This window comes from Thalassospira tepidiphila MCCC 1A03514 (genome assembly GCF_001662875.1).
Taxonomy (GTDB): Bacteria; Pseudomonadota; Alphaproteobacteria; order Rhodospirillales; family Thalassospiraceae; genus Thalassospira; species Thalassospira tepidiphila.
Window position 1 is genome coordinate 288,357 of the sequence record NZ_JPVZ01000001.1, and the last position, 115,343, is coordinate 403,699.

Consider the following 115,343-nt stretch of genomic DNA (forward strand, 5'->3'; position numbering starts at 1 on the left):
TGGCGGTTACCGGGCAGTTCTGAATGATATCAACACCGCGTGCTGCCGCCCCACGGGCATAACCCCATGCCACCGCATCGTGGCGCGCGGTTCCTGCGCGACGCTGAAGCGCCGCGCCAACGACAGGGTAACGCGCAGTCGGCGAAATATCGAGGGGTGGGCAAAATTCCTTGGCTTCCTCGGCTGACAGCCAGACGTTATCGACACCGTTAAGGCGGTTGGCATGTACGTGGCGCTGGAAGCTTTGAACGTCATGAACGTTGTGCGCGAGCATCAGAACGCCGCGCTGCGAATACATGACGTTGTAGTTCAGTTCCTGGCTCAGGCCATCCCACAGATCAAGTGCATGGTCATAAAGCTTGGCACTTTCATCATAAAGGTAGTTCGACCGAATGATCGTCGTGTTACGGCCGGTGTTCCCACCGCCAAGCCAGCCCTTATCGATCACGGCGACATTGGTGATGCCGTGTTCCTTGGCCAGATAATAAGCCGCACCAAGACCATGACCACCCGCGCCGACGATGATGACATCGTATTCGGCCTTCGGCTCACTGTCGGGCCATTGCGGCTCCCAGTTCTTTTGGCCGCTAAGGGCGTTTTTGATAAGCGATAGCGCAGAAAAATGGGTCATGATTATACGATCCCCCGATTTACCATTGCCGGAACTCTATCAATGTCCATGCTCTGCGGACTGGATAATTGCGACAATTTCATTGTATATTTTTGCCATGAACTCTTTTTCGAGCCCGGGATCAAACCCCGGCAAACCCAATGCAAAAAAGCGCCTTCGCGTCGCCTTTCTGCTGGCAGACAATTTCACGCTGACAGCGTTTGCCAGTTTTGTCGATGTCTTGCGTCTTTCGGCCGATGAAGCCGACCGTTCGCGGCCCATTCACTGCGACTGGACGGTGCTGTCTGATACCATGAACCCGGTACGATCAAGTTGCGGGGTCAAGGTGCAGCCTGACACGCGTCTGCGCAATGCCGGTGACTACGACTATATCGTGGTTGTCGGCGGCCTAATTCAAGAACAGGGCGGGTTTTCATCTGATTGCATTGCCTATCTCAAGGCGGCTGCGGCCAAGGGCAAAAATCTGATTGGCTTGTGTACCGGTGTTTTCGCGCTGTATGAGGCGGGACTGCTTGAAGGATACCGATGCTGTGTTAGCTGGTTTCACCATGACGAATTCGTCGCACGGTTCGAAGCCGCCCAACCGGTTTCCGATCAGATCTTTGTCGTCGATCGGGATCGCCTGACCTGTTCGGGCGGGCATGGGGCCGCGCATCTGGCGGCCTGGGTGGTGGAAAAACACATCGGCCGCACGGCGGCGACCAAAAGCCTGAGTATCATGATCATTAACGAGGCCATGACCGGCGAAAATCCGCAGCCGGGCTTTCAGACCGATCTGGTTGCCCGCGAACCACTGGTGAAAAAGGCGCTTTTGCGAATGCGCCAGAATATTGAGTCGCCCGAAACCGTCGCCAAAATGGCCGAAAAACTTGGCGTCACACGCCGTAAGCTCGAACGCGCGTTTAATGCCGATATCGGCATTTCACCGTCACGAGCGGCGCTGCGCATCCGGCTTGATGCCGCCAAGAAGCTGCTTGGCGAAACGGGAAAAACCACCACCCAGATCGCACTTAGCACCGGTTTTTGCGACGCATCGCATTTCATTCATGCCTTCAAGGCCGAAATCGGCATGAACCCGTCGGAATACCGAAACACGGTTCCGACGGCCCAGCCCTGATCAGGCATCAATGGTGACTTGCCCGATCGGGTTCGAGCAGCAAGCAAGGATATAGCCTTCCTCGATATCGTCGTCCGTGATCCCGCCATTGTGGACCATATGAACCTGCCCTTCGGTCTTGCGCACCTTGCACGTCCCGCAAATCCCCATCGAACAGCCTGACGGGATCACAAGGCCTGCCGTGCGCGCCGCGGCAAGGACGGTATCGGTTTGGGTGCAATTTGCCGTGATGCCAGATGCGGTGAATGCGATGACCGCCTTGCTGTCTTCATCAGGCACGACATCATCTGGCACTTCTTCTGCTTCCAACGTCGGCGCGTGGAAGCTTTCCTGATGGTAGCGATCCATATCATAGCCAAGCCCGACAAGAACCTCGCGCACGGCCTGCATGAACGGTTCCGGTCCGCAACAGAACACTCCACGTTCAAGATAATCCTGCGCCATCAGACCCAGCATCAGCTGATTGAACGTCCCCAAATACCCGGTCCACGGCTTGTAGGGATCGGCTTCTTCAACCACCCATTTCAGGGCAATACCATTGATCCGCGACGCGCTGTGTTCCAGGCGTTCGCGAAAGATGATCTCGGAGGGGCGTTTTGCACAATTGACGAATACAATGTCGGGATCACGCCCGGCGTCATAAAGATAGGTCGTCATCGACATCATCGGCGTGATACCCGACCCCGCCGAAATGAACAGATATTTATCCGCCGGATGATTAACCAGTGAAAAGCTGCCCGCCGGCCCCTTGGCCCGAATGCGCACGCCCGGACGCAAATGATCCAGCATCCAGCGCGTGCCGACCGAACCCGCCTGCGCCTTGACCGTTACTGTCAAGGATGTCGGCCTCGATGGCGAAGATGAAATCGTATAGGTCCGATAAAGCGGCCCGCCCGGCACCGGCAGCTCGAGGGTCAAAAACTGCCCGGGGTCATAACTAAACAACGCGCCCGATACCGACTGGAAGCAAAATGTCATGACATTGGGGGCTTCTGGCAGGAACGAAACACATTCCAGTTCCTCGGAGTCCGACCAGAAGGCAAGCTTTGGTTTCTCGATCACAGACATCGCCCTACTCCGCCGCGATCAATCTGGTTTGGGTCAGCCTGTCCAGCAGGGTTTTCGCATACCAGTTGCCAAACTGGGCAACACCGGCTTCGTGGATTTCGGAATACGGACCAACCTTGTAGGCTGGTGTCGCAATGCCACGCTGATTGTTTTCGACCACTTCCTTGTCTTCGGCATTGGTCGCAAGCCAGACTTCGGTCAGTCGTTTCAGATCATAGTCACGGCCTTCAACCGCGTCCTTGTGCACAAGCCATTTGGTGACGACTTCGGTTTCCATCGGGCTGATCGGCGTCACACGGAAAACAAGCGCATGATCAGACAGGAAATGGTTCCAGGTCGATGGATAATGGAACTTCAAAAGCGATCCGGCATTTTTGAACGGGATGTTGGAGTTCGGCAGGCTGACAGCCGCCTTGGTGTCGAGAGTATAACTTTCGGCTTCCCCCAAAAGCGGCACACGCACCAGACGCCATTCACCACTATCGGCCATCTGATAGGCAGATGGCGCGCCAACCGCCTCGCAGCGGGCCACATGATCATCAAGCACACTGGCCACAACACCATCGGACGTACTGCCAATCGCACGCGCATCTTCCGGGAAGGTCCGGCACAAAGACGGGTGGTTGCCCCCGCAGTGATAGCATTCCCGATTATTCTCCCAGACCAGCTTCCAGTTGGCCTTTTCGATAATCGTGCTTTCAAACGCGACCTTGGAATTTTCAAGATCGTGTGGCGCAAGATAGCGTTCGGCAGCCTTGGCGAACGGTTCGATATCCGGCGCATTTTCAGCCAGACAAATGTAAACCAACCCGTGGATCACCCGGCAATGAACCGGGCTTAGCCCGAATTTTGAATTGTCAAAATCCGGCCCCATGTCACGCGCCCAAAGCAACTTGCCATCAAGGTCGTAGGTCCACTGGTGATACGGGCAAACCAACCTTGGATTCCGGCCCTTTTTCGTTTTACACAGAACCGACCCGCGATGGCGGCATGAATTGTGAAAGGCACGCACCACCTGATCATTGCCGCGTACGATCACGACGGAATAAGCACCGACTTCATAAATGACGTAATCGCCCGCCTTGGCAATTTCACACGCTGGGATCGCAAACAGCCATTCCTTGTAATGAATGTTTTCAAGGTCGAGCTCAAAGATCGACTGATCCGTATAGAACGGCTGTTCCAGGGAATATCCGGGAACGCGACGCGCCAAAAGCTCTTGGACTGAATGCGGCATAACGGGCATGGCGGAAATCCGTTTCTTGATGGTTGGAAGCAACCAAAAGTGTGAACTTCATGCCACGATTTACAACGGCATTAATTTTCATCTTGGTTTAGCTCAGCTAATCTGAAAAACTCACCTAAGTTACCCTGCTCTGTTTTCAGGAGAGGCTCTTGGCCCGCCCATATGATCTGTCTTCGATAAATGCCCTGATCTGCTTTGAGGCAGCTGGTCGCAACATGAGCTTCAAGGATGCGGCGGCGGAACTTAATGTGACGCCAGCGGCTGTAAGCCACCAGATCAAGGCGCTTGAGGCCGATATTGGCAGTGCGCTTTTCATTCGCCGCAACCGAGGGGTGGAGCTGACCGAGAAAGGCGCCTTCCTTCTCGTTGCCCTGCAACGGGGCTTTGAAACCATTTCCGATACGGTCATTCAGTTGCGCGATCAACCCGAAACGGTTGATGTCACAATCCGCACGACAACGGCGGTCAGTTCACTTTGGCTTACGCCAAAAATTGCCGCCTTCTGGAAAATTCATCCCAATATTACGGTCTCGCAAATTGTCTCGGATGTGCCCGGCATGACCGGGTATTGCGATCTCAGCATCCATTACAGCAACCCTGATGATGGGGCGGACGGATACTACAAACTGTTTCAGGATCGCGTGGCCGCCATCGGCACACCGGCGTTTAAGGCCGAACAAAACGTCGAAACGATTGATGATCTGCTGCGTGCGCCCCTGATCCACCTGCATAACGAGGAAACCGACTGGACAACATGGACCGACTGGTTCCGCGCATTGGGACGCCCGGCCCCAAAAGGCCGCAGCTTTAAGCTCAACAATTACACGATTGCATTACAGGCCGCGCAGGATGACGTCGGTGCGGTGCTTGGCTGGGACGAACTGGTTGGGCCTCTGCTGGAAGACGGGCGCCTGATCAAACTTGTGCCTGACGAAATCCCATCCCCCATGGGGTTTTATCTGCGCGTCCATCCGCGCGCATCCGAAAAGGCCCGCATATTTGTCGACTGGCTGATTGATGCCGCCTGAAATTAGGGGAAACGGCAAGCGTGACACATAGCCACGCTTGCCGCACACATCAGACGTCTTTTAACAAACGCAATGCATCATAGATCGCCGCATGGGTATTGCGTGCGGACACCGCATCGCCAATCCGGAAAAGCTGATAGGTCCCGTCGGGATTGCGGACAACCGATTGTGGTTTTCCGGCCAGAAGGTCGTCATGCGACATTTCACCATGGTTCGATGAGCCGGGCTTGAGATCAAAATAGATATCATCAAGCGGAATGGTGCCGTGGTTGACCACGATCTGATCGACGATGCGTTGCTTGACAACCCCGCCATAGTCACTGCCGACATGTGCAATGAGTTGATTTCCCTGCTTTTCCACCGCTTCAAGGCGATAGGTCACCGTAAAGGTGGTATCAAGCTTCTGCATGCTGCGCATATAGGGCACAAGGTTCATCGCCATGACTTCGGGCGCGAATGACCGATCCGGGGTCATGATTTCGACCTTGGCCCCTGATTTGGCAATCAGTTCGGCTGCCTGTAAACCGGCATGATCCCCGGCATCATCATAAACCAGAACATTGGCACCCGGCTTGACGTCACCCGAAATGATATCCCAGGTCGACACAACCAGATCATTGCCCTTTGACAGGACTTCGGTATCGGGCATGCCCCCGGTGGCGATGATCACCACATCGGGGTTTTCGGCCACAATCGTGTCGGCCTCGGCCCAGGTATTGAAATGGAAACTCACGCCAAGTCGGGTGCATTCAGCCATGCGCCATTCAATGATGCTGATCATTTCGCGGCGGCGTTCATTCTGTGCGGTCAGGCGGATCTGCCCGCCCGGATTGGGGGCGGCTTCATAGACAACAACTTCATGACCACGTTCGCCAGCAACACGGGCGGCCTCCATGCCCGCCGGGCCAGATCCGACGATCACGACCTTCTTGCGGGTTTCTGCCGCCTCGATGATTTGAGGCATCGAAAGCTCACGCCCGGTTGCGGCGTTGTGGATGCAATAGGCCGACCCGCCCTGATAGATGCGATCAAGGCAATAGTTGGCCCCGACGCATGGGCGGATTTCATCTTCGCGCTTTTCAATAATCTTGCGGACAATATGCGGATCGGTGATGTGTGCGCGCGTCATGCCGACCATATCGACCTTGCCCGATGCAATCGCATGGCGCGCAGTCGCAACATCGGGGATCTTGGCAGCATGGAATGTCGGAAAATCTGTGGCCGCGCGAATTTCACCGGCAAAATCCAGATACGGCGAGTTCGCCATGCCCTGAATCGGGATCACATCGGTCAGTCCGGCATCCGTATCGATATGCCCGCGAATGACATTGAGGAAATCGACCATGCCACTGTCTTTAAGACGTTTGGAAATCGACAGGCCATCTTCCTTGGTCAATCCACCCTCAAGGTCTTCATCGCCGGTATAGCGCACACCGACAATGAAATCTGGCCCGACGCGTTTGCGAATTTCGGTCAGAACATCAAATGTAAAGCGCAGGCGGTTATCAATGCTGCCACCATAAGGACCATCAAGTTTGTTGGTCAGCGGTGACCAGAACTGATCCATCAGATGGCCATAGGCCTGAAGCTCGATCCCGTCCATACCGCCTGCCTTCATGCGTTCGGCCGCATCGGCATAATCCTTGATGATGCGTTCGATATCCCAGTCTTCCATCTTTTTCGGAAAGGCCCGGTGGGCGGCTTCGCGCTTGTGCGATGGGGATACCACTGGCAACCAGTTTGCCTTGTCCCAACGCGTGCGACGGCCAAGATGGGTCAGCTGGATCATAACCGCAGCACCCTGTTCATGCACCGCGTCGGTCAGATCCTTCATCCACGGAACGACTTCATCCTTCCAGACCAGCAGGTTGTTGAAAACCGGCGGACTGTCCTTTGACACCGCAGCCGACCCCGCCGTCATCGTCATGGCAACACCGCCTTTGGCGCGTTCGACATGATAGGCGCGATAACGGTCCTTTGGCATGCCATCCTCGGGATAGGCCGGTTCGTGCGACGTCATCATGATGCGGTTACGCAGCGTCAGATGTTTAAGCTGATAAGGCTGAAGAAGCGGATCGTTGGACATGTGCGGGGCTCCGGTTTGGACTCTCTGCCCATGACGATATTCAGAAATGTACAGTTATGTCAATTTTAAGTTCACTCATGTATATTTTGAATACATTCATGTACACTCTGCTTGTCGCGATCCGGGCAGTTTGCTAAGGAAACGTCCATGGAAGAACTGATTGAAGATATCGCCGAGCAAAACAGCGCCGGGCAAAATAGCGGCTGGCGCGGATCGGCCGAGGTCTGGCTGAATGCGGCTTATGACGCCCTGCTTGAAACCGGTGTCGATGGCGTGAAGATTCAGCCATTGGCAAAGCGCCTGAACCTGTCACGCACCAGCTTCTATTGGTTTTTCAAAGACCGGAAGGAATTGCTGGGTGCGCTGCTTGATCTGTGGCGCGAAAAGAACACCGGCAATCTGATCAAACAGACAGAGGCCTATGCCGAAACCGTCTCGGAGGCGATGCTGAACATCATCGATTGCTGGCTGATGCCCGACCTGTTTGACTCGCGTCTTGAATTTGCCGTGCGCAGCTGGTCGATGCAGTCCGACGATGTCAGGGCTGAAATTGAAAAGGCCGATCAGCATCGCCTTGATGCGCTCGCCAAATTGTTCATCCATTTTGGACAGGAAGAACGCATGGCCGACGTCCGCGCCCGTGCGATCTATCTGGTACAGATTGGCTATATCTCGATGAAAGCAAACGAAGACCTGGCCGTGCGCATGGCACGCATTCCGGGCTATGTCGAAACATTCTGCGGCCAGGCCCCGACGCAAAGTGAACTCAACCGGTTTTACGCGCGGCACAATTTTGCGCCCTGAACCGGTCAGCTCATCAGATTTGCAGGGCGGCCAAAGCCACCTTTCGGCTCAGAACTCTGCCTTGAAAATCGTATCATCAAGGAATTGATCCATACCAACAAGTGATCGATCCGGTGCGTCTGCGGCACCTTCAACGCGCCAGTCATCCTGCGGAACCAGAACATCCAGCCCGGCAACTGCCGTTCGATAAAGGTCCGGCCGGAAGACATCGGGAATGACGGCTTTAAGATCCGTGTCTTGGGGAATTTGTCGCCAACGCTTCATTTGTTCGCCAATCCAGCGCCCCTGCGACAACCATGGGAAAGTTGCGGTGTAGCGGTAAAAAACGTGGCGGTCAGGCAGATCAATGGGCGGCTCCCCCGGACGCAACACCGGCTTACCGCTCAGCGATGCCTTAAGCACTTCAAACGGCGCGCCGACATTCGCCTCCTCAGACAGTATGTGGGCCAGCTCCACACGGCTCCCCGGCTGGTCTGCCCATTCAGCAGCCCGGACAAGCGCACGCACAAGTGCAGAAACAAGTTCCGGATTGCTTTGCGCCCAGTCTTCCCGCAGACCAAGAACCTTCTCCGGGCTTCGTGACCAGATATCGTCCTTAAGCGCAACAATCACACCATCACCGTGAAACACCGCCCGCTGGTTCCATGGTTCACCAACGCAATAACCATCCACCCAGCCATTGCGCAGACTGTCAAACATGCGCGGCGGCGCGATCACGCCGATATTCACATCCATGTCCGGATCAATCCCGGCTGCCGCCATCCAATAGCGAAGCTCATAGTTATGGCTTGAGAACGGAAACACGGTGGCCAAGGACAGGATCGGGCGCCCTTCGGCCTTGTCTTCATCAATGACCTTTTTAAGCGCCCTTGCGGACCGCCCGCGCGGCCCAAGCATCGCATTCGGGTCGGCCTCCAACATACGTTGATAAAGCTGGGTCGAGACCGTAATCGCATTACCACCACGGCCCAACGCCATCGGCACGACGATGTTCTGAACCGGCAGTCCGCCAAGCCCAAGCCGTGCAGCAATCGGAATTCCCGCCAAAAGATGGGCTGCCTCGAACATGCCAAAGGAAAGCTTGTCACGAATGGCCGCCCATGACATTTCACGGACCAGTTCCAGATCGATATTTTCCTGCTGGGCAAACCCCATGGCGCGCGCCACCACCGGAATGGCACAATCGACCAGTGGAACAAAACCAAGACGAACCTTGTTAGCCATCCATCAAAACTCCAACTGAAACGCCGTGATGACGCTTTGCGCGATTTCGTAAATCTTGCGATTTTGCTTCATGGCGTTTTTGCGCAACAGCGCATAAGAATCTTCTTCGGACAGACCTTTTTCTTTCATCAGGATGCCCTTGGCCCGTTCAATCAGTTTGCGTTCATTGAGCTTTGCCTGCGCTTCATCACGTTCGCGGCGCAGCTGATCAAAGACGTTGAACCGTGAAATCGCCATTTCGACAATCGGGCGAATGCGGTCCTGACGCAGGCCATCAACCACATAGGCACTGACACCTGCCGACACCGCCTCGTGGATCATGGATGCGTCACTTTGATCAACGAACATCGCAATCGGGCGCGCAATGGCGCGTGACACCTGAAACATCTGTTCAAGCGTATCGCGGTCGGGGTTTTCAAGATCGATGATGATGATGTCTGGTGCCAACGCCTGAATGCGTTCAACCAGATTGTGGGACGTGCCGATACGGGCCACGCGGGTATAGCCGCTTTCAACCAGACCACGTTCGACAATCGCCGCACGGTCCGGATTTTCGTCAATCACCAGAATGTTGAATTCTTCCAGCTTCACCAACTAACCCTAACTCCCTTACAGCCTGCAATGGCTGCGCCTCTCTGACGTATCTTTTTATATGCTCCGTCCCGTTTGCGGGTCCGGATTACTGGTTTCGGGATGCGGTCGGAACCGCATCCCGAAAAGATCATATCAAACAGCGTATCTTACTCAGCCGGAACCGGCTGCGCTGTACCCGAAGTTCCGAAACGTTCTGACTGCGCCGCATCGAAGCGTGCCTTTTCTTCGGCCTGGGTTTCCGCCGAGAAACGTACCGCCAAAGCTGCGAACGAGCAGATGATCACGGCCAGACCGAGATACAGAAGACCTTCCTGATAGGTAAGTGCTTCGGACTTGAACAGGAAGCCTGCTGCGACCGCGCCGGCATTACCGCCCGCACCGACAATACCTGCAACAGAACCAAGCGCCTTGCGGTTAACGAACGGAACAATCCCGAAGGTCGCACCTTCTGACATCTGAACAAACAGCGAGAAGACGATCATCACCGAAACGGCCACAACCAGTGCTTCCATCTGCGAGAAGGCAACAAGTGCGACGCCTTCGATGAACAGTGCCATGAACAGGAATTTCACACGACCCGAAAGGCCACCCTTGGCAGCAAATTTGTCAGAGAACACACCGCCCAGCGTACGGGCAAAGATGTTCATCAAACCAAACAGACCGGCAATCATGCCAGCGGTTGCCAATGATAGCTCAAACTTGTCGAAGAAATAGATCGCTGCAATGTTGTTGATCGTCAGTTCGACACCAAAGCAGGCGGCATACACCAGGAACAATGCCCAGACACGGTAATCGGAAACGGCTGCCATCATGCCCTTGGCGGCACCGGCAGTATCGTCTTCCGGCTTAAGCGCGCCACTTTTGCGCATGTCGGCATAGTTGCCTTCCGGGCAATCGGTGGTGAAGACCCAGTACAGCACGGCAACAACCAGCATGATCGCACCCGGGAACACCATCGCCAAGCGCCAGCCCATGGTTTCAGCCACGCCAAAACCAAGAACCATCGCAAGGATTGCTGGCATGACCATCTGGGTCACGCCACCGCCAAGGTTACCCCAGCCCGCCGTCGTGGCATTGGCCGTCCCGACAACGTTTGGCGCAAACATCATGGAGGTATGATACTGCGTTATGACAAAGGATGCGCCGATGGACCCAATAGCCAGACGGGCAAGCAGGAAGGTTTCATAACTGTCGGCAAGACCGATCAGCATGACCGGAAGCGACCCCAGCACCAGAAGACCGGTATAGGTCTTGCGCGGACCGATCTTGTCGCAAAGCGGTCCGATCAGAAGTCGGACCAGAACCGTAATCGCGACCGAGGCAATGATGGTACTGCCGATTTCGCTTTTGCTAAGACCCAGATCATCGCGCACCAGCGGCATCAGCGGTGCGATCCCGAACCAGCCAAAGAAGCACAGGAAAAATGAAAGCCAGGTGAGGTGAAAAGTACGCATCTGGACAGTCTTGAGACTGAATAGATTTATGCGTGTAGCCTTGTTCTTGATTTCCATAACATTGAAGCCCTTCGTTTAGGTCGCGCAGAGCTTGATGTTTGCTTTGTACGACCGACGGTTTTTCCCCATGGGCCTCATGCTTCATCTGGAAGATGTCCGCAGGCGGCCCGTCATTCGTATCGGAAAGGCTGCGCGCTCATCGCGCTGCTGTTCCAAACGTCTGATCGTCCGCCGTTGGACGAAGAACTGTGAGCCACCCGTCATTGGGCATGCTTTCGTCAAAGCTGCTCACACGAAACCGGTATTGCAAACACCGCGCCAGTTCTTCCGCGATGCGGGACAATTCCATCAAATGGTTGAAAATAATCATAATTTGACGACCGCATCTGCACAGGATGTTTTTCAATGCGACAAAATGACTATTTTTTGCACAAATTTAAATCACTCGCTTTTATTGATGATTATTTTTTAATCACTGCGGTAAACCCAGCCAAATTCGTCAATCTGCCGAGCAAACCTTTTCATCAATATTTTCAGTTTGTTAAAAGATAATTTTCTCAATCTTCAATTCTGGCACGGCACTTGAATACATTGATGCAAGAGCGCGGGCAGTGTCGCCTGCGGCTCCGGCGAAAAAGCCGATTGTATATATAAAGAATCCAAAGACGGGTTCACCGGATAACGACGTCCGTTGCGAAATGCCTCTTTTGAGGGCAGGCCGCATCGGGCGTTTTTTTGTGCCAATTCGCATCCCGCGACGAGGAGCCAGAGACAAATGAACCACGTCACTGCTGCATTACGAACCGCCAAAGCCCGCCTGGTTGTCATCGGCAACGGCATGGCCGGCATGCGGACCGTTGAAGAAATCCTGAACCGCGCACCGGACAAATATGACATCACCGTTTTCGGTGCCGAGCCGCGCGTGAACTATAACCGCATCATGCTGTCGCCACTGTTGTCTGGCGAAAAGGATTTCGACGAAATCGTGATCAACACCCCGGAATGGTACACCGAAAACAACATCCATCTTTATTCCGGTGACCCGGTGATCAAGATCGACCGCGACCGCAAAGTGGTGATTTCCAAAAGCGGAACCGAAACTGAATATGACCAGCTTTTGCTGGCAACCGGTTCTGATCCGATCATCATCCCGGTTCCCGGTCACAAGCTTGACGGCGTAGTCACCTTCCGCGATGTCGATGATGTCGACACCATGCTGGGTGCTGCTGCTAAGGGCGGCCCGGCTGTCGTCATCGGCGGCGGCCTTCTGGGCCTTGAAGCGGCCGTTGGCCTGCAATCGCGCGGCATGGATGTCACGGTTTTGCATCTGGCAGGCCATGTAATGGAACGCCAGCTTGACCCGTCGGCAGGTTATCTTTTGGCGCAGGAACTGGAACGTCGCGGCATTACGGTGATTACCGAGGCCGATACCGCCGAAATCGTTGGCAATGAACATGTTACCGGCGTTCGCCTTAAAGACGGACGCATGATCCCGGCTGATCTGGTGGTTATGGCTGTTGGCATTCGCCCAAATGGGCGCCTTGCCGCAGACGCGGGTGTTGCAGTCGAACGCGGCATCGTGGTTGACGATGTCATGACCACCAGTGATCCGGCGATCTTTGCCGTTGGCGAATGTGTTCAGCATCGCGGCCAATGCTATGGCCTGGTTGCCCCGTTGTTTGAAATGGCCAAATCACTGGCCGACCACATGGCTGAAATAGACACTGATGGCTATACCGGTTCCATCACCTCGACCAAGCTTAAGGTGACAGGTGTCGATGTCTTTTCCGCAGGTGATTTTTCCGGCGGCGGCGAGACAGAGGAAATCGTTTTTCGCGATGCCGGTCGCGGCGTTTACAAGCGCATCGTCCTTGAAGACGGCAAGATCAAGGGTGCGGTCCTGTATGGCGACACGTCCGATGGCGGCTGGTATTTCCAGTTGATGAAAGATGGCGAAGACGTCACCGAACTGCGTGACACACTTGCCTTTGGTCAGGCATTTGCGGGGGGATCTTCTGGAAACCCTCTTGATGCCGTTGCAGCCCTGCCAGACGATGCAGAGATTTGTGGCTGTAACGGCGTTTGCAAAGGATCGATCGTTGCTGCCATCAATGAAAAGAGCCTGACCACCCTTGATGAGGTCAAAGGCCATACCAAGGCATCGGCATCCTGCGGATCCTGTTCAGGCCTTGTCGAAAACCTGTTGGCCGCAACCCTTGGCGGCGATTATCAGGCCGCGACGGTCAAGCCGATCTGCACCTGCACCGATCATGATCATGACAGTGTCCGTCGTCTGATCATTGCCAAAAACCTGAAATCAATGCCGGCTGTCATGCAGGAACTGGAATGGAAGTCATCTGATGGCTGCCATGTTTGCCGCCCGGCATTAAACTATTATCTGCTGGCGGCGTGGCCGGGTGAGTATGTCGATCACGGTGCGTCACGCTTTATCAACGAACGTGTTCACGCCAACATCCAGAAAGACGGCACCTATTCGGTTATTCCGCGCATGTGGGGCGGCTTGACCAACCCGCGCGAACTGCGTGCGATTGCCGATGTTGCCGACAAGTTCGAAATCCCCACCGTCAAGGTTACCGGTGGTCAGCGCATTGACCTTTTGGGAGTCAAAAAAGAAGACCTGCCGGCCGTCTGGGCCGATCTGAATGCGGCGGGCATGGTATCGGGTCATGCCTATGGCAAATCGCTTCGAACGGTCAAAAGCTGCGTCGGGCAGGAATGGTGTCGCTTTGGCACACAGATGTCGATGGGCATGGCCGTCGAACTCGAAAAAATGACCTGGGGATCCTGGATGCCCCACAAGTTCAAAATGGCCGTATCGGGCTGCCCACGCAACTGCGCCGAAGCAACCATCAAGGATTTCGGCGTTGTGGCCACCGATGGTGGTTGGGACCTGCATGTTGGTGGCAATGGCGGCATTCATGTCCGTGCGACCGATCTTCTGTGCAAGGTCACAACCGATGACGAAGTTAAGGAATATTGCGGCGCGTTTATTCAGCTTTACCGCGAAGAGGCGCGTTACCTTGAACGCACGGCCCCCTGGATCGAACGGGTTGGCCTGAAACATGTTCAGGAACGGGTCGTCGATGACGAAGCCAACCGCAAGGCGCTGTTTGAACGCTTTATGATCAGTCAGAAAACAGCGCAGATTGATCCATGGGCAGAACGCGCATCCGAAGGCGTTGACGCGCATGAATTCACCCCCCTTTCGATGGTCGCAGCGGAGTAAGACAGATGAGCAACACTCTGACATGGGTAGAAGTCGGGCCCGCTGCCAACATCCCGCAGCAAGGGGCACGCACCCTGCAAACCGAAACGGATCGCATTGCGATTTTCAGAACACTTGATGATCAGATCTTTGCATTGCTGGACCGCTGCCCGCACAAACAAGGGCCACTGGCACAAGGGATCGTCCATGGCCATTTCGTGACCTGTCCGTTGCATAACATGGTGTTCTCGCTTGAAACCGGCGAGGCACAGGGGCCGGATGACGGCTGTGCTGCCAAGGTGGAATGCCAAGTCATCGACGGGATCGTGCGTGTTGGCCTGACCGAACTGCAAGCTGGATTGCGCCATGCAGGATGAGGTCAAAACAACCTGCCCCTATTGCGGTGTTGGCTGTGGCCTGATCATTTCGCCAACCCGTGATGGATGGGCGGTCGGCGGTGATCCGGATCATCCGGCCAATTTCGGGCGGATATGCTCCAAGGGTGCCGCGCTGATCGATACCATCATGGCCGAGGAACAGCGTGATATTCGCCTGCTGGAACCCGAAGTCGATGGCAAGCAGGTCGCATGGAATGATGCCATTGGCGAAACGGCAAAGCGCCTGCGCGATACCATCGAACAGCACGGCCCGAAATCGGTGGCGTTTTATGTCTCGGGTCAACTTCTGACCGAAGACTACTATGTCGCAAACAAGCTGATCAAAGGCTTCATCGGATCACCGCATATCGATACCAATTCCCGGCTGTGCATGGCCTCAACCGTTGTCGGGCACAAACGGGCGTTTGGTGCGGACGTTGTGCCGGGCTGTTACGAGGATCTTGAAATCGCCGATCTGGTCATTCTGACCGGATCAAATCTGGCATGGTGTCACCCGGTGCTGAACCAGCGCCTGCGTACGGCCAAGGAAAAGCACGGCACAAAGATCGTCGTGATTGATCCTAGGCGGACGGCAAGTTGCGATATTGCCGATCTGCACCTGCCGATCAAACCAGGCAGCGACGTTGCCCTGTTTAACGGGTTGCTGGCCTGGCTTGATCAAACCCGCAATACCGACCTTCGTTACGTGGCCCGTCATGTGACCGGCTACGAACACGCCGTGGCAGAAGCACGTGCTGACTGCCCCGATATCGAGACAACCGCAGAAAAATGCGGGCTCGACACCCATGAAAGCGCTGATGAACTCGGCTCGGGTCTGGGAAGATTGGAAACGTTCTTTAACTGGTTTGCCGCCTTTGAACGCACTGTGACGGTGTTCTCGCAAGGGGTAAACCAGTCCTCAAGCGGATCGGACAAGGTCAACTCGATCCTGAATTGCCATCTGGCAACCGGTCGCGTCGGAAAACCGGGTTCAAGCCCGTTTTCCGTCACCGGCCAGCCCAATGCCATGGGCGGACGCGAAGTTGGCGGGCTTGCCAATCAGTTGGCGGCCCACATGAACCCCAATGACCCGGTTGATGTTGATCGCGTGCGTCGGTTCTGGAAATCCGATGTTCTTAAACAGGGCGAAGGATACAAGGCGGTTGATATGTTCCGCGCCATTGAACGTGGGGAAATCAAGGCTGTGTGGATCATGGCGACCAATCCGGCAGTCAGCCTTCCGGATGCCGATCGCGTCCGGCTTGCGCTGTCGCGCTGTCCGCTCGTGATTGTTTCGGACGTTGTGAACGATACTGATACATTGCGCCATGCCGACATCAAACTCCCCGCTGCCGGTTGGGCCGAAAAATCGGGCACGGTCACCAATTCCGAACGCCGTATTTCGCGCCAACGCCCGTTCCGTCAGGCCCTAGGCAATGCCAGGCCAGACTGGTGGATCATGTCCGAAGTCGCCAAGGCCATGGGCTATGTCAAGGCGTTCAAATACAAGGACCCAAGCGACATCTTTGCCGAGCACGCCGCCCTGTCGGAATTCGAAAATGATGGCACACGTGCCTTTGATATCGGTGCATGGCACAAGGCCAGAAAATCGGTCTATGACAGTATGGAACCGTTTCAATGGCCGGCCTCGCGCAAATCTCAGCCTGCGAATGGCGCAACCCGTCTTTATGGCGATGGCATCTTCAGCACATCAAGTGGTCGTGCCAAGATGCTTGGCCTTACCCACAGCTGCCCGCAATCTCAAACCAGCCGGGAATATCCCCTGATTGCCAATAGCGGTCGTTACCGCGATCAATGGCACACCATGACGCGCACGGGCACTGCCGCCCGGCTCAGCGCGCATCGCCCTGAACCGTTGCTTGAAATTCACCCAAAGGATGCTGCGCTTTACGGCCTTTCTGATGGCGGGATCGCGCGGATCAAAAGCCCGCATGGCACTGCATTGATGCGGGTGGCAATTACGGATGCACAGACACCAGGACAGGTTTTCGTTCCGATGCACTGGAACGATGTCTTCTCGGCCGCGGGTGGGATTGGTCGACTACAGCCCCCCAATGTTGACCCCCACTCCGGCCAACCCGAAAGCAAACATATTCCGGTCACCCTCGAACCGTTTAGCGCCAAATGGCAGGGATTGCTGTTTTCAAGTACGCCGGTCGATCTTTCCAAACTGCCCTACTGGGTCGGTGCGACCGGACCGGGCAGCATGGTCTACGAAATCGCCGGCGATGCCCCGATCCTGTTTAAATCCCTTTTGCCGATTGCCGCAAACAGGGACGTTGAGCAGATCATTGAATATTCCGACGCCAACAAGGGTGTCCATCGGTTTGCCCGCCTCGAGGGTGATCGCATTACCGGGGCGCTGTTTGTCGGCCCTGATCGCCCGGCACTTGGTCGTGACTGGGTTTCAAACCTGTTTGGTGCGGATGCCATCGCACCGGTTGAACGCAACGCGCTTCTGGCCGGGCGGATGCCCGATGCCGGGGCGATCAATGATCGCCTGATTTGTTCGTGCTTCTCGGTTGGCTTGGCCGCAATCAGCAAAGCCATCTCTGAACAGAATGCCGTAACGGCGACCGATATCGGCCGCCTGCTTCAGGCCGGAACAGGATGCGGATCCTGCGTGCCGGAGATAAAGGAGATTCTCGATGACGTATTACCGCGCGCCGCAGAATAGCACTCTGAACGCCACGGCACCTCGGGCAACCACCGATCAGCCGGACGAAAAATTCGCCTACTTCCCGGCATTTGTGAAAGTGCAGGGCAAGAAGGTCGTTGTGCTTGGGGGCGGCGAAGTTGCCGCAGGCAAGCTCCGCCTTCTGCTGCGCAGTCACGCCGATATCACAGTGATTGCGCCTGAAGTGTGCGATGACGTTGCAAACATGCACAATGCCGGTCAGATCACATGGGAACGTGCCCCGTTTGTCGATACCATGATTAATGGCGCGATCATGGTGTTTGACGCGACGGACAATCCCCACCTGACCAAGCGGGTCGAGGCCGCAACCAAACGACGCAACATCTTGCTGAATGTCGTCGACAAGACCGCGCACTGCGATTTCATTGTGCCCGCCATTCTTGATCGCGCACCGATCATGATCACGATTTCGACGGGTGCCTGCGCCCCGGCACTGGCACGCATGTTAAGGCAACGACTTGAAACCGTGTTCCCGGCAACCTTGTCAAACATTGCCAAAATCGCCCGTGATGCCCGCGAAACCGTGGCCGCACATTTAAGCGACAGCCTGTCACGACAGCGCTTCTGGACCCGGTTTTTCCAAAACACCCTGCGCGCGGACAACACCGGCAAAGTCACACCCGATGACCTCGCACATGAACTCCGCACCTTTGTCCCGCAAGGCAGCAGCGCAACCGTGCCATCCGGCCAATCCTTGCAGGTCACGATCAGCGCCGATAACGCCTATGACATCCCGCACGGTGTTGCCGGCAACATCGAGACAGCCGATATCATTTTCCACGACGACGACGTGGCACCCGACATCCTTGCGCTGGCCCGCCGGGATGCGACCCTCATCAGCATGAGTCCGTCTAGCGACAAACACGGCGAAATACCCGACACCGGATTGGCGATCAGCAAACAGATCCAGTTCTTCACCCAACAGGGCATGAACGTCCTGCGGCTTTGTCGAAACTGACCGCCAAAGCACGCAGTTGAGGGTTATTCGCCCCCGCGACGACCAAGACCACTTGTAGCTTTTGCAATGTAAAGCGAGGTGACATCAAACCTCACCCGAAATCAAAATCCGGTTTTAATACGACCATCCGCATGGCGTTGAAGAGCGCGCGTTTGCAGGGCTTCCGCGTTCAGGTTGTTTGTGTTCAGGCAGAACCCTAAAGAGCCAGGTTCGACAGCCCATGCCCGTAATCGGGGAAACTTCGGTCGCCTCGTTCAGAATGTTGGTGCTGAGCAACTGCGACGAAGAGAGAGCCGCACTGACCCAGAACACCACAAGCACGCTAAGCACAGCCATGACAACATGCGCCGCAAAGCGTGTCACAACGTTGCAATTGTGCGCCTTGTTGGGTCCTGGATTAAACAAGGGCATCACTTGCTATCGCGCTGGAATATCCAGTCATGGTCCGGGTGGTTCTGGAACCGCCATTTGCGCATCGGTCCTGCCATGACATTGAGGTAATACATCTCATAGCCATAAGGGCTGCCACATGGATGATGCCCTTTGGGCACCAGTACAACATCACCGTCTGACACCGCCATGGTTTCATCTAGTTCGCCATCTTCGGTAAAGACCCGCTGGAAACCAAATCCCTGTTTGGGATTGAGGCGATGGTAATAGGTTTCCTCGAGATAGGTCATGTCGGGATAGTTATCCTCGTCATGACGGTGCGGCGGATAGCTTGACCAGTTACCTTGCGGGGTAAAGACCTCGGTCACCAGAAGACTATCGGCGATGTCTTTTTCCTCCATCGCAATCGGGTGGATATATCGGGTATTCGCCCCTTTGCCACGCTCTACGAGCTCGATGTCTTCGATTAAGCGTGCAGGGTAATTTCCCTTGCCGGGTGCGGTACAAACCGCAAGCGTGCATTCTGTTGTCGCAACAGCTTTCCAGTTGGCCTCATTGGGCGCATAGACACAGGCTGGCGGGATACGCTCAAACACGCTCATGCGTTTGCCGAGCTCACAGAAATCCTGATCATCGACAGAAATCTTTGCCTTGCCTTCAACCAAGACCAGAATGACCTCGCGATCGCCGGTTGCTTCCCGGGCAGTTTCACCGGGTTTCAGGTGATACAGCCCAAACCCGACATAACCCCAATTGGCACTATCCGTCGTGATATCGTGGACCTTCCCGGTCGTTCCATTCGGCTTTCTGAGCAGATCAGCCATCAGGCGTCTCCTTTATCCAGTCCGGTTTTCCGTGCCATGTCGCGCAGCGATTTCAGCCCCAAGGACTGATATTCAAACGGGTTGCGAACGTTCGGGTCCTGTTCGGCCTCGATCACCAGCCAGCCAGAATATCCATGGTCGGCTGCGATTTTCAGGACCGGCTCAAATGCAACGCCCCCCTCGATATCGCCCGGGACGGTAAAGACCCCGCGCCGCACACCTTCAAGGAAGCTAAGCCCTTCTTCACGGACCTTTTTGCTAATAGTCGGGCGCACGTTTTTGCAATGGATATGGCCAACACGATCCATGTAACGCGCCGCCAGTTCTTCGGGGTCGGCATCTCCGAACCAGGCATGACCGGTATCAAGCAGAAGCTTGGTTTTCGGCCCGGTATTTTTCATGAAGGCATGAATTTCATCGGCCGTTTCGACAATCGTACCCATGTGATGGTGGTAGACCAGATCAATGCCCTGATCGGCACAATAGGCGGCGATTTTTTCGACATCCGCACCGAACTTGGCCCAATGGTCTGCATGCAGAACCGGGCTGTTAGTAAGGGCTGCGTTATCATTTCCGTGAATGGCGTTTGACGTTTCACACACAATGCAAACCTTGCATCCCATCGCCTTCAGAAGATCCAGATGCGGTTGAATGGCCTTTTTCTCGTCCTCGACCGAATGGGTCAGAAGATTAAGCGAATGCCAACCTGAAATGAATTTAAGGCCATGTGGCGCAAGGGCAGCTTTCAGTGCCGACGGCTCGGTCGGCATCTTGTGACCTTTTTCAATGCCGTCAAAGCCAATCTTTCCCGCCTCGGACAAACAGGTTTCAAGGCTGATGTCTGCGCCAAGGGTCTGGTCATCATCATTGGACCAGGCGATCGGATTGGTACCGTAAAGGATCATTGTTTTAATCTCCCGGGCGCTGCTTTTTCAGCGCGGCTTCGTAATTTTTTCTGGCTTCGTTGACGCTTGGGCGAACCGATACTTCCGGCACGGCGACATCCCACCAATGACCACCGGCTTCCGTGCTTGGCAACGGATCGGTATCAATCACAACGACGTAGGATCGATCAGCCTCTGTGGCGCGCACCATGGCGTCTTCAAGCTCGTTGATCGAGGATACCTTTTCGGCAATCGCCCCCATCGCACCGGCATGCGCGGCAAAATCAATTGCCGAGGGCACGACATGACGCGCGGTATCAAGAAGGTTGTTAAAGCTTTCGCCACCAGTTGCCATCTGCAAACGGTTGATACAGCCAAAGCCCCGGTTATCAAGGATCACGGTGATGATCTTGTGCCCCAGCATCACACTGGTTGCGAGCTCGGAATTCATCATCATGTAGGATCCATCCCCCACCATAACGACAACATCGCGATCCGGGCAGGCCATCTTGACACCAAGCCCCCCGGCGATCTCGTATCCCATGCACGAGAAACCATACTCAACGTGATAGCCATTGGGTCGGGCTGCTTTCCAAAGCTTGTGAAGTTCGCCAGGAAGCCCACCGGCTGCACAAACAACAATCGCATTTTCATCTGTGCTGCGCTGAACCGCACCAATGACCTGTGCGTCCGTTGGCAACGCGTTTCCTGTTGGCGCCGCGGTGACACCCTCAACCGCATCCATCCAGCTTTGCTTGAGTGCCGGGTCCACCGCACCTGCACGATAGTCAGCCAACGCATTTGTGAGCTCCGCCAACGTGACCTTGGCATCACCAACGACCGAAATCGCGTCATGTTTACGCGCATCATAGGCCGCCACATTGATCGAAAGAATACGACGATCAGGGTTCTTGAACAGCGACCAGCTGCCCGTTGTGAAATCCTGAAGACGTGTGCCAACCGCAATGATCAGATCGGCGTCCTCGGCAATGGCGTTGGCACTGCTTGCCCCGGTAACACCGATCGAGCCCATATTGAGATCATCATCCCACGGCAAGGCAGATTTCCCTGCCTGCGTTTCGGCCACCGGGATGTTGTGACGATGGGCAAAATCACGCAGATCATCACAGGCTTGAGCATAATGCACGCCACCACCGGCAATGATCAGCGGTTTTTTCACTGATGTGATCGCGCCAATCGCGTCTTCAATCTGTTGAAGGTCCGCACGGGGACGCAGGTGTTTCCATTTCTTTGGCGCAAAGAAGCTTTCTGGCCAGTCATAGGCTTCTGCCTGCACATCCTGACAAAATCCCAAGGTCACCGGCCCACAATCAGCCGGATTTGTCAAAACCGCCATTGCGCGCGGCAATGCTGTCAGAAGCTGTTCCGGGCGGGTAATACGATCAAAGTACCGACTGACCGGTTTGAAGCAGTCATTGGCCGAAATCGTACCATCCCCGAAATCTTCGATCTGTTGCAAAACCGGGTCCGGTGCACGATTGGCGAATACATCGCCGGGTATAAAAAGAACCGGCAACCGGTTCACATGCGCCAGTGCCGCGGCCGTCACCATATTGGTCGCACCTGGCCCGATCGACGTTGTCACGGCCATGGCCCGTTTGCGATTGGATGCCTTGGCATAGGCAATCGCCGCGTGGGCCATGCTTTGTTCATTATGGCCGCGCCATGTCGGAAAACTGTCGCCAGCACCATGAAGTGCCTCGCCCATTCCGGCGACATTGCCATGACCGAAAATGGCCCAGCAGCCCCCGAAAAAGTCTTCGCCGTCGTGATTGCGCTGTACACTCAGATACCGCACCATTGCTTGGGCGGCGGTTAATCGAACGGTTTTCATGCCGCTCCTCCCGATTTTTTGCGTGCCGCGTCCCAGGTATCACACAGGGCGCGATATTTTTGGGCCATTGCTGTAACGGCTTGATCATCGGCAATCGTACCTTGCATCCAGTCACGCGCAACATCGATAAAGATCGTGCGCCCGACAGCAAAGCCTTTGACCATGTTAAAGCGCGCCGCAACCTCGAAGCTTTCCACAAGCTCTGCTTCTGGCGCATCAAGACCAAGCACGACGATACCCCGGCAATAGGGATCATGTTTGGCAATCGCATCGCAGGCATTGCGCCATGCCGCATCCGATTTCATCGGTTCAAGCTTCCACCAATCGGGATAGACACCGATTTCATAGAAACGCTTGATCACCTTGGCCGTTGTTTCATCATCACAATCGCGAACCTTTGACGGAATAACTTCCAGAAGGAATTCCAAGCCATTGCCGCGCGCTGCATTGGCAAGCCGAATGATGGTGGCTTCCTGATCGGCCTTGGTCACATCATCATCATCGGGATGATAGAAGCACAAAACCTTGACCACATGCTCCACCGGCCATTCGGCCAGTTGCGTGCCAAGATCGGGGCCTATTTCCAGTTCAAGTGGACGCGACCCCGGAAGTTCAACCGGTCGCCCGATCCAAAGCCCAGTGCCCGCCGCCGCATAAAGGGCATCACGCCCCAGTCGGCGGTCGCACAGGATGCCGTATCCATCCCTGCCGCCCGAAACATTCTGGACCGCGCGCAGGCACAGCTCCTTGAACGGACCAATGCGGTCATGCGAAACGCTGAGATCATCGGCAAGGTCTTCAAGCTGCATCCGGTGATCAAATGCAAAAACCCGCATTTCAGGCCAACTGCCGGTACGGTTGGTTGACCAGTGGATTTGCTCCAACTCTGCATCGTTGCGCAGTTCCGGCGTTTTGATGCCACGATCAAAGAAGAATTGCAGTTCATCCCAACTCGGATAAGCCGGTGTACAGCCATGGCGTGATACCGCGAATGCACCACAGGCATTGGCGTATTTCAGGGACGTTTCCCAGTCCGCGTCGCTCAGCCAGCCTTTCAACAGGCCCGACATAAACCCGTCGCCAGCGCCAAGAACATTAAACACATCAACCGCAAATCCCGGCCCGGAAATGCCGTCATCAAGGCTTTTGCCAATTTTGTCAGCAAACGCCACAGCCCCCATCGGACCACGTTTGCAAACCAGTGTCGCATTCGAAATCACCCGAACATTTTCAAGCGCTTCGAGCGTATCGGTTACACCACCGGCAATGTGGAATTCTTCCTCCGTGCCGACGATCAGGTCAAACAGATGCAGGGTCGCCTGCAATTCCTTGGTAACAGCATCGGATGCAATGAAACGGTTTTCACCATCCCCATGCCCCGACAGCCCCCAAAGATTGGGACGGTAATCAATATCGAGTGCTGTTTTGGCACCGGCATCGCGGGCCAGTCGAACGGCCTTAAGAACGGCCGCACGGGTTTTGGGATGCGAAAGGTGCGTCCCGGTAACCGTCACACAACGCGCACTTGCGATGAAGTCGGGATCGATATCATCCTCACACAGCGCCATATCGGCACAGTTTTCGCGATAGAAAATCAACGGAAACTGCTCCTGATCGCGCACGCCCAAAAGCACAAGCGCAGTCAGGCGGTCGGGATCGGTTATGACGCCCTGAACATCAACGCCTTCGGCAACCAGCTTTTCGCGGATGAAACGCCCCATATGCTCGTCGCCAACCCGCGTAATAAGCGCAGATTTCAATCCAAGTCGCGCAGTCCCGCACGCCATATTGGTCGGGGAACCCCCGATATACTTCTTGAACGACGCCATGTCCTCAAGGCGCCCGCCAATCTGGGTGCCATAAAGGTCAACGGATGATCGTCCAATCGTAATGACATCAAGCTGCTTCATTAAATCGTCCCTCCAAGGGACCCTTCGAGTTCAGCCAGTTCCTGACCGCCCGCCATAAGGTCTTGAAGCTCTTCGGGTTTGATTTCACCCCGCTTCGCCGTGCCGTGGGTTTGGCCGCGGTTCAAAACCGTAAACCTGTCGCCTACGGCCATGGCGTGGCGCACGTTGTGGGTAATGAAGATGACGCCAATTCCGGCTTTGCGCACCCGATCAATGGTCGCAAGTACGTTTGACGTCTGGCGCACACCAAGTGCCGATGTCGGTTCATCAAGGATAAGAACCTTGGCACCAAAATACACGGCACGCGCAATCGCAACTGTTTGCCGCTCCCCACCCGAAAGCGTGCCAACCGCCTGTTCGGGTTCGCGCAGATTGATGCCCATGGATGCCATTTCATCCAAGGTGACCTTGTTGGCATGCTTGAAGTCGATCCATTTGAACGGACCAAAGCTTTTGCGTGGCTCGCGCCCCATCCAGAAATTGCGCGTCACAGACATCAGCGGGATCATCGCCAGATCCTGATAAACGGTGGCGATCCCGGCTTCCATCGCGTCACGCGGACTGTCGAAAACGGTCTCCTGACCACTGACCCGCATGACACCCTTGGTCGGCTTGTGTACGCCTGACATGGTCTTGATGAAGGTCGACTTGCCCGCACCGTTATCACCCAGAAGACAGTGGCACTCGCCTTCCATGACGTTGAAGGAAACACCGCCCAACGCGATTACCGGTCCGAAATGCTTTTCGATATTGTCCATTTCAATCAATGGCGTACTCATTACCGTTCTCCCGTAATCATGCGGCGGATATAGGTATTCATGATCACAGCAAAGATCAGGATACCGCCCAGGAACACCCGGAAAAGCGAACTTTCTGCACCAGCAAAGAACAAGCCTTGCTGAACCACACCAAAGATCAAAGCCCCCAGCGCAGCACCAATGACCGACCCGTAACCACCCGTCAGAAGTGCGCCGCCAATCACCACACAGATGATGGCTTCAAATTCCTTGAGCAAACCTCGATCTGCCGCAGCCGACCCGAATTCCATGACCTGACAGGTTGCAAAGACGGTGGCGCAGAATGCGGTAAACATGAACATCAGGATTTTAACGCGATTGACCGGAACGCCAACATAACGTGCGGCCTGCGCATCCCCGCCGGATGCGAAGATCCAGTTGCCGAAACGTGTTTTGGTCAAAAGCCAATGACCAAAAATGATCAATGCCAGCGCCCAGATGACCAGCATCGGCAGACCTTCAACGACCGGCTGCCCGATACGGGAACCACGGGTAAAGGTATCAATGACACCGATATCGCCAAGCCACTGGAAAAAGCCCTTGAAGATCACGCCGCCAAACAGCCAGGCAAGCGGGTCTCCCTCGGCAACTTCCTTAACCCCGCCAATAATGGTCTGTCGGGTTGTCAGGATGGAAAGCCAGATGGTCAGACCACGCAGAATATATAAAAATGCCAGGGTAACAATGAAGCTTGGCAGGCCGGTTTTGATCACCAGAAAACCGTTCAGCGCGCCCAGTGCAGTACATACGATGAAGGCCGCAATAATAGACAGCCAAACCGGCAGTCCCCATTGAACAGACAGAATGGCAATCACCACACCTGCAAAGCCGATCATTGAGCCGACCGAAAGATCGAATTCACCGGCAATCATCAACAGGCAGGCACCGACTGCGATGATGGCAAACTGGGCCGAAACGACACCCCAATTCTGAATGCCTTCCGGGGAAAACATGCCGCTATCACCGGCAATCATAAAGAAGAAAACAAAGACCAGGATCGTACCGCAGATCGCACCGAGTTCGGGCCTGATCATGGCACGGCGAATGGCTGAGACTTGCTTGAGCCGCTCGTCCGACATGGCATCACTCTTTTAACTATCAGGTGGGTACCAAGGGCGGCCTTGGGCGCGCCCTTGGCGGGAGGAAATCTTAACGATATTCGCCGGCGTATTTTTCGACCTGCGCGATGTTGTCCTTGGTAATGAAACCGGGGCCCGAGTTGATATGCCCGGACGGCAGAACGCTATAGCGCGCATAGTTGGTCAGAATGACGACCGGAAGATAACCCTGAAGGTAAGGCTGCTGATCGATGGCAAAGTTGATTTCACCAGCCTTGATGGCCTCGGCAATCTCGGATGACAGATCAAACGTGCCAAACATCATTTCACCCGCAAGACCCGCGTCACGCAGGGCTGCAAGGGTCGGATGGGCAGAGTTCGGCCCCAGCGTCAGCACCGCATCAACATCCGGATTGGAATTCAGATACGCGCTAACCTTGTTCTTTACTTCCGACGGGTCCTGGCCGCTATCGATCATCTGGCTGCCAAGCTCGACACCAAGCGCATCGGCAAAGCCACGGCAACGCTCAACAGACGCCGGGTTGGTGATGTAGTGGTTCACACAGACAAAGCTTTTCGCACCCGCGGCGGCGGCACGTTTACCGGCACCAAATCCGGCATCATATTCCGGCTGGCCGACATGCATCAGCGCACCAAGTTCTTCGGATTGTTCCTGCGTGCCGGAGTTGATCGTGATGACCGGGATACCCTTATCCACGGCATCAGTGATCGGCCCCTTAAGGACGTTGAAGTCTGCAATGGTAACGATGATGCCATCCGGATTGGTCGCAGCAGCCTGTTCGACAATACGCGCCATATCGGCAAGGTCGCCGGTCGGCGGGTTACGATATTCGACTTCTGCACCCATCTGATCACCCGCGACCTTGATCGCGTTTTTGATCACGTTCCACCAGCTATCAGAATCCGGTGCGTGGCTGATGAGAACGAATTTTTCATTTTCTGCGGATGCGGTTGCGGACAAACCGGCAAATGCAAATGCTGCTGCCGCGATGGCAGTAAGCGCCTTTTTCATCTGTTGCCTCCCTAGTCGGCTGAAATATTGGGATTTTCCCATTGAATTTATGTGTTCTTCTGGCAGTCAGTCGTCTTTGTGCAACCTTTCTGCTTCTGGCGGCGTGGGTTGATATGACCCGTTGAAACCGTTGAATAGAATTTTTATTCTATTTTATGACGAAATCAACATTTTTTTTCTATTGCACTGCAAGATAACCCTCTGCCCCTGCCACAAGGCCTTGCCAAACCGCCTGAAACCGCCGCTCATCCCACCCCGAACCAAATGCGATGGGCGATAACATCCTTGCAATTAAAGGCAGTCACCATCGGTCGTTTTAAGTTTTCGGGGCGACTCGCATGGCACAGATCCCTGATCGCCAAAAGAAAACCGGCGCAGCTGATAGGCCACGCCGGTTAATGTCCAAGCCCTGATCTGGACGCGTTTAATCAGCGCAGAATTTCTTTCGCGATATCAACGCTCCGTCCCTCGCGCGCGGAAAGCGCGGCTGCCTCGGCGACGACCAGAGCATTGATCCCGTCCTTCAGGGTCACCGGAAGGGGCGATGCCCCCTGCACACCCTCAATGAAACTGTTCCATTCAATTTGATAGGCCTTGGCATAGCGTTCGAGGAAGAAATGCTCCGGCTTGGCCTTGGTTGCACCGTGCGCGGTGATTTTCTCAATCGTGTTTTCCAGAACGTTATGTGCGGCAAGCAACCCGTCCGAGCCCAGAAACTCGATGCGCTGGTCATAGCCATATGCCGCACGACGGCTGTTTTTAATCACGGCGATACGTCCACCCGAAAACTCAAGCGTGGTAACGGCAGTATCAAAGTCACCTGCCTTTCCAATTTCCGGATCGACGATGCTTGATCCGATGGCGGTGACTTTGTCGGGCAGCGCGCCATACATCCAGCAGGCCATATCAAAATCATGGATCGCCATATCGCGGAAAATCCCGCCAGAGACCTTTACATAGCTTACCGGCGGTGGTGCCGGATCAAAGGAAGTGATCGAAAGCAACTCCCCCTTGCCGATTTCGCCTTGATCAAAGGCCGCTTTCAGATGGGCAAAGTTCGGATCAAAGCGGCGGTTAAATCCAACCATGATGGGTTTGCCGTGCGGCTCACATCGCGCAAGACAATCCAGGGCACGCTTAAGATCAAGATCAACCGGCTTCTCACACAGAACCGCCTTCCCTGCTGCTGTCGCTGCCTCCAGCAGATCGGCGTGGGTATCGGTCGGTGTTGCGATCAACACGGCATCAATCGCCGGATCGGCAATGATGTCCTCGCTGCTGCGCACAGTAGCGCCATGCATCTGCGCGAGCTTCTCGGCAGGTTCGTCAAACTTGTCCGACACCGCGACCAGTTCACTTTGCGGGTGCGCGACAATATTCACCGCATGGACCTGCCCGATGCGTCCAGCGCCCAGCAAACCTATTTTAAGCATTCCGATGTTCCTTCCCTTCGGCGTTCCCGCCTTGACTTACGTTGACCGTCCCGAACTACCTGCGACACGCCAGCAAGAACCTGGCAAACCAATTGGCAGATCGATGATTTCGGGATGATCACGCGGATGTCTCTCGCACCCGTTTATGCTGATACGCATATTCTGCTTGGAATACGCTATGGAATTTTTATTCCATTATTTTTGTTTTTCAATAATTATTTTCCATCGATCAGTTTCTCGCGCTTTGCCCCGACAGAGACAGCCAGGGCAATCGCCAACGAGATTGTCGCCGAAAGTGCCCTAAACGCCCCGACATCGACTTCGGAAACCGATAACATCAAGGCTTCTGTTTTGCGCATCGGCCCGCTCAGCGAATCACTGATCGCCACAACCTTGTTTCCAAGGTCATGCGCATAGGCGGCAAGATCAATTGTTTCCTGTGAATAGGGCGCAAAGGTGATCGCAATCACCACATCACCCTCGCGGATCGCGTGGCGTGGATTGAGGTTACCCACACCGTCATGCAGAACGGCGGCAATGTTCATCTTTTCAAAGGCATAGGAAAGATAACTCGCGACCGGAAAGGCACGTCTGAAACCAACCACATGGATCATCGGGGCTTCAGCCAAGACATCGACCGCCTTTTCCAGCGTTTCCAGATCAACCGTTGACGCCAGATTTTCCAGGGACAATCGCCCGGCTTCGACAAACTCGGCCAGCAGGGCACTGGGGCTGTCATCCCCTGTTGCGCGCAGATTCTCAAGCCGGGTGGCGTAGTCCGGCCATTTTTGTGCATAGGTTTCCCGAAACATTTTCTGCATTTCGGAAAATCCGGAAAATCCCATCAACTGGCAGAACCGCATGAAGGCCGAGGGCTGCACACCAGCACCGACCGACAGTTCGGCAACTGTGGAAACAGCAATGCGATCCGTATTTTGCGCAACAAACTCCGCACATTGGCGCAGCCTTTTGGGCATGGTTTCCGATATTTCGGCCAGACGGTGATTGAATTCCTCAAGCGAAACAGGTGCGGTCTGATCACTCATGGCGTTTATTCTTCCTTGTTTTGTTTCTGCTTGACGCACGGCGCGTTCCATGACCATCCATTAAATAGAACAAAAATTCTATTTTGACTAGGCGAGGAGTTCTGGCAAATGAAATCTCTTGGTATTGGCCTGATTGGGACTGGTTTCATGGGAAAGGCGCATGCGCTGGCATTTGGCGCAGCACGGGCTGTTATGGGCGATGTGCCGGAGTCTCATCTTGCAGTTTTATGTGATACGCCTGCCGAAAAAGCCAAACAGATGGCCGACCAGTTCGGCTTTGCCAAAAGTACTGCCGACTGGACATCGCTGATTTCAGATCCGGATGTCGATATCGTCTCGATCACCACGCCGAATGCGCTTCACTTCGAAATGGCAATTGCCGCCATCAAGGCAGGCAAACATGTTTATTGCGAGAAACCCCTGGCTCTCACGCTGGATCAGGCGCGTGAAATGCGCGATGCCGCCCGCACAGCAGGCATCAAAACCATGGTCGGGTACAATTACATCAAGAACCCGGCATTCACACATGCCTGTCGGCTGATCCAGGGCGGTGAAATTGGTGAGATCGTCCATTTCCGCGGCTGGGTTGACGAGGATTATCAGGCTGACCCGGCACTCCCATGGACATGGCGGGCCAAGATTGCCGATGCCGGTCTTGGGGCGTTGGGGGATATGGGATGCCATCTGGTATCGATGGCATATGGCCTTGCCGGACCAATCGAAAGCTTGATGGCCGATATGCAAACTGTTCACACCACGCGCCCTCTCCCCGATGGAACCGGACGGGCCAAGGTCGAAAACGAGGATACGGCATCCGCCTTGGTTCGGTTCGCCAACGGCGCTCAGGGCAGCCTTTCGACATCGCGCTCTGCCTGGGGGCGAAAAAACCGGCTGGCTTGGGAGGTTCATGGCACCAAGGGCATGATCTGCTTTGATCAGGAGCGCATGAACGAGTTGCAGCTTTATCGCAATTCAGGCGACAAGGCGCAGCAGGGTTTCACCACGGTCCTGACCGGCCCGGCACATCCGCCCTACGGCGAATTCTGCCCGGCACCGGGACATCAGCTTGGCTTTAACGACCTCAAGGTGATCGAAGCCGCTGCACTGCTTCGCGCGATCCGCGATGACAACCCGGCCTACCCCGATTTCGAACACGCTTACGAATTCGAAAAGGTCATTCATGCAATCGCGAAATCTGCGACTGACGGGACAAGGGTCTCGCTGTCTGAGGTATAGCTGTCACGTGCCGCAAAAGGTGACATTCGAGATACAGCAGAATCAATTACTTGGCATTTCCGATTGCCTCAAAAGCCGCCATTTCTCTCAAAGTACTTTTGCAGGCCTATGACTTTCTCTGCCTGAAACGGTCAAACGCCACGGCAATCACAATGAACGATCCAACAAACGTTCCCTGCCAAAATGTGCTTATACCAAGCAAAATAAGGCTGTTGCGGATCACTTCAATCAACAATGCACCGACCACGGCACCAAACGCAGTGCCTCCGCCACCTGCAAGATTGGCACCGCCAATGACCGCGGCTGCAATAACGGTCAGCTCCATGGCCTGACCAAGATTGGTCGTAACCCCACCGAGCCAGCCAACTTCCAGGACCCCGGTAATACCCGCCATCAGGGCTGAAAACATGTAAACGCTGACTTTGATGCGCGCGACGGGAATACCGGTCAGCACGGCTGCGTTTTCGTTACCGCCAATCGCGAACAAATGCTGGCCCCAACGTAAATGCCTGAACGCGAACGCCGTCAGGCAGGCCAGAATCACCATGATGATCAACGGATGCGGAAGACCAAGCGTCGAACCGCCCCCAAGCCAAAGCAAGAAGTCGTGATCCGGCCCGAACTCATAGATCATTTTGTTATCAGAAAGCACCATTGCCAGACTGCGCGCGACCGACAACATGCCAAGCGTCACCACGAATGGCGGCATTTTCGCATAGGCAATCAGCACGCCATTGACCGCCCCGACAAGCAACGAGATGCCAAGTGCGGCAATACAACCGAGCCAAAACGGCATTCCTGCGGACATGATGACGCTGACCGTCATCGCGGAGATCACCAGCGTAGAGCCAACAGAAAGGTCAATCCCGCCGGATGCAATAACCGCCGTCATGCCAAGAGCAATGATCCCGACAAACGCAAAATTGCGGGTGACATTAAACAGGTTGCGCTCTGTTGCGAAACTGTCGGTCAGGATCGTCAATGCGAGGCAGGCAAAGACAGCCGCCATAAACACCCAAAAAATCTGTTGGCTTGTGATCCGCGCGATCAGCCCATGATGCTGAGAACGATTGATGACTTCAGCAAGAGTCGGCGTTGCCATATTCATTGTTCCTTTTTTAGGTCCACTCATGCGTGCTCAATCGCGCCGGTAATCAGGCCCGTAATTTCTTCTGGCGAAGACTGCGATGCTTTTTTGTCTGCAACAAGCTCGCCCCGCCTTAGGACAACAACCTTGTCTGCGACCTCAAAGACATCGGGCATTCGGTGGCTGATCAGAACGACGGCGATACCCTGATCACTTAGCTGCCGGATAAGGTTCAGGACTTCCGCCACCTGTCGAACAGAGATCGCAGCCGTTGGCTCGTCCATCAAAACGATCTTGGCATCACTCAAAAGGGTCCGTGCGATTGCAACAGCCTGACGCTGCCCGCCGGACATTTTGTGCACCAGATCACGGGGACGGGTTTCCGATTTCAATCGCGCAAATAGTTCGGCGGATTTGCTGCGCATAAAGGCATAATCCACAACCTTGATCGGGCCTATCCTGCGGGTTGGTTCACGCCCCAGAAACACGTTCGAAGCTGCACTCAGATTGTTGCAAATCGCCAAGTCCTGATAAACGACCTCTATACCGGCTTTCTGTGCATCCAATGGTTTGTTAAACGCCACTTTCTTATCGGAAATAAGGATATCGCCCGACGTCGGGGCAAAGTTCCCCGCAATCACCTTGACCAAGGTGGATTTTCCCGCCCCGTTATCGCCCATTAGCCCGACAACTTCGCCCGGCGCAATGGCAAGTGACACGCTATCAAGCGCCTGTATGGCGCCATAACGTTTGGATATGTTTTTAAGTTCAAGCACATTCATGAACACCCCCCATATCTGCTGATCCATTTAACGTGGTAACAAGCAGACGGTTTCCTTTTGTGAATTATGGTTTTTGCAGCAAGCCCAGCGCCCTTTCGGTATTTTTTCTGGTGCGATAGGCTGCAAATTGTTGATCTGCCAGAACACCCAGCAAAATCACAGCGCCCATCACTGCGAAATTCAGCGAAGATGGAATGCCCAGCAAATTCACCAGGTTCTGCAGTTCCTGTAGCAACACGGCCCCAAGAACGATCCCAATGACTGAACCTTCGCCCCCGCGCAAAGAACATCCGCCTAAAACAGCCGCCGCAATTGCATACAGCTCGTAAAAGTTACCATGCGAAGACGGCTGGACGGACTTGGTGAACATTGCGAAATATATCGCCGCAATCGATGCGAGCACGGCACAGATCACATATGCCATCACCGTGACGAAACGGGTGTTTATCCCCGAAAAGCGTGCGGCTTCCTCGTTCTTGCCGACCGCGCAAAGGTGACGACCAAAAACTGTGTGATGCAATACAACCCACATCACCGCCGCCACAATCAGCATCGCGACGAAAGAGTGCGGGACGCCGAAACTCCGCCCGATTGTAAGCCATTCAAGCTGAGGATAACTGGAACCAAAAGGAAATCCTGCCGTTGATTCCGCTGTGTATCCACGTGCGATGCCGCGATAAATCAAAAGCCCGCACAAGGTAACGACAAATGGCTGCAGCCTAAATCGTGTAATCAGGATACCGTGCGCCAGCCCGATCAGAACACCAAGGCCAATGATGATCGCCACGGCCAATGGCCAGGGAACACCGAACTTACCGACCATGTCGACAAACAACACACCAAGCAGCGCGATCACTGATCCAACCGAAAGATCAATACCGCCGGTCATGATGACAAACCCTTGCCCAATGGCAAACAGGCCAAACAGGCCGATCAGATTTGCGGTATTGCCAAGGTTGATGGGCGACAGAAAAAGCGGGTTGCGCATATAAACAATTGCGCCAACCACGATAATCAGAATGCCAAGACCGATATCTTTTTTTTGCATTTTTCAGGCCTCTTCCAGCACTTTACCGACGGCAAGATTGAGCACATTGCTCTCTGAAAAGCGAAAGCGCGGTAATTCCCCGGTAATCAGCCCGTCTTTCATCACGACAATCCTGTCCGAAACCCCGATTACTTCTTCCATATCGCTCGATATCATCATCACCCCCACTCCGCGATCAGCCAGCGATCGCATCAATCCATAAATCTCGGCTTTTGCACCGACATCGATCCCCCGGGTCGGCTCATCGAAAATGATGACTTTGGGATCCATGGACAGCCACTTTGCCAGAACGACTTTTTGCTGGTTGCCACCAGACATTTCATTTGCAGCCCGGCGAACATCATGTGTCTTGATCGACAACGCACTGCGCTGGGATTCCGCCACAGCGATCTGACGTTTCTGCGAAACAAGTCCGCGCGATGTGTATGCTGGCAAGTTGGCCATCGTGACATTTTCCAATGTCGGAAATTCAAGTATCAACCCGGCCAGCTTGCGGTCTTCGGGCACAAGATAAAGCCCTGCTGCGATGGCATCGGCCGGGCTATTGATCTCGGTCTGCTTGCCATCAATCAGAATGTCCCCGCCAAGCTTGTCACCGACGCCAAAGATCGCCTCGGCCAAGTCTGTACGCCCTGCCCCGATCAAGCCCGCAACGCCAAGGATCTCGCCCGCCATCACATCAAAACTGGCCGTGCGATCAGGTTTGCCTTTGATCGTAAAGCTTTTGACGGAAAGAACGGGTTTGGTCGCAGGCACCGAAGGTGGTGTGTAAAGAGCCTTGAGCTCTCGTCCGATCATCATGCGGATCATCGCGTCATGCGTAACTGCCTGACGCTCAAGCACCCCGACATTGTGACCATCGCGCAGGACAACCGCACGATCGACGCATTCCTCCACCTCGCTCAGGCGATGTGAAATATAGATGACGGCAATCCCTTGCGCCTTAAGGTCGGCAATGACCTTAAGCAGCATGTTGGTCTCAGAAAGTGTGAGACTTGATGTCGGCTCATCCATGATGACCAACCGCGCATTCATCGACAACGCCTTGGCGATTTCCAGCAACTGGCACTCCGCCAAGGATAATGTGGAAACCGGTGTATCTGGCTTGAACGGCGCGCCAACACGCTCGATCAGCGGCTCCGCCATCTTATTCATGGCTTTGCGATCCGTCAGCCGCAAAGGCCCACGCACCAGTTCCCGGCCAAGGAAGATGTTTGCGGAAACATCCATGTTATCGAAAACATTCAGTTCCTGATGGACGAACGCGATCCCTGCTTGTTGGGACTGTTTGACGTCAAAGGCGTCATACCGCTGTCCATCAAGAATAATTTTCCCGGATGTCGGGGCGATCAACCCGCCGAGAATCTTCATCAGGGTCGATTTTCCGGCCCCGTTTTCACCAAGAAGTCCAACAACTTCGCCCGCTTTGATCTGCAATGAAACATAATTAAGGGCCACCACACCGGGATAAACCTTGGTGACGCCTTCAAGTCGCAGATCAAGCCCATGCACTGCACTCATATTCTCGGCTCCCCAATGTCCATTCGACATCGTTGGAAAGGTGCGAGCAGGCGCACTCGCAGATTTCACACGCCCGCTCGCTAGGCAGGGGGAAGAAAATTACCCGCCTATTCTTTCCTTAACGACAGCCTCGAACTCATCGACATTGGATTTGTCGATCACCTGGGTCGGCACGATGATCAAGCCATCTGCGGGCACCTTCGACATATCGCCCTCAAGATAATCCGCCATCAGGTGCATGCCCTGATAACCCCACTGGTACGGGTCCTGAACAACCGTGCCAGCAAAGCTGCCCTCGCGAACCGCGCCAAGCGTTACAGGGTCTTCATCAAAGGCAACAACGGTCACCTGTCCCAATTTGCCAGCAGCCTGCAATGCTTCGTAAATTTTGGGCGGGTTGTAGGAATAGAACCCGACCATGCAATCAATGTCGGGATTTGCCGCAAGCACGTCATCGACGTTTGACCGCGCACGCGCAAAATCGACATCATCACCACGCACATCGACAAGCTCGATACCGCTGCCTTCAACCGCCTGACGGAAACCGGCGATACGCTCAATCGCGTTGTCGGCACCAAGGAACCCGACAAAGCCCATGCATTTTCCGCCGTTTGGCAGTGCCTTCACGGCAATCTCACCAGCCTGAACGCCAGCAGCAACGTTGGATGATCCAAGATAGGCGATGCGATCACTTTGCGGGGCATCACTGTCGGTGGTAAAGAGCGGCACCTGGGCCGCAATGCGATTGAAAGCATCAATAGAGTTCTTTGGATCAGCCGACGAAATCATGATCGCATCCGTTCCCCCGGCGACCAAATCATCCATCAGCGCATTCTGAAGTGCTGCCGTTCCCTGTGCAGGATACCGGAACTGCAGCTCATATTCGGGGAGTTCTGCCTGTGCGGCCTCGACCCCTGCTTCTGCCAGTTTCCAAAAGTCCGAAGCAGCATTCACCACGAATGCAAGCTGCTGCTTTTCTTGTGCAAACGCCCCGCCAGCCAGAACCATTGACAGACCGAGGGTTGCGAATGTTGTTGCAAATTTCATGCGTTTAATCCTCCCGATTAACAATCCGCACGACTGTATTTATAAATTATCTGTGCGGCTCATAATTAATAATATCATTAATAATTTTGGATCAAGCGTTTTTCACCACAGGTTGTGTAAGTTGATGGTTTTAATCACAGATTGGCCCACGTTTTTTGCTCTTCGCTCACAAAAACCGCGTCAAGAACACGCATGGAGGCAATCGAATCCTCGATGCCGTATGGCAAACCTCTTCCTGTCAGAATGGCCTGCGCAAACATTTCCGCCTGCTCTGTATACTGATCACACGCAGGCACGATCTCGCAGCCAGCCAGACTGCCATCCAGGCTCTCGCCTGCATCAACAATCAGGGCGGTTTCTTTATCTGCTGGCGCATTGTAGGGGATCATGATTTCGGCCCGCGCCTTCGTGCCAAACACATTCAAAGTCTGATACGGGCACAGCTGGGTTGAAACCATGAATGACAATTGCCGGCCGCCGCCAAAGTCCGCAACCACACTCGCCATTCGATCGGTTTTGAATACGGGATCTCGATCGACCAGGGCCATGACGCGCACCGGCTCGTCTTCAAACAAAAACCGGCCCGCCGTGATCGGGTAGCAACCGATATCCATGATGGCACCGCCGCCGGCCTCTGGCCTGTTGCGGATATCCTGAGCATCATCGTTAAAGTAACTGAATGCCGCCTGGATCGCCCTGACCTCACCAAGCTCACCGCTTCTGACCATCTCGCGCACACGTATCCATTGCGGGTGGTAGCGCACCATAAAGGCCTCTGCGACCAACACATTTTTCGGACACGCGCGCAGCCGCTCTGCATCGCGTGCATTTAATCCGATGGGCTTTTCACACAGCACATGCTTACCCGCCTGTGCCGCAGCCAGCGTCCAGTCGACATGCATATGATTTGGCAACGGGTTGTAAATCGCATCAATTTCCGGATCAGCAATCAACGCCTCGTAAGACGCGTAAGACTTTTGAATCCCAAGGTCATTGGCCACCCTCGCCGATCGCCCTGCATTGCGCGATGCAATCCCCAGCACATTCGACGAGGCTGATTTTTTGATTGCCGGAATAACTTTCTCCACGCCGATATTGGCCGTCGAAAGAATGCCCCAGTTGATTTTTGTTTTTGTCACGTTGTATTCCGCCCTGTGTAAGTCCGGATAAAAATCGAGCCGGATCTGATCAACAAATCCGGCCCAGTTCATCAAGGATTGGTATTAGTTATCCGCGCAAAAACCCGGATCCGACTGATTGCAAACATCCAGTCCCGTATAGAGTGGATCATCTACCTTTTTGCCATTGATCAGTTCGATCATCACGTCAGGGGCCCGATACCCCATTTCAAACGGACGCTGACCGACCTGCGCATGACTACGTCCGTCGCGGAATGCCTGTGTTTGCGGAGGAAGTGTATCGCCCGCAATCAGGATCAACTCCTTGGATTTCAGTCGGTCCATGACCTGATCTGTAACCTGGGCATAGGCTTGCGGCGCAAACTGCGCCCAGCCGCCAATCAGAATAAAGGCATCAAGATCGGGATTTGCCGTGAAGGTATCGGCCATCTGCTGGTTGGCAAGATCGACCTGGTCATTGGTAAAGACCGGACACCCTTCAATTTCCGTCCAGCCATTGCTGTTCGCAAGGCGCTCTGTCCCCTTCGCCCCTGAAATCGTGTCGCGGAAGCCAGAAGCACGCGCGTTGATATTGTCCGCCGCAACGTTCCCCAACTGCAAACATACCGATCCCCCATCCGGCTTAAGCATCATGGCTTCTTCGGCCATTTTGACACCCATCAGATAGTTGTCTGTCCCCAGATAAGTCGCACGCAAGTCGCGATCTTTTTCAAGGAAATCGGCATCAATCGTCATCACCGGAACATTCGGGTTGATCTGACGAATTCGGTTTGCCATCGCCGGCGCATTTGACGGCGAAATTGCGATTGCGGCGACACCGCGGGTCAACAGATCATCGACGATCTGAACCTCGCCAGCCTCATCAGCACTGGATACGGGCCCGGTATACAAACACTCGTATTCAGAGTCCATGTTCTCCGACATCCACTTCTGACAACCCAGATTGATTTGCTCGAAGAACGGGTTATCCAAGCCTTTCACCACAATGGCCAATGTCTTTTTCCCATCGGCATTTGCAGTGCCAACACCTGTCGCAAGAATGAGCGCAGATGTGAGAGTTAGTAACATTTTATGTTTCACGTTTAGCTCTCCCTAGTTGGTCTGGCCCGGAATTGATTACCCCGGATACCAGATTTTCCGAGGATCGCTCGGGCTTCTTTCATAGGCCCAGGCCCGCTCGATCATCTCCTCGAAATCTACTTGCGGCCGCCAACCTAAGGCGTGCCGCGCCTTAGTGTTATCAAGCCAGTTGCTGTGAAATGGCGTGGGGATTTCCACGGGCTCCATATCGCGGGTTCGCACCAGGTAATCTGCGACCTGCGCGTAATCGACCGGCTCATCCATAGAGATATTGAAAAGCTCCTGCATCGCGGCAGGGTGATCGAGGGCCGCCATCAACGCAGCGACCAGATCATCGACATGCACAAAGTTGCGCTTTAGAGCCGCACCCTTTTTATCACGCATCAACGGCACAAAACTGCCCTCAGCAAGGCGCGCAGCCTTTTCCGCGCTTATCAAGTCGCCCCAGACCGGACCACCAAACTGGTCCGGACCAAACGAAAGCGCATATTTGAAATCGTCTTTTTCCATGATCCAGGGCGCACGCAAAACGGTGCCATTAAGGCCATACTGGATCTGATATTGCTCGATCATCACCTCTTCGAGCACCTTGGTCAGCGCATAACAGCCGCTATAAGCCTGCCGCGGGGAGGTTTCTGTGATTGGCGCCGGATAATCCTTGAAAATGTGCCCAACAGAGCAATCACCACCTATCAGAATGAACTGCTTAAGCGTCGATGACTGGCGCGCGGCTTCCAGAAGCAGGAACATCCCCTTGATTGCAACATCAATGACCAGATCGGGGCTTTCTTTCACCGCCGCCATATGAAGAACGTGGGTGACACCATTCATCGCGTGCGAAACCGCATCCGGATCCGACAGAGACCCCGTAACGACCTCCACTCGTTCACCAGCTTCGATCTTACGGTTATGGCACAGCGCCACAACCTTGGCCGATGCATACCTGGGGTTATCAAGAAATGCCGCCAAAAATGCCTTACCGACCTTGCCGGTTGCACCCGTAATCAAAATTTTCATTAATTATCCTCCCTATTGAATTAATAATATTAATTAATAATATGGAGTCAAGTGACCTCAGGATAGAATGCCGATATAAATTCAACTGGAAGAATGATTACTAATTATGCCGCAGGCGCGGCAGACGGCTTGTCTTGATCGTCTTGAATAAGGTATTACCAATATCGGCTTGGTGGTTCAGACGTGCGCCAACCTGTTCAATTCTAAGGGCGAAAACGCCGCCTATCGGTCGTTTTTGCACCATCTGACGCAATCACTGCGAAATATCGGTTGGCTAAAAGACCAGAGGCAAAACGAGTTCAATGTCGCAAAAGAAACATTACGGTGGCAAAAATCGCCCGACGATGATGGATGTTGCCTCGATGGCGGGCGTATCGCAGGCAACAGTCTCACTGGTCCTGAACGGGAGCCCGGCCAAACTGACTGAGTCAACGCGTCAGCGCGTGATCGATTCCGCGAACAAACTTGGCTATCAGCTTGTTCGGCGTGAAAACCAGGTTGCGCCAAGCAACAAGTCACGATCCGTCATTATCTTTATCGCAGACGAAATCAGCACCGATCCCTGGATGGCACTGGCCTTCGAAGGGGCGCACAACAAGGCCCTGGAATACGGGATCAATGTTTGCCTCGCAGTCAGCCACGGCAATGCGAACATCGAAGCCAGCATCGTCAATCAGCTGGCAGACTCGAACGTCATCGGGATCATTTACGGTACAATTCTTACCCGACTGGTGGAATTGCCTCCGATCCTTTCAAAAAAGCCCACTGTGCTTGTCAATTGCTACGACAGCACCCGCACCCTCCCGTCTGTTTTGCCAGGCGACCTTTTGGGGGGACGGGCGGCAACTGAACGCCTGATACAAGCCGGTCGCAAGCGCATTGCGATCATTAACGGGCAAAAAGGTGTCGACGCCTCGCGCGACCGTCTCAAGGGATACCGTCAGGCACTTTCAAGCAACGATATACCGTTTGATCCGGCGCTTGTCAGGCCAGGCAACTGGGAGCCCTCAACCGGTTATTCGATGACCCATGAGCTCATGGCACTCGATAATCCACCGGACGCGATTTTCTGTGCCAATGACCTGATGGCGCTTGGTTGTTTTGACGCGCTGCGCGAACTGGGGAAAAGTATACCGGACGATGTGGCTGTGATCGGCTTTGACGACCGCGAAATCGCCCAACACACACACCCTGCCCTCACGACGCTTATTCTACCTCACTACGAAATGGGCGAAATCAGTGCCGAACTGCTAATCGACAGCGTTGGCGGCCTTTTGGCAACGCCAAACCAGATCAAGGTCGAATGCGTTATGGTAGAACGCGATTCTGTCGAGAAATCCGAAGAAAATGCTTGAATACCCCGAATTATGACAATTCAGGCGAGTAAGTACTTCTGACTGATTTTGGAGGGGAAGATGAAGAACGATGGAGCAGTGATGACATTCTGTAAACACTGCTGTCACGTACCATAAAGTCTGGCACCTTTCCTCCAGCCTGGAGCCGTTTCGCGCTTCGGGAAGAGATATTAGGCTTACGCCAATGACTAAGTGCCCCGCAGCCAACCGAAATCAATTTTTGTCTGTGCCGGAAACGTCATCGCCAACCATGCTTTGTCAATTGCCATAACTTGGGTCTGGTATTGCGTGAAGGTCTTGTAGCTCAATTTGAACCCTGCCTCCACTTCCGATACTGACGTCGGCTCATACAGTTTTAGCGGCACAGTCATACCCGTTGTTAGTACCTTTCCCAAGCTTTCCCGTCCGACCCAAAGTATGGATGCAGCCTCATACTCATTCAGAGACAGTTTGAAGAACTGCTGCCTTAAGCGCGCGTTAACATCACTCAACACGGACACAACATCGGCCTCAGCCAGGTTTTCAACATCAACGCCGATCGGGTGGCCTTTATGGTGAATAACGGCAACACAAATCTGGTCCGAATGAGAAATCGAAACACCAAGTTCACAACATCTGACAGATGCGCCCATAATAATAGGCTGGTGAAAGACACCACTGCCTATGGCGACATCATTTGGTAACACATCATCCAGATGACATTCCAAAGCAAGCTTCGCAGCCAACCGTCCTATCGTGAAACTGTCGCGTCGTTGAGGAAACTCGAAGCCCAGCCGTACTTTCTGTTCCTGTGTGTGCAGATATCTGTTCGCCAGACTTTCGGTTTCCTCCTGACCAAGGCGTTGCCTGTATATTATCGCAATGGTTGCTTTCAAAATGTCCGTGGCTGCAAAGCTTCCGAAAGATCCATCCCGGGTTAATACCAGTTTTCGCACGACGCAACTTTCCGGAAACATGGTGTTTAACCTCATACTTTTCAGACTGCTTCTGTATGGCCCGACGCAAACGGTTGCTTTCCCAAGCTTCATTCAGGGAACCACACACATTCTCTGTACACAGGTGCAGGATGCAAACTTCATATACCCAGCACAACTAATTAATTGCGAATGAGTATTATTTTTGATAACCCCTTAAAAACCCATCACCTTAGTCAGGTATGTGACTTGGCAATAACTGACCTCAAAAAACTCTTCCAGTCTCACCAAAGGGAATTGCAGATTTATCTGACGCGTCTTTTGCGTGATGCGGATACAGCAATGGATCTGACACAGGAGACATTTTTGCGTGTGTCGGAACATGCCAGCCCCGATAAGGCAAACAAAGTCACCTATGCCCGTTCCTACCTGTACCGCGTTGCCCATAATCTTGCGATTGATCATGTCCGGGCGCAAAAGCGAAACCCGATCGCAGGCGCCAAAGACATTCCCCTTGATGTCATTCCCAATAATTCACCCTCACCAGAACAGATCGTTGGGGGGCAATCGGAACTTGAATATGTACGTCGCGCGCTTGATGAGCTACCTGACAAAACGCGCGAAATTTTTACTCTTGTACGCATTGAAGGGCTGACCTATCGCGAAGCGGCCGAACAACTAGGTATTTCTGACAGTTCTGTTCAGAAACATGTCGCGCGCGCAATTGCCCATGTGATGAAGCGCATGCGGGAAAGCCGGTCATGAAACTGCACAAAGTTTTTACGCATTTCTTGCAGTTTTATCGTCCAACAGATAAGGACGCTTTGTCCGAATTGTCGGCAAGTGCAGGTTGGTAACGTGAGCCAAATGCGAAAAACACAGAAAAACATTGATCTGACCGCGGCCAATTGGGTTGCGAAAATGGTCAATGGTGACCTCAGCGCATTTGAGCATGAAGAGCTCAATGTTTGGTTGGATGCAGCGCCGGAAAACCAGCAAGCTTTCATAGAGGCCAATAACGCGCTTGCTGTAATGGATGATGCGATCAAATCGACAGATCGCACAACCGAGAGTCCTTCATCAGAGGTTGTTGAGCTTAAGCATCTGGCAAAACCGCCATCCAAAGCCTCGCTGGCAAAGAAACGTCGCTGGGGCTATGTCGCACTTGCCGCAAGCTTTCTGCTGGCGATTGCTTCAACCCGCGTTATGGTTGGTGATCCGATCGTTTTCCTAAGTGCTGATTACCACACTGCTGTTGGGGAAGTTCGGGCCATTACACTTGAGGATGGTAGCATCGTCACCCTGGGACCCGATAGTGCAATAGCGGTTCAGTTTACCGATCAAACCCGAAATATCGCATTGATTAGCGGACTTGCAGACTTTCAAGCGGTCCCGATGGAACATGCGGACAAGCGTGTTTTCACCGTCACCTCGCCGCATGGCCAGGTGCAGGCTTTGGGCACGCGGTTTATCGTTAACAGTTTTGATGGCCACACCAATGTGGCCGTGCTGGAACATCAGGTTGAAGTCAAACCAAACTCGGCAACATCAAAACAAATAGCGATTTTGGCGGAAAATCAGGCCGCTCGTTATAACCGCCATTCAATCAGCCCAGTTTCGACAATCAATCCTGAAAGGGCGCTTAGTTGGCAAAAAGGCAAGCTGATATTTGATCGCGTTACTCTGCGCGAAGTTGTCTCGGAATTCTCACGGTATCAGCGCGGCAAAATCATGATTGCGAACGAGACTGCGGCACGCAAGCTTGTCAGTGGTGTCTTTGATATGACCGATCCTCAGGCTGGACTTGAACTGATTTCACGGGAACTTGGTGTCCAAAATATCTCGATTACCCCCCTAATGACCGTTATTTACTGAGCATAGCAGCGATCTGAAAAGCCCGGATTTCTCCGGTTTCCGGTCCTTACCGACACAAAAATCAAAAAAACTGAAATTAATCTTACTGAGTCTGACCGCAAATCCCGTCTCACCCAACACAAGCAAATGACAATCATTTGCGTTTTGGAAAAAACTTTCGAGAATGGGGGTCTGCGTAATGCAGGTAATAAAAACCGGCAAAGCTGGATTGGTAAACGTGTTTGGCCATCGTCTGGCACATAGTGTCAGCTTGGTCGCATTGGCTGCGGGTATTGTTGTTGCTGGAGTATCCACGCCTGCAGCCGCACAGCAAAATACAGAAACACAAAGTGACGCAGCATCCGCAATCAATTTTTCCATCCCGGCACAGGACCTTAACCAGGCACTTTTGAACTTTGCCAATCAAACAAATCTGCAACTCTTTTATGATGTTGATCGGGTTGCCGGATTGCAAAGCACTGCCCTTGACGGCACATATTCCCCTGCTGAGGCATTGAAGGTCCTGCTTTCCGGCAGTGGCGTTGGCTATCGCTTTACCGGCAAGAACACGGTTTCCCTAACCAAACTGGAAACATCCGACAGCAGCGGAGAAACCGTCATTGACCCGCTCTATGTCGAGGCAAACGCCCAGGACTCAGAGGACCTCGCCCATGGCTATGTCGCTACGCGAAGCAGTGCTGGTACAAAAACCAGTAAAGCTCTGATTGAAACGGCCAAAAGTATTTCCGTCGTATCTGGCCAGGAAATCGAGGACCGCGCCGTTGCAAGCATCGAAGATGCAGTTGCTTATACCGCAGGGGTAGCAACCAACAATTACGGATATGATCCACGCTTTGATCAGGTTTATGTTCGTGGCTATCCGGTACACATCTACGGCGACTACCGAGATGGCTTACGCCAGATGACCGGCGTCTATGCAACGTTTCGCACCGAACCCTACGGCCTTGAACAGCTTGAAATCGTAAAGGGCCCCACGGCGGCACTTTACGGGCAATCAACACCGGGCGGCTTACTCAACAGCGTTACCAAACGCCCTCACCTTGGTGCAAAGAACAATGTCTATGGCCGTTTCACCAACACGGACTCATACGAAGGCGGGTTTGATTACAATCTCGGCCTGACAGAAAACGGGACCTGGGCATCACGCATTGTTGGCATGGCCCGCTTTGGCGAAACCAGCAACAAAATTCAGGATGATCGGCAAATGTTCGCGCCAACAATTCGTTGGCAACCCAATGCAGATACAGATCTGACTATCTATACCTTGTTCCAGCATGACGAAACGGATGCCTCGGCAACCCTTCTGAACCTGAATGGCGAAATCCTTGATTACCGCACCAGCGACGCGGATTACGACTACCAGAAGCAGGATCAGTTTCAGGCCGGCTATGATCTGACACATGATCTAAGCAGTGTACCTGTTACCTTGGCCCAGAAGGCGCGGTTTGGATATTTCGATCTTGAAGCACGGTACCTGACTGGCGGCGTGACTGGCGGCGGCTGGAAGAACTCAAACACGGAATATCACCGCGCAGCACAAGCTGTCGAGGAAACCCTCTGGAGCGCGCAGGTCGACAACCAAGTCATCACGACTTTCGAGACTACTGACGCCAAACACGAAGTAATGACCGGTCTTGATCTGATGTATTCAAAATCGGATTACAGTTTTGGCTCAAGCGGTGTACTCAGTGATTACATCTTCTATCTCAATGACCCAAATCGGTCGATTTCGGGCACGACACCAGCTTACACAACATTTGATGACGTAACCTACAATCAGTCCGGTATCTATGTTCAGGACCAGATTGAACTTGGCAACTGGCATCTTAATGGCGGTGTGCGCTTTGACTATGCAGAACGCAAACGTATCAGCCGACTGACCAATACGGGGTCAACCGACTACAATACCGCAACGACCTTTAACGTTAGCGCCCTTTATGCCTTTGACAATGGCATCTCGCCTTATGTCAGTTGGGGCACATCCTTCTTGCCAAGCACCAGTCAGGACTCTGAAGGTAAAATGCTCAACCCGACCGAGGGTGAGCAGTATGAAGCCGGCATCAAGTTCGAACCGGTCGGGTTTGATGGCTTCTTCACGGTTTCCGCCTATCGCCTGACCGAGGACAACGTTGCCCGCTATGCTGGCTACAGTGGCTCTATCGGTTCGTATTATGACTCAATTGGCAAAGTTGAATCGCGCGGACTTGAGATTGAAGGCAGTGCCAATGTAACTGAAAATCTTAGCCTGGTTGGCAACCTTGCCTACAACAATGCCAAAATCGTCAAAGGTTCCTATCGCGGTAATACCCCACTTGTGACACCGGAAAAGGCTGCATCCTCTTGGGCAAACTACAACTTCAATCAAGGCCCTCTTGATGGATGGGGATTTGGCGTTGGTGTTCGCTACACCGACTCAAGCTATGCCAATTACACCAATACGAGCAAGAACAAGCCCTATACGGTGCTTGATGCTGCGATCCGCTATGACTTCGCAGCACTTAGTAACAAGCTGGATGGTCTGACCCTTGCGATTAATGGCACTAACCTTGCCGATAACGATGCCGCTATCTGTAACAACGGTTACTGCTACCAGATCGAAGGACAGACCATAGCCGCAACTCTGAAATACGAGTGGTAATCGATTACTCCGGGGCGCACGATTCCGCCCCGGACCCATTCTCGCAATCCGCGTTCACCGCGGATTTTCTGCGTTTATCGAGAGCGAATTATGGCCATGGATTTATCTGATCGTCCTGCTGTCCTTGGAATGCAAAAAGCCCGCTTTGAAACGGCTAGAGGCGTGACACTCCTTGACAACATATCCGTTACTTTCCGCGCTGGCTGCCTGACAGCAATTGTCGGCCATAATGGGTCTGGGAAATCCACTGCGCTTAAAATGCTGGCCGGACTGAACAAGCCAACCAGTGGAGCTGTCACACTTGACGGGAATGACGTTGGGCGGTTTAGCGCACGTGAGTTTGCCAAAAGTGTTGCCTATCTTGCACAGGACCCGGGGCACGGGGCGGACTATACCGTCGAAGAACTGATTGCGCTTGGTCGTTATCCATGGCACGGGCCATTTGGTCGCCTGCGCGAGCGCGACAAACAATCGATTGAACGTGCGATCCTTTTGACGGGCCTTGAAGCCCTTCGCAAACGCGCAGTCAGTACGCTTTCAGGTGGTGAACGCCAAAGAGCCTGGATCGCAGTTACACTTGCGCAACAAGCCTCCTGCCTATTGCTTGATGAGCCGATTTCTGCGCTGGATCTATCACATCAATACGAAATCCTGCTTTTACTCGAACAGCTCTGCAAACAGGACGGTCTATGCATTGTTGCCGTCTTGCATGACATCAATCTGGCCGCGCGCTTTGCCGATCATATTGTCGCGCTTAAGGGCGGCAAACTGATCGCGGATGCGCCACCGGCGACCATCATGCAGTCAGACATGCTTCGCGATATTTTTGGCATGGATATGCTGGTGCAGCCTCACCCCACCAATGGGCATCCTTTTGCCCTTGCCAATGTGTGATTGGGGGCGATTCAATGCATCAACAACATCAGAAATGTTCCAGACGACATTTTCTTAAGGGTCTTGCTGGTCTATCTGCCATTGCAACGCTCACACCTGTGCTGCCAGAAAGCTTTACACGCTCCGCTAAGGCTGATGTTCCCAAGCGTGTAGTCATCGCAGATGGCGCACTTGCTGAAACAGCACTTGCGATGGGGATCGTTCCGCTTGCCATGGCGGATGTGCCAGGATACCGCGTCTGGGTTCAGGAACCAAAAGTTCCTGAACAGGTCATCAATCTTGGCGCACGTTTTCAACCAAGTCTGGAAAGATTGGCGCAACTTGATCCCGATCTGATACTGACCAGCAGTTTCTATGCAAACCAGTATTCCCGCCTTTCCGACCTGGCCCCGATTGAAAAAATCGACATTTATAGCAGTAGCAAGACGCCCTTCCTGAATGCGATGGCCGCGGCACAAAAGATTGCCGAAGTTACCGGGCATCGGGGCACTGCCGAGATACTGATCTCGGACACCCTAAGCCGCATAGATCAAGCCTCTCGCGAACTTACTTCATCGCAGGCCAGTTCGGTACTTGTCACCAGCATGCTCTCGCCGCGCCACATGCGGGTCTATGGGCAAAACAGTCTGATGCAGGATGTGATTGATCGCCTTCCCGTCAAAAACGCCTGGACAGGCCCCACCAATCATTGGGGGTTTGCGACCGTGACGATCGATCAGATCGCGCAATACTCAAACGCAGCCCTCATCGCGATCAAACCCGTTCCAGACAATGTCGACCGCGCAATTGTACATAGCCCGATCCTTTCGGAACTACCGTCCATCAAACGCTTTGGGCTGATCACGATGCCACCAGTAGCAACATTTGGCGGGCTTTTTGCCGCCGGTCGCTTTTCTGATCTGCTTGCCAATGCCCTGACATCGCAAGGTGCTGCTCATGGGGAATTCGCGTCATGACAAGTCAAGCCATGCGCAGACATGCGATCCAATTCCATGCGGTTCCCGTTTCGCTTTGCATCCTTGCCGTTTTGCTAAGCCTGCTGTCTCTGGACATTGAGGCCGGTAGCCTGTCCCCGGCGGCAATATTCGACCTTGCGGCTGGATCGGACACGCGGTCGTTGTTGCTCACCCAAGGCTGGATACCAAGGTTTTTGATTGCACTTGTCGCTGGTGCGGGTCTTGCCGTTGCCGGTGCTTTGTTTCAACACACGTTAAAAAACCCGTTGGCATCGCCGTCCACACTTGGCCTTGCAGGCGGCGCTAAACTGGCGCTGACACTGGTGACGCTCTATGTGCCGGGTGCGCTTGCCATCGGTCAGGAAACGATTGCACTGTTGGGTGCACTTGTTGTCGGTTTTCTGGTATTTGCCTTGGCGCGCCGCAGTGGCTTCTCGCCACTGATCGTCATCCTGACAGGTATGATAATCGCGCTCTATTGTGGGGCAGTAACAACTGCCTTGGCAATAATTCACCATGAATGGCTAAAAAGCCTGTTTATCTGGGGAAGCGGCGACCTTACCCAAGACGGTTGGTATATCCTTGAACCATTGGCAGCGAAAGTATGCATGGGTGCGGCACTGGCTGTCGCCTTGGCTCGACCGCTTGAAATGCTTAATCTCAGCGATCATCAGGCGACCGTCCTTGGCGCATCGCCAGCACGAATGCGACTACTTTGCCTTTTGATCGGCTGTTGGCTTACGGCAACCATTGTTGCAGCGGTAGGTATTATCGGGTTTGTCGGACTGGCTGGACCAGCCATTACGCGAATGCTGGGCTTCAGACGGTTGCGATCAAAACTTCTGATGTCTGCTGTTTTCGGCGCCGTACTATTGTGTGCTGCGGATCAAGGTGTTCAGGTTTTATCGGGATATATTGGGACATTAGTGCCTGCTGGCGCGCTGACCGGGATTCTCGGTGGACCGCTTTTAATCATTATGATCCGGCAACTGCGCAGCAATTCTCAACCATCGCAAAACACGTCGCCCGCCCCAGAACCTGATCAGAGCAACATTAGAAATCACTTGCGCGTTCTGGCTGGTGTGCTTCTGGTGATTATAGGGGCGATTTTGGTCGGTCGAGATATTCACGGTGACTGGCAACTTCAATTGGGTAATGCACTGAATACCGTCTGGCCGTGGCGCGGTCCGCGTATTCTCGGTGCAATGGCTGCTGGAACCATGCTGGCAATTGCAGGCACCATATTGCAACGCATGACGGCAAACCCGATGGCAAGTCCCGAAAGTCTCGGTGTCAGTGCAGGTGCTGTAATCGGTATGATTGCGATTGTCTTCCTGATCGATGCACCAACGGCATGGTTGCAGATTTCTGGTGCAGCAATTGGTGCATTCATTACCCTGGGGGCGATCTTTGCGCTTACCCGAAAATCTGGATACGCACCGGAACGTATTTTGATTGCCGGTATTGCGATTGGTGCTTTGTTTGATGGCTTCATCGCATTTCTGATGGCCGGTGGTGATCCCCGCGCAACACGCTTGTTGGCCTGGAATTCGGGATCAACATACGGCCTTGGCTTCGACCGCGCGAGTGTTCTGGCAATCATTGCTGTGAGCGCCTTACCCATTCTTCCAGCATTTGCCCGTTGGCTTAATCTGTTTCCGCTGGGGCCTGTGACAACCAAGTCGCTCGGTGTCGATCTGTCGATCTCGCGCGGGGTTATGCTGATGTTTGCTTCTATCCTGACAGCGGCAGCTACTTTGTTGGTTGGCCCACTAAGCTTCGCCGGTCTGATTTCACCGCATCTGGCAAAACTGGCCGGATTGCGACATGCATTACCGCATACGGTCGGGGCCGCGCTGATCGGAGCTGCTTTAATGGTTGCCGCTGACTGGCTTGGGAGAATGTTATTCTTTCCTTGGGAAATTCCGGCCGGACTGATGGCCGCTATCATTGCCGGGCCTATCATGGTCTGGCTGCTTATGCGCGTCGGGCGGGGTGCCTCATGATGAATGCCCTTCAAAACGGCTCTGAAAAGAACGCTTCTCCCGCCATCGGCAATTCCCCTACCACCCGATCACTGTCTGAGATCAAAACCGATCTCTTTCAAGGACCCTATCAAGGGCTTGGTGACCGGCATCAGATCCTGACGACGCACAGTGGCGGAATAGATTGCTTTACGCTCCACGATCCTGATTGTTTGGCACCTCTTCTTGATCACTATTGCCAGGCAAAATATCCGCAAGATGATCGGCGTGCCGCCATCTCGATGTGGTCACAATGGTATTTCGGAATTCTGTTATCCCCTGTGCTGGTTTTGGCCGCAGCAGGCGAAGCAGTCCTTACGTTTCAGCCCAACTTTATCAGTCTGACAACGGACGATAATCAATGTCCGGCCGGGTTCGATATTCATGACCGGCAGGTGCATGAGTTGAAAGAAAAATCGATCCCGCCTGATCCTTGGGCTCATCTGGAATGCCTGATTGACGGACATCTCGAACCTATGGTTGCTTCACTGGCTGCATCGTCAAAAGTTTCGCCAAAGGTGTTTTGGTCCAATATTGGCGTTGTCGTTGCTTACGTTGAGAAACACGTCCTGAAAAACACCAGGGTATCGCTTGCACCACTGATCAACGACGTCAAGCGTCCCGACGGCAATCGAAACCCGATGGTAAACCCGTACAGCACCAAACAATCCGACGATGGCAACCCCTCAAGACGTGTCTGTTGCCTTCGCTATTTACTGACGTCCGTCGACATTTGCCCAACCTGTCCGCTGGCGAAACTTTAGATTTCACGCAGGTAGTCTGCTTTCCTGCGGCATGAAATCCGCTCTGCAGAATTCCTTACTGAAGCTCATTGAAAATCCCGTCTTATGAACAACGGACGGATCTGATTTGCCATCAGATCTGTCCGAATGACAAAAGATGATCGACCCAGTGGAGAGTGCAAACCGCGTCCCAAATTTGCAAGTGACTATTATTTTCACTAATGAGCAAACTAACGGAGACATTCGGAAATGCACCAAGCAAGCCAAACTGCCCCAATTCCAAAAGACCAATTTCAGCGACAAGCTTTGCTAACTATCGCCAAAAGCCAAGAGGGGAAATTGCGACGCGTTGCCCACTCTATCGTAAAATGTCCCCATCTGGCGGATGACATTGTTCAGGATACCTATGCCAAACTGCTCACCGCACAAATAGACACAGAAGTCACCACACCAAGTGCCTTCATAACGCGCATTGCTAGAAACATGGCAATCGACAAGGTCCGCCAAATTACGTTCGAACGCACTCTTTTCGCGGACAGCGATCCAACTGATCTTTGTCCTGCGGGAAACGCAGACTGCCCCGAAGCGCGTCTCAGTGGTTGCCAGGCCCTTCGGGTCATTGAGAATGCATTAAAAGAGCTGCCACCACACGTGCGCACCGCTTTTTACCGGCATCGCGTGGACGGGTTCGCGCAAAACGTCATTGCAAAGGATATCGGTGTCTCCAAAGCATCTGTTTGCGCATACATCCATCAGGCCGATCAGCGATGCCGTCAGGCACTCCATAATGTAGAACTGACTCGTCCAGCATAAGGCTTCCGGATCTGCAGCCTGTTCACTAAGTCGAACAGGCTGCAGATTTCAGTTTGCCGTCCCTAGCCCCAGGCCTGCACGACAGCACCACCTGCCCGGTCCCCAGTACCGGCAACCCAGTCAACAATCGGTGGATTTTGATCAAGATTGAAGACATTCTTGCCTGTCAGAGCATTTACAATCTTAGCACTTCGCCAAGCCATCAGGCTTAGTTGAGGCTCAAAGATCCCCAAATCGATCCTGCCGGCATTTTGAACAAAGATGTTTCGGTCAGATGGTCCATCCCATTGGGCACGGAATTCCGCATCCAAGCGGTAGGCACCTGATGCCCCCACTTCCAGAAGTGAACGCAGTGGCGCCATGAATTCCGGCAATGTCGTTTCATAACCGGTTGCCAGAATCAGCGCATCCGCATCGAAGAACTCGACATCCTGATTAAGCCCGTTTCTGGCAGCAATCCTCATTGTTTCACCATCTTGCTGAACCTGAAAGACTTCACGTTGCGGCAGGAGCCGACCGGCAACATGGCCCTCCTGCAGGTAACGCTGCCGGTATAGCAGCTGATAAATCGACTTGAGCGTTGAAAGCGATGCACCATCACTGGCAAGCTTTTGTCGAGACATCAAATCCTGTTTATAGGCATCCGGCAGACCTGCGAAGACATCTGCATATCCGGGCGTGAAATACTCATTCACAAATGGAGTATCATCAAGGGGTTCGAAATTGTCGCGCCGCGATAACCAGAGAACTTCTTCAACACCTTTGACGTTTCCACCAAGCAGATACTCAACAAGTTCAGCACCACTCTGTCCCCCGCCAATAACGGCAATTCTCTTGCCGCGCAGCTTTGGCAAATTCGACTTCGCTTGGCTTGTGTGAAAGCATTTATGCTTGGGCAACTGGCGCGCCCAGGCGGGAATAAATGCAGGCTTGCCGACACCAATGGCAAGATTGCTCGTGACATAACTTGTATGATCCGTACGAACCTTAAAGTCTTGACCATCGAATGCGACTTCGCGCACCACATTGTCAAATGCCAAGCCTTCCAAATGGTCTGCAACCCATTTCAGATAAGCGGCGAATTCCCGTCTTGGCACCGCGGCAAAATCCGCGTTCATGAAATCAAGCATGCGTTTCTGGCCGACCATGTAAGACAGGAAAGACCATTTGCTCGTCGGATTGGTTAGGGTCACCAAATCTTTCAGAAACGAAGTCTGAAGCTCAACACCGGGCAGCATCATGTCCGGATGCCAGGCAAATTCAGAACGTTGCTCAAGAAAGATTGAAAACACATCAGCAACCCCGTCCAGCTGCGCAGCAAGACTAAGATTGAAAGGACCAATTCCAATCCCGACAAGATCCAATTTATCCATCGTTCAAGTCCTTCTATTTGCTTGAAAATTTCATATCGGCTGGTTGTTCGAAAGCGTTCGTCAAACGTTTGCCAAACCGCGTGTGGAATGCCGGATCACCGATGATCGTCAAATGATCCGTTCCTGGAATATGCTCAGGGGCCTCGGCAAGGCGTGAAAGTGACTGCCAATCAATCAGATCAAGTTTTCGACTGACCGTATCGCCTGCAAGCCATGAAGCAATCGGCACGTCATAGGGCAGAAGTTCATGACGGCGGAAAACAAGGGCATTGTCGATTAGCACCCAGAACGTATGTTCGCGCGTACCGATCCCCGGCCCGTCTGTGGGCAGCCCGAATTCGCTTTTTCCCACAAAATGGACAAACTGCGCATAAGCAAGGTCATCCATCAGCGCCAAAAGGCGTTCCCATTCTTCACGCATCTTGGTTTTCTGCAGCCAGACCCGAATGCGTGCTTCAATCTCGGCCCACTGCCCCGGCTGGAATTTTGGCCGTGCGTTCAGATCAAAATCCTCGTCCATGTCACAGACATCAACCATTCCGACAACTCGCAAATCGATGTCATTCCCCAGCATTCGCGCAGCTTCGTATGCAAGCAAACCACCCCAGGACCAGCCCAGAAAGGCGCAGGTACGTCCCTTCGCTTCCCGATAAACCAGCTCTGCATATCGCGAACTGATATCGGTGACCGAAACATCAAGTTCCTGATTTTCTGTAAGCGAGTGGCACATGAAGCCCACGGCGGATTGATCCTCGCCCAGACTTTTCACCAGCTTCATATATTCGCGCGTGCTGACAAGCAGCCCCGGAAAGCAATAAAGGACAGGCTGATCGGGCTTGCCTTGCTGCAAATGCACGATATCCGCCCCCAGCTTGCATTCGGGTTCAGACAGCTCCAACAACAAGCTTCGGATGGTCGGAAAGTTGAAAAGATCCGTAATTTCCGCATTGCGTTCAGGAAACTGATCGCGAACTTTTGCCAGTACACGCAGGGCTGTTATCGAATTCCCGCCGATCTCGAAGAAATTATCGGTCACTCCGACTTCATCGAGACCCAGTGCGGATTTCCAAATGGTCAACAGAGCGGCCTCGTCGTCATTAGCTGGCTTGATTATGACCCCCTCGCGACGCGGTAGCGGCAACTGTGATTTATCGACCTTGTGATTGGCATTAAGTGGCAACATCGTCATTTCAATGATGTAGCCAGGCACCATTGCGCTTGGCAGCAGGTCCTGCAACCGCACACGAACTGAACGGGTATCAACCGATGCTCCGGAACGCGGTACGACATAGGCAATCAGTTCCAACCGTGAGGCAACTTCAGCTGCGACGACGACACAGTTGGCAACATCATCAAACCCACGCAAAACTGTTTCAATTTCTGCCGGCTCGATACGGTGCCCACGAATTTTAACCTGATCATCGACCCGTCCAGCAAACTGGATCATGCCATCCGGAAGGAATCGGCCCAAATCACCGGTGCGATACATTCGTGCATGATCATTCAGCGCAAAATTATCGTGAATGAACAGATCGGCGGTCTTTTCAGGCAAGTTGTTATATCCACGGGCAACACAATAGCCGCCAAGATGTATCTCACCGATTTCGCCGGGTGCGACCGCGTTGCCATCCGCATCAAGGATATAGGCCCAACGATCTCCGACCGGTCTTCCGATCGGGGCTGTAACGGTCTCACAAAGCCGGTCCTGAGCGACACGCCACAACATGGGTGTCATCACGGTTTCCGTCGGACCATAACCGTTGATCAGATAACGAGAATTGATGGCCCGCGCTATCCGGTTGAAAGTTTCCTTTGGCATTGCCTCACCGCCGAAGGAACAAAGTATCAGATCAAGAGTCTGGCCCTTCTCGCGAAGCCACCCTGCCAACTCATGTACATAGCTGGTCGGAAATGAAGCATGGGTCACGCCATGTTTGCGAATGGCGTTAACTGTGTCTTCCGGCGTCCAGAGTAATTGGTCAGGCAATAAAATACTGCCACCTGCCATCAACGGCACGATCCAGCGTTCATGACCACCATCAGATGAAAATGGAAGAAACGGTAATTCTCGCGAATCTTCATCCATCAGATAGATTGGCCCGGTAGCATTCAAATGGTCAATCAACGGGCCTTGATCCACCATGACCCCTTTAGGTTTACCAGTCGAACCGGACGTGTAGATAATATAGGCAAGCTGATCGGCAAGCGGGGCGACGGCGAGGAAGTCGGCTTCCGACGTGTCGAGCTCATCGACAAGAACAACCTCAAGCTCCTGCTGACCAAGAACCGTCAAATCCCTGCCGGTGGTAACAGCGTAACGTGCATAACAATCAGTCAATACGTGCTGATTTCTGGTCTCGGGGTGCTGCGGGTCCACGGGAACAAAAGCCCCACCAGCTTTCCAGACACCAAGAATGGCTGCAATCGCCATCGCAGATTTCGGAAGCGCAACAACAACAACATCACCACGCTCGACCCCATTGGCAATCAGAGCGCAGGCAATCGCATCTGACGTTTGTTTCAGGCGCTTTCGCGACCAAACCTCATCTGTTGTCAGGATGGCCGGGCGGTCGGGATCATCGTCGCAAAAACGGTCAATGACTTGGTGCGGATATCCTCTCATCCGCCAGGGTTCCACCGCCCATGGCAAACCAACAACATCTTCTGAAATTGAATGAAAACCGGGTTGCGAACTCGGTTCGTTTGATGGGTTTAAGGACGCGGCATTTACCGCCTGAGAACCATTCATGGTCGTCTCCACATTGGCAAAGCAAGTTTCAAGCATTTGCACCAAAGACGAACCGTCACCTGCCAAGTTCAGAAGTTTCTGCATCTCGAATCGAAAAAATGCACCTGAACTTCCAATCCTCTCATCCGTCCGGACTACAGAGACTTAACGAACCCAACCGGGTTGGAAACTTAGACATCAGGAGATCTGAATATGAATGTCATTGCATTAGAAGCACCAACTCAAAACTCATCCCAGAAACTGGAAGTTCCTCACTTTCAGAACGCCGGAAACTGGCACTCGTCCATCGAGGACGGACATATTCAGCTTTGTGGGGAAAGTGAAAATCATGACTTCTATTTCACCCTCTCACCGGACCAGATCGTCCTTGATGATGTTGCAAGCCTGACGCTTAACGTTCTAGATGCCAAAGGTTTGGCTGCGCTGGGCGAAGCACTTCTGATTGCGCATCCTTCTCGGTCTGAAATCAAACTTCCCCCGCAGTTGGATCCGGAATGGACAGCGAACATGATTCGCAACGGTCTGATTTCTCATTCAGGTGATAGCATTGTTGTCAGTTCCCGCAATCTCTATCAACTAACGCTGAACTGGTTGGCACATCCCGAACGCGACCCATTCCCTTTGAGTTACACGTCAACCAACGGACGCCGTCATCCAGTCCGTCGCCCAAGTGCCTCGCAAACACTTTATGCGCGTTACATCCCCTGGATCGACAAAACTATCCGGTTTGAACGCGCGGATATTCGTCGTCATCTCGGGTGCTTCCATAAATGGATGAACGACCCGCGCGTCGACGTCTTCTGGGAAGAGTCCGGCTCAGAGGAAAAGCATAAAGCCTTCATCCAAAGCCGACTGGATGATCCCAGAACCGAGCCGCTGATCGGGTATTTCAACGACACCCCATTCGGGTATTTCGAGCTCTACTGGGCACAAGAAGATCGTCTTGGCGAGCATTATGATGCAGGTGACTTTGACCGCGGCTGGCACGTTGCCATTGGCGAAGATGCATTTCGCGGAAAGGAATATCTGACCGCATGGCTTCCGTCTCTGATGCATTACATGTTCCTTGATGACCCAAGAACGCAACGCATTGTCGGTGAACCTGATGCAGGCCACAATCAGCAAATCCGCAATCTTCTGCGTTCAGGCTTTGCCGGCATTAAACAGGTTCGTTTCCCCCACAAGACGTCACTTCTTGTTATGTTGCTGCGCGAACGCTTTTTTGATGATCGACTGTTTGTTCCGGACTTTGTCCACGATGAGGATGCTTCCTGATGCGAAAGCGTGCTCTTCCGGACCTGAATGATCCGGCGATCATGCGATTGATCCTGCGACTGGCCCTGCCATCTGTGGCAGGGCTTTCGATCAATGCCATCAATCAGGTCGTCGATGCCTTTTTTGTTTCCCAATATGCGCTTAGTGCCATGGCGGGGGTAACTTTATCCATTCCCTGCTTCATGCTGGTCGGTGCAATCGGGCACGGATTGGGCCTAACAGCCTCAACCGAAATCGGTCGTGCACTTGGCAGGGACAATGTCCAAGATGCCGCAAGAAGCGCATCCCTTGCCTTGGCTTTGGCCATTGGCTTTGGCGTTAGCGTTGCCATCCTGATCACATTATTCCACGGACCAATTCTGCATCTGCTCGGTGCGCGCAACGAGGTTTTCACCGAAGCTTCCATATACATGCGAATTCTTGGGGCCTGCTCTGTGCTGGTACTGTTGCAGATCGTTTGCGATTTCATTGCAATCGGTGAAGGTAACAGCCGATTTTCGATGTACACCTTGCTCGGGTCGTTTGGTCTGAACATGGTACTTGACCCGATACTTATCTTTGGATTCGAATTGGGGGTTGCAGGGGCGGCGTGGGCAACGATCATCTCACAGATCGCGGCCCTTTGTGCGTATGTCTATTACTTCAAAAAGCGCCTTGGACGAATACATCCCGATGTCGGGGCTCTTCACGCACTTTCTTGGCGCAAAGCTCTAGTACCGTTTGGCAAGCTCGGCATTCCAGCCAGTACAACCACTATTCTGGCATCAATATGCTTTGCCGCTCTGATGCAGGCAGCCACCAGACATGGCAACGAAGAAGAACTGGCTGGATTGGCCATCTCGTTGCGTATCGTGCTTCTTGCCATTCTTCCGATCATCGGCTTTTGTCTGGGTGCACAACCCATCCTGAGCTACGCAGCAGGTGCAGGTAATCAGGCACGGTTTGAGGCCGTGTTTACGGGCATCCTTCTCTATTGCGCGGCCTTCTCGATTACCTGCGCAGTTATTGCCTTCCTGTTCGGGGATTGGTTGATTGCCGCCTTTGTGAGCAAAGCGGAATTGATCACCTTTGGGGCGCATTTGCTCGATATCCTTGCCATACAAGTCGCGTTCGTTGGCATCTATCAACCGATGGTATCGCGCTTTCAGGCTGCTCATAATGCGCGGCGCGCTGCCATCGTCAGCATGGCGCCACAGGGCTACATTCAATTACCACTGGCGCTATTTTTACCCATGGCATTTGGCTTGGACGGAATTGTCATAGCACCTGCGCTTGCGGCAGGACTGACTGCACTCATTGCCGTTGCTTTGACGTTTTCTGATCGCAAAACACTCTTGATCAAGGAGCTTTCATCATGAACGAGCTACCTTCAAAGCCACTCTCGCTGCAGGACCACGGATCCCGGCATCACGGTGCATTTGATCCCAACTACGAGCGCCACTTCCGGGCGGTTTCCCAACCAATTTATCAAACGTCGCTATTTGCATTCCGTGACTTTGACGACATGGCAAATGCCTATGCCGGAAATCCTGGCGGTCCCATCTATGCTCGTGGTGACAATCCCACCGTAATGGCATTCGAACGGGAAATTGCAAGATTGGAGAACACCGAAGCATCCCGTGCCTTTGCAAGCGGGATGGGGGCAATCAGTGCAACCGTCATGGCACTTGTCGAACCGGGCGACCGGATCGTTACCGTTCACAATGTTTATTCCGATGCATATCGGCTTTTTGAAACCATGCTCAGACCAATGGGCGTGGCCATCGACTATGTCGATGGCACCAAGACAGATGCTGTAATTGACGCCATTTCAAGTGCAAAACTTTTGTTCCTTGAGAGTCCGACATCTCTGACATTTGAACTCCAGGACCTGGAAAAACTGGGCCAAACAGCGAAAGAGCAAAATGTTATCACCGTTATCGACAACTCTTGGGCAACACCGGTTTTTCAGCGCCCGGCCGATCACGGTATCGATCTTGTCATCCATGCAGCGTCGAAATTCCTGTCTGGTCACAGCGACACTGTTGCCGGCGTCGTCACCGGGCGAAAGGACCTGATCAACAAAATCAATGGTTCAACCTTCCCTTATCTCGGTGGGAAACTTGGTCCGTTTGAAGCATGGCTTTTGCTACGCGGCCTCGACACACTTGAGCTGCGCATGCAACGACACGCCCAAACCGGTGAGTATTTGGCCACAAGCCTGTTCAAGCACCCAAAAGTCTCCCAGGTGCTCTATACCGGGTTCAGCAACCATGCTGGGAAACGCACATTACATGGCCATTCGAGCCTGTTTTCCATCATTCTCGATGAGACGGTCGACATTCGAAATTTCAGCAACGCCCTTCGAACATTCAGGTTAGGCGTAAGTTGGGGTGGTCCCGAAAGCCTGATCGTTCCCGCTGCTGCGGTACTCCACCAGAAATATGAAATCAGTGCGTTTCGTCATTTCCAGTTGGACCGGCAACTTGTGCGCATCTACTGCGGGCTGGAAAACCCGTCTGACCTTCTGGCAGATTTGGAACAGGCAATCGATGCTGGGACAACCAGTTAAGCCACGGCTTAGGCCAATCCTCTGAACAGAAAAGGTAAAGGGCGCCAAACTGGCGCCCTTTTGCATTTCCGACTTTTGTAGCTTAACTGCTAACCGACACAACTCCTTGCCGGGAGTTCGGCCTTGTGAGAACCGCCAAAATCAATTCAAGCGGTCCGCGTGATGCGAAGCGGAACCAAAGCTTAGCAAAAACGATCCACCCCAGATACATCACAACTGAAATCCACAAACAATCAGCCAAACGAACCTGATTGTGCATACCGGCACCGTAACCAAAGAACACCAATCCCATAGCCAATGACATTCCCAAATAGATCGTCAACGACATGCGGCCAGCAGGCGCAATGAATGCAACCAAATTGCTACAAACCGTTGCGCGAAAGGCGACAAGACCATATGCGACAAGAACAATGGACAATGGTACCGCAAACAGCGGGCGCAAAACCAATGTCATCATAAAGAAGCGCTCTGGCTCAAATGCTGCGGGCAACGATGCAAGCGCCCCGTAAAGAAGGCTTCCTGCAATTCCCGGAAATGCGGCAAACGCCGCAATGGTGCGTAATTTGGCAACAAGAGCATCAAAGCCATATTCCTCACAAAACCGCGCGGCGGCAAGCCCCGAAACCATGGCAGCAGCAACAAGCAGATAGTTACTCCAAAGACAATAAAGCTGGAAACCGGCCCAACTCTCAAGACGCACCGCCATTACATCTGCAAAACTGCCGGTCGCCAGAACCACCGAAACCGGTATCTCTGGCGCGACATAAGGCGATGGGTTCACTGTCAGGCTCACCCCAAAAAGCGCATTCCCAACTACAGCCATCGCCCAAAGAGCAACACCACAAACCATAAGTCCGCGAACAGAAATTTTCCGACCGATCAACAAAAGCAGCCCGATCACGGCATAGGGCAACAAAATGTCTGCTTCGAAAAGGAATACCAGATTCACAACGCCGAACAGTGCCAGCACACAAAGCCGCCGAACATAAAAACCGGCCCCATATCGTTTGAATTGCTGTAACGCGGCAAACCCGAACAGGGCCGAGAAAATCAGAATGAATTTGCTTTCAAACAATCCCTGGATCACGCTCGCGGCAAGCACATTCAGCCAAAGCGGCTCCCCGTCCTGCCATGCCCCGCCAGCAAAACCAAAAGTAATCGCAAAGAAGGGCAAATTGACCACAAGTATCCCGAACAAGGCGAACGCGCGAAGGGCGTCAATTGATGACTCACGTTGCAGAAACATCTTACGTCTTTCCTCTTGATTGGAACTCTTAGTAGAAAGACGTTTGGCAACTGATTTAATTCAGGGGACAAGTGCGACTTCTGCGCTGCTTATGCATGCTCGACCGCAAGTCCGATAACCCCGAATTATGACAACCGGGCGAGCGGGACGCAAAAGTCTGATGATTTATGGAGAGAGTAAGGTGACCACGGGAAATCATCATATAATATGATGATTGTCAGGTGCCACAAAAGCTGACATTCGACTTCTCGCGAAATCAATGCCTTAGCATTTTCGATTGCCAGATAAGTTGTCATCGATTGTCACAAAAGCTGACAAAAAGCTGCAGAATTGACAGAAAAGCTGACATTTTTCTGATTGGCTTGAATGCTGCTCCAACAGAGGGGTGTAAGCACTATGGGCTAAAAGCTACCGCAAATTGTCCGTCCATCATCACACATATATAACGGCAATTATCTTGTCGAAACGAGCTCCCTAAAGCTTTTCGACCAAGATCGAGCCAAAATCACTGCAAGACAGTGTCCCGCCAAGGTCAGTTGTTCGCGTGTTCGGATTTTTGAGCATTTCAGCAATTACAATATCGAGACGGTTGGCAGCCTGCTGCAAATCGTTACGTCCGGCTTTTGCCCCCTTCCACTCCAGAAGCAAAGCGGTCGACAACAAAAGCGATACGGGGTTGGCGATATTCTTGCCCGCAATATCCGGCGCGGAACCATGCGACGCCTGCGCAATCGCATTTTCATCGCCAACATTAAGCGATCCCGAAAGGCCAAGCCCGCCTGCAAGCTCGGCCGCCTCGTTTGAAAGGATATCGCCGAACATATTGGTGGTGACAATTACATCAAACGCTTCAGGGGTTCTGACCAGAAGTGACGCCATGGCATCAACATGTTCTTCACGAACCTCAAGCCCGCCTTGCTTTGCGGCTGCTTTTTCTGCTTCGGACAGGAAAAGACCGTCGCTTAACTTCAAAACGTTGGCTTTATGCACGATGGTCAAGTGCCCCCGGCGTTTTGCGGCCAGTCGCGCCGCATAGGCGGCAACACGGTAACTGCCCTGACGTGTTACCTTGCGCGTGGCAAGCGCAAGATCAGGCGTCGGCATCACCTCGCCAGTTCCGGCATACATTGTGCGATCTGCATAAAAACCTTCTGTGTTTTCACGCACAATCACCAAGTCCATGTTCGCAACAGCCGAAGGAAGGCCCTCAAACACCTTTGAAGGCCTCACATTGGCATACAAATCCAGATTGATGCGCAGTGCCGCCGATGGGTTGATCCCGCCCTGATCCGCCGGTGGGTAATGCGCAGTATCAACCGGTCCGAGAATAGCCAAATCGGCTTTCCGCACACGTTCGATCAGTTCTGGCGTAATGGTGGCGCCATGCTTTTCAAGCGACGTAAATCCGACGTCTTCATTGCTAAACTTTAGTCCCAGGGAAAACGACCGGTCCAATGCCTCCAGCACTTTGCACGTGACAGACGTAATTTCCGGCCCGATCCCGTCGCCCGGCATCAATACAACATCCATCAACCCGCAACCTCCGTCAGAATATTTTCAGGGACAAGGACCCTGCCTTCAAACAACCGGCGCGCTGTACGGATCACACCCCCCGATATCACTGAAAGATTTGGCCCAGACCCTTCGATGGTGAGTTCCACGGCAATCACGCCACTTGGATGTTCGATCTGGATCCATTGCTGCGGCTGAGCCTTAAGCTCGATCATACCATCAACAATGCTTCCCGAAAGTGATGCGCAACTGGCAACACATATCGCCCCGGTCACCGCATGGGTTGCATGGCAATTATGCGGCACAAAGTAACGTGATGTAATATCACCACCTTTTGTCGGTTCCGACAAAATAGCCATTTTGGGGACGACCTTACCAGTACAGTCACCCAGCCCCATCAATTCCGATGCCTTGCGACGCACGGCTTCCATCCGGGCAATCAGTTCCGCATTGCTATCAAGCTGTGCCTTGGTTTCGTTCCCCTTAATCCCAAGATCACGGGCCCGAAACATCACCATCGGCACCGCCACATCTATACAGGTCACTTCAAGCCCGTCGATATAGTTGATCGGCTTGCCGGTTGGCAAAAGCCGTCCGGTTTTGCTGCCCATGATATCCTTGAACCGCAATATCAAGGGCGACGCAGTACCGGGTACACCATCAATCGCAGCATCACCGCTATAGGTCACCTTACCGCCCGGCGTGGCAACCAGTACGTCCACCAATGCACCGACATTTTGGTTGTAAATCCGCACCAAGGTTTGATCACCCGTCACCGGCACCAAACCGGCCTCGATCGCGAATGGTGCAACCGCGGCGGTCATGTTTCCGCAATTCGGATTGACATCAACCTCGGCCTTGTCAATGGCGACCTGTGCGAACAGGAACTCGACATCGGCGTCCGGTCGGCTGGATGGCGCAACAATGCAAGATTTGCTGGTTAACGTATCGGCACCGCCAATACCATCAATCTGACGTTTGTCGGGCGACCCCATTGCCGCAAGCAAGAGGCGATCGCGCATTGCGACATCTTCGGGCAAATCACTGGCCAAAAATATCGGCCCCTTGGAAGTGCCGCCACGCATAATCACACAAGGAACGGCATGTTGGTCATTCACAATCATGGTATTTTTCATGTCGATCACCCCAGCGGCCAGGGAAGTTCAATCAGGTCCTGAAGCATCCCTGCCGGGAAATCGAGAACCAGCGACCATGCAAGAATGCAAAGCCCGATAACCGCCAACCCGGTCAAAAGCAGTGTCAAAAGCCAGGACGCGTTGGCCTTGATCCGGAGGAAGGCAATAAAGAAGCCGGTAATTGCAATCAGGAACCCAAACACCGCCGTTCCGACCACCAAGCCTGCAACCCACAGCACGTAGTGCCAAAGACCGGCGGTTGGTTTCACATCCTGATGATCAAGATCATATTCATGGTCGAAATTGGCGGCATGTGAGGCGGGTGATGACACCAGCTGCCAAATCAGGATGGCCGACGCGATCAACATCACAACCGACACAGCACCGGTAAAGACGCTGCCAAGGAAGGAATGCTGGGTTGCATCCCAAATGCCAAAAGCAAAGAAGGCAAAAAGTCCGCCAGCAAACATGATTTGCGGCCAGCGTTTCGGATTATGCGAATGGCTGCTTTCTTCTTCCTCAACCGGGTTTGCCGGGTGTTTGCGCATGCCCATCAGAACCGAAATGATGGTCAGGGCTGCGATAATCAGCACACCAGGGCGTGTCAAAAATTCCCAATTGTAGAATTGCAACGCCTGATAAAGGTAAGTCTCGGTATTGGAAGCAAGGACAAAGCCGATCAAAAATGCCGGACGCGGCCAGCCAAAGCGCTTCATCAGCACACCAAGAACACCAAGCACCAACAACGCAATCATGTCTGACAGCGAACGCGTTGCCTGAAACGCGGCAAAGCAGATCACTGTAATCATGAACGGTGCAAGATAGCCGTATTTGATGGTCGTCAGACGGGATACAAACGGTGAAATCAGCAACGCGCCACCGGCACCAACCACGTTGGCAATCGCAAGCGACCAGATAATCGTGTAGGTGATATCAAGGTCACGCCCGACCATTGCAGGGCCGGCTTCAAGACCAATCAGCACCATCCCGCCAAGGAAAACAGCCATGCTGCCCGAACCAGGAATACCAAACAGCAAGGTCGGGACAAGCCCACCGCCTTCCTTGGCATTATTGGCACTTTCCGGCGCCAGAACACCTCGAATGTCGCCCTTGCCAAACTGGGATTTGTCTTTTGCAGTCTGGACGACATGACCATAGGCAATCCAGTCGACGACACTTCCGCCAAGACCGGGCAAAGCGCCAACGATACTGCCAAGACCGGCGCAACGCAGGCACAGCCATTTATGACGGATCATATCGCGAACACCGTCCCGCCATCCGAGACCGAGGGTGCCCTTGTCTGAAATAGATCGATTTTGCCGGCAAAGATCGATGATTTCTGGAAACGCGAACATGCCCAGACCGACGATGACAAGCGGCAGGCCATCCATCAAATAAACGGAGTCAAAACTCATGCGGAGTTCGCCGGTCGCGGGTGCCGCGCCAAGTGCGCCCAACAACAAACCAAGGCCCGCAGCAATAACGCCCTTTGGCAGGCTTTGACCGGCAAGAACGCCAACCATCGACAAACCAAGAACAGCCAGCATGAACAGCTCGGCCGAGCCAAATGCCAAAATAAGAGGCCGTGCAATCACAACGAAGCCGGTAAGGATAACGGCCCCAACCAAGCCACCGACCAATGATGCCGAAAATGCAGCGCCCAGCGCACGGGCACCATGGCCCTTTTTCGCCAATGGAAATCCATCAAGAACGGTTGCCTGTGATGCACTTGATCCCGGTATCCCCATAAGGACCGAAGTAAAGGTGTCCGAGGTTGGGATAACCGCGACAAGACCGATCAGCATGGCAAGGGCCGAGATTTGATCCATGCCATAGATGAAGGGCAACAGAAGAGACAGCCCTACAATTCCACCCAAACCGGGCAAAATACCAACAACCATGCCCATTCCAACACCCAGCAAAAGATAGATCAGATGGGTTGGTTGCGCGAAATGAGCCAGCGCGGTCATCATTGCATCAAGCATTTGGAAACTCCGTCAAAAGACAAAGTTCGCCCGTTCCCTTAAAACGACCAGACAGTCGAAGGGTGAAAAAAGCGGGGTGGACTAGGCCACCCCGATCAGGATACGGGAGACTTCAGATTTTAATTAGAACTGCACCGAATACTTCTCGGTCAGCCATTTTTGGACCCACTCACGAGCATCTTCAGGAACGTTTACAGCCGTGCGGAAAATGCGTTCTGCAGGTTCGCCAACGATCTGTTTGTACTCGCCAAGGGTTGCCTGTCGATCAGCCACAAAGCTCTCATCTTCGGTGGCAAGCTGTGCCGCGTCACGATACGCCTGGACGATTTCTTCAGGTGTGTCTTTTGGCAAAAAGACCATCTTCTGCGCAGGGAAACCGGCAATGAAGAATGCTTTGTAGGCTTCCCATGCCGGGCCTGAAGGCTTTTCACCCTTCATTTTCTCATATGCTTCCGGGAAGCTTGGCAGATCAGGGAATGACGGATCGCGTACGATGTTCCCATCGTCATCAAGTGCCCCCCAGGAGAACAAAGGAACAGCACTTCCGATATCAACAAGCGGCCGGACGTTATTGATGAAAGCCGAAGACGTCTGGTAATCGATATTGACCTCGCCGCGCTCAAAGGCAAGACGACCGGCCCCGCGGCCCTTCATGCCAAAGACCGCATCAACATCAAGTCCCAGCAGTTCAAAGGCAAGCAACGGAACGAGATCAAGGGATGTCGCCCCCTGGCTGCCATAGCGCAACTTGACGTTTTCCAGTGCTTTCATGTCGTCGGCCGACTTGAGGCCAAGATCCGAATTCACGTAAACAACACCGCCGGTCGGCGATGCAAGAACAACACGCCAGTCACGCATTTCATATTGTACGCGCTTGTCACGCAGAAGGTACGGAAACTGAGTAGAGCCGGAAGTACCGATTGCGGTCAATCCATCGGGCTCGGCACGGGCCTGAAACTGATTGGCACCAGAGGTAGAGCCGCCACCCGGAATATTCTTGACGACAACAGTCGGGCTTCCCGGAAGGAAGACACTGAAATACGGCGCCCAGAAACGGCCCCAAGTATCAGTCCCACCACCTTCGCCAAACGGAATGATCAGTTCGACGCGGTCTCCCTCGAAATTTGCATCCTGTGCGGTTGCTGTACCGGCAAAGCCAAAGGCAATTGCCGCAGCCGCGCACGCGGACTTGAATGACAGATTAAAGTTCTTTCCCCATGACATTGGGCGTTCCCTCCATAACGGTTGTTTTATCTCGAATGGAAGGAAAGAAACGGGTGACGCAGATCGCGCCATCAATTGTCGATTTCCTCCCATTCAGGCTTTCGGCTGTTATTGTTTTTTTCCGGTCGTTGCCGGGAGTGCCGCTTGCCCCTGAAGGAAAATCTAAACGAAAAAGCTGTCAGTTAGCTGTCGATGGTCAAATTTTTAATTTTCGCAGCTGTTTTCGATGTTATTTAAGGGAAATGCGCATTCTGATCGTAGAAGACAACCTTGTTCTGGCCGATAAAATCGCTGCTGCTCTCCGGCAGACCGATCATGCTGTCGATATGGTTCATGATGGAGAGGACGCGCTCAACCTTGTTCTGCAAGAGACGTTCGATCTTCTGATTCTCGATTTATCACTGCCGGGACTGGACGGAATTGAAATTCTGAAAACCGTGCGAGCACGCCAGATCAATTTGCCGGTTATGATCCTGACCGCGCGTGGTAATCTCGATGAACGTGTTGCCGGTCTGGATGCCGGGGCAGACGATTATATGGTCAAACCTTTCGAGTTGTCAGAACTCGAAGCCAGAGCCCGGGCTCTTCTGCGACGCAATATTGGCAAGCGCAATCCCTATATCACGGTTGGAAAACTGTCCTTCAATTCGGTCGACAGATCCGTGACCATTGATGGTCAGCCTGTCTCGCTGACGCCGCGCGAACGCGGGGTGCTTGAAATTCTGCTGCTAAATATCAGTCAGGTGATCAGCAAGGAAAAAATCGCCCTGCATCTTTTCGGTTTTGATGATGAAGCCAGCGTAAAATCAATCGAGCTTTACATCAGCCGCCTACGTAAAAAAATTGCTTCAGGTGATGTCGAAGTCCGCACCATTCGCGGACTTGGTTACATGATTGACGAATGAACGAGAACGCCACAGCCATATCCACTTCTTTACGCGCAAGGCTCCTGCGCTGGCTTTTGCTGCCTGGTTTCTTGCTGACCTTCGGGCTGTTGGCAAAGAACTACCTGACCGTCAGTGAAATGGCCAACCGCATACAGGATCGCCTTCTGGTCGCGCTGGCGGTGACCATTTCCGAACATGCGATCAATTCCGGCGGGGATCTGTTGTCGCGCGATATTGAATTGTTGCTTGAGCAATTCACCCGCGAAAACACCTATTACCGCGTTCAGGGCCCAGACGGGGCGTTTGTGACAGGTGATTTCGGCCTCCCACGCCTGCCTGAGGGCGTAACGCTGGAACCCGGTGTTCCCCATTTCTACAATGCCCATTACCGTAACGAAGACGTGCGCGCGGTCACCATGAAGTACCTGGTCGCCAATCCGTCCTCGAACATCTATGGCTGGGTGATCATCGATGTCAGCCAGACCCGTCGCGAACGCGACAATCTGATTTATGACGAACTGCTGGGATCGACCACAGATTTTCTGGTTTTGATGTTTCTCGGCGGCGTTTTCGCGTGGATCGGTGTTTCGCGTGGGCTTGCGCCACTCAGACGACTGCAACAGGCAATCCGGCGCAGATCAACGGATGATTTGCGCCCGATCCGTCATGCCATGCCCAAGGAAGTCACCGAGGTCGTCAAGTCTCTCAACGCGCTTCTGGCACGTCTCGAAAGCTCCATCACGGCCAATCAACGTTTCATTGCCGACGCCTCGCACCAGTTGCGCACCCCTCTTGCGACGGTGCAGGCCGAAGCCGAATGGGCCTTGCGCAATGCAAGCAACCCGGAAGACCGGCAGGCACTTGAACGTATCGTTGACCAAACACGACAAACAGCAAGATTGGCCAGCCAGCTTCTCAATCTTGCACGGGTATCCCCCGAAGGCCGAAAAGCTGTTCGCTATGAGAAAACCGATCTGCTCGCACTTGCTGCCTCAGTAACATCTGGCATGGTCCGTCAGGCAATCCGCCACGATATTGATCTTGGCTTCGACGATCAAAGCGAAGGCATGAACTGCCAAATAGAAACCGGCAACGAGGTTTTACTCCAGGAAATGCTGAGCAACCTGATCGATAATGCCATTGTTTATGGCACGCCCGGCACGATCGTAACGGTTCGGCTGATTGGGGGTGGCGTTGCTGTCGGTCCGGTTCTCGAGGTCGAAGACAATGGCCCGGGGATACCGAAAGAGGATCGCAAAGCAGTTCTGGAGCGTTTCGTAAGACTTGATGAGCAAAACGGACAAGGCTGCGGTCTTGGTCTCGCTATTGTCAGGGAAGTTGCAGACGCACATCGGGCACGCTTGACACTCGAAGACGGTAAAGACGGCAAAGGCCTGAAGGTCCGGATCGAATTCCCGCTCTAGGCGTTATTTGCCGCGATTCACCGACCGATTTGGCAATCGGCTGGCACATGATGTGCCAGCCTTTAACGTCATGAAATTCAGATAGTCTTCCTGCTCTGGCAGACACCGATCACCTGTTTGTGATCGTTTTTCTCTACTGCAAAGACAATCAGCGCAATCAATCGGTAGAACCCGTGGATAAACTTGCCATAGGGCATCGACAAAAACAGGGTCATCACAACCCCCAGATGAAGGCTTAGCATCACCCCGACATAGTGCGTATCACGTACAAACATCAGGCAAAGTCCCGTGAGACTGGTCAAAAACAGCAAAACCAGGAAACTGACATCCATACCTTTGTTGGTTTTGCCCTTCGGGGCAGCATCGGCCTTGGCCTTAAGCATCAAAAGACCGGCAGGTCCGACAATAAGCCCGATCCCGCCAAGGATGCCAAACAGCTTTGGCAGGCTGAAGTATCCATAGGGTGCGGGAAGATCGAAGCCGTAATGCAATATCGTGGCACTTGATGTCGCAGCAAAGCACAACATAAAGCCCCAGAAAGTCATTTGATGGAGCCAACGTCTGGCCATTGATGGCGTCTCGCCGGGATAGGAACAGCCCTGACCATTCCCGCCATCAAGGTATTTGAGGGAAAGTGCATCCTTTATGCCCTGCATGACGCGTGGATAATCAAGCATCAGCGGACTTGGCAAATTCATTGTCCGCCAGAACTTCACAACCGACCCCACCAGTGCAAGCAAAACAAAGCCGCCAACGATGCCAAACAGTGTTGCCAAAACATTGTGCGAGATGACGCCATAAAATGCATTCTCATGCGCTGCAAAGAAGTCGGCCCCTGTTAAAATGGCAGTCGCCCCGAAAAACAGAGTGATCACGATGACGGACAGCAGACTGACCCAAAGGCCATTATTGGCAAACAGCCGGCCCATAAAGCCCGGCCATGCATAAACCCCGTAGTTTTCCTGACGGAGCTCGGCCATTGCAGCAGGTACGTTCAGCTGAAATTCGTGCGGTGGTGCATATTGGCAATTGTGATAACAAGCCCCGCAGTTGTGGCAAAGGTTTGCCAGATAATCGAGCGTGTCGGAGTTGAATTCCAACCGCAGCTCCATCGCCTGGAAAACAGCGCAATGCCCCTCGCAATAGCGGCAGGCGTTGCAGATCGTCATCACACGCGCGGCTTCGGTTGTTTTATCGGTTGAGCGCATAATCGGCAGCCTCGCTTCCTGCAATTCGTCCAAATACATTGCCAATCGTCATGCCAATCCCGGCAAGATATCCTTGGCCTAATACGTTGCCGGCCATGATTTCCCCGGCCGCAAAGATGTTCGGGCTTTCGGTTCCGTTCGCCATCTGCATCTGCGCCTTTTCACTAACTTCCACACCGAGATAGGTGAACGTGATGCCAGGTCGCAGCGAATAGGCACTGTAGGGTGGATGATCGAGTGTGCGCGCCCAGTTGGTTTTGTTCACCGCAAGCCCGTTGGTATGCACGCCGTCAAGCTCGGTATGATCGAACTGCCCCGGTTGAACCGATGCGTTATAGTCGTTGACGGTTTTCTCAAGTGCTGCCGGGTCGAGACCAATTTTTTCGGCCAATTCACCGATTGTATTGGCGACAACGGGTGGGAAGACCGGCGGCATGAAGGCACCGCGTGCTTTCTGGTCAATGATGACGTGGGCGACCTGATCAGGCTGATCGGCAACAAGACGCCCCCAGATTGCATAGCGCTTTGGCCAGAAATCTTCGCCTTCATCGTAAAATCGTTCGGCGTTCTTATTGACCACAATGCCAAGCGACACGCAGTCAACCCGCGTACAAATCCCGCCATCGAACTTTGGCGCGCGTCCGTCAATTGCAACTGCATGGCATTGATTGGGCTCACCGATCTGTTGGGCGCCGGCGTCCAGCAGAATACGCAACAAGTCACCCCGGTTATAAGGTGTCCCACGGATCAGGAAGTTTTCGGCGATGTCACCCCATGCTTCCTTCAGCCATTCAATGTTTGCTTCAAACCCGCCACCAGCGGCCACGAAGGCCTTGGCCGATATCGTATGCTCGCCAACCTGAAGGCTTTTGAATTCTCCGTCTGCAATATCGACGGACGAGACCATCGCATCGTAGTGGACTTCAACGCCAAGCTTCTCGGCATGGCGATAAAGCGCATTCAACAGTTGCTTGCCGCCCCCCATAAAGAAGGCGTTGGTTCGTCCTAGATGCAGGGTTCCACCCAATGGCGGCTGAAACTGCACGCCGCGCTGTTCAAGCCAGGCAACCGCCTCTGTCGAATTTCGCAAAGTCATACGCGCCAGCGTTTCGTTGGTCTTGCCCTTCGTCACGCGCATCAGATCATCCCAATATTCGGCCTCGTCATAGGTGCCGCTCAGGACTGACAAGGGACCAATATGCATCGGGCGCAAATTACGCGTATGGCGGGTATTCCCGCCACGATGAGTCCGAGGCGCACCTTCAAGCAAACAAACACGCGCCCCTTTTTCCGCTGCGACGATTGCTGCAATAAGCCCGGCCTGCCCACCGCCCGCGACAAGAACATCGTAATGATCAAATCTGGTTTTCACAGCACCCGCACCTCTCTTTGTATGTTTTTGGATACTCTTGTATACAATTGTCTGCAAGACTTGTGATTTCACAAGGCGTGTGTCAAGTTAAAACCAGACAGAACAAAGCAGGTGCCGCTCAATGAGCCCAGATTCCGCCGATCAGCAGCCTCGCAGCGAAGTTGCCTATCAGAAGCTTTTAGCAGCGATTCAGCACGGCGAGCTTAAGCCGGGAACCCGAATCCGCGAGGTGGAGGTTGCTGAAAGGTTTGGGATTAGCCGCACCCCGGTCCGCGATGCCATCCGGCGCCTTGAAAGCGATGGATTACTTATCCACCTGCCAAGGCACGGTGCGGTGATCCGGGAACTGGATCATCGCGAAGTGATTGAACTGTATGAAATCCGCGAAGTTCTGGAAGGAACAGCCGCCCGCTATGCCGCGCGCCACGCATCGGAGCTCGAAATTGCCGAGCTTGAAGACCTCAATGAACTGATGCTGAAAAATGGTGATGACCCGGTAAAAGTCGCAGAAGCCAACCGATTGTTTCATCAGGCGCTGTATAGAACGGCGAACAACCGTTTTTTGATTGATGCTCTGAATTCTCTATCGAACTCAATGGCCCTTCTCGGCGGTACGACCCTTCAATATGCAAACCGGCCAGAAAGCGCTTACCAGGAGCACAAAGACATCATCGACAACATCCGCTCAAGCAATGCCGACCAAGCCGAAGCAACCGCGCAACATCACATCCGGAACGCACAAAGACTAAGGATCAAGCTATTGCGCGAATAGGATTTGCAGCCACGCTCAAGAAACCGGACGAGGCGCGGACCGAGAATATAAAAGTATGATGATTGGAGAAGATGGAAATTACCACGGGCAATAGTCATATAATATGAGTATTGTCAGGTGCCACAAAAGGTGAAATTTTTCTCAAAGTACTTTTGCCAACGGAAAACTGACGCGCTTCGTTTACCGGACACGTTTACAGTTTGAGGGTTGAACATGATTTCTTCCTTGCACAGTTCTTCGGATATCGTCCCCCAATAAACTTGGCCAACGTCAACGTTAACTGTCTCAGTGCAATCAATTGAAGCTCAAGCTCCTAGTCACTTGACCACTGTCAATAATCAGGAATCTGCTATGGAATATGAGAAGCATTATGGAAAAAATGCTTCGCACATTTCTGTTGTTTCTGATCGCACTCTCCCTGACCGGAACCGGTGTTGCTCAGGCTATTGCTCAGGTGACGAAGCAAACTGCAGCTGCTGACCTTGTTCAAATCACGATCTGCAGCACAGACCAGACTCCCGTGACAATATTGATCGACCGGAACGGCAACAAAGCACCCGCACCTGTCGAATGCGATTACCCAAATTGCATGAACTGCCTGAGCGGATCTGCATTCCAGCTTTCAGACCCAATTGGCGTGCCCGAACATGACCGCAAAGTCGTTCTGACGATCTTCCCCATGTCATTTGACCACGCCGGCGCGACACCCACTGCACCGGCAACCGCACGCGCGCCTCCGTACAAGGTTTGAATTCATGAACATCCCATTTGCCCCACGTCATCTTCAGACCAAATACCAGGCACCCGGCGCATTGATGCTCCTGCAATGTCTTCTGGTCATTGCTGTTGTTTGTCTTCTTTCTTCAGTGCTGTGGGTTTCCCAGGCAAACGCGCAAAACAAACCTGTTCTGGCGCAGTTCATTGAAAAAGTTCCCGCAGCATCCCTGGTCGAGGGTGCTGATGATTATGGTCCGGTTCAAAAAGACGTGCCGGTCGCACCGGTTCTCAAGAACGGTGAGCAGATCGGCTGGGCTTTTATTACCTCTGATTTTGTTGGCACCACCGGCTATTCCGGCAAACCGATCCATGTGATGGTCGCTGTTGACTCACAGGCCCGGATCATCGGTGTCAAACTGGTCAAGCATTCCGAACCGATTGTCCTGATTGGCATTCCAGAAGAGCGGATCGCGTCACTCACCGAGGGATATGTCGGCTTTGACCTAGTTGCCGCAACAAAAGATGCAGACCACGAGCTGAATATTATTTCCGGTGCAACGGTGACCATTATGGTCATCGATGACTCGATCCTGCGCTCGGGCATCAAGGTTGCGCGCATGCTCGAATTGGGTGGATTGAGTGCCCCGGAGCAATCCAATGCAGCACAATTCAAAATCAGATCGGATGCGACCGCCCCGGAAGACTGGTTCACACTGGTTGGTGACGGGACTATTCGTCGCATGTCACTTGATGTCGGTCAGGTAAACGATGCATTTGCCACGATGGATGATCCAAGGGCGCTTGAGCGGCCAATCGAAGCCCCGGCCGAAGAAACCTTCATCGACATGTATGTCTCGCTTGTCAGCATCCCGGCCATTGGCAAGGCCACACTTGGCGAGCGCGGCTACAACAATCTGAAAACCTGGCTCAAGGATGGCGAAGAAGCCATTCTTGTTACCGCCCGGGGACAATACTCCTTCAAGGGTTCGGGATATGTCCGCGGCGGCTTGTTTGACCGTATCCAGCTTATTCAGGGCGATATGTCGGTACGTTTCCGCGACCGCAACCATCGCCGTGTTGGTGACATCATGGCCGATGGCGCACCGCAATTCAAAGAGATGGATCTGTTCAAGATCCCGGCAAGCAGCAACTTTGACCCGACACAACCCTGGCGTCTGGAACTTCTTGTCCATCGTGATGTCGGCGCAATTGAACGTCTCTACACCACCTTTGACATCGGCTGGCAGCCGCCAGTCAACTACCTCACCAAGATAGTTTCGCCGACGCCAGAGGCTAACAACTCAACCGGGGCCAGTTTCGCAACGGACGAACAGACTGCCAAAACCGCCCTTTGGCAGCGGATCTGGCGTGACAAGACGGTCGAAATCGTCGTGCTCAGCATCATGCTGATTGTTCTGACCGCCGCATTCTTCTTCCAGGGCTTCCTGACACGTTCTGCAAAATTTACCTTCTGGTTCCGCATCTGCTTCCTGACTGTCACGCTGGTGTTCCTTGGCTGGTATGCCAACGCACAGCTTTCCGTCGTCAATCTTATGGCGCTGACCAACTCGCTTGTGACGGGATTTACCTGGGAAGCGTTCCTGCTTGATCCACTGACCTTTATTCTGTGGTTCTCGGTTGCTGCGGCGCTGATCTTCTGGGGGCGCGGTGCCTATTGCGGCTGGTTGTGCCCGTTTGGCGCGCTTCAGGAACTGACCAACCGGATTGCCAAATTCTTCCATGTCCCGCAATGGACGCTTCCGTGGGGGCTGCATGAACGGCTCTGGGCGGTGAAATACATCATCTTCCTTGGCCTGTTTGGCACCATGCTGGCCTCCATTGATCAGGCGGAGAAGCTGGCCGAGGTCGAACCTTTCAAGACCGCCATCATCCTCAAATTTGATCGGGCATGGCCGTTTGTTCTTTACGCGCTTGTCCTTCTTGGCGCCGGGCTTTTCGTCGAACGGTTCTATTGCCGGTATCTGTGCCCATTGGGCGCAGCCCTCGCGATCCCGGCGCGTATGCGCATGTTTGACTGGCTCAAACGCTACAAGGAATGCGGCAGCCCCTGCCAGAGCTGCGCGCATGAATGCATGGTTCAAGCCATCCACCCCACTGGAGAAATCAACCCCAACGAGTGTCACAACTGCCTTCACTGTCAGGTGCTGTATCAAAGCGAAAAAATCTGTCCGGTCGTGATCAAGAAACTCAAGCGGCAGGAAAGCCTCTTGGCAAGCACGGAAGGCGCACAAAAAGCGCTGAACCGGACCCGGACGACCAAGCAAAATCTCAAGGAGAAGTCATGATGTCTGACAAAACATCCAAACCCGGAATCAGCCGACGTGATCTATTTGGCGTAGCCGCTGGCGGTGCTGCCTTTGCCGGTGCGGCAGGTGCTGCACGCTTGGCAGCAGTCGGTGGCGCAACCGGTGCTGCAACAGCCCTTTCGATTGGCAGCGCCCAGGCTTCAACCGGCGCTGAAGCAAGCCTCGCCCCCGGTCAGCTTGATGAGTATTACGGTTTCTGGTCGTCGGGCCAGACGGGCGAAATGCGCATTCTGGGTATCCCGTCCATGCGTGAACTTATGCGCGTTCCTGTTTTCAACCGTTGCTCGGCAACGGGTTGGGGGCAGACCAATGAAAGCCTGAATGTTCTTACCGAGAACATGTTGCCCAAAACCAAGGAATTTCTCGCTGCCAACGGCAAGAAGATCCATGATAACGGCGACTTGCACCACGTCCATATGTCCTTCACCGAAGGCAAGTATGACGGCCGTTTCCTGTTCATGAATGACAAGGCGAATACGCGCGTGGCGCGTGTGCGTTGCGATGTCATGAAGGCTGACAAGGTCCTGGAAATCCCGAACGCAAAGGCCATTCACGGCCTGCGTCCGCAAAAATGGCCGCGTACCAACTATGTCTTTGCCAATGGCGAGGACGAGACGCCGATGGTCAATGACGGCAAGGTGCTTGATGATCCGTCGCAATACGTAAACTTCTACACTGCAATCGACGCAGACGAGATGCAGGTCGCATGGCAGGTCATGGTATCGGGCAACCTTGATAACACCGACGCCGACTATGACGGCAAATATGCCTTTTCAACCAGCTACAACTCGGAAATGGGGATGAACCTTGCGGAGATGACCGCGTCCGAGCTTGATCACGTTGTTGTCTTTAACATCAAGGAAATCGAAAAAGGCATCGCAGCAGGCGATTACATCGAACTCAATGGTGTAAAAGTTATCGATGGCCGCAAAGGCAAGAACAAGAACTACACCCGATACATCCCGATCCCCAACAGTCCGCATGGCTGTAACATGGCACCGGACAAGAAGCACCTTTGCATCGCCGGCAAGCTTTCCCCGACTGTATCGGTGATTGATGTCACCAAGCTGGATGCCGTGTTCTATAACGGCGCAGAACCGCGTTCCGCCGTTGTTGCCGAACCGGAACTGGGTCTTGGTCCGCTACATACCGCATTTGACGGCAAGGGTAACGCACTGACCACCCTGTTCCTCGACAGTCAGGTGGTCAAATGGAACATTGAAAAAGCCGTGCGTGCCTATGCTGGTGAAAATGTCGATCCGATCATCAAAAAGGTCGATGTCCATTACCAGCCGGGCCACAACTCCACCTCGATGGGGGAAACTCTGGAAGCTGACGGGAAATGGTTCATTTCAATGAACAAGTTCTCCAAGGACCGCTTCCTGAATGTCGGCCCGCTTAAGCCAGAAAACGAACAGCTGTTCTCGATGCAGGGCGATGATCTGGTTCTTATGCATGATGGTCCGACATTCGCCGAACCCCATGATTCGATCATTGTTCACCGTTCGGTGGTCACCCCGGCCAGTGTCTGGAATCGTCAGGATCCGATGTGGGCCAGAACCCGCGAACAAGCCGAGGCAGATGGCGTCGACATTGACGACTGGACCGAAACCGTTGTCCGCGATGGCAACAAGGTCCGTGTCTATATGAGTTCTTCAGCGCCAACCTTCAGCCTTGAGTCCTTCAAGGTCAAGGAAGGCGATGAAGTAACCGTCATCATCACCAACATGGACGACATCGATGACCTGACACACGGTTTCACCATGGGGGACCATGGCGTTGCATTCGAGGTCGGCCCACAAGCAACTGCATCGGCAACCTTTGTCGCCTCCAAACCGGGTGTCTACTGGTACTATTGCCAGTGGTTCTGTCATGCCCTGCACATGGAAATGCGTGGCCGTATGTTCGTTGAACCGCGGAGTTAACCTGTGATGTTGCGCCCCGTCATGATGATCTTAGCCATGGCTGTCTTGCCGCTGCAGGTTCTTGCGGCAACGCAATCTGTGCCGTCAACTGACGGGGCGCTGATCTCTGCCATCGCCGGGGCTGCCCCCGGCGATGTGCTGCTGCTTGATCCGGGGCTCCATCAGGGTCCCATAGAACTCGATAGGCCCGTCACCATTGATGGTCAGGGCAAAGCAAAAATTTATGGAAACAAGACCGGAAGCGTCATTTCTGTAACCGGAACGGATATCACCATCCGTGGGCTTGAGATCGTGGGTTCGGGTTCAGCACATGAAACAATTGATTCCGGCATCCAGCTCCATCGGACAGCCGCACGTATTCTGGTCGAGGATAACCGCATCCTCGGAAACCTCTATGGGGTTGATATTCACGGCGCCAAACAAGCCACGGTGCGCGAAAATGTCATTATCGGACGCCGCGATCACAGACTGAATTCGCGTGGCAACGGCATATATGTCTGGAACGCGCCGGGAACACTGGTCGAAAACAACGAGATCCAATTCGGACGCGACGGCATTTTCGTGAACACCTCCAATCGCGGCGTCTTCCGTGGCAATCTGATGCGCGATCTGCGATTTGCGGTGCATTACATGTATGCCCATGATTCAGAAATCTCGGGCAATGTGTCGATTGGCAATCACCTTGGTTTTGCCCTGATGTATTCGAACCGCATCACGGTGCGCGATAATCTGTCTCTTGCTGATCGTGACCAGGGCTTGATGCTGAACTATACCAACAAGTCTGATCTGGTCGGAAATCTGGTACGCGGCGCAGGAGGGAAATGCCTGTTTATCTATAACGCGCATCACAATCTGATCGGGGACAACCGGTTCGAGGGCTGCCAGACCGGCATACATTTCACCGCTGGTTCCGAAAGCAATGCCCTGACAGGCAATGCCTTCATCGCCAACAAAACCCAGGTCAAGTATGTCGGGACCCGTGACGTCGAATGGAGTTTCGATGGCCGGGGAAATTTCTGGTCCGATCATCCGGTATTCGATCTTGATGGCAACGGCATTGCTGACAGCCGGTTCCGGCCAAACGATCTTGTCGATCATATTTTATGGTCCCAACCCGCAGCCGGTATGCTTTTGGGATCACCCGCCGTTCAATTGATCCGCTGGAGCCAGGCACACTTCCCCGCAACGTTGCCGGGCGGGGTCGTCGACAGCTTCCCGCTCATGAAACCGATCGAAATTCCGGTTCCCGAAGAAATCGTCTCTCTTGAAATGGCTGCTCGCGCCAATCCTGTCTGGCTGCGTGAAAGGACTGAAAATGTGTCTGACCCTCTCACAAGTCACTAAACGCTATGATGATCATACCGTTCTTGATGCGGTTGGCTTTGATGTTGCCGCAGGTGAACGCGTTGCCTTGCTCGGCCATAATGGTGCCGGAAAATCGACACTGATGAAGATCATTCTCGGCCTTGTCACTGCAGAAGGGGGAACGGTTTCTGTCCATGGTCTTGCACCCGGAAGTTACCGGGCCCGCATGCAAACAGCCTATCTCGCGGAAAACGCGTCCTTTCATCCGTCGCTGACCGGACAAGAACAGCTTCGATATTATCTTCGACTTCGCGGCGAAGATCCCCGAAAGGCCGCATCGCTTCTTGAACGCGTCGGATTGGGGGCAGCAGCAAACCGCCGCATTGGCACCTATTCCAAGGGAATGCGCCAACGTGTCGGCATGGCTCAGGCGCTTATTGGTGAACCGAAACTCCTGATCCTTGATGAACCGACAAGCGGTCTCGACCCGGTATCACGACGCGAGTTCTATGTCATTCTTGATGAACTGGCAGCACAAGGCACCGCAATTCTTTTGTCTTCTCATGCCCTTACCGAGGTTGAGGCCAGAACTGACCGGATTGTCATTCTGTCGTCAGGCGTAATGGTCGCAAACGATACCCTGGCAAACCTGCGTCAACAGGCATCGCTACCCATCCGCCTTCAGGTATCTGCCCAACGCGGCAAGGCAGACGAGGTCGCCCAAAAGCTTTCCGGGGAACGCAGCAACGGCGTGATTGTCGATCTGGTGTGCAATTCCGAGCAAAAGCTCGCACGTCTTGGCGATATCTCGGCACTGGGGCCATTGGTCGATGATGTCGATGTCATTCCGCCAAGCCTGGAAGATATCTATAGCCATTTCAGCAAACGGGGGAACGCATGAACAAGGTTCTGGCAACAGCCCATAGCGAATTCATCATTGCGCTTCGTAACCGCTGGGTGGCGATTTCTGTCGCGATGATGGTGTTGTTTTCACTTGTATTATCTGCTGCGGGCAGTGCCCCGACCGGCGCAGTTGGTGTGGATAAACTGTCCGTCACCGTCGCAAGCCTGACATCCCTTGCGGTGTATCTTGTGCCGTTGGTTGCACTGTTGATGTCCTTTGACGCAATCGCAGGCGAAATCGAACGCGGCACCTTGTCCCTTGTTCTGACCTATCCCGTCGCCCGCGGGGAACTGGTCCTTGGGAAATTCATCGCCCATCTGGCGATCCTGAGTATCGCCGTCTTGGCCGGCTACGGAATTGCCGCCGTTGCTGCGATTGCAACAGACCCCAATGCGCTTGTTGGCATCCCTGCACTGTTTCGCCTGTTCTGGTCGTCGCTTCTTCTTGGCGCGACGTTCCTTGGGATCGGTTATGGCATATCGGCATTCGCACGCAGACCCGGCGCAGCAGCAGGATTGGTGATCGGGCTCTGGCTGGTTCTGATCGTTTTATATGATCTTGGCCTCTTGGCGGCCATTGTCGCCGATGATGGCGGAACCTTCACAACGCATTATTTTCCGTGGTTGCTAATCGGCAATCCGGCAGATGCCTTTCGGATATATAACCTTGCCGTTTCGGATGCGACCGCTGCTGCAGCCGGCCTGACGGGGGCTGCCAATAGCATCCCCGCTGTTCATGCCCTGATATCCATTCTGATCTGGCCGGTGATTGCCACGATCCTCGCCTGGCAGATTTTCAGGAGGGTGACGCCATGATTTCCCGACTTGCGCTATCTTCAGTCACAATCGGCCTGCTTATTCTTGCCGGATGTCAGCAGCAGACGAAAGATACCATGCCGCCACCGGTCGCCATGACTGAAGAAGCTGTCGGACATTTCTGCCAGATGAACATTCTTGAGCATGCAGGCCCGAAGGCACAAATTCATCTTGAAGGTTTGCCCTACCCCCTGTTTTTCAGTCAGGTTCGCGATGGCATTGCCTATGAACGCATGCCCGAACAAAACTATAAAATCCGTGCGATTTACGTCACCGACATGTCCAGGGCCCATGACTGGGAAAATGTCGGACGAGAAAACTGGATACCGGCAACCAGTGCGCATTATGTCGTCGCTTCTGCCAAGACCGGGGGTATGGGGGCACCGGAACTTGTTCCCTTCTCTGATCAGGACGATGCCAAGAATTTCGTCAGTCGCCATGGCGGCCAGATAATGCGCCTTGAAGACATTGATGACGTGCTGGTTCTAAACAGTGTGCCCGTAACACCATCCGCCGAGACACACGAAACGGCGATCATGCCAGATGACGACGATTATCGCGCGCGTCTTGAAAAACTTCGCAAAGAATGAGGTCCGCCATGTCCGACTTTTCACGACGCCGGTTTCTGACCATATTTGCCGCCGCTGGCGCACTCTCGGCTGCACCGTTTGCATTAAAGGCACAGCATCCGGTCCGCACTTGGAAGGGCGTTGCAATGGGGTCTGCTGCATCGATCAGCCTGTCGCACCCCAACGCTGACGACATCCTTTTGCGTGCAACCCGCGAACTTGAACGACTGGAAAATATCTTCAGTCTCTATCGGGAAAATTCCACGCTCGCACAATTGAACCGCGATGGTGTGGTTAACACTCCGCCTTTCGAACTTTTGGAATGCCTGGGACTGTGCGGGACCATAAACCAGGCAAGTGGTGGCCTTTTTGATCCAACGGTTCAGCCGCTTTGGCAACTCTATGCGCAAAGCTATTCAGAAGGCCGGGCGCCCGAGAATGTTTTTATCCGTAAAACACTTTCAAGAACAGGCTGGGACAAGGTTGTTATCAATCAGAGCCAGGTCAGCTTCAGAAGACCGAACATGGCAATGACCCTGAATGGAATTGCCCAGGGCTACGTTGCAGACCGTATCGCCAAGTTGCTTCGCGATGACGGATTGAACAACGTCCTGATCAATACCGGCGAGTTCGCGGCTCTGGGCGGCCACCCTGAAGGTGAAGACTGGCCTGTTTCAATCAATACCGGATCAGAAATTCGAAAAGAAAGGGTAATGTTGCGCGACAACGCCTTGGCAACATCACTGCCGAACGGCACCTTCTTTGATCAGGCGGGCCTTGTTGGTCACATTCTTGATCCGCGCACCGGCCGTCCCGCACAAGCACGCCCAACAGCGGTTAGTGTAACTGCAACAAAGGCAGCTGTGGCCGATGGGCTCAGCACGGCAATTTGCCTTATGAATAAAGGCGAGGCAGACAAATTGCTCGCACAGTTCCCGAGCGCAAAACTGGTCTAGCTTTGCCTCCCATACTGGATGACATTTCTGGCAAACGTTTGGAACGCCGCTGAGCTAGTGGGCCAGTTCCAGAAGTGCCTCACGATCAAGTATCTGCAGTTTCGGCCCCGCCGATATGGCGCCAGATGCTTCAAGTTTGCGCAAGGACCGGGAAAACGTTTCTGGTGTAATACCGATCCGGCTGGCAATCTGGCGCTTATCGGGAAAGTTTTTGCCACTTGTGCCGTCGATGGCCGCGCCATTTCGGTCTTCAAAATCGATCAGAAACGCAGCAATCCGTTGGATCGGACGCGTATGGCGCAGTTTATAGATTTCCTCAAGGAAGAACCGTTCCCACCGCAACAGGCTTGCCAGCACATCTCCGACAACGTCAGGCGCGCTTTTGAGGATGCCAAGATAGGCAGTGCGCGGAATGGCCACGATTTCACAATTCTCGACGACCTGACATTCAACCGGATAGGACCGGCCCGCAAAGGAAACTGCCTCCGCAAAGGAACCGGCCTCGGTCAGGAAATGCATCACTGTTTCATCCCCCTGCGAGGAGGTTTTCACAAGCCGCAAATGACCGGACAAAAGAATGTAGAAATATTCGGCCACATCACCGGCCCGAAAAAGATGTTCCCCCCGCGCATGGCTTTCGACCTTGCATGTTCCCAGCAGTGTCTTTAGCCGTTCTTCCCCAAGTGCTGCCAACAGCGGCACCTGAAAGATTACATCATGATCTGCGCTAGACAGCGACCTTGAAACCATCAGACTGTTCCTCCCTGGCTTCACTGCTTGATAAACCACACCACTCGGCCAGCATCTCGGTATCTGCAATACGGATGATGTACCCGTTGGAGTGTTGGGAAACGCCATGTTCCGACAACTTTTTAAGCGCCCGGGAAAATGTCTCGCTTGTCATGCCAATCTTGCGTGCCAACGCAGACTTTTCCACGGTAAGCGGCGTTTCATGCGCATCCCCGACAGGAACGGCATCTGCAAGCAAATATATCCCCAAACGTTGGGCCGCTGACCGGCATTTCAGTTCCTCGGTCTGGCGTAACATTTGACATAGTCTTTCTGTTACAACCGACATCATGGTTAATGCCCGATCAAAGTGCGCCGAGAGAAAATCGGCAAAGGCGGCGCCGTCAATCCGGATGGCGGTCGTCGCGTCCAGCGTTTTGATTGAAACGGCGTAACAGGCTTCCGGTGCCAGCGCACACTCACCTACAAGCTGTCCGTCACCCAGCAAATCAATAACACCGTCCTTGCCCTCCCCGTCCGTGTAGGACAACTCAACATGCCCATTCACAATCAGAAAAAGGGCCGATGCTGAGTCTCCGGCATGGATGATTACCGTATCTGGATCATACCGAACCCACGTACACAATGACGCCAGTTCCAGAATGTCGTCTTTCGGCCAGTTTTTGAAATAGCGCCCAGACTGGAGAACACCCGAGATTCGATCAATATCTCTCATTGTGAAGTTTCCATGGAAAAACGCGGTTGTAGTTAAGCATTGGAACAAATCTAACATTCAACCGGCCGGGGTGGATTGTTCCATGTCAAACAAGTCCGTCAGGCCCATAAAACAAAGTGCACCGTCCAGCAAAAAAGCCCTGCCAGTCAGCAGGGCTTTGTCACAGAAAACACGCGACGACATCGCTGTCACATTTTGCAGCAGACTATTCGAAACGCGGGAACAGGATCGAATTTTCCAGATACATATGTGCAACAAGATCTTCGATCAGCTTACCGATCGCGCTGTACAACCTGCGCCACGAACCGCATACCCCGTCAGGCAAGGTGCAATTGTTTGTCAATTTCTGCAGTTTGTGGATGGCTTGGCCGTGATCGTCATGCTCTTCGCGCATACAATGGATAGGCATGGCAAGTGCCGACGTAATCGAGGTATTCCTGCTCATTTCACGCATCGCCGGGAAAAGAATATTTTCCTCTTTGGTCATGTGCATATCAAGTTGCTCTGCCATTTCCATCAATGCATCTGCCAGCCCTACCGGCGCGTCCGGATGGTCACCATGCACAATTTCAATTTCGCGAGACAGCGCAATCAGCTCGATCAACTCTTCGCGGTGAACATCGTGATAGCGCGTAAGGATGAAATCGATAAACCCATCAACATCCCCCACATCGGGCATGGTCAAAGGTCCCTTGGGAAGCTTGCAGAGTTCCCCGGCAATCGCGTGGGGATCAAGTTCCTTGCGCTTTGCAGCTTCTTGAAGTGTCTGGTCAGGATGACAACAAAACCCGATGCGATGACGGCGAAAAACCAGCGTTGCGCCGGGGAAACATGAAATCAAGCCCCCCAGACTCTGATCAAGCAGTTCGGCGGGCTTAACGTCCTGTGTTGCCGTGTTCAACGCATCTTGCATAAAGGTGTCCTCCCTAAGATCGGCATCCAGCAAACGAAAGGGAGTTTAAACCAGCGACAATTTGGCAGATTGACGATGGTCAAATGGATTTATGCCAAAAAATGTTGCGGTCGGTTCTGTTCGATTATCACGTCAAAGTAACATCCTGTCGGCTTGTTCCAACTAAGCGTAATTCCAATCTCACGGTGATTTGACAAACATCAAACGCCAACCCGCCCGGGCCAGTGATACTTCGCCATGCAAAACGCCGGAGTATGCCGTGGGAGTATGCCGTGACAGAAAGCTATCCATCCTTTACGCCATTTTTGCTGGCAAACCCGTTCATACGCAATGCGCCAGCCCTTTTGGTAGAGCGTATATGCCGTCACGCGATGGCGACGATGCATCATCGCTACAGACCGGTATTTGAACGGGTGGCAGAGCAAGAAGCATTCGCGTTGCTGATTTCTCCGACTGATCTGGATTTGCAATTCTATTTAAAAATAGATGCCGATCATCCTGAACTCCGCCCCGCAAGACATATAGAAGAAGAAACTGTCGCAGCACAGATATCAGGACCGTTACCCGCGCTGCTGGAGCTTCTTCAGGGGACATCGGATGGTGACGCACTGTTCTTTTCGCGCACATTGCGGATCGAGGGACGCACTGAACTTGTTGTCGCACTTCGCAATGCCCTGGATGGAGAGTCCATTGATCTGCGATCCGCCGTGGCGGAAAGCTTTGGCATGATGGGCCCAGCAGCCAGGGCAGCACTTGGCCTTGCCGAAAAAATTTATCGACAACTTCAGCACGACATGAACCGGACGGCAAATGCATTGACGTCCCCCACCGCCAAACGTTTGCTCGGCGTGGAAAAACGCGCATCCGCGCAAGCGGTCACACTGGCTGAGATCGAGAAAACAATACAAAGGCGGAACCGCCATACGCGCCCCAAACCATCCGGTGCGGCCAAGGATGATTTCGCGCTGCCCGCCAATCCCTGATCCACAACTATTCACAGGTTCAATATGGAACTCGTTTGTCCTGCAGGAACACCTGCCAGCCTGCATGCCGCCGTTGCGGCGGGTGCTGATGTTGTATATTGCGGTTTTCGGGACGCAACGAATGCCCGAAACTTTCCGGGATTGAACTTTTCACGTGCCGAGTTGCGCGATGCCGTCAAACATGCGCACAAGCACGGAGTTCATGTCTATCTTGCCTGCAATACCTATCCGCAAGCCGGGGCTGAAGAAATCTGGCATAAGGCAGTTGATGATGCCGTGGCAATTGGTGTCGATGCCATCATCCTTGCTGATATCGGTTTGCTGCGATATGCGCGCGATCATCATCCTGACGCACGTTTGCATTTATCCGTACAGGCGTCGGCCTCGAACGAAGAAGCCATTCGATTTTATCATCAGGAATTCGGTGTGCGCCGTGTTGTACTGCCCCGTGTTCTGTCGCTTGATGAGATCCGCACGCTTAATCAACGCATACAGGTCGAAACAGAAGTATTCGCATTTGGCGGGATGTGCGTGATGGCCGAAGGCCGTTGTTCACTGTCTTCATACGCGACGGGCGAAAGTCCGAATATGAACGGCGTCTGTTCGCCGGCAGCACATGTTCACTATGAAGAACGCGGCGACACGACAGTTTCCCGACTGGGGAATTTCACCATCAACATCTATGACAGCGATGAAAAGGTCGGCTATCCGACGCTGTGCAAGGGCCGGTTTCGTGCCATGGACAAATCCGGCTATCTGTTTGAAGAACCCACCAGCCTTGATGTCACCGCCATGCTGCCGGAACTGGCAGATGCAGGCGTTTCCGCGCTCAAGATCGAAGGGCGGCAACGCGGGAAGGCCTATATATCGCAGGTGGTTGGCGCATTTCGAACATCACTGGACAAGATCGCCGAGGGACGACGCGACGCGCGATCAAAACTCAGCACGCTGAGTGAAGGTCAAAGCGATACCACAGGTGCATACCGGAGAAGCTGGCAATGAAAAGATCGCGACTTGTTATGGGCCCGGTTCTTTTTCACTGGGACGAGGACCGCAAAAAGGATTTCTACAGCCGCATTGCAGATGAAACCGACGTCGATACCGTCCATGTTGGCGAAGTTGTCTGCGCGAAACGGATGCCCTTCTTTGACAAGCACCTCCCAAGCGTTATCGAACGACTTCAGCGCAGCGGCAAGGAAGTTGTTCTCTCTACACTCGCACTGGTGATGAATGAGCGCGAAGTTAATCAAATACGCGACATCGCGCAGATGCCCGACATTATGATTGAGGCCAACGATATTTCCGTTGTGCGTTTGCTCGCAGGTCAGCCGCACATGATTGGTCCCTACATCAACACCTATAATGAAGGGACGCTGTCCTACTTTGCCGAAAAAGGCGCTAAACGGATCGCCCTGCCATGGGAATTACCGATGTCCTCGATCGCAGCATTATGTGGCGCGCAGACCGCGGCCGAGATTGAGGTACAGGTATTTGGTCGTATGCCTTTGGCCATTTCGGCCCGCTGCTATTCAGCACGGGCGCAAGGCCTGCACAAGGATGGCTGCCGGTACGTTTGCGGGGACCACCTTGATGGCATGGATGTCGAAACACTCGACGATACGCCGTTTCTGGCGGTCAACGGGTTGCAAACCCTGTCCAGCCACTATGTTGAAATGGCGGACAATATCGCACAGATGCAAACCGCCGGTGTGACAGCGTTCCGCCTGTCGCCACATAGTCTGGACATGACAAGGGTTTCGGGTCTCTATCGTCAAGTTCTCGCGCGTAAAACCGATCCGGAAGAACTCAGGCACCGCCTGAAGGAAATGCGTTTCCCGATGAACTTTGCCAACGGCTTCTTGCACGAAGCCCCTGGGGCCGAGTTTCGTCAGACGCGTGCGCGGCAGGCAGAATAAGAACCACGCCAGAACCCACCATGAAAGAAAGGGCTGCAATCTGACCGATCGCAGCCCTTCAATACATTCACAATTCGGGGAGTTAGCATGACATTACATTGTGAACACCAAGCAGCTTAACACTGCGATGTTAGGCACCCTTGACAATGATCAACTGGAAGTGCCCGAATGGAACCATGTCGGGAAGGGCACTAGATGTCCTCAATCCAGGTTTTCGCGGCAACCGCACGCGGCAAACCAAGAGGGCCGATAGACAACATCGCAATATGTAACAGATCTTCCTGTGCGATACCTTCGGCCTTGGCACGCCGGGTGTGTGAATGTACCGCTCCTTCAGAACCAATACCGATTGCAAGCGCAAGCTTTACAAGGCGGCGTTCCCGATCCGTCAAAGGTCCTGCCTCTGCAGCTGCCTTACCAAGTTCTGCATAAGCCTTCCAGATATCGGGATACTGGTCCGCCAGTGTTCCGGCAGCACCGGGCATAGATTTAACCATAGGCTCTCTCCTTACGTTTGATCATCGTCAATCAGAGATGTCGGCTTGGCAAATTTCTGAAGAAGGGCGGGGTTAGTTATCTCTATTTTTTCTCCGTTAACCGCGACCCCATATGCCTGAAGTGCCTTGAACGCGCGGCTGAGATTTTCGGGTGTCATCCCTAAAACCGACGCAAGTTGCCGTTTTTCCAGATCAAGATCGAAACTCGCCGGGGCACCATAGGCCCGATGTCGGGACAGCAAATAGTTCGCCAGACGTTCGAGGGCTGTGCGCAACTTCAGGTTCTTGGTGGTCTTGATCACTGAACGATAACAGGCGGCCAATTCGACGACAACCGCACGAGCAAAGCCTGCATCAAGGTCAAAGATCGCCCGGACATCCTGACTGGGGATCATGACAATCCGGCTTTTCTCCATTGTTCTGGCCGACATCAAATAGCGAGCATCGCGAATGGTAGCGGCAAGAATGAAAGTTGAAACCGGCTTGACGATCATGACACTCGTTTCCCGGTTATTCCAACGCGAAAACAGATCCACCGCGCCTGAGACCAAAACATGAAGGAAATCAGCACCTTCACCTTCACCTATCAGGTCAACATGCGGTGGAAATGTTTGCAAATAAGCGCCGCGCATGAGCTTGGCATAGTTCTCGTCGCTCATATCAGCGAAGAGATCCAGACTGCGCACCTCCGGGAAGGTCGAATCGGACATTTTTTCCTCACTTATAACCCTGCGCAGAAACGTGCCTGCTGCTTACTTGATATTTATCAAGCGGGCATTTGCTCTTGCTCTCTCTGTGTATTGAGGTTCGGCAAACCGCCGGACCACATACTTGGCGTGGCTGTTTATTTCACCGAAGCGTTCCACGTTTTCTGATTTAGATCAACCCTGAGGAGGGTCCCCTCAAACAATGATCAGGCCATTCGGACACGCTCCAATGTAACGACAGATGCTCGAGGGGAATTGCCATGCATACGTTAAAAGGGGTTTCACAAACAGACCAATACCGTGCTCTGGGACTGAGTACTTTCGCCTTCACGGTATGCTTTGCGGTTTGGACGATCTTTTCCATTATCGGGGTGAAGATCAAACAGGAACTCGGCCTGAGTGATACACAATTCGGGCTGTTGGTCGCGACACCGGTTCTAACCGGCTCGGTCAGCCGTATCTTCCTTGGCGTATGGACAGAGCAATTTGGCGGTCGGGTTATGTTCCCACTGCAGATGCTGATTACAGCCGTCTGTGTCTGGCTCCTGACGTCCGTCCACAGCTATGAAATCTTTCTTGTTGCCGCCCTTGGTCTTGGCCTTGCTGGTGGGTCCTTTATCGTTGGTGTCGCCTATACGTCGCGCTGGTTCGAAAAGGAACGTCAGGGCACTGCGCTGGGGATTTTTGGCGCCGGTAACGTTGGCGCGGCTGTAACGAACTTTGCCGCCCCATTTCTGGTAGTCGCCCTTGGTTGGGAGGGGACGGCCCGCGTTTACGCCGTCGTCCTTGTCATCACAGCCGTACTGTTTTTCTTGCTGGCAAAAACCGACCCGGTCCAGCAAGCGCGCAAGGAATCTGGCGAAGGCCCGGTATCGGCCAGCTCACAGCTTGAGCCCCTTAAGAACATGCAGGTCTGGCGTTTTGCCACCTATTACTTCTTTGTCTTTGGTGCCTTTGTCGCGCTGGCAAGCTTTTTGCCGCGCTACTATGTCGGCGCCTATGGGCTGGAACTAACGACGGCGGGCGTCTTTGCCGGACTTTATTCTCTACCCGGCTCGGTCTTTCGGGCACTGGGTGGCTGGATGTCGGACAAATGGGGTGCACGTGCGGTCATGTATTTGACCTTCATCGTCTCCCTGGTCGTTCTGTTCATCATGAGTTACCCGCAAACGACCTATCTGGTTTCGGGCATCAACGGCCCCATCGAGTTTGATTTCGGTGTTTCGGTTGGCATGTTTGTCGCCCTGACAGTCGTTCTCGGCTTTGTCATGAGCCTGGGCAAAGCGGCAGTCTACAAACACATCCCGGTTTACTACCCACATCACGTCGGATCGGTTGGTGGTCTGGTTGGCATGATCGGTGGCCTTGGCGGTTTCTTCCTGCCAATCGCCTTCGGAGTGCTTCTTGATCTGACCAATGTCTGGACCGCGCCATTCATGCTGCTGTTCGTGCTGGTCGCGGTGTCCACGATCTGGATGCATGTCGTGATCCGCCGCATGGAACGTTCGCGTCATCCGGCACTGGCAGACGAAAAATACCTTTCAGATGTGCCCGACAAACCGCTGGAGAAACCGGCACCTGCCACTGGCAAACCATCGGGCGTTACCACCAAACCTGCTCAGTAAGACAAACCGGCAGAGCGCAGATTGCGCTCTGCCTCTCCAACAGTTTCATCGGGAGGTTCCCTTGGAAATCACGCACGCAGACAATGGTCAAAAAGGCGCTGTCCTGACCGATTGGCGGCCAGAAGATACAGAGTTCTGGTCAAGCAAAGGCAGTGCAATCGCCACCCGCAATCTCTGGATCTCCATTCCCTGCCTTTTGTTGGCGTTTTCGGTCTGGATGGTTTGGTCGGTTGTTGTCGCAAAGCTGCCGGGCATTGGCTTCACCTACTCCACCGGCCAACTTTTCTGGCTGGCCGCACTGCCCGGTTTGTCGGGGGCAACGCTTCGTATTTTCTATAGCTTTATGGTGCCAATCTTTGGTGGCCGCGTCTGGACAACGCTGAGCACAGCATCCCTGTTGCTGCCAGCCCTTGGGATCGGCTTTGCTGTACAGGATCCCAATACGTCCTACAGCTGGTTCCTTATTCTTGCACTGTTGTGCGGGTTCGGGGGCGGCAACTTTGCCTCATCGATGGCAAACATCGCCTATTTCTATCCGAAAAGAACAAAGGGCAACGCCCTGGCCCTGAATGCCGGACTTGGCAACCTTGGTGTTTCGGTCATGCAGTTTGTGGTCCCGCTTGTGATCACGGCCGGTGTGTTCGGCGCCTTTGGTGGCGCAGCCCAAAGTGTTGCAGGTGGCGGCGAAATCTTCTTGCAGAATGCCGGTTTCATCTGGGTGCCGTTCATCGTGGTTTCGACCATTGCTGCCTGGTTTGGCATGAACAGCATCGCGGATGCCAAAGCCAGCTTCAAAAAACAGTCGATCATCTTTAGCCGCAAACACAACTGGATCATGTGCATCCTCTATACCGGCACATTTGGCAGTTTTATCGGCTATTCCGCTGGCTTCCCGCTGCTGATGAAAACCCAGTTTCCGGAAGTCGATGCATTGCAATATGCGTTTCTTGGTCCGCTGGTTGGTGCGCTGAGCCGTGCAGGCACGGGATGGATTTCTGACAAGCTTGGTGGCGGTCGGGTAACATTCTGGACCTTTATCGGCATGATTATTGCCGTTGTCGGCGTCCTTCAATTCCTTCCGCTTGGCGGAACGAGCGGCCATTTCTGGGGCTTCTTTGCCTGCTTTATGGCTCTGTTCTTCCTGACCGGTGTCGGTAACGCATCAACCTTCCAGATGATCCCGTCGATCATGCGTCAGGAAATCCCGCGCCTGATGCCCGATGCCGATCAGGCCACCCAGCTCAAACAGTCGGAACTCGAAAGTTCCGCGATCATCGCCTTTACCAGTGCGATTGCAGCCTACGGCGCATTCTTCATTCCCAAAGCCTATGGCACCTCCATCGCGCTGACCGGTGGCCCCGCAGGTGCGCTTTGGTGCTTTGCCGTCTTCTACGCGGTCTGCCTTGCGATCACCTGGTTCTACTACAGCCGCAAGAACGCACCGGTTTCGTGTTGATCACCCAAAATTGTCCCTGCCCGACCTAACCGGTTTGGGCAGGGCCCGCAGCCTTCAGGAGAAACGCCATGAGTCACCTGTTAGACAGACTGAACTTCTTCCAGAATAAGGAATTGGAGAGGTTCTCAAACGACCACGGTCAGGTCACCCGGGAAAATCGCGACTGGGAAGATACCTATCGTAACCGCTGGCGCCACGACAAAATCGTTCGTTCGACACACGGTGTGAACTGTACCGGTTCTTGCAGTTGGAAAATCTATGTGAAATCCGGGATCGTCACCTGGGAAACCCAGCAGACCGATTACCCGCGCACCCGTGCCGGACTGCCAAACCATGAACCGCGCGGCTGTGCACGTGGGGCAAGCTATAGCTGGTATCTCTATTCTGCCAACCGCGTCAAAAACCCGCTGATCCGTGGCAAGCTTTTGAAGCTTTGGCGCCGGATGCGTTCCACAATGAACCCGATCGAGGCATGGACAGCCATTCAAAACGATCCCGTTCTTCGGGAAAGTTATGTTGCAAGTCGCGGCAAAGGCGGGTTTGTTCGTGCGACCTGGGATGAGGCAACCGAACTGGTTGCGGCTGCAAACGCCTTTACGGCGAAAACATATGGTCCTGACCGTGTGTTTGGTTTCTCGCCCATTCCGGCGATGTCGATGATCAGTTATGCAGCGGGTTCACGCTATCTCAGCCTTCTTGGCGGTGTGTGCATGTCATTCTATGACTGGTATTGCGATTTGCCACCGGCATCGCCGATGACCTGGGGCGAACAGACCGACGTTCCGGAATCCGCAGACTGGTACAATGCCGGATATCTCATTCTTTGGGGATCGAACGTACCGCAAACCAGAACACCGGATGCGCATTTCTATACCGAGGCCCGGTATCGCGGAACCAAATCAGCGGTTATTTGCCCGGATTATTCCGAAGCCGCAAAGTTCGGCGATGTCTGGCTCAATGTTAAACAGGGTACGGATGCCGCATTGGCATTGGCGTTTGGCCATGTGATCCTGCGGGAATTCCATCTCGACCGTCAGACCGAATATTTCGAAGAGTATTGCCGCAAATATTCGGACTTCCCGATGCTGGTAAAACTCGATGAAAAGAATGGCTCGCTTATTCCGGGCCGGTTCCTGCGTGCCTCTGACCTGAGTGACAAACTGGGTGAGGACAACAATCCCGACTGGAAAACCGTTGCGATTGACGACAACTCCGGCAGCCTTGTTGCTCCGAACGGGTCGATTGGCTATCGCTGGGGGGAAGCTGGTGAATGGAACCTGGAAGAAAGAGCCGCCGGTGCAGATACCAATCTCAAGACGTCGCTGATTCTTGAAGAAGATCATGATGAGATTGTCGGTGTCGACTTCCCGTATTTCGGCGGCGACACCTCGGAGCATTTCGCAACCGATGCCCAGCATCCCAATGTCCTGAACCGCAACATTCCGGTCAAACGCATCAAGACCGCCGATGGCGAGGTCTTGGTCGCGACCGTATTTGACCTGTTCTGTGCAAACTATGGCCTTGATCGCGGGCTGGGTGGTGACTGGGTCACCAGTGACTATGCCGACGGCATGCCTGGAACCCCGGCATGGGCGGAGAAGATTACGGGTGTTCCCGCCGACAAGATCATTCATGTCGCCCGGGAATTTGCCGGAAATGCCGAAAAGACCAAAGGCAAATCAATGGTCATTATCGGCGCTGCTATGAACCACTGGTACCACATGGACATGAACTACCGTGGTGTCATCAACATGCTGGTCATGTGCGGCTGTGTTGGCCAATCGGGTGGCGGTTGGGCCCATTATGTCGGGCAGGAAAAACTCCGTCCGCAAACTGGCTGGCAACCACTGGCGTTCGCTCTTGATTGGGGACGCCCGCCTCGGCACATGAATTCGACCAGTGCCTGGTATGCCCATACCGATCAGTGGCGTTATGAGACGCTGACGGCCAAAGAAATCCTGTCTCCGACCGCCCCGGATGGCGACTGGGACGTCTCAATGATCGACTACAATATCCGTGCCGAACGGATGGGCTGGTTGCCATCAGCCCCACAGCTCAAGACCAATCCACTGGATGTAGCAAAGGCCGCCAAAGAAGCCGGCAAGGAAATTCCGGCATATGTCGCCGAAAAATTGACATCTGGCGAACTGGAAATGTCCTGTGAAGATCCGGATGATCCAAAGAACTGGCCACGCAACCTGTTTGTCTGGCGTTCCAACTTGTTGGGGTCTTCGGGCAAGGGCCACGAATATTTCCTCAAACACCTTCTTGGCACCGATCATGGTGTCATGGGCAAGGATTTGGGCGAAGAAGGCCATCAATTGTCCAAGGAAGCCAAATGGCATGAAGAAGGCCCGCGTGGAAAACTTGATCTTCTGGTCTGCATTGATTTCCGGATGAGCACCACCGCAGTCTATTCCGATGTCGTTCTGCCAACTGCAAGCTGGTATGAAAAGAACGATCTGAATACGTCAGACATGCACCCGTTCATCCACCCGCTTCAGGCGGCCGTCAACCCGGCCTATGAAAGCAAATCTGATTGGGAAATCTTCAAGGCTATTGCCAAGAAATTCCAGGAAATCGTTCCGGGATATCTTGGCAAGGAAACCGACATTGTCGCCCTGCCAATCCTTCATGACACCCCGGGCGAACTCGCCCAGGATCAGGTCAGAGACTGGAAGAAGGGTGAATGCGAACTTATTCCCGGCAAGACTGCGCCAAACTATATCGCCGTCGAGCGCGATTACACCGCAATCCATGATCGCTTTACCGCACTTGGCCCGTTGCTTGACAAGCTCGGCAATGGCGGCAAGGGGATCAACTGGAAGACCGAGGTCGAGGTTCAGCATCTTCGTGATTTGAACGGCGTGTGGCAGGAAGGATCTGCCAAAGGCTGTGCGAAGATCGATACCGATATCGATGCCACCGAAGTGGTTCTGATGCTGGCACCGGAAACCAATGGTGAGGTTGCGGTCAAGGCCTGGGATGCACTTGGCAAGATCACAGGACGGGAACACACCCATCTTGCCCTTCCCAAGGAAGATGAAAAAATCCGCTTCCGCGACATTGCCGCCCAACCGCGCAAGATCATTTCTTCGCCGACCTGGTCGGGCCTTGAGTCCGAGCATGTCTGTTACAACGCGGGCTATACCAACGTTCACGAGCTGATCCCGTGGCGGACCCTTACCGGACGTCAGCAACTTTATCAGGATCACCTGTGGATGCGGGCCTTTGGCGAAGGCTTTGTCTCCTATCGTCCACCGGTTGACCTCAAAACCATTACCACGGAAATCAACGACGAAGCCCGCGACGGTATGCCCCATGTGGTGCTGAACTTCATCACACCGCACCAGAAATGGGGCATCCATTCGACCTATAGCGACAACCTGTTGATGCTGACGCTTAACCGTGGTGGTCCGGTGATCTGGATCAGCGAAAACGATGCAAAACGCGCCGGGATCGTCGATAATGACTGGGTGGAACTGTACAACACCAACGGTGCCCTGACCGCCCGCGCAGTCGTTTCCCAGCGCATCAAGGATGGTACGACCTTCATGTACCATGCGCAGGAAAAGATCGTGAATACGCCCGGCTCCGAAAAGACCGGCAAACGCGGCGGCATTCATAACTCTGTCACCCGCACGACACTTAAACCCACACACATGATTGGGGGCTATGCCCAGCAATCATACGGTTTCAACTACTACGGAACCGTGGGTGCCAACCGTGATGAGTTCGTCATTGTCCGCAAAATGCAGAAGGTCGACTGGCTCGACGAAGAAGCAAACGACAAGGAGGTCGGGAAATGAGAGTCCGCGCACAAATCGGCATGGTGCTGAACCTCGACAAATGCATTGGATGCCATACCTGTTCGGTAACCTGCAAAAACGTCTGGACCAGCCGTGATGGTGTTGAATACGCCTGGTTCAACAACGTCGAAACCAAACCTGGCACCGGCTATCCGACCGACTGGGAAAACCAGAACCGCTGGAATGGCGGTTGGGAACGCACGAAGTCTGGCAAGCTGCAGCCCAAACAGGGATCGAAATGGCGGATCCTGGCAAACATCTTTGCCAACCCGGATCTACCGGAAATCGACGACTATTACGAACCGTTCGATTTCGATTACGATCACCTGAAATCTGCCCCGGAAGTGAAAGCCTTTCCAACGGCCCGTCCGCGTTCGCGCATTTCTGGCGAACGGATGGAAAAAATCGAAAAAGGCCCGAACTGGGAAGAAATTCTTGGCGGTGAGTTTTCGAAACGCTCGGAAGACTACAACTTCGAAGGCATCCAGAAAGACATTTACGGCGAATACGAAAATACATTCATGATGTATTTGCCGCGTCTGTGTGAACACTGCCTCAACCCGGCATGTGCTGCAAGTTGCCCGTCTGGGGCGATTTATAAGCGTGAAGAAGACGGCATTGTCCTGATCGATCAGGAAAAATGCCGGGGATGGCGCATGTGCGTATCGGGCTGCCCGTACAAGAAGGTTTATTACAACTGGTCAACGGGCAAATCGGAAAAATGTACGCTGTGCTATCCGCGCATTGAATCAGGCAATCCGACGGTCTGTTCGGAAACCTGTGTCGGGCGTATCCGCTATATCGGTGTCATGCTTTATGATGCCGACAAGATCGAAGCAGCGGCCAATGCCGAAGAAACCACCGATCTTTATGATGCCCAGCTTGGTGTGTTCCTTGATCCCAAAGATCCGGAAGTTATCGCGGCGGCCCGTGCCGACGGCATTCCGGAAGACTGGATCAAGGCAGCCCAGGACAGCCCGATCTGGAAAATGGCGATGGAGTGGAAAGTTGCCTTCCCGCTGCATCCGGAATACCGCACCCTTCCGATGGTTTGGTATATCCCGCCACTTTCCCCGATCCAGAATGCTGCCGAAGCCGGCGCAATCGGCATGGATGGGGCAATGCCCGATGTCCGCAACCTTCGCATTCCTTTGAAATACCTTGCCAATATGCTGACAGCAGGGGACGAGGAGCCAGTGGCACATGCTCTCGAACGGATGTTGGCCATGCGGGCCTATATGCGGTCGAAAACCGTCGATGGTGTCATTGATGAGTCGGTCGCCAAGCGCGTCGGTCTTGATGGTGCAACCATCGAGGACATGTACAAAATCATGGCGCTTGCCGATTACGAAGACCGGTTTGTCATCCCGACCACCCATCGCGAACAGGTCGAGGAAGCCTATGACCTGCGTGGCGGCGAAGGGTTCACAAACTGCAACGGTTGTTCTTCGGGCATCAGTCAGGGGTCCCTGTTTGGTGGCAGCAAGAAGCCTCTGAAAATGCCAGAGGAGGTACGCTGATGGACCGCACACTCAAATCGTTCTCGCTTCTGCTGAGCTATCCGACAACAGAACTGCAAGAAGCCATGCCTGAAATCGGTGGTGTTCTGGCATCGGACACCCGCCTGACAGCGGCGGCGCGTCGCGATCTGCGACCGTTGGTCGAGGCCATGTCAAACGATGACATCTACGATCTTCAGGAACGTTTCGTCATGCTGTTTGATCGTTCGCGCAGCCTGTCACTTAACCTGTTCGAGCATGTTCACGGCGAAAGCCGCGACCGTGGTGGTGCCATGGTCAGCCTGCTTGAAACATATCGGGCTGGCGGCTTTGAACCGGCAACAACGGAGCTTCCAGACCATCTTCCTGTGCTGCTGGAATTCCTGTCAACCCGGCCGCGTGCAGAGGTGCAGGACACATTGGCTGACGCAGCACACATCTTTGAGGCAATCCGCGCCCGTCTCGAAAATCGCGAAAGCCCCTATCAGGCGGTGTTTTCCGCCTTGCAGCAACTGGCCAATGTCACGGCTGACGCCAATGCCGTTGCCGAACTCCTTGAACAACCCGAAGACGACCCCAATGACCTCGAGGCCCTCGACGAAGTCTGGGAGGAAAGCGAGGTCACGTTCGGACCGGACCCGAATGCCGGTTGCCCGCAGGTGCGTGACATTCTGTCGCGTATTGATCAACCCGCTGGACCGGTACCGCCGGCAGCAGCAGAGTAAAGGAGGCCCAAATGCATAACTTCCTTTTCGGGATCTATCCCTATATCGCGCTATCGGTCCTGATTATCGGCTCTATCGCCCGATATGAACGTGATCCCTTCACCTGGAAAACATCATCAAGTCAGCTTCTGCGTCGCCGGCAATTGATGCTGGGCTCCGTTCTGTTCCATGTTGGTGTGCTGGTCATTTTCTTTGGCCATCTGGTCGGACTTTTGACGCCAATCTGGATTTTTGATGCCCTTGGGATCACTCATGGTGCCAAACAGACGCTGGCAGTTGTGGCCGGTGGCATTGCCGGTGTCATGGCCCTGATTGGTGGCCTGATGCTGTTCCATCGCCGGATCACCGATCCGCGTATCCGCAAAACGTCAAGCTTTGCCGATATAGGCATTCTGGCCCTGTTGCTGGCACAGCTTGTTCTGGGGATCGGCACCATCTTTGTGTCGCTTGAACATCTCGACGGGTACGAAATGACCAAGTTCATGGCTTGGGCACAAGGAATTTTCACCTTCCAGTCTGATGCTGCCAGCCACATTACCAATGTGGCCTGGATCTTCAAACTGCATCTGGTTCTGGGCCTGACGATTTTCCTGGTGTTCCCGTTCACGCGCCTCGTGCACATGCTGTCAGTTCCAGTGCGGTATTTCTTGCGTCCGGGGTATCAGATTGTCCGGTCACGCCGCACCAGACCTTTGTCACATCGATAATGGACAGTCGGCGCATTCTTGCGCCGACGACCTCCTGAAAACAAAGGACAAAGCGCTATGAATACGCAAATGTTTCCCGATCTCGTCATCAATGGCGAAACCATTCCGCAAACAGCGGTTGCTGCGGAATTGCAAAACCACACGGCGTCAAAGGACAATTTTGCCGACGCTTTGCGGAATGCGGCAAATGCACTGGTCATCCGTACCCTGTTGCTTCAGGAAGCGCGCAAAAACGGTATTGAAGCAGTCCCGCAGGAAGTCTCTCCAAACCGGTTTGAAACCGGGGAAGAGGCCATGATCCGCGCATTGCTTGAAGCAGAGATCGATATCATTCCCCCAAGCGAAGAAGCCATTCGTGCCGAATGGCAAAAGGATCCTGAACGGTTTCGCTCGATGCCGTTGTGGGAAGTGTCCCACATTCTCTGCAAATGCGATCCGAATGACGCCGTGGAGAGAGAACTGGCCCTCAGACGGGCAAACGATATCCTCAGCGACCTTCGCAAAGACGGCAAGACGTTCGAAAAGATTGCACGCACGCAAAGCGACTGTGGATCGCGTTCAGCAGGCGGATCGCTTGGTCAGTTGCGCCCCGGCGACACGGTTCCGGAATTTGAAGCCGCTCTTCGCCAGCTTTCTGAGGGCGAAATCGCGCCCGAGCCTGTACTGAGCAGATATGGCTATCACGTCCTCCGGCTAGATGCACTGGCAGAGGGACATCCACTGCCGTTCGAGACCGTGAAACCAAAAATCTCAGAAGCGATGGAAAAAGCCCAGTGGGCCCGCAAGGCAAAGGCGTTTGTCGACGGCCTTATCGCGTCCTCCTCCATCACCGGAGCCGACCTTGGACGCGGGACCAACAATACGAAACCAAATTAAGCGCGCGGTTTTACCGCATATAACCCACAAAAGGTGTGAGGTTTCCATGCTTGAAAACCTTTTGGAACGAAACAGGCTCTGGTCACGATCTCGGCAAGACGAAGAGCCCGGATACTTTTCCAGACTGGCAAGTCATCAGGCGCCAGAGTTTTTCTGGATCGGATGTTCAGACAGCCGGGTACCGGCCAACGTAGTTGCCGGGCTTGATCCCGGGGAAGTCTTTGTTCACCGCAACGTTGCAAACGTGGTGCATTCATCAGACCTGAACCTTCTGTCTGCGCTGGAGTTTGCCGTCGAAACCCTGAAAATCCGCGAGATTATTGTTTGCGGTCACTACGGGTGTGGCGGAGTGAAAGCTGCGACCGAGGACCTTCCCCATGGCTTGGCAGATCACTGGCTTGAACCGATCCGTCGTCAGGCCCGCTATCACGCCCGTGCACTTGACCAGCACAGTGACATCGAGGTTCGGCGTGACAGGCTCGCAGAGCTCAATGTGATCGAGGGTGTCAGCCGGGTGGCCGAAACGCCGATCATGCGACGTGCCTGGCGCGCTGGCGCAGAAATCAAAATTCACGGCCTGATTTATAGCCTGAAAGACGGCCTTTTACGTGACCTTGGATGCACGATCCGTCGCTCGGATCTTCCCAATTCCGAGGAACGGGCTTCCTGACTCAGGTGAGCTATTCCCCGACGAAACGAAACAAGGAATACCAAGATGAAAATCGCATACACGATGGCAGCGGGTAGAGGTGACACAGACCTGCTTTTGTCGCGCGTTGCCCGGCGCCTCTCGGACACGGGCTTGCGCGTTTGCGGAACAGTCCAGATCAACTCCGAACGGGAAATGGACGATCCGTGCGATATGGATGTCAAAGTACTGCCGGATGGTCCGGTTATTCGCATTTCTCAGGCACTGGGAAAACATTCACGCGGCTGCCGCCTCGATACAAGTGCACTGGAAGATGCCGTTGGCTTCGTCACCCAGGAGCTTCAAAAAGGTGCCGATGTTCTCGTTATCAACAAATTCGGCAAGCACGAGGCCGAAGGGCGCGGTTTTCGGGATGTCATTGCCGATGCTTTGGTAAAAGACATCACGGTATTGGTCGGCCTGAACCAACTAAACCTCGAAGCATTCAAGGAATTTGCCGGAGGTCTGGAAATCGCCTTGCCTCCAAAAGAAAACGATCTTTTTGATTGGCTTGAGGAGAATTGTGCGTTGTCCCTGCCAGCCTAGCACGCGCATTAACCCGAACTATGACAATTAAATAGCTGCACCGACGCATATATGCGTCGGGCTCAGGCCGCATAAATTTTTCAGAAAAAATGGTAGGCCCGGAGGGACTTGAACCCCCAACCAGACCGTTATGAGCGGTCGGCTCTAACCAATTGAGCTACGGGCCCCCAAGACAAAAGTCCGGGTAAAGAAAAGACCGCACCGGTGGTCCGGTGCGGTCCCGAAAACTAGCGATTTTCCGGCCAAGGTCAAGCCCGAACGTCGCGTAATCTCTTAATAATCGAGGAACGAACGCAGTTTGCGCGAGCGCGACGGATGCTTGAGCTTGCGCAGCGCTTTTGCTTCGATCTGACGGATACGTTCGCGGGTCACGGAGAACTGCTGACCAACCTCTTCGAGGGTGTGGTCGGTGTTCATGCCGATCCCGAAACGCATACGCAGAACACGTTCTTCACGCGGGGTGAGCGATGCCAGAACGCGCGTGGTGGTTTCACGCAGGTTGGCCTGGATCGCAGCATCAAGCGGCTGAACGGCGTTCTTGTCTTCGATGAAATCGCCAAGATGGCTGTCTTCCTCGTCCCCGATCGGGGTTTCGAGCGAGATCGGCTCCTTGGCGATTTTCAGAACCTTGCGGACCTTTTCAAGCGGCATCTGCAGTTTTTCTGCCAGCTCTTCCGGGGTCGGTTCACGGCCGATTTCATGCAACATCTGGCGCGAGGTCCGCACCAGCTTGTTGATGGTCTCTATCATGTGAACCGGAATACGGATGGTGCGCGCCTGATCGGCGATCGAACGCGTGATCGCCTGACGGATCCACCAGGTCGCATAGGTCGAGAACTTGTAGCCACGGCGGTATTCGAATTTGTCCACCGCCTTCATCAGGCCAATATTACCTTCCTGAATCAGGTCAAGGAACTGAAGACCACGGTTGGTGTATTTCTTGGCGATCGAGATCACGAGACGCAGGTTGGCCTCGATCATTTCCTTTTTCGCACGACCGGCTTCGCGTTCGCCCTTGTTGACCACGCCGTAAACGCGGCGGAATTCGCCAACCGGCAAACCGACCTCGGCCGAAACACCACCAATGCCTTCGCGCAGGTTGGCGATTTCTTCGGAATAGCGTTCAACAAAGGTTTTCCAGCCCTTGCCCGGCAAACCACCAACACGTTCCATCCAGTTCGGGTCAAGTTCATGGCCCTGATACTGTTTGATGAAGTCGGGGCGTTTGATCTTGCAACGATCCGCAAAGCGCAGAAGTTTGCCTTCAAGGCCGAGCAGACGGTTGTTCAAACCGGTCAGGTGATCGAGAAGTTCCTCAATGCGGAAGTTGTTCAGGTGAACATCTTCCATCAGGTCAACCATCTCGTTCTTGAGCTTGTTGTAGCGCTTTTCAGTTGCGGCCGGAACGGCCTCACCCTTGTTCATTGCCACCAGACGCTGTTCCTGCGCCTTGTGCAATTTCTCATAGGTCTTGGCGATCAGTTCGAACTTCTCGAGAACCTGCTCGGTCAGTTCCTCTTCCATTTTGGAAAGCGAAACGTTGACCTGCTCGTTCTCGTCATCGTCGTCATCATCATCGCCTTCGCCAGTGGCCTCACCCTCTTCGTCGTCGGACTTTTCAGACTCGTCGTCCTCTTCGTCCTCGTCTTCCTCGGCCTCATCGGTGAGGCCGGCCGGGGTTTCGGTCTCGGCTTCTTCGTCATCGTCGTCATTGGCCGACTCGAAGCTTTCGACATCTGCCTCTGCATCGACGTCGGTATCTTCTTCGTCTTCACCTTCGGCCGCGGCAATTTCCGCTTCCGGGCCACCGCCATAGGTGGTTTCAAGGTCAATGACGTCACGCAGCAAAAGTTCGCCAGCCTGAAGCTGGTCATGCCAGTTCACAATCGCACGAATGGTCAGCGGGCTTTCGCAAATCCCGCCAATCATCATGTCGCGACCGGCTTCGATACGTTTGGCAATGGCGATTTCGCCTTCGCGCGACAGCAGTTCAACACTGCCCATTTCGCGCAGATACATGCGCACCGGATCATCGGTCCGGCCAACATCATCTTCGGAGATGTTGCCACGCGGATCAGCATCGGAATCGTCGTTGTCGTCATTGTCGTCGGCTTCATCGCCATCGATGACATTGATGCCCATCTCGTTGAGATTGCTCATCACGTCTTCGATCTGCTCCGAGGAGAAATGCTCGGATGGCAGGGCCGCGTTCAACTCATCGACCGAGATGTGGCCCTTCTCCTTGCCCTTGGCAATGAGCTTTTTTATGGCCGACTTATATGTATCGAGAAGAGGTCCGTCTGCGTTTTCAGAAGAGTTCTTTTTCTCTTCAGCGTTCGAAGTCTTAGACGACATCTATTCCCCGTTTCCCGCTGGGTACGTTCGTACCGTTGTTGTCCCAAGCGCCGTGTCTTTCAGCGCAAATCACAAATAGCCCGATCGCTGATCCAGACCACACACGTGATCAATGATCAGTCGTCGAGCTTAAACACTTTCTCCCGGCGTCGGGCCAGATCCTCTCGTCTGTGAGAAAATCTTTCCCATTCCTCCTCGCTGGTATCTGCTGCCAACTGTCGGACGGCGTATTTTGCCTCTTCGTCCTCCAGGGAGCTTACAGCCATGGAAAAAACCTGTTTCCAACCCGTCAGGGCCCGTTCGAGCGGCGTTTCGGGCTTGGCGAAAGCGGCGTGCGCAATAACGTCGGCACTAACCACCCGCAAAACTGTCTCTGACAGCCCGTCGCGCTCCAATTGGGCCTTGATCGTTTCGCAATCAAGTCCAGGATCATCGTCAAGCAGCTTTAAGACGGCCCGACGAAGATTGTCAAGCGCGGAGTCTGCACAACTATAGATTCCCAGCTGTTCACCAATCTCATCGTGCAAGGCAGGATGGTTGATCAATGTCAGCAAAAGAATGGAGTCTTGCAGGTCACGCTTCTTTTGCATGGGCGGTCGCGACATGCCCGGAACCGCTTTACCGGCCGGACCCCAGAAATGGTCATTTTTTCCGCGTTTGCCACCCCATCCGGATTTTTTATTTTGGAAATTGCCCGAAATTCCCGACCGGTTTGCGGGCTTTCCGCCCCGATCACCCTTGAACAGCTTCCAGATACGATCGCGGAAAAACGAATTGTATTGCGACCGCACCGCTTCATCGGCAATCACGGAAATACGTTGATTTATCGTCGCCTCAAGGGCTGCACGACGTTCCGGGGTGTCAATCTTGTGTGTGCCCGCATCCATGCGCCAGACAAGTTCGGCCAACGGCACGGCATGTTCGATAATCTTGCGAAAACTGTTAAAGCCGTCCGGGGCTGCCATCAGGCTATCAGGGTCTTCGCCCTCGGGCAGGATCGAAAACAGCAATGACTTGCCCGGGCGCAAAATCGGCAGCGCGCGTTCTGCGGCACGCACTGCTGCGCGCTTACCGGCGACATCGCCATCCAGACACAGGATCGGCTCGTTGGTCATTTTCCAGAGTTCGCCAATCTGTTCTTCGGTCACCGCGGTGCCAAGTGGCGCCACCGCCCCGCGAAAGCCCGCACGATGAAGGGCAATCACATCCATATAGCCTTCGGTAACAATAATCGGCGCATCCTGTTGCGATGCTTCACGGGCCTGCGGCAAGCCATAAAGCAACCGCCCCTTGTGAAACAGCGGCGTATCCGGGCTGTTAAGGTATTTCGGCTTGCCATCGCCCATGACGCGCCCGCCAAAGGCCACCACCCGTCCACGGCGATCCAGGATCGGGAACATGACCCGCCCTCTGAAGCGGTCATAGCTTTGCCGGTTGCCATCTTCGGGCTCGATCAGAAGCCCGGCCTCGACCATCAGTTTTTCGTCAATATCTTCACGCTTGAGCGCTGCCTTCAGCGCGCCGCGACTATCCGGGGCATAACCCAGCCGGAAGTCGGATATCGTTTTGTCATCGAGCCCGCGCTGATGGAAGTAATCAAGCCCTTCCTTGCCTTCGGGCATGCGCAACATGCGTTCGAAAAACGCACAGGCGGCTTCCATGACCTCGTAAAGGGTTTTGGCCTTCTGTTCGCGTTCCTGGGCTTCGCGGGACTGTTTGGGGACTTCCATGCCGACCTGATTGGCCAGCACCTCGACCGCCTCGATAAAGGTCAGGCCACGAGTATTCATCACAAAGCTGATGACATCGCCATGCGCGCCACAACCAAAGCAGTGATAGAAACCCTTTTGCTCGTTGACCGTAAAGGACGGGGATTTTTCAGAATGGAACGGGCACAGCCCGGAATATTCCCGGCCGCGTTTGATCAGCTTCACCGATGTACCGACGACATCCGCCAGTCCCACCCGCGCCCGCAGGTCGTCTAGAAACGACTGGGGAAAGCTCATGTGTGCCCCGTTCCCGTAATGTCACAGCTTTGTGCTGCAACTCTGTTGATTGGTCTCTGCCCCGGTCGACCTGATTGATGTGATTATTGTCCGGTCCCGGGACGACGAAAGCCGGACGATTTTACACGCCCGGCTTTCAAATTACAGTGTGCTGTTGCGATTAACCCAACAGTTTTTTGGCAACACCGCCAGCTTTACCGAAATCCATCGTGCCGCTGTATTTTTCACGAAGGGCTGCCATGGTGCGGCCCATATCCTTAAGACAGGTCGCACCGATTTCCGAAACAGTGCCACGCACGGCGTCTTCGATTTCTTCATCGGACAGCTGGGCCGGCAGGAACTTTTCGATGACCTCGATCTCGGAGGCTTCCTGTTCGGCCAGTTCCGGGCGATTGCCCTTGGTGTACATTTCAATGCTTTCGCGGCGCTGTTTTACCATCGCCTGAAGCAGATTGATGATTTCATCATCTGAAATGCCATCGGTGTTGCCGTCGCTCCGTGCGGCGATATCGCGTTCTTTCAGTGCCGCCAGAATAAGGCGCACGGTGGTTACGGAGCAGGCATCCTTGGCAAGGACGGCCTTTTTCAAAGCGTCGTTAAGCTGCGATCGCAGCATGGCTCATCTCTGATTCTGTGGAAGAAAGGAGCGAACATACCGCAAAACGGCATTTGACGCAAAGAAAACGTTAACGCATAAGTTATTGATTTTGTTTGAAAAATAAAAGTTAAGATGCGTCCTTGACATGCCATGGCGACTCCCGTAGACATCCGCCAATTTGCCTGCCGGGATCACGCTTTGCCCCGCTTTCCGCAACCCTTGCTGACGCTTTTGCGCTGTCGGCATACCTTGCTGGAAACCACTTGGCACGTCTGCATGGCCGGTATGCAGGTTAACAGCAGCCGTTTTTGTCGGCCTGCGCAGAATTATTATATATAAAAAGAATCCGTGTTTCACCGTGGAAAGATCGAAAGGACATTTGCCAATGTCAGCGCCCACGCACACCCCGCCCCCTGGTGCTTCTGCCGTTCTGGTTCTCGCAGATGGTTCAGTTTTTTGGGGACGCGGCGTCGGGGCCCGAGGAGAGGTCGTTGGTGAAGTCTGCTTCAACACGTCGATCACGGGCTATCAGGAAATCATGACCGATCCTTCCTATGCGGGTCAGATGATCACCTTTACCTTCCCCCATATCGGCAATGTCGGCACCAACGACGAAGATATCGAAAACGCCAAACCGGTCGCCCTTGGCTGCATCCTGCGCCAGGACATTACCGAGCCGTCAAACTACCGCGCCCAGAAACATTTCAACGACTGGCTGGCTGAACATGGCCGGATCGGGATCGCCGGTGTGGATACCCGCCGCCTGACCAAACGCATCCGGACCGAAGGAGCGCCGAACGGTGTGATCTGCCATAGCGAAGATGGCAGTTTTGATATCGAAGCCCTGATCGCCAAGGCCAATGACTGGCCGGGCCTTGAAGGCATGGACCTTGCCAAGGACAACAGCTGCACCACCGGTTACGACTGGGACGAAGCGCTTTGGACCCGCGAAGGCGGATACGGCAAGGTTGGCAATGCCAAGCACCATGTCGTTGCCATTGATTACGGCGTAAAGCGCAACATCCTGCGCAACCTGGCAAGCCTTGATTGCAAGGTCTCGGTTGTTCCGGCCACCACCTCGGCCGATGAAATCCTTGCGATGAACCCGGATGGGATCTTCCTGTCCAACGGTCCGGGCGATCCGGCCGCCACCGGTGAATATGCGGTTCCGACCATCAAAGCCCTGATCGAAAGCGGCAAGCCGGTATTCGGGATTTGCCTTGGTCATCAGATGATGGCGCTCGCCCTTGGTGCGAAAACCATGAAGATGGATGTCGGCCATCGTGGTGCGAACCATCCGGTCAAGGACACGACCACGGGTGTTGTTGAAATCACTTCGCAGAACCATGGCTTTGTCGTCGACAAGGACAGCCTGCCTGAAAACGTCGAAGCAACACACTTCTCGCTGTTTGATGGATCCCTTGCGGGTCTGCGCCTGAAAGACAAGCCGGTCTTCGCTGTTCAGTACCACCCCGAAGCATCGCCGGGGCCGCATGACAGCCACTACCTGTTCAAACGTTTCGTTGGTCTGATCGAGGACGCCAAAGCCTGATCCCCTGATCAGGACACGCCCGAGATTACGCGATTAACGGACTTAAACGAGGCGGTGCAGCCATAGCGCCTGCCCTTGCGAAAAGCGGAAAACGACATGCCGAAACGTACAGATATCAAATCAATCCTCATCATCGGTGCCGGCCCGATTGTTATTGGTCAGGCTTGCGAGTTTGACTATTCCGGTGCCCAGGCCTGTAAGGCCCTCAAGGAAGAAGGCTACCGCGTCATTCTGGTCAACTCGAACCCGGCGACCATCATGACCGACCCGAACCTGGCCGATGCGACCTATATCGAGCCGATCAAACCGGCCATGGTTGCCAAGATCATCGAAAAGGAACGCCCGGACGCGATCCTGCCGACCATGGGTGGTCAGACGGCGCTGAACACCGCACTTGCGCTGTTTAACGACGGCACGCTTGAAAAATACGGTGTCGAGATGATCGGTGCGAAAAAGCACGTCATCGAAAAGGCCGAAGACCGCCAGCTGTTCCGCGAAGCCATGGACAAGATCGGCCTTGAAAGCGCGCGCTCGGCCATGGTTCGCACCTTCGAAGATGCGGTCAAGGCACTTGAAGTCACCGGCCTTCCGGCAATCATCCGCCCAAGCTTCACCCTTGGCGGTGAAGGCGGCGGCATTGCCTATAACCGTGAAGAGTTCGAACAGATCGTGCGCAATGGTCTGGCGATTTCGCCGACCCACGAAGTGCTGATCGAAGAATCCATTCTCGGCTGGAAAGAGTATGAAATGGAAGTCGTCCGCGACAATGCGGATAACTGCATCATCATCTGCTCGATCGAAAACGTCGATCCGATGGGCATCCATACCGGCGACTCAATCACTGTCGCCCCGGCGCTCACCCTGACCGATAAAGAATACCAGATCATGCGCGACGCCTCGCTGGCGGTTCTGCGCGAGATTGGTGTTGATACCGGCGGCTCGAACGTTCAGTTCGCGGTCAACCCGGATGACGGTCGCCTGATCGTGATTGAAATGAACCCGCGTGTGTCGCGTTCTTCCGCTCTGGCATCCAAGGCAACCGGCTTCCCGATTGCCAAGATCGCAGCCAAGCTTGCGGTTGGGTATACTCTGGATGAACTTGATAACGATATCACCGGCGTCACCCCGGCCTCGTTCGAGCCAACCATCGACTATGTCGTCACCAAGATCCCGCGCTTCACCTTTGAAAAGTTCCCGGGTGCCAAACCGCTTCTGGGCACTGCCATGAAGTCGGTCGGCGAAGCGATGTCCATCGGTGGCTGCTTTGCCGAAAGCCTGCAGAAAGGTCTGCGGTCGATGGAGACCGGGCTTACCGGCCTGAACGAAGTCAAAATCGAAGGTGCGCCGGACAAGGCCGCAATTCGTGCCAAGCTGACCCAGCCGATCCCGTTCCGTATCCTCTACGCGGCCCAGGCTTTCCGTCACGGCCTGACGCTTAAGGAAATTCAGGGTGCGACCAAGTTTGACCCCTGGTACCTCAAGCAGATCGAAATGCTGGTGGCCGAGGAAGAAAAAGTTCGTGCCAACGGCATTCCGACCGACAAGCAGGAATTGCTGCGCCTCAAAAAGCTCGGCTTCTCGGACGCTCGTCTTGCCGAACTGGCTGGCAAGGACGAAGACGCCGTTCGTGCGGATCGTCACGCCCTTGGCCTGCGCCCGGTTTACAAGCGCATTGATACCTGTGCGGCCGAATTCCCGTCACGCACCTCGTACATGTATTCCATGTATGAAGGCGATGGTTTCGTTGAGCCGGAAAACGAGGCAGAAGTCACGGATCGCAAGAAAGTCATCATTCTTGGTGGTGGCCCGAACCGTATCGGTCAGGGTATCGAATTTGATTACTGCTGTGTGCACGCGGCCTATGCGCTGCGCGAAGCAGGCATCGAAGCGATCATGGTCAACTGCAACCCGGAAACGGTTTCAACCGACTATGACACGTCAGACCGTCTGTATTTCGAACCGCTGACCGCCGAAGACGTGATCGAGCTTTGCCAGCTTGAACAAAGCAACGGCGAACTGCTGGGCGTGATTGTTCAGTATGGTGGCCAGACCCCGCTGAAACTGTCAGCGGCCCTTGAAAAGGCAGGCGTTCCGATCCTCGGCACCAGCCCGGACAGCATCGATCTGGCCGAAGACCGCGACCGGTTCCAGGCCCTGATCAACAAGCTTGGCCTGCGTCAGCCGGCAAACGGTATTGCGCGTTCCGTCGACGAAGCCGTCAAAATCGCCGAAGGCATCGGATATCCGATCGTCATCCGCCCAAGCTACGTTCTGGGTGGCCGTGCGATGGAAATCGTTCACACCACCGAAGACCTTCTGCGCTACATGCACGAAGCGGTTCAGGTATCTGGCAAAAGCCCGGTTCTGATCGACAGCTTCCTGCAAGACGCGATCGAGATTGATGCTGACGCGGTATCTGATGGCGAGAACGTCTTTGTTGCGGGCATCATGCAACATATCGAAGAAGCCGGTATCCATTCCGGGGATTCGGCCTGCTCCCTGCCGCCCTACTCGCTTGATGAAACGATGATCGAACGCCTTAAGGAACAGACTGTTCAGCTTGCCAAGGCGCTTGATGTTATTGGCCTGATGAACGTTCAGTTCGCGATCAAGGATGACATCATCTATCTGATCGAAGTAAACCCACGTGCTTCCCGTACGGTGCCGTTCGTTGCCAAGGCAACCGGCAACCCGATTGCCAAGATCGGTGCGCGCATCATGGCCGGCGAAAAGCTCGGCGACTTTGAAATTGATCACGGTCCGTTCAAGCATATCGCGGTCAAGGAAGCCGTGCTTCCGTTCAACCGCTTCCCGGGCGTTGATACCTTGCTTGGCCCGGAAATGCGTTCGACCGGTGAAGTCATGGGTCTGGACACCGATTTCGGTCGTGCCTTTGCCAAGGCACAGATGGCAGCAGGCCATACGCTTCCGCTTGAAGGCAAGATCTTCATCTCGGTCAAAAACTATGACAAACCGGCTGCTGTTCAACTGGCGCGCGACGCCATTGCGCTTGGCTTTGGCATCGTTGCGACCCATGGCACAGCAGAAGCTCTTGAAAAAGAAGGGCTAGACGTCACCCCGGTCAATAAGGTACAGGAAGGACGTCCCCATATCGTGGACATGATGAAGAACGGCGATATCAAGCTGGTGTTCAACACCACCGAAAGCAAGCAGGCCGTGGTCGACAGTTTCTCGATCCGCCGTACTGCGCTTACCGATGACATCCCGTACTACACCACTGTCGCCGGTGCCCGCGCTACCCTGCGCGCCATCGACAACCTGAAACGCGGCGCACTTGAAGTCCGTCCCGTTCAGGAATATCTTGGGGACAAGTACTAAGGTTCTTAATCTGAACCTGACGGAAGAATTCAGACCGCCCGGCGGGATGCCGGGCGGTTGATTTTGTAGTATCGACCGCTAATAAGAATAGGCTGTGAGCGCGATGGAAAAAGTACCAATGACCCCCCAGGGGCATCAGCGTCTCGAAGAAGAACTGAAGCATCGCAAGTCCGTCGAACGCCTTGAAATCATCAAGGCCATCGCGGATGCCCGCGAGCATGGCGATCTTTCGGAAAATGCCGAATACCATGCCGCACGCGAACGCCAAAGTTTCTGCGAAGGTCGTATTGCCGAGCTCGAAGACGTGCTCAGCCGCTCCGAAGTTATCGACATCAAATCCCTTGCGGGTGATGTCGTGAAATTCGGCGCCAAGGTTCAGCTCGTTGACGAAGACACCGACGAGGAAACCACCTATCAGGTGGTTGGCCCGATCGAAGCCGACATCAACGCTGGTCGTATCTCGACCACGTCGCCAATCGGCCGTGCGCTGATTGGCAAGTCGGTCGGTGACTCTGTCGAAGTCACCGTGCCCGGCGGCACCAAAAGCTATGAAATTCTCAAGGTCGATTTTTCCTGACCGGGAAACAACTGATGCGTATCAGGGCCCGGGCATTCCCGGGCCTTTTTCATTTCAGAATTTCATCTGAGACACAGACAAAGAAAAAGCCGGGCAAATGCCCGGCTTTTTCGCAGGTTGGGACGCGTATTGCGATTTATCCCGATTTCGCCAACTGATCGAGAACCTCTTCAACATTTTGGTTCAGATCGGATGCTTCCGAACCAAGATGATCCGCACTGCCCAGAAGCTCTGTCGCGGTTTCCCCGGTCTGATCGGAAATTTCGGAAAGCTGATGGATCAGGTCCGAAAGGTCGCGGGTTGCGTCAACCGTGACATTCAGGCTTTGCGCAATCTCGCGCGTTGCGCCCTGCTGTTGTTCCATCGTTGCTGAAATCGTGGTTGTGACTTCAACCAAATCGCCAATGGTTTCCGAAACCCCGTTTACGGCCGAAACGGAATCCCCCGTCGCCGCCTGAATTTCAGAAATCTGCTGGGCAATCTCGTCGGTCGCACGCGCTGTCTGGTTGGCAAGGTTCTTGACCTCGTTGGCCACAACCGCAAAGCCTTTGCCCGCTTCACCGGCACGCGCCGCCTCAATCGTGGCATTGAGTGCCAGCAGGTTGGTCTGGGACGCAATATCGGTAATCAGGTTGACGACTTCACCAATTTTCTCGGCCGCCTTGGACAACCATTCGATCCGCTCGCTTGCGGTTGAGGAACGCGCAACCGCATTGTCGGTGATTTCACGGGCGCGCACGATCTGACGCGAAATCTCGTCGGCGGACGCGTTGATTTCTTCAACGGCTGAGGCCGCTGATTGAACATTCTGCGAGGTTTCCTCGGACGCATGAACCGCACCGAGTGATGCTTCACGGCCCTTACGCGCCCGATCATCTAGGCGCTGCGCACGCTTCTGCAATTGAACCGATTCCGCATCCACTGCACCGGCAGATTTCCCAATCATCCTGGTGATCTGATCTGCCAATTCGCGCTTGAAGTTATCACGTTCAATGTTGCGCTGTTTACGAAGCTGTTCGTTCTGGGCCAGCAAATCCTGTGCAGATTTGGCGGCCTCTTCGGCTTCGCTCCGCGCAATATCGGCATGCGCCAACGTCGAATAAAGGCTTTTGCACGACCAGACCAGAACCCCGGCCTCAACAATCACCACTACCGCATGCAAAACCACACGGAAGAAATCGGCGCCTTCCGGAAAGACCCAATAGGGCACAACAAAGTTCAGGATCAGGTGGTGCAGGGCTATCACGCCGGTTGCAACAACAATCGTTTTCCAGCACACCAGCGCGCCAAGCACAGCAAGTGCTGCAAAGAAATACATATGAATGTCGATCTGCCATTCATGTCCGCGGAAGGCATAGACCAGTACCGCGACCTGCAAAATCATCGCAGAAGAAACAATAAAGCGCGAAATCTGGGCCTGCGGCCCGGCAGCACGGCAAACGACGAAGGCAACAGCCGCAAAGATCGCACTGGCAATCAATGGCGAAACCGCGTCACTGCTGGCGAAATATCCGGCGACCGCACTTAGCGGAATATGAATTGCCAGAATGACGAACAAGGCCTTGATCGCATTGGCGCGAATTTCTACTAACTTTTCCATAGGTTCAAACCCGATTATCAAAAGGCATTTTTGTTGGCGTCAGCATCAAAACAGACCGACGCAATCAAGGGAGAAAGGGTAAACAAAGCGCCGAAATCGTCGGCTTCTGGCACCACACCATCGTCATGCACGACAACAGCCATATGCCCAAAACCACCGAACCTCGTAACGCGACCGCCAGAAGCAACCACCCGTTCAAGGATCTCTGCCTCGGTCATGTCAAACGGGAACACCATCCCAACCCCCTGAAGCGCTTCAGAAGGGCGATAGGACAGAATGACAAGCAGCACCACACCCGCAAAGGCAAACAGCCCCGTTGGCACAATCCCGCGCCAGCCATCTTCTTCCGAAGACAATCTTGGCGTCACTTCCGTATGTTTTTGAAATAATTCCAATTACTATCCCAAAATATAAAACTGACCTCGAATGGATAGGCACCCTTTATGTATGCACTATACCGGCAAGCAACAAGGACACGCGGCGAGATGTTTCTGCGCCCTGGGCACAGTGTTCTTTGAAATCGACGAAGACGGCCGTCTATCTGGGATTATTTACGCAAATCATCTGATGCGGATCATGTTAACTGCCAAATAGATGGCGTCTTTGATCAGGCGCAATGGCACATAACAATATGTATAGGTCGAATAGGATTGATTAGATTGCTCGCACGATAAAATGGCGCAAAACAAATAAACCGGCGCTTCTGGGCGCCGGTTTCTGCGGGGTTCGTCAGGAATGTCAGATGTCGTAAAAACTGACTAATCAGTCTTCGACCTCAATATCGATCGGCACTCCGGGCATGTTTTTCGCAGTGCGAATCGAAAGTGCCGACTTAACGTGATTGACGTTCTCGGCAACTGTCAGTTCGGTGGTCAGGAATTTCTGATATTCATCCCAGCTGTGCGAGACGATTTTCAGAAGAAAGTCCATTTCACCCGCCACCATGTGGCATTCGCGGACTTCCGGCCAAGCGGCCGCGCGGGCTTCAAATGCACGCAGATCATGTTCTGCCTGGCTGGCAAGCCCGACCATTGCAAACACAGTCACGTTGTAGCCCAGCGCCTGTGCATCCACATCGGCATGATAGCCCTGAATGAAACCGGTTTCCTCGAGTGCGCGCACACGACGCAAACAGGGGGGCGCTGAAATACCTGCACGGCGTGCAAGTTCCACATTGGTCATGCGGCCATCTTCCTGCAGATCGCGCAAAATTCTGCGGTCGATCTTGTCGAGTTTGACCCGTTGCATTTATTCCTCGATTCTGTGCGCGAAACTTACCCCGATTGAAACAATATTACAGCGAGGCAAGTTGCTGGCAATAATATAATCCGCATCAGAATGCAATCTTGTGCTTGGATGCCGTAACTGAAAACGCTGAAAAATCTGCTTTTTGGCGCAAATTTCCGCCATCCTGCACGACCATTCCGATACCCGTCGATGCCACAATGAAACTACCTGTTTCAAACGTAAAATTTCACCATTCAAAAAACGCGAAACAAGCTGCTCAAACTTTGCGTGAAGCGGTTGCGTCTTGCCCGGACTGCCCATATGTTCGATCTCTGTTTTTACTCATCTCGGACGTATACAAAGAACATGGCCCAGGAACATCAGACCAAAGTCCTCATCATTGGCTCCGGCCCTGCCGGGTACACCGCAGCGATTTATGCCGCGCGCGCGAACCTTGAACCTATGATGGTGATGGGTCTTCAGCCGGGTGGCCAGTTGACGATCACCACTGATGTCGAAAACTATCCTGGCTTCGCTGATGTCATTCAGGGTCCGTGGCTGATGGACCAGATGAAGGCCCAGGCCGAGCATGTCGGCACCAAAATGGTGCATGACCTGATCACCGAAGTCGATTTCTCCAAACGTCCGTTCGTCTGCAAGGGCGACTCCGGTGATACGTACATCGCAGACACGGTCATCATCTCGACCGGCGCGCAGGCGCGCTGGCTTGGCCTTCCGGGCGAAGAGAAGTTCAATGGCCGTGGCGTTTCGGCCTGCGCGACCTGTGATGGTTTCTTCTATCGCAACAAGCCGGTCACGGTTGTCGGTGGCGGTAACACCGCGGTTGAAGAAGCCCTTTATCTTGCCGGTATCTGCTCCAAGGTCACCCTGATCCATCGCCGCGATGAACTGCGTGCGGAAAAAATGCTCCAGGACCGTTTGCTGAAGCATGAAAAGATCGAGGTTGTCTGGGACAGCGTTGTCGAAGACATTCTTGGCGGTGATGGTCCGATGGACGGCGTCGAGGGTGTACGCGTCCGCAACGTCAAAACCGATGCGCTACTTGATATCCCGGCCGACGGTTTCTTTGTTGCCATCGGCCATGATCCGGCAACGGCTGTGTTCAAAGGCCAAGTCAACATGGATGACGAGAACTATATCCTCGTCAAGCCGGGCAGCACGGTGACCAATATCGAAGGCGTCTTTGCCGCAGGCGACGTTACCGACAAGGTCTATCGTCAGGCGGTGACTGCGGCTGGTATGGGCTGCATGGCCGCCCTTGAGGCAGAAAAGTTCATCGCAGAGCAAGAAGCCTGATCTTCTGGCGCAAATGAGCCTAAAGACCAAAGGGGACGCATCTGGCGTCCCCTTTTTTAATCGTTTCAAACGGCCGCGATCCGGCCAATTGACTGACATTGCGTCGAAAACCGCACCACGCCATGGACTTTGCAGGAAAATGTCTTCTTGCAGAAAATGTCACAGGCCTCATATTGATTGAATAATCATGCACTTGG

The 115,343-nt window shown here is 53.8% G+C and carries 93 protein-coding genes and 1 tRNA gene (1 of these 94 only partly in view); 48 read left to right on the forward strand and 46 right to left on the reverse strand.

Annotation, left to right across the window (positions count from 1 at the left end):
* Positions 1-631: the 5' portion of a sarcosine oxidase subunit beta family protein gene (locus TH4_RS01290; protein ID WP_008889546.1), read on the reverse strand. 623 nt of this gene lie to the left of the window's left edge; only the first 631 of its 1,254 coding nucleotides appear in the window; the start codon lies at positions 629-631; the stop codon falls past the left edge of the window.
* Between the two features lie 97 nt (positions 632-728).
* Here TH4_RS01290 and TH4_RS01295 point away from each other — a divergent pair, with 97 nt between their 5' ends.
* A complete protein-coding gene (locus TH4_RS01295; RefSeq protein WP_081579278.1) occupies positions 729-1,748 on the forward strand; it encodes a GlxA family transcriptional regulator in 1,020 nt (339 codons plus the stop codon).
* On the opposite strand, the gene TH4_RS01300 is transcribed toward TH4_RS01295, so the two are convergent.
* Together TH4_RS01300 and TH4_RS01305 are read right to left on the reverse strand one after the other, a co-directional pair.
* On the reverse strand, positions 1,749-2,816 hold the full coding sequence (locus tag TH4_RS01300; RefSeq protein ID WP_008889544.1) for an FAD-binding oxidoreductase: 1,068 nt from the start codon (positions 2,814-2,816) through the stop codon (positions 1,749-1,751).
* 4 nt (positions 2,817-2,820) lie between these two features.
* A complete protein-coding gene (locus TH4_RS01305; protein ID WP_008889543.1) occupies positions 2,821-4,062 on the reverse strand; it encodes an aromatic ring-hydroxylating oxygenase subunit alpha in 1,242 nt (413 codons plus the stop codon).
* A 149-nt stretch (positions 4,063-4,211) separates the two neighbouring features.
* Here TH4_RS01305 and TH4_RS01310 point away from each other — a divergent pair, with 149 nt between their 5' ends.
* Complete coding sequence (locus TH4_RS01310; RefSeq protein WP_064779622.1) at positions 4,212-5,090, forward strand: LysR substrate-binding domain-containing protein; 879 nt, start codon at positions 4,212-4,214, stop codon at positions 5,088-5,090.
* 49 nt (positions 5,091-5,139) lie between these two features.
* On the opposite strand, the gene TH4_RS01315 is transcribed toward TH4_RS01310, so the two are convergent.
* A complete protein-coding gene (locus TH4_RS01315; protein WP_064779623.1) occupies positions 5,140-7,176 on the reverse strand; it encodes an NADH:flavin oxidoreductase in 2,037 nt (678 codons plus the stop codon).
* Positions 7,177-7,323: 147 nt separating this feature from the next.
* Between TH4_RS01315 and TH4_RS01320 the strand changes: the two genes are divergently transcribed.
* The gene (locus TH4_RS01320) at positions 7,324-7,980 is read left to right on the forward strand and encodes a TetR/AcrR family transcriptional regulator (RefSeq protein ID WP_064779624.1); all 657 of its coding nucleotides are present in this window, start codon (positions 7,324-7,326) and stop codon (positions 7,978-7,980) included.
* A 48-nt stretch (positions 7,981-8,028) separates the two neighbouring features.
* Here the strand turns inward: TH4_RS01320 and TH4_RS01325 are convergent, their stop codons facing one another.
* From TH4_RS01325 to TH4_RS01335, 3 genes are all read right to left on the reverse strand, one after another.
* Positions 8,029-9,204, reverse strand: coding sequence for a CmpA/NrtA family ABC transporter substrate-binding protein (locus TH4_RS01325; RefSeq protein ID WP_064779625.1), 1,176 nt, complete (start codon positions 9,202-9,204; stop codon positions 8,029-8,031).
* 3 nt (positions 9,205-9,207) lie between these two features.
* Positions 9,208-9,795, reverse strand: coding sequence for an ANTAR domain-containing response regulator (locus tag TH4_RS01330; RefSeq protein ID WP_008889538.1), 588 nt, complete (start codon positions 9,793-9,795; stop codon positions 9,208-9,210).
* Positions 9,796-9,944: 149 nt separating this feature from the next.
* Positions 9,945-11,252, reverse strand: coding sequence for an MFS transporter (locus tag TH4_RS01335; RefSeq protein WP_245227666.1), 1,308 nt, complete (start codon positions 11,250-11,252; stop codon positions 9,945-9,947).
* A 94-nt stretch (positions 11,253-11,346) separates the two neighbouring features.
* On the opposite strand from TH4_RS01335, the gene TH4_RS01340 reads away from it, so the two are divergent.
* From TH4_RS01340 to TH4_RS01365, 5 genes are all read left to right on the forward strand, one after another.
* Positions 11,347-11,724: a hypothetical protein gene (locus TH4_RS01340; RefSeq protein ID WP_157097683.1), complete on the forward strand. Its 378-nt coding sequence runs from the start codon at positions 11,347-11,349 to the stop codon at positions 11,722-11,724.
* A 303-nt stretch (positions 11,725-12,027) separates the two neighbouring features.
* On the forward strand, positions 12,028-14,499 hold the full coding sequence (gene nirB, locus TH4_RS01350; RefSeq protein WP_064779629.1) for a nitrite reductase large subunit NirB: 2,472 nt from the start codon (positions 12,028-12,030) through the stop codon (positions 14,497-14,499).
* A gap of 5 nt (positions 14,500-14,504) precedes the next feature.
* On the forward strand, positions 14,505-14,855 hold the full coding sequence (nirD, locus tag TH4_RS01355; protein ID WP_064779630.1) for a nitrite reductase small subunit NirD: 351 nt from the start codon (positions 14,505-14,507) through the stop codon (positions 14,853-14,855).
* Entirely contained in the window at positions 14,845-17,553 is a 2,709-nt protein-coding gene (locus TH4_RS01360; protein ID WP_064779631.1) for a nitrate reductase, read from the forward strand. Before nirD ends, TH4_RS01360 begins: the two co-directional genes overlap by 11 nt.
* Positions 17,525-18,532, forward strand: a complete 1,008-nt coding sequence (locus TH4_RS01365) for a siroheme synthase (protein WP_064779632.1) — start codon at positions 17,525-17,527, stop codon at positions 18,530-18,532. Before TH4_RS01360 ends, TH4_RS01365 begins: the two co-directional genes overlap by 29 nt.
* Before the next feature lie 410 nt (positions 18,533-18,942).
* Here TH4_RS01365 and iolB read toward each other — a convergent pair whose 3' ends face one another.
* The 9 genes from iolB to TH4_RS01410 form a co-directional block, all read right to left on the reverse strand.
* Positions 18,943-19,746, reverse strand: a complete 804-nt coding sequence (iolB, locus tag TH4_RS01370) for a 5-deoxy-glucuronate isomerase (protein WP_064779633.1) — start codon at positions 19,744-19,746, stop codon at positions 18,943-18,945.
* On the reverse strand, positions 19,746-20,651 hold the full coding sequence (gene iolE, locus TH4_RS01375) for a myo-inosose-2 dehydratase (RefSeq protein ID WP_064779634.1): 906 nt from the start codon (positions 20,649-20,651) through the stop codon (positions 19,746-19,748). Before iolE ends, iolB begins: the two co-directional genes overlap by 1 nt.
* A gap of 4 nt (positions 20,652-20,655) precedes the next feature.
* Complete coding sequence (iolD, locus tag TH4_RS01380) at positions 20,656-22,485, reverse strand: 3D-(3,5/4)-trihydroxycyclohexane-1,2-dione acylhydrolase (decyclizing) (protein WP_064779635.1); 1,830 nt, start codon at positions 22,483-22,485, stop codon at positions 20,656-20,658.
* Positions 22,482-24,395 (reverse strand): bifunctional 5-dehydro-2-deoxygluconokinase/5-dehydro-2-deoxyphosphogluconate aldolase, encoded by a 1,914-nt coding sequence (locus tag TH4_RS01385; protein WP_064779636.1) that lies wholly within the window; start codon positions 24,393-24,395, stop codon positions 22,482-22,484. The genes iolD and TH4_RS01385 overlap by 4 nt, the downstream gene beginning before the upstream one ends.
* Positions 24,395-25,174, reverse strand: a complete 780-nt coding sequence (locus tag TH4_RS01390) for an ATP-binding cassette domain-containing protein (RefSeq protein WP_063088785.1) — start codon at positions 25,172-25,174, stop codon at positions 24,395-24,397. The genes TH4_RS01385 and TH4_RS01390 overlap by 1 nt, the downstream gene beginning before the upstream one ends.
* Entirely contained in the window at positions 25,174-26,271 is a 1,098-nt protein-coding gene (locus TH4_RS01395) for an ABC transporter permease (RefSeq protein ID WP_063088784.1), read from the reverse strand. Before TH4_RS01395 ends, TH4_RS01390 begins: the two co-directional genes overlap by 1 nt.
* Positions 26,272-26,341: 70 nt before the next feature.
* Complete coding sequence (locus TH4_RS01400; RefSeq protein WP_064779637.1) at positions 26,342-27,283, reverse strand: sugar ABC transporter substrate-binding protein; 942 nt, start codon at positions 27,281-27,283, stop codon at positions 26,342-26,344.
* A gap of 428 nt (positions 27,284-27,711) precedes the next feature.
* Positions 27,712-28,716: an inositol 2-dehydrogenase gene (gene iolG / locus TH4_RS01405; RefSeq protein WP_064779638.1), complete on the reverse strand. Its 1,005-nt coding sequence runs from the start codon at positions 28,714-28,716 to the stop codon at positions 27,712-27,714.
* Between the two features lie 215 nt (positions 28,717-28,931).
* On the reverse strand, positions 28,932-29,762 hold the full coding sequence (locus TH4_RS01410; protein WP_063088781.1) for a MurR/RpiR family transcriptional regulator: 831 nt from the start codon (positions 29,760-29,762) through the stop codon (positions 28,932-28,934).
* A gap of 108 nt (positions 29,763-29,870) precedes the next feature.
* Between TH4_RS01410 and TH4_RS01415 the strand changes: the two genes are divergently transcribed.
* On the forward strand, positions 29,871-30,998 hold the full coding sequence (locus tag TH4_RS01415) for a Gfo/Idh/MocA family protein (protein WP_064779639.1): 1,128 nt from the start codon (positions 29,871-29,873) through the stop codon (positions 30,996-30,998).
* A gap of 106 nt (positions 30,999-31,104) precedes the next feature.
* On the opposite strand, the gene TH4_RS01420 is transcribed toward TH4_RS01415, so the two are convergent.
* The 8 genes from TH4_RS01420 to TH4_RS01455 form a co-directional block, all read right to left on the reverse strand.
* Positions 31,105-32,100, reverse strand: coding sequence for an ABC transporter permease (locus TH4_RS01420; RefSeq protein WP_064779986.1), 996 nt, complete (start codon positions 32,098-32,100; stop codon positions 31,105-31,107).
* A gap of 26 nt (positions 32,101-32,126) precedes the next feature.
* Positions 32,127-32,867 carry an ATP-binding cassette domain-containing protein gene (locus tag TH4_RS01425; protein ID WP_064779987.1) on the reverse strand — a complete coding sequence of 247 codons (741 nt, stop codon included), beginning with the start codon at positions 32,865-32,867 and terminating at the stop codon, positions 32,127-32,129.
* A 64-nt stretch (positions 32,868-32,931) separates the two neighbouring features.
* Positions 32,932-33,915: an ABC transporter permease gene (locus TH4_RS01430; protein WP_064779640.1), complete on the reverse strand. Its 984-nt coding sequence runs from the start codon at positions 33,913-33,915 to the stop codon at positions 32,932-32,934.
* 3 nt (positions 33,916-33,918) lie between these two features.
* Positions 33,919-35,436, reverse strand: coding sequence for a sugar ABC transporter ATP-binding protein (locus TH4_RS01435; RefSeq protein WP_064779641.1), 1,518 nt, complete (start codon positions 35,434-35,436; stop codon positions 33,919-33,921).
* A gap of 99 nt (positions 35,437-35,535) precedes the next feature.
* Positions 35,536-36,483, reverse strand: coding sequence for a sugar-binding protein (locus TH4_RS01440; protein ID WP_083952669.1), 948 nt, complete (start codon positions 36,481-36,483; stop codon positions 35,536-35,538).
* 134 nt (positions 36,484-36,617) lie between these two features.
* The gene (locus TH4_RS01445) at positions 36,618-37,694 is read right to left on the reverse strand and encodes a Gfo/Idh/MocA family protein (RefSeq protein WP_083996927.1); all 1,077 of its coding nucleotides are present in this window, start codon (positions 37,692-37,694) and stop codon (positions 36,618-36,620) included.
* Between the two features lie 12 nt (positions 37,695-37,706).
* Positions 37,707-38,690: a substrate-binding domain-containing protein gene (locus TH4_RS01450; RefSeq protein WP_064779989.1), complete on the reverse strand. Its 984-nt coding sequence runs from the start codon at positions 38,688-38,690 to the stop codon at positions 37,707-37,709.
* Positions 38,691-38,738: 48 nt separating this feature from the next.
* Entirely contained in the window at positions 38,739-39,719 is a 981-nt protein-coding gene (locus TH4_RS01455; protein WP_064779642.1) for an NAD-dependent epimerase/dehydratase family protein, read from the reverse strand.
* A gap of 302 nt (positions 39,720-40,021) precedes the next feature.
* On the opposite strand from TH4_RS01455, the gene TH4_RS01460 reads away from it, so the two are divergent.
* On the forward strand, positions 40,022-41,074 hold the full coding sequence (locus TH4_RS01460) for a LacI family DNA-binding transcriptional regulator (protein ID WP_209272106.1): 1,053 nt from the start codon (positions 40,022-40,024) through the stop codon (positions 41,072-41,074).
* A 188-nt stretch (positions 41,075-41,262) separates the two neighbouring features.
* Here TH4_RS01460 and TH4_RS01465 read toward each other — a convergent pair whose 3' ends face one another.
* A complete protein-coding gene (locus TH4_RS01465) occupies positions 41,263-42,102 on the reverse strand; it encodes a 4'-phosphopantetheinyl transferase family protein (RefSeq protein WP_157097684.1) in 840 nt (279 codons plus the stop codon).
* Positions 42,103-42,180: 78 nt separating this feature from the next.
* Here TH4_RS01465 and TH4_RS01470 point away from each other — a divergent pair, with 78 nt between their 5' ends.
* The 8 genes from TH4_RS01470 (at position 42,181) to TH4_RS01505 (ending at position 51,931) form a co-directional block, all read left to right on the forward strand.
* Positions 42,181-42,753, forward strand: coding sequence for an RNA polymerase sigma factor (locus TH4_RS01470; RefSeq protein WP_083996928.1), 573 nt, complete (start codon positions 42,181-42,183; stop codon positions 42,751-42,753).
* Between the two features lie 78 nt (positions 42,754-42,831).
* The gene (locus TH4_RS01475; RefSeq protein WP_157097685.1) at positions 42,832-43,863 is read left to right on the forward strand and encodes a FecR family protein; all 1,032 of its coding nucleotides are present in this window, start codon (positions 42,832-42,834) and stop codon (positions 43,861-43,863) included.
* Between the two features lie 178 nt (positions 43,864-44,041).
* Positions 44,042-46,501 (forward strand): TonB-dependent siderophore receptor, encoded by a 2,460-nt coding sequence (locus tag TH4_RS01480; protein WP_064779645.1) that lies wholly within the window; start codon positions 44,042-44,044, stop codon positions 46,499-46,501.
* 162 nt (positions 46,502-46,663) lie between these two features.
* Positions 46,664-47,395: an ABC transporter ATP-binding protein gene (locus TH4_RS01485; RefSeq protein ID WP_245227669.1), complete on the forward strand. Its 732-nt coding sequence runs from the start codon at positions 46,664-46,666 to the stop codon at positions 47,393-47,395.
* A 14-nt stretch (positions 47,396-47,409) separates the two neighbouring features.
* On the forward strand, positions 47,410-48,351 hold the full coding sequence (locus tag TH4_RS01490) for an ABC transporter substrate-binding protein (RefSeq protein ID WP_157097686.1): 942 nt from the start codon (positions 47,410-47,412) through the stop codon (positions 48,349-48,351).
* Positions 48,348-50,357 (forward strand): Fe(3+)-hydroxamate ABC transporter permease FhuB, encoded by a 2,010-nt coding sequence (fhuB, locus tag TH4_RS01495; RefSeq protein ID WP_083996931.1) that lies wholly within the window; start codon positions 48,348-48,350, stop codon positions 50,355-50,357. Before TH4_RS01490 ends, fhuB begins: the two co-directional genes overlap by 4 nt.
* The gene (gene fhuF / locus TH4_RS01500; protein WP_064779648.1) at positions 50,354-51,139 is read left to right on the forward strand and encodes a siderophore-iron reductase FhuF; all 786 of its coding nucleotides are present in this window, start codon (positions 50,354-50,356) and stop codon (positions 51,137-51,139) included. Before fhuB ends, fhuF begins: the two co-directional genes overlap by 4 nt.
* A 228-nt stretch (positions 51,140-51,367) precedes the next feature.
* Positions 51,368-51,931, forward strand: a complete 564-nt coding sequence (locus tag TH4_RS01505; RefSeq protein ID WP_064779649.1) for a sigma-70 family RNA polymerase sigma factor — start codon at positions 51,368-51,370, stop codon at positions 51,929-51,931.
* Between the two features lie 62 nt (positions 51,932-51,993).
* On the opposite strand, the gene TH4_RS01510 is transcribed toward TH4_RS01505, so the two are convergent.
* Together TH4_RS01510 and TH4_RS01515 are read right to left on the reverse strand one after the other, a co-directional pair.
* A complete protein-coding gene (locus tag TH4_RS01510) occupies positions 51,994-53,304 on the reverse strand; it encodes a lysine N(6)-hydroxylase/L-ornithine N(5)-oxygenase family protein (protein ID WP_064779650.1) in 1,311 nt (436 codons plus the stop codon).
* 13 nt (positions 53,305-53,317) lie between these two features.
* Positions 53,318-55,927, reverse strand: a complete 2,610-nt coding sequence (locus TH4_RS01515) for an amino acid adenylation domain-containing protein (protein WP_167351178.1) — start codon at positions 55,925-55,927, stop codon at positions 53,318-53,320.
* Between the two features lie 318 nt (positions 55,928-56,245).
* Between TH4_RS01515 and TH4_RS01520 the strand changes: the two genes are divergently transcribed.
* Genes TH4_RS01520 through TH4_RS01530 form a run of 3 tightly spaced genes read left to right on the forward strand, consistent with a single transcriptional unit; the run spans position 56,246 to position 59,879 of the window.
* Positions 56,246-57,328 (forward strand): GNAT family N-acetyltransferase, encoded by a 1,083-nt coding sequence (locus TH4_RS01520; protein WP_064779652.1) that lies wholly within the window; start codon positions 56,246-56,248, stop codon positions 57,326-57,328.
* Positions 57,328-58,686 (forward strand): MATE family efflux transporter, encoded by a 1,359-nt coding sequence (locus TH4_RS01525; protein ID WP_064779653.1) that lies wholly within the window; start codon positions 57,328-57,330, stop codon positions 58,684-58,686. Before TH4_RS01520 ends, TH4_RS01525 begins: the two co-directional genes overlap by 1 nt.
* Entirely contained in the window at positions 58,683-59,879 is a 1,197-nt protein-coding gene (locus TH4_RS01530) for an aminotransferase class I/II-fold pyridoxal phosphate-dependent enzyme (RefSeq protein WP_064779654.1), read from the forward strand. The genes TH4_RS01525 and TH4_RS01530 overlap by 4 nt, the downstream gene beginning before the upstream one ends.
* An 82-nt stretch (positions 59,880-59,961) precedes the next feature.
* Here the strand turns inward: TH4_RS01530 and TH4_RS01535 are convergent, their stop codons facing one another.
* The 5 genes from TH4_RS01535 to TH4_RS01555 form a co-directional block, all read right to left on the reverse strand.
* A complete protein-coding gene (locus TH4_RS01535) occupies positions 59,962-60,954 on the reverse strand; it encodes a DUF418 domain-containing protein (RefSeq protein ID WP_209272105.1) in 993 nt (330 codons plus the stop codon).
* A 645-nt stretch (positions 60,955-61,599) separates the two neighbouring features.
* A complete protein-coding gene (locus TH4_RS01540) occupies positions 61,600-62,655 on the reverse strand; it encodes an isocitrate/isopropylmalate dehydrogenase family protein (protein WP_064779656.1) in 1,056 nt (351 codons plus the stop codon).
* The gene (locus tag TH4_RS01545) at positions 62,655-63,773 is read right to left on the reverse strand and encodes a 4-oxalomesaconate tautomerase (RefSeq protein WP_245227671.1); all 1,119 of its coding nucleotides are present in this window, start codon (positions 63,771-63,773) and stop codon (positions 62,655-62,657) included. Before TH4_RS01545 ends, TH4_RS01540 begins: the two co-directional genes overlap by 1 nt.
* A gap of 5 nt (positions 63,774-63,778) precedes the next feature.
* Entirely contained in the window at positions 63,779-65,758 is a 1,980-nt protein-coding gene (locus tag TH4_RS01550; RefSeq protein WP_064779657.1) for a tripartite tricarboxylate transporter permease, read from the reverse strand.
* Positions 65,759-65,881: 123 nt separating this feature from the next.
* Positions 65,882-66,982 (reverse strand): type 2 periplasmic-binding domain-containing protein, encoded by a 1,101-nt coding sequence (locus TH4_RS01555; RefSeq protein WP_063088751.1) that lies wholly within the window; start codon positions 66,980-66,982, stop codon positions 65,882-65,884.
* Positions 66,983-67,035: 53 nt separating this feature from the next.
* Here TH4_RS01555 and TH4_RS01560 point away from each other — a divergent pair, with 53 nt between their 5' ends.
* Positions 67,036-67,887 (forward strand): response regulator transcription factor, encoded by an 852-nt coding sequence (locus TH4_RS01560; RefSeq protein WP_232308386.1) that lies wholly within the window; start codon positions 67,036-67,038, stop codon positions 67,885-67,887.
* The gene (locus tag TH4_RS01565; protein WP_083996932.1) at positions 67,884-69,293 is read left to right on the forward strand and encodes a sensor histidine kinase; all 1,410 of its coding nucleotides are present in this window, start codon (positions 67,884-67,886) and stop codon (positions 69,291-69,293) included. The genes TH4_RS01560 and TH4_RS01565 overlap by 4 nt, the downstream gene beginning before the upstream one ends.
* Before the next feature lie 77 nt (positions 69,294-69,370).
* On the opposite strand, the gene tcuB is transcribed toward TH4_RS01565, so the two are convergent.
* Both tcuB and tcuA read right to left on the reverse strand, forming a co-directional pair.
* Positions 69,371-70,501, reverse strand: coding sequence for a tricarballylate utilization 4Fe-4S protein TcuB (gene tcuB / locus TH4_RS01570; protein WP_064779659.1), 1,131 nt, complete (start codon positions 70,499-70,501; stop codon positions 69,371-69,373).
* Positions 70,485-71,873 (reverse strand): FAD-dependent tricarballylate dehydrogenase TcuA, encoded by a 1,389-nt coding sequence (gene tcuA, locus TH4_RS01575; protein ID WP_064779660.1) that lies wholly within the window; start codon positions 71,871-71,873, stop codon positions 70,485-70,487. The genes tcuB and tcuA overlap by 17 nt, the downstream gene beginning before the upstream one ends.
* 121 nt (positions 71,874-71,994) lie before the next feature.
* On the opposite strand from tcuA, the gene TH4_RS01580 reads away from it, so the two are divergent.
* The 9 genes from TH4_RS01580 (at position 71,995) to TH4_RS01620 (ending at position 82,163) form a co-directional block, all read left to right on the forward strand.
* Positions 71,995-72,645 carry a GntR family transcriptional regulator gene (locus tag TH4_RS01580; RefSeq protein ID WP_064779661.1) on the forward strand — a complete coding sequence of 217 codons (651 nt, stop codon included), beginning with the start codon at positions 71,995-71,997 and terminating at the stop codon, positions 72,643-72,645.
* A gap of 370 nt (positions 72,646-73,015) precedes the next feature.
* Entirely contained in the window at positions 73,016-73,396 is a 381-nt protein-coding gene (locus tag TH4_RS01585) for a hypothetical protein (RefSeq protein WP_064779662.1), read from the forward strand.
* 4 nt (positions 73,397-73,400) lie between these two features.
* Positions 73,401-75,668 (forward strand): NosR/NirI family protein, encoded by a 2,268-nt coding sequence (locus TH4_RS01590; RefSeq protein WP_083996933.1) that lies wholly within the window; start codon positions 73,401-73,403, stop codon positions 75,666-75,668.
* Positions 75,668-77,614 carry a TAT-dependent nitrous-oxide reductase gene (gene nosZ / locus TH4_RS01595; protein ID WP_064779994.1) on the forward strand — a complete coding sequence of 649 codons (1,947 nt, stop codon included), beginning with the start codon at positions 75,668-75,670 and terminating at the stop codon, positions 77,612-77,614. Before TH4_RS01590 ends, nosZ begins: the two co-directional genes overlap by 1 nt.
* 36 nt (positions 77,615-77,650) lie before the next feature.
* Positions 77,651-78,958 carry a nitrous oxide reductase family maturation protein NosD gene (locus TH4_RS01600; RefSeq protein ID WP_245227673.1) on the forward strand — a complete coding sequence of 436 codons (1,308 nt, stop codon included), beginning with the start codon at positions 77,651-77,653 and terminating at the stop codon, positions 78,956-78,958.
* Positions 78,930-79,820 carry an ABC transporter ATP-binding protein gene (locus TH4_RS01605; protein WP_064779664.1) on the forward strand — a complete coding sequence of 297 codons (891 nt, stop codon included), beginning with the start codon at positions 78,930-78,932 and terminating at the stop codon, positions 79,818-79,820. The genes TH4_RS01600 and TH4_RS01605 overlap by 29 nt, the downstream gene beginning before the upstream one ends.
* On the forward strand, positions 79,817-80,638 hold the full coding sequence (locus tag TH4_RS01610; RefSeq protein WP_064779665.1) for an ABC transporter permease: 822 nt from the start codon (positions 79,817-79,819) through the stop codon (positions 80,636-80,638). The genes TH4_RS01605 and TH4_RS01610 overlap by 4 nt, the downstream gene beginning before the upstream one ends.
* Positions 80,635-81,228, forward strand: coding sequence for a nitrous oxide reductase accessory protein NosL (locus TH4_RS01615; protein WP_064779666.1), 594 nt, complete (start codon positions 80,635-80,637; stop codon positions 81,226-81,228). Before TH4_RS01610 ends, TH4_RS01615 begins: the two co-directional genes overlap by 4 nt.
* Before the next feature lie 125 nt (positions 81,229-81,353).
* Positions 81,354-82,163: an FAD:protein FMN transferase gene (locus tag TH4_RS01620; RefSeq protein WP_256430909.1), complete on the forward strand. Its 810-nt coding sequence runs from the start codon at positions 81,354-81,356 to the stop codon at positions 82,161-82,163.
* Between the two features lie 54 nt (positions 82,164-82,217).
* Here the strand turns inward: TH4_RS01620 and TH4_RS01625 are convergent, their stop codons facing one another.
* From TH4_RS01625 to TH4_RS01635, 3 genes are all read right to left on the reverse strand, one after another.
* Positions 82,218-82,856, reverse strand: a complete 639-nt coding sequence (locus TH4_RS01625; protein ID WP_167351179.1) for a Crp/Fnr family transcriptional regulator — start codon at positions 82,854-82,856, stop codon at positions 82,218-82,220.
* Between the two features lie 34 nt (positions 82,857-82,890).
* Positions 82,891-83,628: a Crp/Fnr family transcriptional regulator gene (locus TH4_RS01630; RefSeq protein WP_167351180.1), complete on the reverse strand. Its 738-nt coding sequence runs from the start codon at positions 83,626-83,628 to the stop codon at positions 82,891-82,893.
* A gap of 205 nt (positions 83,629-83,833) precedes the next feature.
* The gene (locus tag TH4_RS01635) at positions 83,834-84,541 is read right to left on the reverse strand and encodes a DUF542 domain-containing protein (RefSeq protein ID WP_083996935.1); all 708 of its coding nucleotides are present in this window, start codon (positions 84,539-84,541) and stop codon (positions 83,834-83,836) included.
* A gap of 272 nt (positions 84,542-84,813) precedes the next feature.
* Between TH4_RS01635 and ubiT the strand changes: the two genes are divergently transcribed.
* Genes ubiT through ubiV form a run of 3 tightly spaced genes read left to right on the forward strand, consistent with a single transcriptional unit; the run spans position 84,814 to position 87,440 of the window.
* Positions 84,814-85,524 (forward strand): ubiquinone anaerobic biosynthesis accessory factor UbiT, encoded by a 711-nt coding sequence (gene ubiT / locus TH4_RS01640; RefSeq protein WP_245227676.1) that lies wholly within the window; start codon positions 84,814-84,816, stop codon positions 85,522-85,524.
* 24 nt (positions 85,525-85,548) lie between these two features.
* A complete protein-coding gene (ubiU, locus tag TH4_RS01645; protein WP_064779670.1) occupies positions 85,549-86,526 on the forward strand; it encodes a ubiquinone anaerobic biosynthesis protein UbiU in 978 nt (325 codons plus the stop codon).
* Positions 86,523-87,440: a ubiquinone anaerobic biosynthesis protein UbiV gene (gene ubiV, locus TH4_RS01650; protein ID WP_064779671.1), complete on the forward strand. Its 918-nt coding sequence runs from the start codon at positions 86,523-86,525 to the stop codon at positions 87,438-87,440. The genes ubiU and ubiV overlap by 4 nt, the downstream gene beginning before the upstream one ends.
* A gap of 191 nt (positions 87,441-87,631) precedes the next feature.
* Here the strand turns inward: ubiV and TH4_RS01655 are convergent, their stop codons facing one another.
* Complete coding sequence (locus TH4_RS01655) at positions 87,632-87,937, reverse strand: carboxymuconolactone decarboxylase family protein (RefSeq protein ID WP_064779672.1); 306 nt, start codon at positions 87,935-87,937, stop codon at positions 87,632-87,634.
* A gap of 11 nt (positions 87,938-87,948) precedes the next feature.
* On the reverse strand, positions 87,949-88,647 hold the full coding sequence (locus TH4_RS01660; RefSeq protein WP_063089020.1) for a helix-turn-helix domain-containing protein: 699 nt from the start codon (positions 88,645-88,647) through the stop codon (positions 87,949-87,951).
* A gap of 257 nt (positions 88,648-88,904) precedes the next feature.
* Between TH4_RS01660 and TH4_RS01665 the strand changes: the two genes are divergently transcribed.
* From TH4_RS01665 to TH4_RS01705, 9 genes are all read left to right on the forward strand, one after another.
* Complete coding sequence (locus tag TH4_RS01665; protein WP_063088761.1) at positions 88,905-90,269, forward strand: MFS transporter; 1,365 nt, start codon at positions 88,905-88,907, stop codon at positions 90,267-90,269.
* Between the two features lie 61 nt (positions 90,270-90,330).
* Positions 90,331-91,725 (forward strand): NarK family nitrate/nitrite MFS transporter, encoded by a 1,395-nt coding sequence (locus tag TH4_RS01670; RefSeq protein WP_245229948.1) that lies wholly within the window; start codon positions 90,331-90,333, stop codon positions 91,723-91,725.
* 68 nt (positions 91,726-91,793) lie between these two features.
* Positions 91,794-95,534 (forward strand): nitrate reductase subunit alpha, encoded by a 3,741-nt coding sequence (locus tag TH4_RS01675; RefSeq protein ID WP_064779673.1) that lies wholly within the window; start codon positions 91,794-91,796, stop codon positions 95,532-95,534.
* Complete coding sequence (narH, locus tag TH4_RS01680) at positions 95,531-97,054, forward strand: nitrate reductase subunit beta (protein ID WP_064779674.1); 1,524 nt, start codon at positions 95,531-95,533, stop codon at positions 97,052-97,054. Before TH4_RS01675 ends, narH begins: the two co-directional genes overlap by 4 nt.
* Positions 97,054-97,758, forward strand: a complete 705-nt coding sequence (gene narJ, locus TH4_RS01685; RefSeq protein ID WP_064779675.1) for a nitrate reductase molybdenum cofactor assembly chaperone — start codon at positions 97,054-97,056, stop codon at positions 97,756-97,758. The genes narH and narJ overlap by 1 nt, the downstream gene beginning before the upstream one ends.
* A gap of 11 nt (positions 97,759-97,769) precedes the next feature.
* Positions 97,770-98,465, forward strand: coding sequence for a respiratory nitrate reductase subunit gamma (gene narI, locus TH4_RS01690; RefSeq protein WP_064779676.1), 696 nt, complete (start codon positions 97,770-97,772; stop codon positions 98,463-98,465).
* A 57-nt stretch (positions 98,466-98,522) separates the two neighbouring features.
* On the forward strand, positions 98,523-99,341 hold the full coding sequence (locus tag TH4_RS01695; protein WP_064779677.1) for a peptidylprolyl isomerase: 819 nt from the start codon (positions 98,523-98,525) through the stop codon (positions 99,339-99,341).
* A gap of 46 nt (positions 99,342-99,387) precedes the next feature.
* Complete coding sequence (locus TH4_RS01700; RefSeq protein ID WP_064779678.1) at positions 99,388-100,011, forward strand: carbonic anhydrase; 624 nt, start codon at positions 99,388-99,390, stop codon at positions 100,009-100,011.
* A gap of 45 nt (positions 100,012-100,056) precedes the next feature.
* Positions 100,057-100,575 carry a DUF2478 domain-containing protein gene (locus tag TH4_RS01705; RefSeq protein WP_064779679.1) on the forward strand — a complete coding sequence of 173 codons (519 nt, stop codon included), beginning with the start codon at positions 100,057-100,059 and terminating at the stop codon, positions 100,573-100,575.
* Positions 100,576-100,665: 90 nt separating this feature from the next.
* On the opposite strand, the gene TH4_RS01710 is transcribed toward TH4_RS01705, so the two are convergent.
* The 4 genes from TH4_RS01710 to TH4_RS01725 all read right to left on the reverse strand — a co-directional run bounded on the left by TH4_RS01710 (position 100,666) and on the right by TH4_RS01725 (position 105,552).
* Positions 100,666-100,742: transfer RNA gene (locus TH4_RS01710), tRNA-Ile, on the reverse strand.
* Between the two features lie 106 nt (positions 100,743-100,848).
* A complete protein-coding gene (gene rpoD / locus TH4_RS01715) occupies positions 100,849-102,930 on the reverse strand; it encodes an RNA polymerase sigma factor RpoD (protein ID WP_064779680.1) in 2,082 nt (693 codons plus the stop codon).
* Positions 102,931-103,046: 116 nt separating this feature from the next.
* Positions 103,047-104,936 carry a DNA primase gene (dnaG, locus tag TH4_RS01720; protein WP_064779681.1) on the reverse strand — a complete coding sequence of 630 codons (1,890 nt, stop codon included), beginning with the start codon at positions 104,934-104,936 and terminating at the stop codon, positions 103,047-103,049.
* A gap of 160 nt (positions 104,937-105,096) precedes the next feature.
* Complete coding sequence (locus TH4_RS01725) at positions 105,097-105,552, reverse strand: GatB/YqeY domain-containing protein (protein WP_008889523.1); 456 nt, start codon at positions 105,550-105,552, stop codon at positions 105,097-105,099.
* 367 nt (positions 105,553-105,919) lie between these two features.
* Here TH4_RS01725 and carA point away from each other — a divergent pair, with 367 nt between their 5' ends.
* The 3 genes from carA (at position 105,920) to greA (ending at position 111,002) form a co-directional block, all read left to right on the forward strand.
* The gene (gene carA / locus TH4_RS01730) at positions 105,920-107,086 is read left to right on the forward strand and encodes a glutamine-hydrolyzing carbamoyl-phosphate synthase small subunit (RefSeq protein ID WP_064779682.1); all 1,167 of its coding nucleotides are present in this window, start codon (positions 105,920-105,922) and stop codon (positions 107,084-107,086) included.
* 96 nt (positions 107,087-107,182) lie between these two features.
* The gene (gene carB / locus TH4_RS01735) at positions 107,183-110,425 is read left to right on the forward strand and encodes a carbamoyl-phosphate synthase large subunit (RefSeq protein ID WP_063088743.1); all 3,243 of its coding nucleotides are present in this window, start codon (positions 107,183-107,185) and stop codon (positions 110,423-110,425) included.
* A 103-nt stretch (positions 110,426-110,528) separates the two neighbouring features.
* Complete coding sequence (gene greA / locus TH4_RS01740) at positions 110,529-111,002, forward strand: transcription elongation factor GreA (RefSeq protein ID WP_008889520.1); 474 nt, start codon at positions 110,529-110,531, stop codon at positions 111,000-111,002.
* Between the two features lie 136 nt (positions 111,003-111,138).
* Here greA and TH4_RS01745 read toward each other — a convergent pair whose 3' ends face one another.
* The 3 genes from TH4_RS01745 to TH4_RS01755 form a co-directional block, all read right to left on the reverse strand.
* On the reverse strand, positions 111,139-112,602 hold the full coding sequence (locus TH4_RS01745; RefSeq protein WP_064779683.1) for a methyl-accepting chemotaxis protein: 1,464 nt from the start codon (positions 112,600-112,602) through the stop codon (positions 111,139-111,141).
* 17 nt (positions 112,603-112,619) lie between these two features.
* Complete coding sequence (locus TH4_RS01750; protein WP_064779684.1) at positions 112,620-112,958, reverse strand: hypothetical protein; 339 nt, start codon at positions 112,956-112,958, stop codon at positions 112,620-112,622.
* Positions 112,959-113,364: 406 nt separating this feature from the next.
* Positions 113,365-113,850 carry an Lrp/AsnC family transcriptional regulator gene (locus TH4_RS01755; RefSeq protein WP_008889517.1) on the reverse strand — a complete coding sequence of 162 codons (486 nt, stop codon included), beginning with the start codon at positions 113,848-113,850 and terminating at the stop codon, positions 113,365-113,367.
* Between the two features lie 345 nt (positions 113,851-114,195).
* Here TH4_RS01755 and trxB point away from each other — a divergent pair, with 345 nt between their 5' ends.
* Positions 114,196-115,146, forward strand: coding sequence for a thioredoxin-disulfide reductase (gene trxB, locus TH4_RS01760; RefSeq protein ID WP_008889516.1), 951 nt, complete (start codon positions 114,196-114,198; stop codon positions 115,144-115,146).
* Positions 115,147-115,343: the final 197 nt, after the last annotated feature.

Bases quoted from the DNA above. Each gene is read 5' to 3' on its own strand.
- greA (WP_008889520.1), top strand. From the start codon at position 110,529: ATGGAAAAAGTACCAATGACCCCCCAGGGGCATCAGCGTCTCGAAGAA.
- ubiU (WP_064779670.1), top strand. From the start codon at position 85,549: ATGGAACTCGTTTGTCCTGCAGGAACACCTGCCAGCCTGCATGCCGCC.
- TH4_RS01390 (WP_063088785.1), bottom strand. From the start codon at position 25,174: ATGAGTACGCCATTGATTGAAATGGACAATATCGAAAAGCATTTCGGA.
- TH4_RS01480 (WP_064779645.1), top strand. From the start codon at position 44,042: ATGCAGGTAATAAAAACCGGCAAAGCTGGATTGGTAAACGTGTTTGGC.
- tcuB (WP_064779659.1), bottom strand. From the start codon at position 70,501: ATGCGCTCAACCGATAAAACAACCGAAGCCGCGCGTGTGATGACGATC.
- narH (WP_064779674.1), top strand. From the start codon at position 95,531: ATGAGAGTCCGCGCACAAATCGGCATGGTGCTGAACCTCGACAAATGC.
- TH4_RS01460 (WP_209272106.1), top strand. From the start codon at position 40,022: ATGTCGCAAAAGAAACATTACGGTGGCAAAAATCGCCCGACGATGATG.
- nirD (WP_064779630.1), top strand. From the start codon at position 14,505: ATGAGCAACACTCTGACATGGGTAGAAGTCGGGCCCGCTGCCAACATC.
- TH4_RS01635 (WP_083996935.1), bottom strand. From the start codon at position 84,541: ATGCAAGATGCGTTGAACACGGCAACACAGGACGTTAAGCCCGCCGAA.
- TH4_RS01335 (WP_245227666.1), bottom strand. From the start codon at position 11,252: ATGCGTACTTTTCACCTCACCTGGCTTTCATTTTTCCTGTGCTTCTTT.
- TH4_RS01600 (WP_245227673.1), top strand. From the start codon at position 77,651: ATGGCTGTCTTGCCGCTGCAGGTTCTTGCGGCAACGCAATCTGTGCCG.
- TH4_RS01590 (WP_083996933.1), top strand. From the start codon at position 73,401: ATGAACATCCCATTTGCCCCACGTCATCTTCAGACCAAATACCAGGCA.
- TH4_RS01705 (WP_064779679.1), top strand. From the start codon at position 100,057: ATGAAAATCGCATACACGATGGCAGCGGGTAGAGGTGACACAGACCTG.
- TH4_RS01415 (WP_064779639.1), top strand. From the start codon at position 29,871: ATGAAATCTCTTGGTATTGGCCTGATTGGGACTGGTTTCATGGGAAAG.
- TH4_RS01385 (WP_064779636.1), bottom strand. From the start codon at position 24,395: ATGAAGCAGCTTGATGTCATTACGATTGGACGATCATCCGTTGACCTT.
- TH4_RS01430 (WP_064779640.1), bottom strand. From the start codon at position 33,915: ATGCAAAAAAAAGATATCGGTCTTGGCATTCTGATTATCGTGGTTGGC.
- TH4_RS01435 (WP_064779641.1), bottom strand. From the start codon at position 35,436: ATGAGTGCAGTGCATGGGCTTGATCTGCGACTTGAAGGCGTCACCAAG.
- TH4_RS01630 (WP_167351180.1), bottom strand. From the start codon at position 83,628: ATGAGAGATATTGATCGAATCTCGGGTGTTCTCCAGTCTGGGCGCTAT.
- TH4_RS01440 (WP_083952669.1), bottom strand. From the start codon at position 36,483: ATGAAATTTGCAACAACATTCGCAACCCTCGGTCTGTCAATGGTTCTG.
- TH4_RS01305 (WP_008889543.1), bottom strand. From the start codon at position 4,062: ATGCCCGTTATGCCGCATTCAGTCCAAGAGCTTTTGGCGCGTCGCGTT.
- TH4_RS01580 (WP_064779661.1), top strand. From the start codon at position 71,995: ATGAGCCCAGATTCCGCCGATCAGCAGCCTCGCAGCGAAGTTGCCTAT.
- dnaG (WP_064779681.1), bottom strand. From the start codon at position 104,936: ATGAGCTTTCCCCAGTCGTTTCTAGACGACCTGCGGGCGCGGGTGGGA.
- TH4_RS01465 (WP_157097684.1), bottom strand. From the start codon at position 42,102: ATGAAGCTTGGGAAAGCAACCGTTTGCGTCGGGCCATACAGAAGCAGT.
- TH4_RS01340 (WP_157097683.1), top strand. From the start codon at position 11,347: ATGTTTGCTTTGTACGACCGACGGTTTTTCCCCATGGGCCTCATGCTT.
- TH4_RS01755 (WP_008889517.1), bottom strand. From the start codon at position 113,850: ATGCAACGGGTCAAACTCGACAAGATCGACCGCAGAATTTTGCGCGAT.
- TH4_RS01525 (WP_064779653.1), top strand. From the start codon at position 57,328: ATGCGAAAGCGTGCTCTTCCGGACCTGAATGATCCGGCGATCATGCGA.
- narJ (WP_064779675.1), top strand. From the start codon at position 97,054: ATGGACCGCACACTCAAATCGTTCTCGCTTCTGCTGAGCTATCCGACA.
- TH4_RS01655 (WP_064779672.1), bottom strand. From the start codon at position 87,937: ATGGTTAAATCTATGCCCGGTGCTGCCGGAACACTGGCGGACCAGTAT.
- TH4_RS01615 (WP_064779666.1), top strand. From the start codon at position 80,635: ATGATTTCCCGACTTGCGCTATCTTCAGTCACAATCGGCCTGCTTATT.
- trxB (WP_008889516.1), top strand. From the start codon at position 114,196: ATGGCCCAGGAACATCAGACCAAAGTCCTCATCATTGGCTCCGGCCCT.
- TH4_RS01585 (WP_064779662.1), top strand. From the start codon at position 73,016: ATGGAAAAAATGCTTCGCACATTTCTGTTGTTTCTGATCGCACTCTCC.
- fhuB (WP_083996931.1), top strand. From the start codon at position 48,348: ATGACAAGTCAAGCCATGCGCAGACATGCGATCCAATTCCATGCGGTT.
- carB (WP_063088743.1), top strand. From the start codon at position 107,183: ATGCCGAAACGTACAGATATCAAATCAATCCTCATCATCGGTGCCGGC.
- TH4_RS01360 (WP_064779631.1), top strand. From the start codon at position 14,845: ATGCAGGATGAGGTCAAAACAACCTGCCCCTATTGCGGTGTTGGCTGT.
- rpoD (WP_064779680.1), bottom strand. From the start codon at position 102,930: ATGTCGTCTAAGACTTCGAACGCTGAAGAGAAAAAGAACTCTTCTGAA.
- TH4_RS01555 (WP_063088751.1), bottom strand. From the start codon at position 66,982: ATGTCATGGGGAAAGAACTTTAATCTGTCATTCAAGTCCGCGTGCGCG.
- TH4_RS01540 (WP_064779656.1), bottom strand. From the start codon at position 62,655: ATGGATGTTGTATTGATGCCGGGCGACGGGATCGGGCCGGAAATTACG.
- TH4_RS01665 (WP_063088761.1), top strand. From the start codon at position 88,905: ATGCATACGTTAAAAGGGGTTTCACAAACAGACCAATACCGTGCTCTG.
- TH4_RS01565 (WP_083996932.1), top strand. From the start codon at position 67,884: ATGAACGAGAACGCCACAGCCATATCCACTTCTTTACGCGCAAGGCTC.
- TH4_RS01520 (WP_064779652.1), top strand. From the start codon at position 56,246: ATGAATGTCATTGCATTAGAAGCACCAACTCAAAACTCATCCCAGAAA.
- TH4_RS01695 (WP_064779677.1), top strand. From the start codon at position 98,523: ATGAATACGCAAATGTTTCCCGATCTCGTCATCAATGGCGAAACCATT.
- TH4_RS01545 (WP_245227671.1), bottom strand. From the start codon at position 63,773: ATGAAAAATACCATGATTGTGAATGACCAACATGCCGTTCCTTGTGTG.
- fhuF (WP_064779648.1), top strand. From the start codon at position 50,354: ATGATGAATGCCCTTCAAAACGGCTCTGAAAAGAACGCTTCTCCCGCC.
- TH4_RS01295 (WP_081579278.1), top strand. From the start codon at position 729: ATGAACTCTTTTTCGAGCCCGGGATCAAACCCCGGCAAACCCAATGCA.
- iolB (WP_064779633.1), bottom strand. From the start codon at position 19,746: ATGGCTGATCTGCTCAGAAAGCCGAATGGAACGACCGGGAAGGTCCAC.
- TH4_RS01530 (WP_064779654.1), top strand. From the start codon at position 58,683: ATGAACGAGCTACCTTCAAAGCCACTCTCGCTGCAGGACCACGGATCC.
- TH4_RS01445 (WP_083996927.1), bottom strand. From the start codon at position 37,694: ATGAACTGGGCCGGATTTGTTGATCAGATCCGGCTCGATTTTTATCCG.
- nosZ (WP_064779994.1), top strand. From the start codon at position 75,668: ATGTCTGACAAAACATCCAAACCCGGAATCAGCCGACGTGATCTATTT.
- TH4_RS01320 (WP_064779624.1), top strand. From the start codon at position 7,324: ATGGAAGAACTGATTGAAGATATCGCCGAGCAAAACAGCGCCGGGCAA.
- TH4_RS01420 (WP_064779986.1), bottom strand. From the start codon at position 32,100: ATGGCAACGCCGACTCTTGCTGAAGTCATCAATCGTTCTCAGCATCAT.
- TH4_RS01675 (WP_064779673.1), top strand. From the start codon at position 91,794: ATGAGTCACCTGTTAGACAGACTGAACTTCTTCCAGAATAAGGAATTG.
- carA (WP_064779682.1), top strand. From the start codon at position 105,920: ATGTCAGCGCCCACGCACACCCCGCCCCCTGGTGCTTCTGCCGTTCTG.
- TH4_RS01425 (WP_064779987.1), bottom strand. From the start codon at position 32,867: ATGAATGTGCTTGAACTTAAAAACATATCCAAACGTTATGGCGCCATA.
- TH4_RS01515 (WP_167351178.1), bottom strand. From the start codon at position 55,927: ATGAGAGGATATCCGCACCAAGTCATTGACCGTTTTTGCGACGATGAT.
- TH4_RS01325 (WP_064779625.1), bottom strand. From the start codon at position 9,204: ATGGCTAACAAGGTTCGTCTTGGTTTTGTTCCACTGGTCGATTGTGCC.
- TH4_RS01550 (WP_064779657.1), bottom strand. From the start codon at position 65,758: ATGCTTGATGCAATGATGACCGCGCTGGCTCATTTCGCGCAACCAACC.
- narI (WP_064779676.1), top strand. From the start codon at position 97,770: ATGCATAACTTCCTTTTCGGGATCTATCCCTATATCGCGCTATCGGTC.
- iolE (WP_064779634.1), bottom strand. From the start codon at position 20,651: ATGATCCTTTACGGTACCAATCCGATCGCCTGGTCCAATGATGATGAC.
- TH4_RS01745 (WP_064779683.1), bottom strand. From the start codon at position 112,602: ATGGAAAAGTTAGTAGAAATTCGCGCCAATGCGATCAAGGCCTTGTTC.
- TH4_RS01620 (WP_256430909.1), top strand. From the start codon at position 81,354: ATGGGGTCTGCTGCATCGATCAGCCTGTCGCACCCCAACGCTGACGAC.
- iolD (WP_064779635.1), bottom strand. From the start codon at position 22,485: ATGAAAACCGTTCGATTAACCGCCGCCCAAGCAATGGTGCGGTATCTG.
- ubiV (WP_064779671.1), top strand. From the start codon at position 86,523: ATGAAAAGATCGCGACTTGTTATGGGCCCGGTTCTTTTTCACTGGGAC.
- TH4_RS01455 (WP_064779642.1), bottom strand. From the start codon at position 39,719: ATGAAAATTTTGATTACGGGTGCAACCGGCAAGGTCGGTAAGGCATTT.
- TH4_RS01450 (WP_064779989.1), bottom strand. From the start codon at position 38,690: ATGTTACTAACTCTCACATCTGCGCTCATTCTTGCGACAGGTGTTGGC.
- TH4_RS01660 (WP_063089020.1), bottom strand. From the start codon at position 88,647: ATGTCCGATTCGACCTTCCCGGAGGTGCGCAGTCTGGATCTCTTCGCT.
- TH4_RS01505 (WP_064779649.1), top strand. From the start codon at position 51,368: ATGCACCAAGCAAGCCAAACTGCCCCAATTCCAAAAGACCAATTTCAG.
- TH4_RS01725 (WP_008889523.1), bottom strand. From the start codon at position 105,552: ATGCTGCGATCGCAGCTTAACGACGCTTTGAAAAAGGCCGTCCTTGCC.
- iolG (WP_064779638.1), bottom strand. From the start codon at position 28,716: ATGCTTAAAATAGGTTTGCTGGGCGCTGGACGCATCGGGCAGGTCCAT.
- TH4_RS01470 (WP_083996928.1), top strand. From the start codon at position 42,181: ATGAGTATTATTTTTGATAACCCCTTAAAAACCCATCACCTTAGTCAG.
- TH4_RS01315 (WP_064779623.1), bottom strand. From the start codon at position 7,176: ATGTCCAACGATCCGCTTCTTCAGCCTTATCAGCTTAAACATCTGACG.
- TH4_RS01490 (WP_157097686.1), top strand. From the start codon at position 47,410: ATGCATCAACAACATCAGAAATGTTCCAGACGACATTTTCTTAAGGGT.
- TH4_RS01510 (WP_064779650.1), bottom strand. From the start codon at position 53,304: ATGGATAAATTGGATCTTGTCGGGATTGGAATTGGTCCTTTCAATCTT.
- TH4_RS01605 (WP_064779664.1), top strand. From the start codon at position 78,930: ATGTGTCTGACCCTCTCACAAGTCACTAAACGCTATGATGATCATACC.
- TH4_RS01300 (WP_008889544.1), bottom strand. From the start codon at position 2,816: ATGTCTGTGATCGAGAAACCAAAGCTTGCCTTCTGGTCGGACTCCGAG.
- TH4_RS01610 (WP_064779665.1), top strand. From the start codon at position 79,817: ATGAACAAGGTTCTGGCAACAGCCCATAGCGAATTCATCATTGCGCTT.
- TH4_RS01365 (WP_064779632.1), top strand. From the start codon at position 17,525: ATGACGTATTACCGCGCGCCGCAGAATAGCACTCTGAACGCCACGGCA.
- TH4_RS01700 (WP_064779678.1), top strand. From the start codon at position 99,388: ATGCTTGAAAACCTTTTGGAACGAAACAGGCTCTGGTCACGATCTCGG.
- TH4_RS01410 (WP_063088781.1), bottom strand. From the start codon at position 29,762: ATGAGTGATCAGACCGCACCTGTTTCGCTTGAGGAATTCAATCACCGT.
- TH4_RS01395 (WP_063088784.1), bottom strand. From the start codon at position 26,271: ATGTCGGACGAGCGGCTCAAGCAAGTCTCAGCCATTCGCCGTGCCATG.
- nirB (WP_064779629.1), top strand. From the start codon at position 12,028: ATGAACCACGTCACTGCTGCATTACGAACCGCCAAAGCCCGCCTGGTT.
- TH4_RS01400 (WP_064779637.1), bottom strand. From the start codon at position 27,283: ATGAAAAAGGCGCTTACTGCCATCGCGGCAGCAGCATTTGCATTTGCC.